General features: G+C 74.4%; 99 protein-coding genes, 3 tRNA genes, 1 pseudogene and 2 CRISPR repeat arrays (2 of these 105 running past the window's edge). Of the genes and pseudogenes, 51 read left to right on the top strand and 52 right to left on the bottom strand.

The features are described 5' to 3' along the window. The 9 genes from cysN to LG943_RS08730 form a co-directional block, all read right to left on the bottom strand. On the bottom strand, nt 1-1,103 hold the 5' portion of the coding sequence (cysN, locus tag LG943_RS08770) for a sulfate adenylyltransferase subunit CysN (RefSeq protein WP_270071706.1). 166 nt of this gene lie to the left of the window's left edge; the window shows 1,103 of its 1,269 coding nt (coding positions 1-1,103); its start codon is at nt 1,101-1,103; the stop codon falls past the left edge of the window. A 38-nt stretch (nt 1,104-1,141) separates the two neighbouring features. Next, nucleotides 1,142-2,074, bottom strand: a complete 933-nt coding sequence (gene cysD, locus LG943_RS08765; RefSeq protein ID WP_270071705.1) for a sulfate adenylyltransferase subunit CysD — start codon at nt 2,072-2,074, stop codon at nt 1,142-1,144. Between the two features lie 59 nt (nt 2,075-2,133). Then, nucleotides 2,134-2,925, bottom strand: coding sequence for a 3'(2'),5'-bisphosphate nucleotidase CysQ (locus LG943_RS08760; RefSeq protein WP_270071704.1), 792 nt, complete (start codon nt 2,923-2,925; stop codon nt 2,134-2,136). Nucleotides 2,926-2,930: 5 nt separating this feature from the next. Further along, nucleotides 2,931-4,406 carry a sugar transferase gene (locus tag LG943_RS08755; protein WP_270071703.1) on the bottom strand — a complete coding sequence of 492 codons (1,476 nt, stop codon included), beginning with the start codon at nt 4,404-4,406 and terminating at the stop codon, nt 2,931-2,933. Nucleotides 4,407-4,713: 307 nt separating this feature from the next. Further along, on the bottom strand, nt 4,714-5,292 hold the full coding sequence (pth, locus tag LG943_RS08750; protein ID WP_270071702.1) for an aminoacyl-tRNA hydrolase: 579 nt from the start codon (nt 5,290-5,292) through the stop codon (nt 4,714-4,716). Between the two features lie 150 nt (nt 5,293-5,442). Then, nucleotides 5,443-6,096 carry a 50S ribosomal protein L25/general stress protein Ctc gene (locus LG943_RS08745; RefSeq protein WP_270071701.1) on the bottom strand — a complete coding sequence of 218 codons (654 nt, stop codon included), beginning with the start codon at nt 6,094-6,096 and terminating at the stop codon, nt 5,443-5,445. Nucleotides 6,097-6,416: 320 nt separating this feature from the next. Then, on the bottom strand, nt 6,417-7,388 hold the full coding sequence (locus tag LG943_RS08740; RefSeq protein ID WP_270071700.1) for a ribose-phosphate diphosphokinase: 972 nt from the start codon (nt 7,386-7,388) through the stop codon (nt 6,417-6,419). A 34-nt stretch (nt 7,389-7,422) separates the two neighbouring features. Further along, entirely contained in the window at nt 7,423-8,886 is a 1,464-nt protein-coding gene (gene glmU, locus LG943_RS08735; RefSeq protein WP_270071699.1) for a bifunctional UDP-N-acetylglucosamine diphosphorylase/glucosamine-1-phosphate N-acetyltransferase GlmU, read from the bottom strand. A gap of 473 nt (nt 8,887-9,359) precedes the next feature. Next, a tRNA-Gln gene (locus LG943_RS08730) sits at nt 9,360-9,431 on the bottom strand. Nucleotides 9,432-9,694: 263 nt separating this feature from the next. Between LG943_RS08730 and LG943_RS08725 the strand changes: the two genes are divergently transcribed. The 4 genes from LG943_RS08725 to LG943_RS08710 all read left to right on the top strand — a co-directional run bounded on the left by LG943_RS08725 (nt 9,695) and on the right by LG943_RS08710 (nt 13,140). Further along, nucleotides 9,695-10,660, top strand: coding sequence for an acyl-CoA desaturase (locus LG943_RS08725; protein WP_270071698.1), 966 nt, complete (start codon nt 9,695-9,697; stop codon nt 10,658-10,660). 27 nt (nt 10,661-10,687) lie between these two features. Then, a complete protein-coding gene (locus LG943_RS08720) occupies nt 10,688-11,347 on the top strand; it encodes a TetR/AcrR family transcriptional regulator (protein ID WP_270071697.1) in 660 nt (219 codons plus the stop codon). A 162-nt stretch (nt 11,348-11,509) separates the two neighbouring features. Beyond that, a complete protein-coding gene (locus LG943_RS08715) occupies nt 11,510-11,998 on the top strand; it encodes a MarR family winged helix-turn-helix transcriptional regulator (RefSeq protein ID WP_270071696.1) in 489 nt (162 codons plus the stop codon). Nucleotides 11,999-12,129: 131 nt separating this feature from the next. Beyond that, complete coding sequence (locus tag LG943_RS08710) at nt 12,130-13,140, top strand: GDSL-type esterase/lipase family protein (protein ID WP_270071695.1); 1,011 nt, start codon at nt 12,130-12,132, stop codon at nt 13,138-13,140. 124 nt (nt 13,141-13,264) lie between these two features. On the opposite strand, the gene LG943_RS08705 is transcribed toward LG943_RS08710, so the two are convergent. From LG943_RS08705 to LG943_RS08695, 3 genes are all read right to left on the bottom strand, one after another. Continuing rightward, the gene (locus LG943_RS08705; RefSeq protein WP_270071694.1) at nt 13,265-15,055 is read right to left on the bottom strand and encodes an ABC-F family ATP-binding cassette domain-containing protein; all 1,791 of its coding nucleotides are present in this window, start codon (nt 15,053-15,055) and stop codon (nt 13,265-13,267) included. 132 nt (nt 15,056-15,187) lie between these two features. Beyond that, the gene (locus tag LG943_RS08700) at nt 15,188-16,087 is read right to left on the bottom strand and encodes a transketolase family protein (RefSeq protein WP_270071725.1); all 900 of its coding nucleotides are present in this window, start codon (nt 16,085-16,087) and stop codon (nt 15,188-15,190) included. Between the two features lie 74 nt (nt 16,088-16,161). Continuing rightward, nucleotides 16,162-16,860, bottom strand: a complete 699-nt coding sequence (locus tag LG943_RS08695) for a thiamine pyrophosphate-dependent enzyme (RefSeq protein ID WP_270071693.1) — start codon at nt 16,858-16,860, stop codon at nt 16,162-16,164. A 69-nt stretch (nt 16,861-16,929) separates the two neighbouring features. Here LG943_RS08695 and soxR point away from each other — a divergent pair, with 69 nt between their 5' ends. Beyond that, nucleotides 16,930-17,391 carry a redox-sensitive transcriptional activator SoxR gene (soxR, locus tag LG943_RS08690; RefSeq protein WP_270071692.1) on the top strand — a complete coding sequence of 154 codons (462 nt, stop codon included), beginning with the start codon at nt 16,930-16,932 and terminating at the stop codon, nt 17,389-17,391. Between the two features lie 131 nt (nt 17,392-17,522). On the opposite strand, the gene LG943_RS08685 is transcribed toward soxR, so the two are convergent. Beyond that, entirely contained in the window at nt 17,523-18,446 is a 924-nt protein-coding gene (locus tag LG943_RS08685; protein ID WP_408648568.1) for a 4-(cytidine 5'-diphospho)-2-C-methyl-D-erythritol kinase, read from the bottom strand. Between the two features lie 262 nt (nt 18,447-18,708). On the opposite strand from LG943_RS08685, the gene LG943_RS08680 reads away from it, so the two are divergent. Further along, nucleotides 18,709-20,619 (top strand): serine/threonine-protein kinase, encoded by a 1,911-nt coding sequence (locus LG943_RS08680; RefSeq protein ID WP_270071690.1) that lies wholly within the window; start codon nt 18,709-18,711, stop codon nt 20,617-20,619. A 141-nt stretch (nt 20,620-20,760) separates the two neighbouring features. On the opposite strand, the gene rsmA is transcribed toward LG943_RS08680, so the two are convergent. Then, complete coding sequence (gene rsmA, locus LG943_RS08675; RefSeq protein ID WP_270071689.1) at nt 20,761-21,717, bottom strand: 16S rRNA (adenine(1518)-N(6)/adenine(1519)-N(6))-dimethyltransferase RsmA; 957 nt, start codon at nt 21,715-21,717, stop codon at nt 20,761-20,763. A gap of 268 nt (nt 21,718-21,985) precedes the next feature. Then, nucleotides 21,986-23,383, bottom strand: coding sequence for a ubiquitin-like domain-containing protein (locus LG943_RS08670; protein ID WP_333486341.1), 1,398 nt, complete (start codon nt 23,381-23,383; stop codon nt 21,986-21,988). Between the two features lie 446 nt (nt 23,384-23,829). Between LG943_RS08670 and LG943_RS08665 the strand changes: the two genes are divergently transcribed. Then, on the top strand, nt 23,830-24,942 hold the full coding sequence (locus LG943_RS08665) for a CaiB/BaiF CoA transferase family protein (RefSeq protein WP_270071688.1): 1,113 nt from the start codon (nt 23,830-23,832) through the stop codon (nt 24,940-24,942). 42 nt (nt 24,943-24,984) lie between these two features. Here LG943_RS08665 and LG943_RS08660 read toward each other — a convergent pair whose 3' ends face one another. Then, on the bottom strand, nt 24,985-25,935 hold the full coding sequence (locus tag LG943_RS08660; protein WP_270071687.1) for a TatD family hydrolase: 951 nt from the start codon (nt 25,933-25,935) through the stop codon (nt 24,985-24,987). A gap of 378 nt (nt 25,936-26,313) precedes the next feature. Next, nucleotides 26,314-28,131 (bottom strand): methionine--tRNA ligase, encoded by a 1,818-nt coding sequence (gene metG / locus LG943_RS08655; protein ID WP_270071686.1) that lies wholly within the window; start codon nt 28,129-28,131, stop codon nt 26,314-26,316. 310 nt (nt 28,132-28,441) lie between these two features. On the opposite strand from metG, the gene LG943_RS08650 reads away from it, so the two are divergent. Continuing rightward, the gene (locus LG943_RS08650; RefSeq protein WP_270071685.1) at nt 28,442-28,834 is read left to right on the top strand and encodes a hypothetical protein; all 393 of its coding nucleotides are present in this window, start codon (nt 28,442-28,444) and stop codon (nt 28,832-28,834) included. An 87-nt stretch (nt 28,835-28,921) separates the two neighbouring features. After that, nucleotides 28,922-31,594: a protein translocase subunit SecD gene (secD, locus tag LG943_RS08645; protein WP_270071684.1), complete on the top strand. Its 2,673-nt coding sequence runs from the start codon at nt 28,922-28,924 to the stop codon at nt 31,592-31,594. Nucleotides 31,595-31,767: 173 nt separating this feature from the next. Here secD and rsmI read toward each other — a convergent pair whose 3' ends face one another. After that, a complete protein-coding gene (gene rsmI / locus LG943_RS08640; protein WP_270071683.1) occupies nt 31,768-32,637 on the bottom strand; it encodes a 16S rRNA (cytidine(1402)-2'-O)-methyltransferase in 870 nt (289 codons plus the stop codon). Between the two features lie 156 nt (nt 32,638-32,793). Here rsmI and LG943_RS08635 point away from each other — a divergent pair, with 156 nt between their 5' ends. Then, nucleotides 32,794-34,425, top strand: a complete 1,632-nt coding sequence (locus LG943_RS08635; protein ID WP_270071682.1) for a dolichyl-phosphate-mannose--protein mannosyltransferase — start codon at nt 32,794-32,796, stop codon at nt 34,423-34,425. 295 nt (nt 34,426-34,720) lie between these two features. Next, the gene (locus LG943_RS08630; RefSeq protein WP_067975405.1) at nt 34,721-34,924 is read left to right on the top strand and encodes a cold-shock protein; all 204 of its coding nucleotides are present in this window, start codon (nt 34,721-34,723) and stop codon (nt 34,922-34,924) included. Between the two features lie 55 nt (nt 34,925-34,979). Here the strand turns inward: LG943_RS08630 and LG943_RS08625 are convergent, their stop codons facing one another. After that, nucleotides 34,980-35,918 carry an ion transporter gene (locus tag LG943_RS08625; protein ID WP_270071681.1) on the bottom strand — a complete coding sequence of 313 codons (939 nt, stop codon included), beginning with the start codon at nt 35,916-35,918 and terminating at the stop codon, nt 34,980-34,982. A gap of 254 nt (nt 35,919-36,172) precedes the next feature. On the opposite strand from LG943_RS08625, the gene LG943_RS08620 reads away from it, so the two are divergent. Beyond that, complete coding sequence (locus LG943_RS08620) at nt 36,173-36,493, top strand: sec-independent translocase (protein ID WP_270071680.1); 321 nt, start codon at nt 36,173-36,175, stop codon at nt 36,491-36,493. A 45-nt stretch (nt 36,494-36,538) separates the two neighbouring features. Here LG943_RS08620 and LG943_RS08615 read toward each other — a convergent pair whose 3' ends face one another. From LG943_RS08615 to galU, 8 genes are all read right to left on the bottom strand, one after another. Then, nucleotides 36,539-37,126: a hypothetical protein gene (locus tag LG943_RS08615; RefSeq protein WP_270071679.1), complete on the bottom strand. Its 588-nt coding sequence runs from the start codon at nt 37,124-37,126 to the stop codon at nt 36,539-36,541. 1,270 nt (nt 37,127-38,396) lie between these two features. After that, a tRNA-Ala gene (locus LG943_RS08610) sits at nt 38,397-38,470 on the bottom strand. Between the two features lie 118 nt (nt 38,471-38,588). Further along, complete coding sequence (gene sepX, locus LG943_RS08605; protein ID WP_270071678.1) at nt 38,589-39,275, bottom strand: divisome protein SepX/GlpR; 687 nt, start codon at nt 39,273-39,275, stop codon at nt 38,589-38,591. A 484-nt stretch (nt 39,276-39,759) separates the two neighbouring features. After that, the gene (locus LG943_RS08600; protein ID WP_270071677.1) at nt 39,760-40,461 is read right to left on the bottom strand and encodes a GNAT family N-acetyltransferase; all 702 of its coding nucleotides are present in this window, start codon (nt 40,459-40,461) and stop codon (nt 39,760-39,762) included. A 144-nt stretch (nt 40,462-40,605) separates the two neighbouring features. Next, nucleotides 40,606-41,166 (bottom strand): MogA/MoaB family molybdenum cofactor biosynthesis protein, encoded by a 561-nt coding sequence (locus tag LG943_RS08595; RefSeq protein WP_408648566.1) that lies wholly within the window; start codon nt 41,164-41,166, stop codon nt 40,606-40,608. After that, nucleotides 41,163-41,651 carry a cyclic pyranopterin monophosphate synthase MoaC gene (gene moaC / locus LG943_RS08590; protein ID WP_270071676.1) on the bottom strand — a complete coding sequence of 163 codons (489 nt, stop codon included), beginning with the start codon at nt 41,649-41,651 and terminating at the stop codon, nt 41,163-41,165. Before moaC ends, LG943_RS08595 begins: the two co-directional genes overlap by 4 nt. A 60-nt stretch (nt 41,652-41,711) precedes the next feature. Next, a complete protein-coding gene (glp, locus tag LG943_RS08585) occupies nt 41,712-42,944 on the bottom strand; it encodes a molybdotransferase-like divisome protein Glp (protein WP_270071675.1) in 1,233 nt (410 codons plus the stop codon). Nucleotides 42,945-43,019: 75 nt separating this feature from the next. Next, a complete protein-coding gene (gene galU, locus LG943_RS08580) occupies nt 43,020-43,952 on the bottom strand; it encodes a UTP--glucose-1-phosphate uridylyltransferase GalU (RefSeq protein WP_270071674.1) in 933 nt (310 codons plus the stop codon). A 188-nt stretch (nt 43,953-44,140) separates the two neighbouring features. On the opposite strand from galU, the gene LG943_RS08575 reads away from it, so the two are divergent. From LG943_RS08575 to LG943_RS08560, 4 genes are all read left to right on the top strand, one after another. Next, nucleotides 44,141-44,692 (top strand): 5-formyltetrahydrofolate cyclo-ligase, encoded by a 552-nt coding sequence (locus LG943_RS08575; RefSeq protein WP_270071722.1) that lies wholly within the window; start codon nt 44,141-44,143, stop codon nt 44,690-44,692. A gap of 317 nt (nt 44,693-45,009) precedes the next feature. Beyond that, nucleotides 45,010-45,363 (top strand): FmdB family zinc ribbon protein, encoded by a 354-nt coding sequence (locus LG943_RS08570; protein ID WP_270071673.1) that lies wholly within the window; start codon nt 45,010-45,012, stop codon nt 45,361-45,363. A gap of 768 nt (nt 45,364-46,131) precedes the next feature. Beyond that, nucleotides 46,132-46,722 (top strand): Flp pilus assembly protein CpaB, encoded by a 591-nt coding sequence (cpaB, locus tag LG943_RS08565; RefSeq protein ID WP_333486340.1) that lies wholly within the window; start codon nt 46,132-46,134, stop codon nt 46,720-46,722. 101 nt (nt 46,723-46,823) lie between these two features. After that, nucleotides 46,824-47,282, top strand: coding sequence for an MscL family protein (locus LG943_RS08560; protein WP_270071671.1), 459 nt, complete (start codon nt 46,824-46,826; stop codon nt 47,280-47,282). A 113-nt stretch (nt 47,283-47,395) separates the two neighbouring features. On the opposite strand, the gene LG943_RS08555 is transcribed toward LG943_RS08560, so the two are convergent. Then, a complete protein-coding gene (locus LG943_RS08555) occupies nt 47,396-48,406 on the bottom strand; it encodes a D-alanyl-D-alanine carboxypeptidase family protein (RefSeq protein WP_270071670.1) in 1,011 nt (336 codons plus the stop codon). A 446-nt stretch (nt 48,407-48,852) separates the two neighbouring features. Between LG943_RS08555 and LG943_RS08550 the strand changes: the two genes are divergently transcribed. Beyond that, nucleotides 48,853-48,925: transfer RNA gene (locus LG943_RS08550), tRNA-Arg, on the top strand. Nucleotides 48,926-49,225: 300 nt separating this feature from the next. Here the strand turns inward: LG943_RS08550 and LG943_RS08545 are convergent. From LG943_RS08545 to LG943_RS08530, 4 genes are all read right to left on the bottom strand, one after another. Next, nucleotides 49,226-51,931: a pectate lyase family protein gene (locus LG943_RS08545; RefSeq protein WP_408648567.1), complete on the bottom strand. Its 2,706-nt coding sequence runs from the start codon at nt 51,929-51,931 to the stop codon at nt 49,226-49,228. A 628-nt stretch (nt 51,932-52,559) separates the two neighbouring features. Then, nucleotides 52,560-52,956: a CRISPR direct-repeat array (repeat unit 29 nt; unit sequence GGGACCATCCCCGCGTGCGCGGGGGGCAC). 86 nt (nt 52,957-53,042) lie between these two features. Then, nucleotides 53,043-53,240 (bottom strand): hypothetical protein, encoded by a 198-nt coding sequence (locus tag LG943_RS08540; protein ID WP_270071668.1) that lies wholly within the window; start codon nt 53,238-53,240, stop codon nt 53,043-53,045. Between the two features lie 158 nt (nt 53,241-53,398). Beyond that, entirely contained in the window at nt 53,399-53,788 is a 390-nt protein-coding gene (locus LG943_RS08535) for a PhlB family protein (RefSeq protein ID WP_270071667.1), read from the bottom strand. Nucleotides 53,789-53,848: 60 nt separating this feature from the next. Then, entirely contained in the window at nt 53,849-54,178 is a 330-nt protein-coding gene (locus LG943_RS08530; RefSeq protein WP_270071666.1) for an ATP-binding protein, read from the bottom strand. 157 nt (nt 54,179-54,335) lie between these two features. On the opposite strand from LG943_RS08530, the gene LG943_RS08525 reads away from it, so the two are divergent. Both LG943_RS08525 and LG943_RS08520 read left to right on the top strand, forming a co-directional pair. Further along, nucleotides 54,336-55,085: a GntR family transcriptional regulator gene (locus tag LG943_RS08525; protein WP_270071665.1), complete on the top strand. Its 750-nt coding sequence runs from the start codon at nt 54,336-54,338 to the stop codon at nt 55,083-55,085. Between the two features lie 20 nt (nt 55,086-55,105). Further along, on the top strand, nt 55,106-55,915 hold the full coding sequence (locus LG943_RS08520; protein WP_270071664.1) for a UTRA domain-containing protein: 810 nt from the start codon (nt 55,106-55,108) through the stop codon (nt 55,913-55,915). Between the two features lie 62 nt (nt 55,916-55,977). Next, nucleotides 55,978-56,433: direct repeats of the CRISPR family, unit length 29 nt; unit sequence GGGACCATCCCCGCGTGCGCGGGGAGCAC. A 142-nt stretch (nt 56,434-56,575) separates the two neighbouring features. Here the strand turns inward: LG943_RS08520 and LG943_RS08515 are convergent. The 3 genes from LG943_RS08515 to LG943_RS08505 are packed head-to-tail and all read right to left on the bottom strand — an operon-like array spanning nt 56,576 to nt 58,272. Continuing rightward, nucleotides 56,576-56,830 carry a hypothetical protein gene (locus LG943_RS08515; RefSeq protein WP_270071663.1) on the bottom strand — a complete coding sequence of 85 codons (255 nt, stop codon included), beginning with the start codon at nt 56,828-56,830 and terminating at the stop codon, nt 56,576-56,578. 27 nt (nt 56,831-56,857) lie between these two features. After that, nucleotides 56,858-57,967 (bottom strand): ACR3 family arsenite efflux transporter, encoded by a 1,110-nt coding sequence (arsB, locus tag LG943_RS08510; protein ID WP_270071662.1) that lies wholly within the window; start codon nt 57,965-57,967, stop codon nt 56,858-56,860. After that, entirely contained in the window at nt 57,967-58,272 is a 306-nt protein-coding gene (locus tag LG943_RS08505) for an ArsR/SmtB family transcription factor (protein WP_270071661.1), read from the bottom strand. Before LG943_RS08505 ends, arsB begins: the two co-directional genes overlap by 1 nt. 75 nt (nt 58,273-58,347) lie before the next feature. Between LG943_RS08505 and LG943_RS08500 the strand changes: the two genes are divergently transcribed. Next, nucleotides 58,348-58,770, top strand: a complete 423-nt coding sequence (locus tag LG943_RS08500; RefSeq protein ID WP_270071660.1) for an arsenate reductase ArsC — start codon at nt 58,348-58,350, stop codon at nt 58,768-58,770. Between the two features lie 57 nt (nt 58,771-58,827). Here the strand turns inward: LG943_RS08500 and LG943_RS08495 are convergent, their stop codons facing one another. From LG943_RS08495 to LG943_RS08485, 3 genes are all read right to left on the bottom strand, one after another. Beyond that, nucleotides 58,828-59,880, bottom strand: a complete 1,053-nt coding sequence (locus LG943_RS08495; RefSeq protein WP_270071659.1) for a flavin-containing monooxygenase — start codon at nt 59,878-59,880, stop codon at nt 58,828-58,830. Nucleotides 59,881-59,957: 77 nt separating this feature from the next. Next, nucleotides 59,958-61,178: an MFS transporter gene (locus LG943_RS08490; RefSeq protein WP_270071658.1), complete on the bottom strand. Its 1,221-nt coding sequence runs from the start codon at nt 61,176-61,178 to the stop codon at nt 59,958-59,960. Beyond that, nucleotides 61,178-62,521: an FAD-dependent oxidoreductase gene (locus tag LG943_RS08485; protein WP_270071657.1), complete on the bottom strand. Its 1,344-nt coding sequence runs from the start codon at nt 62,519-62,521 to the stop codon at nt 61,178-61,180. The genes LG943_RS08490 and LG943_RS08485 overlap by 1 nt, the downstream gene beginning before the upstream one ends. Nucleotides 62,522-62,614: 93 nt before the next feature. Between LG943_RS08485 and LG943_RS08480 the strand changes: the two genes are divergently transcribed. Beyond that, nucleotides 62,615-63,529 carry a helix-turn-helix domain-containing GNAT family N-acetyltransferase gene (locus LG943_RS08480; RefSeq protein WP_270071656.1) on the top strand — a complete coding sequence of 305 codons (915 nt, stop codon included), beginning with the start codon at nt 62,615-62,617 and terminating at the stop codon, nt 63,527-63,529. 29 nt (nt 63,530-63,558) lie between these two features. Here the strand turns inward: LG943_RS08480 and LG943_RS08475 are convergent, their stop codons facing one another. Next, nucleotides 63,559-64,218, bottom strand: a complete 660-nt coding sequence (locus LG943_RS08475) for a hypothetical protein (RefSeq protein WP_270071655.1) — start codon at nt 64,216-64,218, stop codon at nt 63,559-63,561. 96 nt (nt 64,219-64,314) lie between these two features. Between LG943_RS08475 and LG943_RS08470 the strand changes: the two genes are divergently transcribed. Continuing rightward, a complete protein-coding gene (locus tag LG943_RS08470; RefSeq protein WP_270071654.1) occupies nt 64,315-65,286 on the top strand; it encodes a GlxA family transcriptional regulator in 972 nt (323 codons plus the stop codon). Nucleotides 65,287-65,485: 199 nt separating this feature from the next. Next, entirely contained in the window at nt 65,486-65,821 is a 336-nt protein-coding gene (locus LG943_RS08465; protein WP_270071653.1) for a hypothetical protein, read from the top strand. 23 nt (nt 65,822-65,844) lie between these two features. On the opposite strand, the gene LG943_RS08460 is transcribed toward LG943_RS08465, so the two are convergent. Continuing rightward, a complete protein-coding gene (locus LG943_RS08460) occupies nt 65,845-68,025 on the bottom strand; it encodes a heavy metal translocating P-type ATPase (RefSeq protein ID WP_408648565.1) in 2,181 nt (726 codons plus the stop codon). A 207-nt stretch (nt 68,026-68,232) separates the two neighbouring features. On the opposite strand from LG943_RS08460, the gene LG943_RS08455 reads away from it, so the two are divergent. Both LG943_RS08455 and LG943_RS08450 read left to right on the top strand, forming a co-directional pair. Beyond that, a complete protein-coding gene (locus LG943_RS08455) occupies nt 68,233-69,897 on the top strand; it encodes a catalase (RefSeq protein WP_270071652.1) in 1,665 nt (554 codons plus the stop codon). Between the two features lie 128 nt (nt 69,898-70,025). Beyond that, entirely contained in the window at nt 70,026-71,318 is a 1,293-nt protein-coding gene (locus tag LG943_RS08450; protein ID WP_270071651.1) for an alpha-amylase family protein, read from the top strand. Nucleotides 71,319-71,381: 63 nt separating this feature from the next. On the opposite strand, the gene LG943_RS08445 is transcribed toward LG943_RS08450, so the two are convergent. Next, nucleotides 71,382-72,440: a phosphotransferase family protein gene (locus tag LG943_RS08445; RefSeq protein ID WP_270071650.1), complete on the bottom strand. Its 1,059-nt coding sequence runs from the start codon at nt 72,438-72,440 to the stop codon at nt 71,382-71,384. Nucleotides 72,441-72,704: 264 nt separating this feature from the next. Between LG943_RS08445 and LG943_RS08440 the strand changes: the two genes are divergently transcribed. Both LG943_RS08440 and LG943_RS08435 read left to right on the top strand, forming a co-directional pair. Further along, nucleotides 72,705-73,925 (top strand): hypothetical protein, encoded by a 1,221-nt coding sequence (locus tag LG943_RS08440; RefSeq protein WP_270071649.1) that lies wholly within the window; start codon nt 72,705-72,707, stop codon nt 73,923-73,925. Between the two features lie 211 nt (nt 73,926-74,136). After that, nucleotides 74,137-74,733, top strand: a complete 597-nt coding sequence (locus LG943_RS08435) for a DoxX family protein (protein WP_270071648.1) — start codon at nt 74,137-74,139, stop codon at nt 74,731-74,733. Between the two features lie 45 nt (nt 74,734-74,778). Here LG943_RS08435 and LG943_RS08430 read toward each other — a convergent pair whose 3' ends face one another. Then, on the bottom strand, nt 74,779-75,504 hold the full coding sequence (locus tag LG943_RS08430) for a hypothetical protein (RefSeq protein ID WP_270071647.1): 726 nt from the start codon (nt 75,502-75,504) through the stop codon (nt 74,779-74,781). A gap of 193 nt (nt 75,505-75,697) precedes the next feature. After that, on the bottom strand, nt 75,698-76,198 hold the full coding sequence (rnhA, locus tag LG943_RS08425) for a ribonuclease HI (protein WP_408648564.1): 501 nt from the start codon (nt 76,196-76,198) through the stop codon (nt 75,698-75,700). 205 nt (nt 76,199-76,403) lie between these two features. Between rnhA and LG943_RS08420 the strand changes: the two genes are divergently transcribed. Further along, nucleotides 76,404-77,345, top strand: a complete 942-nt coding sequence (locus LG943_RS08420; RefSeq protein ID WP_270071646.1) for a DMT family transporter — start codon at nt 76,404-76,406, stop codon at nt 77,343-77,345. A gap of 71 nt (nt 77,346-77,416) precedes the next feature. Here LG943_RS08420 and LG943_RS08415 read toward each other — a convergent pair whose 3' ends face one another. Both LG943_RS08415 and LG943_RS08410 read right to left on the bottom strand, forming a co-directional pair. Next, on the bottom strand, nt 77,417-78,256 hold the full coding sequence (locus LG943_RS08415) for a DUF817 domain-containing protein (RefSeq protein ID WP_270071645.1): 840 nt from the start codon (nt 78,254-78,256) through the stop codon (nt 77,417-77,419). A 233-nt stretch (nt 78,257-78,489) separates the two neighbouring features. Next, a complete protein-coding gene (locus LG943_RS08410) occupies nt 78,490-79,431 on the bottom strand; it encodes an AraC family transcriptional regulator (protein ID WP_270071644.1) in 942 nt (313 codons plus the stop codon). 260 nt (nt 79,432-79,691) lie between these two features. Here LG943_RS08410 and LG943_RS08405 point away from each other — a divergent pair, with 260 nt between their 5' ends. The 3 genes from LG943_RS08405 (at nt 79,692) to LG943_RS08395 (ending at nt 83,001) form a co-directional block, all read left to right on the top strand. Further along, a complete protein-coding gene (locus LG943_RS08405; RefSeq protein ID WP_270071643.1) occupies nt 79,692-80,540 on the top strand; it encodes an NmrA family NAD(P)-binding protein in 849 nt (282 codons plus the stop codon). A gap of 114 nt (nt 80,541-80,654) precedes the next feature. Beyond that, nucleotides 80,655-81,755: a DNA topoisomerase IB gene (locus LG943_RS08400; protein WP_270071642.1), complete on the top strand. Its 1,101-nt coding sequence runs from the start codon at nt 80,655-80,657 to the stop codon at nt 81,753-81,755. A 124-nt stretch (nt 81,756-81,879) separates the two neighbouring features. Beyond that, complete coding sequence (locus LG943_RS08395; RefSeq protein ID WP_270071641.1) at nt 81,880-83,001, top strand: winged helix DNA-binding domain-containing protein; 1,122 nt, start codon at nt 81,880-81,882, stop codon at nt 82,999-83,001. A gap of 40 nt (nt 83,002-83,041) precedes the next feature. On the opposite strand, the gene LG943_RS08390 is transcribed toward LG943_RS08395, so the two are convergent. After that, nucleotides 83,042-83,815, bottom strand: coding sequence for a GAF and ANTAR domain-containing protein (locus tag LG943_RS08390; RefSeq protein ID WP_270071640.1), 774 nt, complete (start codon nt 83,813-83,815; stop codon nt 83,042-83,044). A gap of 845 nt (nt 83,816-84,660) precedes the next feature. On the opposite strand from LG943_RS08390, the gene LG943_RS08385 reads away from it, so the two are divergent. From LG943_RS08385 to LG943_RS08345, 9 genes are all read left to right on the top strand, one after another. Further along, entirely contained in the window at nt 84,661-85,185 is a 525-nt protein-coding gene (locus tag LG943_RS08385; protein ID WP_270071639.1) for a lytic polysaccharide monooxygenase auxiliary activity family 9 protein, read from the top strand. A gap of 624 nt (nt 85,186-85,809) precedes the next feature. Continuing rightward, a complete protein-coding gene (locus LG943_RS08380) occupies nt 85,810-86,844 on the top strand; it encodes a LacI family DNA-binding transcriptional regulator (protein WP_270071638.1) in 1,035 nt (344 codons plus the stop codon). Then, nucleotides 86,841-87,779 carry a carbohydrate ABC transporter permease gene (locus LG943_RS08375; protein ID WP_270071637.1) on the top strand — a complete coding sequence of 313 codons (939 nt, stop codon included), beginning with the start codon at nt 86,841-86,843 and terminating at the stop codon, nt 87,777-87,779. The genes LG943_RS08380 and LG943_RS08375 overlap by 4 nt, the downstream gene beginning before the upstream one ends. Nucleotides 87,780-87,828: 49 nt before the next feature. Beyond that, nucleotides 87,829-88,683: a carbohydrate ABC transporter permease gene (locus LG943_RS08370; protein WP_270071636.1), complete on the top strand. Its 855-nt coding sequence runs from the start codon at nt 87,829-87,831 to the stop codon at nt 88,681-88,683. After that, entirely contained in the window at nt 88,680-89,990 is a 1,311-nt protein-coding gene (locus tag LG943_RS08365; RefSeq protein ID WP_270071635.1) for an ABC transporter substrate-binding protein, read from the top strand. The genes LG943_RS08370 and LG943_RS08365 overlap by 4 nt, the downstream gene beginning before the upstream one ends. After that, nucleotides 89,980-91,059 carry an ADP-ribosylglycohydrolase family protein gene (locus LG943_RS08360; RefSeq protein ID WP_270071634.1) on the top strand — a complete coding sequence of 360 codons (1,080 nt, stop codon included), beginning with the start codon at nt 89,980-89,982 and terminating at the stop codon, nt 91,057-91,059. The genes LG943_RS08365 and LG943_RS08360 overlap by 11 nt, the downstream gene beginning before the upstream one ends. A 102-nt stretch (nt 91,060-91,161) precedes the next feature. Further along, nucleotides 91,162-92,322, top strand: coding sequence for an ADP-ribosylglycohydrolase family protein (locus LG943_RS08355; RefSeq protein WP_270071633.1), 1,161 nt, complete (start codon nt 91,162-91,164; stop codon nt 92,320-92,322). 11 nt (nt 92,323-92,333) lie between these two features. After that, nucleotides 92,334-93,482, top strand: coding sequence for an ADP-ribosylglycohydrolase family protein (locus tag LG943_RS08350; protein ID WP_270071632.1), 1,149 nt, complete (start codon nt 92,334-92,336; stop codon nt 93,480-93,482). A gap of 430 nt (nt 93,483-93,912) precedes the next feature. Next, nucleotides 93,913-95,283, top strand: coding sequence for an ADP-ribosylglycohydrolase family protein (locus LG943_RS08345; RefSeq protein ID WP_270071631.1), 1,371 nt, complete (start codon nt 93,913-93,915; stop codon nt 95,281-95,283). Between the two features lie 266 nt (nt 95,284-95,549). On the opposite strand, the gene LG943_RS08340 is transcribed toward LG943_RS08345, so the two are convergent. After that, complete coding sequence (locus tag LG943_RS08340; protein WP_270071630.1) at nt 95,550-96,185, bottom strand: DJ-1/PfpI family protein; 636 nt, start codon at nt 96,183-96,185, stop codon at nt 95,550-95,552. Nucleotides 96,186-96,295: 110 nt separating this feature from the next. On the opposite strand from LG943_RS08340, the gene LG943_RS08335 reads away from it, so the two are divergent. The 3 genes from LG943_RS08335 to LG943_RS08325 all read left to right on the top strand — a co-directional run bounded on the left by LG943_RS08335 (nt 96,296) and on the right by LG943_RS08325 (nt 99,054). Continuing rightward, complete coding sequence (locus LG943_RS08335) at nt 96,296-97,222, top strand: GlxA family transcriptional regulator (RefSeq protein WP_270071629.1); 927 nt, start codon at nt 96,296-96,298, stop codon at nt 97,220-97,222. A gap of 83 nt (nt 97,223-97,305) precedes the next feature. After that, on the top strand, nt 97,306-98,526 hold the full coding sequence (locus tag LG943_RS08330; protein WP_270071628.1) for an alpha/beta hydrolase: 1,221 nt from the start codon (nt 97,306-97,308) through the stop codon (nt 98,524-98,526). A 54-nt stretch (nt 98,527-98,580) separates the two neighbouring features. Further along, a complete protein-coding gene (locus LG943_RS08325) occupies nt 98,581-99,054 on the top strand; it encodes a hypothetical protein (protein WP_270071627.1) in 474 nt (157 codons plus the stop codon). Between the two features lie 20 nt (nt 99,055-99,074). On the opposite strand, the gene LG943_RS08320 is transcribed toward LG943_RS08325, so the two are convergent. Continuing rightward, nucleotides 99,075-100,319 carry a sensor histidine kinase gene (locus LG943_RS08320; RefSeq protein ID WP_270071626.1) on the bottom strand — a complete coding sequence of 415 codons (1,245 nt, stop codon included), beginning with the start codon at nt 100,317-100,319 and terminating at the stop codon, nt 99,075-99,077. Between the two features lie 377 nt (nt 100,320-100,696). On the opposite strand from LG943_RS08320, the gene LG943_RS08315 reads away from it, so the two are divergent. After that, a complete protein-coding gene (locus LG943_RS08315; RefSeq protein ID WP_270071625.1) occupies nt 100,697-102,286 on the top strand; it encodes an apolipoprotein N-acyltransferase in 1,590 nt (529 codons plus the stop codon). Between the two features lie 67 nt (nt 102,287-102,353). Here LG943_RS08315 and LG943_RS08310 read toward each other — a convergent pair whose 3' ends face one another. Further along, nucleotides 102,354-103,598 carry a right-handed parallel beta-helix repeat-containing protein gene (locus LG943_RS08310; protein ID WP_333486339.1) on the bottom strand — a complete coding sequence of 415 codons (1,245 nt, stop codon included), beginning with the start codon at nt 103,596-103,598 and terminating at the stop codon, nt 102,354-102,356. A 309-nt stretch (nt 103,599-103,907) separates the two neighbouring features. Between LG943_RS08310 and LG943_RS08305 the strand changes: the two genes are divergently transcribed. Continuing rightward, on the top strand, nt 103,908-104,252 hold the full coding sequence (locus LG943_RS08305; protein ID WP_270071624.1) for a DoxX family protein: 345 nt from the start codon (nt 103,908-103,910) through the stop codon (nt 104,250-104,252). Nucleotides 104,253-104,320: 68 nt separating this feature from the next. Here the strand turns inward: LG943_RS08305 and LG943_RS08300 are convergent, their stop codons facing one another. Further along, complete coding sequence (locus LG943_RS08300; protein WP_270071623.1) at nt 104,321-104,911, bottom strand: L,D-transpeptidase family protein; 591 nt, start codon at nt 104,909-104,911, stop codon at nt 104,321-104,323. Nucleotides 104,912-105,232: 321 nt separating this feature from the next. Next, a pseudogene (locus LG943_RS08295) lies at nt 105,233-106,108 on the bottom strand (NAD(P)-dependent oxidoreductase); the annotation flags it as partial. A 666-nt stretch (nt 106,109-106,774) separates the two neighbouring features. On the opposite strand from LG943_RS08295, the gene LG943_RS08290 reads away from it, so the two are divergent. After that, nucleotides 106,775-107,434: a hypothetical protein gene (locus tag LG943_RS08290; protein ID WP_270071622.1), complete on the top strand. Its 660-nt coding sequence runs from the start codon at nt 106,775-106,777 to the stop codon at nt 107,432-107,434. A gap of 49 nt (nt 107,435-107,483) precedes the next feature. On the opposite strand, the gene LG943_RS08285 is transcribed toward LG943_RS08290, so the two are convergent. Further along, the gene (locus LG943_RS08285; protein ID WP_270071621.1) at nt 107,484-108,260 is read right to left on the bottom strand and encodes a bestrophin-like domain; all 777 of its coding nucleotides are present in this window, start codon (nt 108,258-108,260) and stop codon (nt 107,484-107,486) included. Between the two features lie 531 nt (nt 108,261-108,791). On the opposite strand from LG943_RS08285, the gene LG943_RS08280 reads away from it, so the two are divergent. From LG943_RS08280 to LG943_RS08260, 5 genes are all read left to right on the top strand, one after another. After that, nucleotides 108,792-109,733: a sensor histidine kinase gene (locus tag LG943_RS08280; RefSeq protein ID WP_270071620.1), complete on the top strand. Its 942-nt coding sequence runs from the start codon at nt 108,792-108,794 to the stop codon at nt 109,731-109,733. 182 nt (nt 109,734-109,915) lie between these two features. After that, complete coding sequence (locus LG943_RS08275) at nt 109,916-110,380, top strand: N-acetylmuramoyl-L-alanine amidase (RefSeq protein WP_333486338.1); 465 nt, start codon at nt 109,916-109,918, stop codon at nt 110,378-110,380. Nucleotides 110,381-110,542: 162 nt separating this feature from the next. Beyond that, nucleotides 110,543-111,553 carry a LacI family DNA-binding transcriptional regulator gene (locus LG943_RS08270; protein WP_270071619.1) on the top strand — a complete coding sequence of 337 codons (1,011 nt, stop codon included), beginning with the start codon at nt 110,543-110,545 and terminating at the stop codon, nt 111,551-111,553. A gap of 116 nt (nt 111,554-111,669) precedes the next feature. Then, nucleotides 111,670-112,911, top strand: a complete 1,242-nt coding sequence (locus tag LG943_RS08265; RefSeq protein WP_270071618.1) for an extracellular solute-binding protein — start codon at nt 111,670-111,672, stop codon at nt 112,909-112,911. After that, on the top strand, nt 112,911-113,019 hold the 5' portion of the coding sequence (locus LG943_RS08260; protein ID WP_270071617.1) for a carbohydrate ABC transporter permease. The gene runs 782 nt beyond the window's last position; 109 of the gene's 891 nt are visible here — the first part of the coding sequence; it begins with the start codon at nt 112,911-112,913; its stop codon lies off the right edge, out of view. Before LG943_RS08265 ends, LG943_RS08260 begins: the two co-directional genes overlap by 1 nt.

Genomic DNA, 113,019 nt, shown 5'->3' with positions numbered 1-113,019 from the left:
TCCTCGTCGCGGTGCAGCGTGTTGACGTCGAGCCGGTAGAGCAGATCGCGCACCATCACCTTGGCGGTGCGGGTGGTGTGCTTGATCAGCAGCCGCGAGCGCGGGGTCAGCTTGCGGGACTCCGACATCCAGCACACCATCGCGTCGATGTCCTGGGACACCTCGGGCTGGTTGTTGGGCCGGCACAGCATGTCGCCGCGCGAGATGTCGATCTCGTCCTCAAGCAGCATGGTCACGGACATGGGCGGGAAAGCCTCGTCCAGCTCGCCGTCGGGGGTGAGGATCTTGGCCACCCGGGTGGTCAGCCCCGAGGGCAGGTGCATGATCTCGTCGCCGCGCTTGAACACCCCGCCGGCGACCTGCCCGGCGTAGCCGCGGTAGTCGTGGAGTTCGGGGTCGGCCGCGCGGTGCGGGCGGATCACGTACTGCACCGGGAACCGCGCGTCGATGAGGTTGCGGTCGGAGGCGATGTGCACGTGCTCCAGGTGGTGCAGCAGCGAGGGGCCGTCGTACCAGGGCATGTTGATGGAGCGGTCCACGACGTTGTCGCCGTTGAGCGCCGACATCGGGATGAAGGTGAGGTCGCTGACGTCGAGCTTGGTGGCGAACGCCGAGAACTCCTGCTTGATCTCCTCGAACCGCTCCTGGGAGTAGTCCACGAGGTCCATCTTGTTGACCGCCAGCACCAGGTGCGGCACCTGGAGCAGCGTGGTCAGGAACGCGTGGCGGCGGCTCTGCTCCTGGAGGCCCTTGCGGGCGTCGACCAGGATGATCGCGAGGTCGGAGGTGGAGGCCCCGGTGACCATGTTGCGGGTGTACTGGATGTGGCCGGGGGTGTCGGCGATGATGAAGGTCCGCCGCGGCGTCGCGAAGTAGCGGTAGGCCACGTCGATGGTGATGCCCTGCTCGCGCTCGGCGCGCAGGCCGTCGGTGAGCAGCGCGAGGTTGGTCTGCTCCTCGCCGCGGCCCCGGCTGGTGCGCTCGACCGCGTCGAGCTGGTCCTCGAAGATCGACTTGGAGTCGAAGAGGAGCCGGCCGATCAGGGTGCTCTTGCCGTCGTCGACCGACCCGGCCGTGGCGAACCGCAGGATGTCTGTACTCATGTGCACACGTTCCAAAGGGGTGGGGTCAGGGCCGGGGTCTAGAAGTAGCCCTCGCGCTTGCGGTCTTCCATGGCCGCCTCGCTGGAGCGGTCGTCGGCGCGGGTCTGGCCGCGCTCGGTGATCCGCGTCGCGGCGATCTCGGCCATGATCTCGTCCAGCTCCACCGCGCTGGAGCGCACGGCACCGGTGCAGGTCATGTCGCCGACGGTGCGGTAGCGGACGGTCGCCTCGAACAGCTCCTCGTCCTCGCCCCGGGTGATGAAGGGGTTGTCGGAGAGCAGGATGCCGTCGCGCTCGAAGACCTGGCGCTTGTGGGAGAAGTAGATGGAGGGGAGGTCCAGCTTCTCCCGCGCGATGTAGCCCCACACGTCCAGCTCGGTCCAGTTGGACAGCGGGAACACGCGGATGTGCTCGCCCATGTTGATGCGGGTGTTGTACACGTTCCACAGCTCGGGCCGCTGGGCCTTGGGGTCCCACTGGCCGAACTCGTCGCGGAAGGAGAACACGCGCTCCTTGGCGCGGGCCTTCTCCTCGTCGCGGCGGGCGCCGCCGAACGCGGCGTCGAACCGGTGGGTCTCGATGGCCTCCAGCAGGGCGGCGGTCTGGAGCCGGTTGCGGCTGGCCCAGCGGCCGGTGGGCTCCACGACCTTGCCCGCGTCGATCTGCTCCTGCACCGAGGCCACGATCAGCTCGACGCCGGCCTCGGCCACCCGGCGGTCGCGGAACTCCATGACCTCGGGGAAGTTGTGCCCGGTGTCGACGTGCATGACCGGGAAGGGGATCGCCCCCGGCCAGAACGCCTTCTCGGCGAGCCGCAGCATGACGATGGAGTCCTTGCCGCCGGAGAACAGCAGGACCGGCCGCTCGAACTCGGCGGCCACCTCGCGCATGATGAAGATCGCCTCGGCCTCGAGGAAGTCCAACTGGGAGAGCTGGTATCTGCCGCGCGGCGCCGTATTGGCCTGACTCATGAACCCGCCTAACGCTTTGTTGCCGCACGCGTGGGGCGCGGATGGTGGAGTGGCTGCACTCATCCCGCGGCGTGCGGGTCCGCGCTGTCGCGCTCGGCGACGCCGCGGATACTCGCCAACAACATATTCGACAATTCGGGACGGCAGACAAGGATATCCGGCAGGGAGGGGTTGGTCCGGTTGTAGCGCAGCTCACTGCCGTCGATGCGGGAGGTGTGCAGCCCCGCCGCGCGGGCGACCGCGACCGGTGCCGCGCTGTCCCATTCGTACTGCCCGCCGGCGTGCACGTAGATATCGGCGATGCCCAGCAGCACGGCGCAGATCTTGGCGCCGGCCGATCCCATGGGCACGATCTCGGCGCCCAATTGGGTGGCCAGGCGCTGCACGAACTCCGGCGGCCGGGTGCGGCTGGTGGTGATGCGCAGCCGCTGCTCGGTGGGCCGCTCCGGCGGCAGCCACGGCGGGTCGACGGTGGAGACGGTGCTGCCCTGGGCGGGCAGCGCCACCGCGCCGGCCGCGAGTTCGCCGTTCTCCCACAGGGCCACGTGGACGGCCCAGTCGGTGCGGCCGGACTCGGAGAACTCCCGGGTGCCGTCGAGCGGGTCGATGATCCACACCCGCCGGGCGCTCAGCCGCGCCTTGTCGTCGATGCCCTCCTCGGAGAGGACGGCGTCGCTGGGGCGCAGCCGGCCCAGCGCCGAGAAGAGGAACTCGTGCGACGTGCGGTCGCCGAGGGTGCGCAATACCTCGGGCTCGTCGAACCCCTGCCGGGCTCGGAGCCGCAGCAACTGCTGCCCCGCCTCGGTCGCCAGGTCCCGCGCCACTTCGTGATCGTTTCGGATGCTGCTCACCGGCCTTAGTACGCTCCCGCTCCGCGGACAACTGCCGACCATGTCTTCCACAGGATCTGGACGTCCAGGGTCAACGACCAGTTTTCCACGTATCGCAGGTCCAGACGGACGGATTCCTCCCAGGAGAGGTCCGACCGGCCGCTGACCTGCCACAGCCCTGTCATGCCCGGCTTGACCACCAGGCGCCTGCGCACGTCGCGGCCGTACCGCGCCACCTCGTCGGGCAGCGGGGGCCGCGGGCCCACAAGCGACATGTCGCCCCGCAGCACGTTGATCAACTGCGGAAGCTCGTCCAGAGAGTACCGGCGCAGCCAGCCGCCGAACGAGGTGACCCGTGGGTCGCGACGCATCTTGAACAGTACGCCGTCGTGGTCGTTGGCGAGGACGAGCCCTCCCTTGAGGGCCTCCGCCTCGACCACCATGGTACGGAACTTGTAGAGCGTGAACTCGACGCCGTCCTTGCCCACCCGCGTCTGGCGGAACAGCGCCGGTCCGGGGTCGCTCAGCCGCACGCCCAGCGCCAGCGCGAGGAAGAACGGGCCCAGCAGCACCAGTGCCAGCGCGGCGGCCGCCCGGTCGAACAGCCCTTTGACCACGCGGCGGGCGCCCACCAGCTCGGGGTGCTCCACGTGCAGCAGCGGCAGCCCCGCCACCGCGCGGATGGTGGTGCGCGGGCCGGCGACGTCCATCAGCGCGGGCGCCACGGTGAGGTCGGTGCCGCTCTTCTCCAGCCGCCAGGCCAGGCGGCGCAGCTCCACCCCGTCCATCTCCGGGCAGGACAGCACCGCGACGGTGTCGGCGCCGGCCGCCGCGGCGGCGTCGGCGGCGGTCGAGAAGTCGCCCAGCACGGGGCAGTCGTCGACCTCGCCGGCGGCGGCGTGGACCTGGTGCGGGGGCAGGCACACGCCGGTCACGCGCATGCCGTGGTAGGGCTCGCGGCGGAACTGCCGGATGAGGTCGCGGACCTGTTCGAGGTAGCCCACGGCCACCACCCCGCGCATGCACCGCCCCAGGCGGCGCAGCCGGTGCAGCCGCTTGCGCCAGGCGTAGCGCAGGACCAGGCAGGTCGCCACGACCGTGGGCAGCGCCAGCAGGACGTAGCCGCGCGCGACGTCGACCTTGAGGGCGTAGGCGGTGACCCCCACGGCCGCCGTCAGCACCAGCCCGGCGCGCAGCACGCGGCGGAACTCCTCGGTGCCCTGCCCGACGAACCGGCGCGCGTAGCCCCCCGACACCGCCACGACCAGCACCCACAACGGGGGCAGCGCCAGCGACAGCAGCGCGTACCAGGGGCCGCCGGCGGCCAGCGGGCTGCCGAACCGGGCCTGGAGGGCGAAGGCACCCGCCCCGGCGCCCGCCGCCAGATCGATCCACAGCAGCCCCCGCACGTAGGACCGAATCCACCGGGGCTCGGTGCGCGGGACGGGCGGTCTGGCGACCGGCGGCGGCGCGGCTGTCGTGACACGATCGATGACGACCATGAATCCCCACCCTTGGCACGTTTCCCCTGTGGTCGCGCGGACGGCGGGCCGCCCGCCCCGAGGCGCGGGACGGCGGCGCGGCCGTGCTTCCGCACACGGCGGCACGCGGGCGGGTGCCCGCGCGCGGCGACAAGGGGTACGGAACGCGAACTGACGTGGAAACTCTAGCTAAACGTGGTCACATAGTCGCGTGCCGTGACGGATTGCAGCCGGAAAAAGACCGAAGGCGTTACCGATTGAAAATCTCCGCAATGGGGGCGCCGCGGACAGGGGAAACGCCCCCGCCCCGGGGCCGCGCACGCGCGGCTCAGGCGGAGGCGTGGAAGGTGTTCTGCGCCTTCTCCAGGCCGTCGGTAAGCACGGTCTCCACGGCGTCGGCGGCGCGCTCCAGCACCACGCCCAAATCCTTGCGCTCGGTGGTGGAGAAGTCCTTGAGGACGTAGGCGGCGGCGTCCATGCGGCCGGGCGGGCGACCCACCCCCACGCGCACGCGCAGGTAGTCGGGACCGCCCAGCGAGGAGGTGAGGGAGCGCAGCCCGTTGTGCCCGCCGGCGCCGCCGCCGCGCTTGAGCCGCAGCGCGGCGAAGGGGATGTCCAGTTCGTCGTGGACGACGAGGATCCGCTCCAGCGGGATTCTGTAGAACCGGCTCAGCGCCGACACCGGCCCGCCGGAGAGGTTCATGTAGGAGCGGGGCTTGGCCAGCACCGCCGGCACGCCCGCGATGCGGGTCTCGGCGGTCTCGGCGCGGGACTTGTGCGCCTTGAAGCGGGCGCCGCCGCGCTCGGCGAGGACGTCGGCGACCATGAACCCGACGTTGTGCCGGTTCCCGGCGTAGGTCGGCCCGGGGTTGCCCAGGCCCACGACCAGCCAGCGCTCGGCCTCCACGGCCGCCTCCTCACCGGTTCGCCCACCTGCGGGCGCGGCCTGGACCGCGCCCGCAGACGCCGATGCGCGGCCCGCCCGCGCCCAGCGCAGCAGACCACGCATCGGTTCCGCCTGTTCGTGTCGCGCGGGTGCGCCCCGCGTGGAAGTGCCCTACTCGGCGGACTCCGCCGGGGCGGCCTCGCCGGACTCCGCGGCCTCGGCCGCGGGCTCGCCCTCGGCCTCGGTCTCGGCGGTCTCGCCGGTCTCCTCGGCCAGCTCCTCGTCGGTGCGCTCGGCGGCGACGGTGGCGACGATGGACTCGGGGTCGGTGACCAGCTCGACGCCGGAGGGGAGCTTGAGGTCGCCGGCGGTGATCTGCGCGCCGACCTCCAGGCCCTCGATGTCGTGGTCGACGCCCTCGGGGATGTGGGTGGCCTCGGCCAGGACCTCGACGGTCACCAGCTCCTGAGTCAGGACGCCGCCCGCGGCGATGTCGCCGGTGAGGTTCACCGAGACCTCGACGCTGACCTTCTCGCCCTTCTTGACGACCAGCAGGTCGACGTGCTCAAGGAAGCCCTTGATGGGGTCGCGCTGGACGCTCTTGGGCAGGGCGAGGTTGTCGGCCCCGGGGATGCCGTCCACGCGCAGCAGGACGTTGGGGGTCTTCAGCGCGAGCATGAGGTCATGCCCGGGCAGGGTGATGTGGCGAGGCTCGGTGCCGTGGCCGTAGAGGACGGCCGGCACCTTACCCGCGCGGCGGACGCGCCGTGCGGCGCCCTTGCCGAACTCCGTGCGCGGCTCGGCAGCGATGCGTACCTCGGACACGACAAAACTCCTCGGGATCGTCCCCGTGCGGCACGGGGAACACGACTTCTGCTGAAACGGCTCCCGCGTAAGACGGCCGCGTATCCGGGGCCGTCGTCGGCCGTAGCCTGCGAAGGCGGGCCGGTGGGCGACCGCCCGGGCCGGACACCGTCCGTGCTGGCGCGCGCCGTGCGGCGCCGCCGCGCGGAGCGGTGGGACCACGATCCCCAACGCGTCCCAGCGGGAGCTGGGGACACTCAATCCAGTCTACTGCCTTGCCCGACGACTCCGGACACACCGGGAGGCGGCCCCGAGGGGCCGCGTCCCGGTCGCGCGGGCGGTCAGGTCTCGAACAGGCTGGTGACCGAGCCGTCGCTGAAGACCTCGCTGATGGCGCGCGCGATGAGCGGCGCGATGGAGAGCTGGGTCAGCTTGTCGAACTGGCGGTCCTTGGGCACCGGCAGCGAGTTGGTGATGACCACCTCGGAGATGCGGGAGTTCTGGAGCCGCTCGGCGGCCGGGCCGGAGAGCACGCCGTGGGTGGCGGCCGCGATGACCTCGCGGGCGCCCTGCTCGAACAGGGCGTCGGCGGCCTTCACGATGGTGCCGGCGGTGTCGATCATGTCGTCGACCAGCACGCAGGTGCGCCCGCGCACCTGGCCGACGACCTCGTGCACCTTGACCTCGTTGGCGACGTCGGGGTCGCGCCGCTTGTGGATGATGGCCAGCGGGGTGCCCATGCGGTCGGCCCAGCGGTCGGCGGTGCGGACCCGGCCGCTGTCGGGCGAGACGATGGTGGCCTCGGAGATGTCGACGCGGGACTGGACGTAGTCGGCCAGCAGCGGCAGCGCGAAGAGGTGGTCCACCGGGCCGTCGAAGAAGCCCTGGATCTGGTCGGTGTGCAGGTCGACCGACATCAGCCGGTTGGCGCCCGCGGTGCGGAACAGGTCGGTCATCAGCCGCGCCGAGATCGGCTCGCGGCCGCGGTGCTTCTTGTCCTGGCGGGCGTAGCCCAGGAACGGGGTCACCACGGTGATGCGCTTGGCCGAAGCGCGCTTGAGCGCGTCGACCATGATGAGCTGCTCCATGATCGACTCGTTGATGGGGTCGGAGTGGCACTGGAGCACGAAGGCGTCGCAGCCGCGCACTGACTCCAGGTACCGCACGAAGATCTCGCCGTTGGCGAAGTCCTGGAACCTCGTCGGCGCGACCTCGATGCCGAGCTGGTCGGCCACCTGCTCCGCCAACTCCGGGTGGGTACGCCCGGAGAACAGCATCAACTTCTTCTGACCCGCGGCCTTCATGCCGGTCACTTTACTTTAGCCCCCCACAACACAGACGCGATTGTCATGAATCTTCGCCGCGGCGCTCGGCGGTGTTCTCCGCCCGTTCGGCGGCCTCGGCCGCCGGGGTCCCCGGGCGCTTGCGCCGCACCCAGCCCTCTATGTTGCGCTGGCTCCCGGCCGAGACCGCGAGGGCGCCGGGCGGGACGTCTTCGCGCACCACGGTCCCCGCGCCGGTGTAGGCGCCGTCGCCGATGTTCACGGGCGCGACAAAGGTGTTGTCGCTGCCGGTGCGGGCGTGGTCGCCCACGGTGGTGCGGTGCTTGTCGACGCCGTCGTAGTTGACGAACACCGAGGAGGCGCCGATGTTGGCGCCCACCCCGATGGTGGCGTCGCCGACGTAGGTCAGGTGCGGGACCTTGGAGCCCTCGCCGATCCGGGAGTTCTTGACCTCGACGAAGGTGCCGATCTTGGCGCGGGGGCCGATCGAGGCGCCGGGCCGCAGGTAGGCGTAGGGGCCGACGTTGGCACCGGCGGCGATCTCGGCGTCGTCGGCGACCACGTGGCGCACCGTGGCCTCGGCGCCGACGCGGGTGTCGGTGAGCTGGGTGCAGGGGCCGATCAGGGCGCCCTCGTCGATGGCGGTGCGCCCGCGCAGTTGGGTCTGGGGCTCCACGACGGTGTCGCGGCCGATGCGGACCTCGGCGTCGACCCAGGTGGTGGCGGGGTCCACCACGGTGACGCCGGCGCGCATGTGCTCGGTGAGCAGGCGGTCGTTGAGCATGCGGCGCGCCTCGGCGAGCTGCACGCGGTCGTTGACGCCCTGGATCTCGGTCCACTCGCGCGCCAGGGCGGCGCCGACCCGGTGGCCGTCGCCGCGCAGGATCGCCACGGCGTCGGTGATGTACTCCTCGCCCTTGGCGTTGTCGGTGGACAGCCGCTGGACGACGGAGGTCAGCAGCTCGCCGTCGAAGGCGTACATGCCGGAGTTGATCTCGTCCAGCTCGCGCTGCTCGGGGGTGGCGTCGGCGTGCTCGACGATGGCGGTGAACGCGCCGGAGGGGTCGCGGACCACGCGGCCGTAGCCGGCGGGGTCGGGCACCCGCGCCGAGAGCACGGTGACGGCGTTGCCGGCGGACTCGTGGGCCTCGACCAGGTCGGCCAGGGTGCGCCCGCGCAGCAGCGGGGTGTCGCCGTAGGCCAGCACGACGGTGCCGCTCAGGGCCACGCCCTCGGCGGCCAGGGACTCCACGGCCATGCGCACGGCGTGGCCGGTGCCGTTCTGCTCGTCCTGGACGGCCGTGCCCACGCCCGGGGCGGTGTCCTTGAGGTGCTGGACGACCTGCTCGCGGGCGTGACCCACGACGACCACGGTGCGCTGGGGGTCGAGTTCGCCGGCGGCGGCCAGCACGTGGCCGAGCATGCTGCGGCCGCAGATCTCGTGCAGCACCTTGGGCAGCCGGGACTTCATTCGGGTGCCCTCACCCGCCGCTAGGACGATGACGGCAGCCGGACGGCTCACGCTCACTGGCGGAGACTCCTTGGGTCGCTGGCGGATGCGATGTCAAGATCCCCGCCCGCCGCGCGGGGCGCGGGCCGGGGCGGGACGCGGCGTTCGGCGGGGGTTCCCCGCGGGGTCGACGCGACGTGTCTGCGTGGCTGACGGCGCCTGGCGGGGACACGAACACTGGCCGCCGGTCGCCGACATGGGAAGGATACATGTGCCCTTACCCCGGTTGCGGCTGCGGCCGACCTGGTAGCCCGCCCCGGCCGAAACACCGCCGCAACCTGGGCCGGGGCCGCCGCGGCGCCCTGGCGGGCGGTGGCGCGGGCAGGTGTGGGGCGGTGGCGCGGGCGGGCGCGTTTGGCCGCGCGGCACAGGGGCAGCGGCGGGAAAAAGCGTCGCGGCGGGCGGCGGGTGTGAGATTCCCGATGGCCGTGCCGCGGCGGCGGCCGGATCGGGGTGGGCGGAGCGCCTGAGGCGCGCCCGCAGAGTGAGGGCTCCCGGGGAAGGATTCGAACCCTCACCTCAAGGCACCAAAAGCCTGTGTCCTGCCATTAGACCACCCGGGAAGGCGGTGCGCCCGCCGTGGTGGGGCGGCGCGATCCGACTGCCAACGATAGCGGCTCGCCGGGATATCGGCACCTTCGTTCGGCGCCGTGCGGCCCCGACCGGAACGCGTTGCCCGCCCGCCGCGCGAAGTTCGTCCGCGAACCCCTTACAAACCTACGGCAGCGTAGGTTACGGTTACGTAGGTATAGGTTACGACGACCGCGGGACGCGGGGGCCACATGCCCCGCGGCACACCTGCGGCCGCCACAAGCAAGGTGGACATATGACCGCAGCACCCGAACTGACCGTCGACCAGAGCAGCAAGCGCGCACCCGAACCCGAACTCGACCCCGAAGGCCGCGGCAGGGCCGAGCGCTACACCGTCTTCGCGTTCGTGTTCATCCCGCTGCTGGCCCTGGCCGCGGCCGTGCCGTTCGCCTGGGGCTGGGGCCTCACGGTGACCGACATCGTGATCGGCGCGGTCTTCTACGTCATCAGCGGCCTGGGCATCACCGTCGGCTTCCACCGGCACTTCACCCACGGCTCGTTCAAGGCCAACCGCCCGCTGCGCATCGCGCTGGCCATCGCCGGCAGCCTCGCCATCGAGGGCTCCGTCATCAAGTGGGTGGCCGACCACCGCCGCCACCACAAGTACGCCGACCACGACGGCGACCCCCACTCCCCCTGGCGCTTCGGCGACGACTGGCGCTCGGTGGCCAAGGGCCTCTACTACGCCCACATGGCCTGGCTGTACCTGGACGAGGAGAAGACCTCGCCCAAGCGCTTCGCGCCCGACCTGCTCAAGGACCGCGACGTCCGCATGGTCGACCGGTTCTTCGGCCCGCTCGTGCTCTTCTCGCTGCTGGCCCCGGCCCTCATCGGCGGCCTGGTGACCATGTCCTGGTGGGGCGCCCTGACCGCCTTCTTCTGGGGCAGCCTGGTGCGCGTGGCGCTGCTGCACCACGTCACCTGGTCCATCAACTCCATCTGCCACACCATCGGCGAGGAGAACTTCGAGGTCCGCGACCGCTCGCGCAACGTGTGGTGGCTGGCCATCCCCTCCTTCGGGGAGTCCTGGCACAACCTGCACCACGCCGACCCCACCTGCGCCCGCCACGGCGTGCTCAAGGGGCAGGTCGATATCTCCGCGCGCGTCATCTGGATGTTTGAGAAGCTTGGGTGGGCGACCAAGGTCCGCTGGCCCAACGCCGAGCGCCTTGCTGCCAAGCGCGTCAACGCCGTGCACTGAGAACCGTGATTAAGGGTGGCAGCCATCATGGGAGCCGTGAGCGAGCAGCAGCCCCGGTCGCGCCGCAAGCGCATGACCGGCAAGGAGCGCCGGGAGCAGCTACTCCAGATCGGGCGGGAACTCTTCGCCGAGCGCGGCTTCGATGGCACGTCCGTCGAGGAGATCGCGGCGCGGGCCGGCGTGTCCAAGCCGGTGGTCTATGAGCACTTCGGCGGCAAGGAGGGCGTCTACGCGGTCGTCGTCGACCGCGAGATGCAGACCCTGCTGAACATGGTCGGCGAGTCCCTGACCGCCGACACCCCGCGCGGGCAGATCGAGAACGCCGCCATGGCGCTGCTGCGCTACGTCGAGGAGTGCAGCCAGGGGTTCCGCATCCTGGCCCGCGACTCCCACGCGGCGTCGGGCACCGGCAGCTTCGCCAGCCTGATCAGCGACATCGCCACCCAGGTCGAGCACATCCTGGCCGAGGAGTTCAAGGCCCGGGGGTACGACCCCAAGATGGCGCCGATGTACGCGCAGTCGCTGGTGGGCATGGTCGCGCTGACCGGCCAGTGGTGGCTGGAGGTCCGCCGGCCCAAGCGCGAGGTGGTCGCCGCCCACCTGGTGAACCTGGCCTGGAACGGCCTGTCCAACCTGGAGGCCCGGCCGGTCCTGGAGACCCTGCGCCGGGGCCGCGCGGGCGAGTAGCGCCCGGCCGCTTTCGAGGAGACGCGTTTGGCGGCCCGCCCGCGGGCGGGCCGCCCGAGCGCTCCCCCGCCTGGGGGCCGGATTCCCGCGGGGCGCGGCGCCGCCGGCCCGGTCGCGCGGCCGGGGGCGACTATCTTGATATCAAGAGATAAGCTGTCGGCTATGCGCGATGAGGTCGACGGCCTGGTCGAGGCGTGGCGCGCCGAGCGCCCCGACCTCGACATCGAACCCCTACAGGTGCTCAGCCGGGTGTCCCGGCTGGCCCGGCACCTGGACCGCGCCCGGCGCACCGTCTTCACCGCGCACGACCTGGAGCCCTGGGAGTTCGACGTGCTCGCCGAACTCCGCCGCTCGGGTCCGCCCTACGAGCTGAGTCCGGGCCGCCTGCTGCGCGCCACCCTCGTCACCTCGGGCACCATGACCAACCGCATCGACCGCCTGGCGGCGGCCGGGCTGGTGCGGCGCGGCCCCGACCCCGCCGACCGGCGCGGCGTGCTGGTGCGGCTCACCGACGAGGGCCGCGAACGGGTCGACGCCGCACTGGCCGACCTGCTCAGCTACGAGGAGTCGCTGCTGTCGGGGGTCAGCCGCGCCGACCGCGCCCGCCTGGCCGCGCTGCTGCGCGCGGTGCTCTCGCCACTGGACGAGTGATCGCCGGATCGGCCACCCTGGTCGCCGGGCGGCCCGCGCCGCGCCGGTGCGCTCCCCCGCCCGCCGCCGCGCCGACCGCCCGCCGCCCATCCCTGGGGAGCCGCACCGTGAACCACCGCTGGAGTGCCGCCTTGGCGGCCGTGTCCGCCGCCGCCCTGGCCGGGGGCCTGACCGCCTGCGCCCCGGCTGGAGAGGAGGGCGCGGACGGCTCCGCCAAGCACTACTACGTCTCGCTGGGCGACTCCCTGGCCGTGGGGGTGCAGCCCGCCGCCGAGGGCGGGCTGGAGGAGACGCGGGAGGGCTACACCGACGTCCTGTACCGCAGGCTCTACGACCGCGACTCCACCCTGGAGCACCGCCGGATGGGCTGCGGCGGCGAGGACACCACGACCTTCGTGGACGGCGGCACCGACCTGTGCGGCGAGCGCTACGCCGCGGAGTCCCAACTGGCCGCCGCGGAGCGGTTCCTCGACCGGCACGGCGACCGGGTGGAACTGGTGACGGTGGGGATCGGCGCCAACAACTTCACCGGCTGCGTGCTGGATGCGGTCGAGGGCTCCGGCGCGGGAGCGGGCGCGGAGGGAGCCGACGGCGCGGGCGCCGAGCCTTCGGCGGGGCCGGGAGTGGTGACCGGGCTCGGCGAGATCGACCGGGACTGCGTGGCCGACGGCCTGGAGCGGCTGGAGGCGGAGATGCCGGAGATCGCCCGGCGCCTGCGCGCGGCCGCCGGCCCCGACACCCGCATCGTGGGCATGACCTACTACAACCCGGTCCTGGCCGCCCTGCTGCTGGAGGAGGGGGGCGCGGCCGGCGCCGCCCCGGGCGCAGGCGGCGCGGCGGCGGACGCGGCGCCCGCGAGCGGGGCGGTCGACTACGCCACCGGCGTCTTCGAGGAGATGAACGGCGTCATCGCCGACGCCTACGCCGCCGAGGACATCGCCGTGGCCGACGTCGCCGCCGCCTTCGAGTCCGACGACTTCTCCGTGCCCGAGGGCAGCGAGACCGGCATGCCCGCCAACGTCCAGCACATCTGCGACCACACCTGGATGTGCAACCCGGCGGTGGGCCCCGACATCCACACCAACCCCTCGGGCGCCGCGCTGATCGCCGACGCGTTCGAGGCCGAACTCCACGGCTCCTGAGCCGGGCGGCCGTCCTCAGTCCTGATGGCGGGGGCGGCGCACGGTCAGGTGGCGAGGCGACGGAGGCGGCACCGGGGGCCGGGCGGCGGCGTGCCTGACGTGCGGAGCGCGCCGCCACCCGGTCCTACTCGTTCAGCTTCTCGGCCTCGGTGAGCCAGATCTCCTCAAGCTCGGCCTTCTCGGCCTCCAGCGTCTTCAGTTCGCCGTCGAGTTCGGCCAGGCGGACGTAGTCCTCGGCGGCCCGCGCCATCTGCTCGTGGAGTTCGGCCTCGCGCGCGGCGATGCGGTCCAGGCGCCGCTCGACGCGCTGGACCTCCTTCTGCACCGCGCGGCGCTCGCCGGCCGACAGGGCGGGCGCCGCCGCTGCCGGCGCGGCCGGCCCCGCCTGGGGCTCGTCGGGGCGGCGCGAGGGCACGGCGGCCGTGCCCGCCTCGGCCTCGGCCCGGCGGCTGAGGTACTCGTCCACCCCGCCGGGCAGGAACAGCAGGCGGCCGTCGCCCATCAGCGCCAGCACGCGGTCGGTGATGCGCTCCAGGAAGTACCGGTCGTGGCTCACCAGCACCAGCGACCCCGGCCAGCCGTCGAGCAGGTCCTCCAGCTCGGTCAGCGTCTCGATGTCGAGGTCGTTGGTGGGCTCGTCCAGCAGCAGCACGTTGGGCTCGTTCATCAGCAGCCGCAGCAGTTGGAGCCGCCGCCGCTCGCCGCCCGACAGCTCCCCGATGGGGGTCCACTGGCGCTCGCCGCGGAACCCGAACCGCTCCAGCATCTGGCTGGCGGTGAACTCCCGGTCGCCGATGGTGACGTGCCGGCGGACCTCCTCGACCGCCTGCAACGGGCGGCTGTCGGGCGCCAGCTCGGCCAGGTTCTGCGACAGGTGGGCGAGGTTGACGGTCTTGCCGTGGCGCACCCGCCCGCCGTCGGGCTCGCGCTCGCCCGCCAGCGCGCGCAGCAGGGTGGTCTTGCCCGAGCCGTTCACGCCCACCAGGCCGATGCGGTCGCCGGGGCCCAACTGCCAGGTGAGGCGGTCGATGAGGGTGGTGTCCCCGGCCTCCAGGGTGAGGTCGGTGGTGTCGATGACCGTCTTGCCCAGCCGGGAACTGGCGAAGCGCACCAGTTCCACGGTGTCGCGCACCGGCGGCACGTCGGCGATCAGGCTGTTGGCCGCGTCGATGCGGAACTTGGGCTTGGAGGTGCGGGCGGGCGGGCCGCGCCGCAGCCAGGCCAGCTCCTTGCGCATGAGGTTCTGGCGCCGCTCCTCGGCCGCCGCGGCGAGCCGGGAGCGCTCGGCCTTGGCCAGGACGTAGGCGGCGTAACCGCCCTCGTAGCGCTCGACCCGGCCGTCGACGACCTCCCAGGTGCGGTTGGTGACCGCGTCGAGGAACCACCGGTCGTGGGTGACCACCGCCAGCGCCTCGCGGCGGCGGCGCAGGTGCTCGGCCAGCCAGGCGATGGCCTCGATGTCGAGGTGGTTGGTGGGCTCGTCCAGGACGATGAGGTCGTGGCCGTCGATCAGCAGCCGGGCCAGGGCGGCGCGGCGCCGCTCGCCGCCGGAGAGGGTGGACATCGGGGCGTCGAGGTCCCAGCCGCTGAGCAGGCCGCGCAGCACGTCGCGCACGCGGGCGTCGCCGGCCCACTCGTGCTCGGCGCGCTCGCCCAGCACGAAGGCGGCCACGCTGGAGTCGGGGAAGGCGTCGCGCTGGGCCAGGAACCCGATGCGCAGGCCCCGGTTGTGCACGACCCGGCCGGAGTCGGGCGCGGTGCGCCCGGCCAGCACCGCCATCAGCGTGGACTTGCCGCCGCCGTTGCGCCCGACGACGCCGATCCGGTCGCCCTCATCGATCCCCAGGGACACGGAGTCGAGCAGCACCAGCGGGCCGTAGGCAAGGGACACGTCTTGCAGATTGACGAGGTTCATCGTGTGTCCCATTGTGCTGGCCCACGGGCACCGGGGCGAACCGGACCGGGCGGGTCGGCGGGCCGGGCGGGGCCGGGAAGCCGACCGGCCCGGGCGGATCGGGCGGAGTGGGCGAAGCGGTCGGGCGGGGGGTCAGACCAGGAAGAAGTCGCGCGCGGCCTTGGCGATCCCCTCGGTGTCCAGGCCGTGGGCGCGGTCGTGGTCGGCCGGGGTGCCGTAGCCGCGCACCTCGACGTCGCGCCGCACGCCCAGGGAGCCCTGGCGGTGGCGGCGGTCGCCCAGGGCGGCGGCGACCTCGTGGGCGGAGGTCCCGGCCAGGTAGGGCTCGACCATGAGGACGTCGGCGTGTCCGGCCTGGGCCACCAACTGGTTGAGCCCCTCGCGGTCGAAGGGGCGCACCGTCGCGGTATAGGCCACGGTGACGTCCAGGTCCTCGGTGGCCGCCAGCACCCGGTCCAGCATGGGGCCGACCGCCACCACCACCCCGGCCGAGCGGCGCGAGCCCGCGCGCACGGTGACCAGGCCGGCGCCCACGGGCCGGGCGGCGGCGTTGCCGCGCTCGGTGAGGCGGACGTAGACGTTGCCCTCGCCGGCCAGGGCGTCGCGCAGCAGCCGCTCGACCTCGGCGGCGTGGCCGGGCACGTGCACGGTCCAGTCGGGCAGGGTGTCCAGCAGCGCGACGTCGCCGGGGGCCATGTGGGTGCGCCCGTAGTAGGAGCCGTCGTAGGAGGCGCCGGTGCTGACCAGCACCGCGCTCGCGCCCTGGTGGCCCAGGTCGAGTTTGACCTGCTCGAAGGGGCGCTCCACGAGGAACGGCGCGAAGGTGTGGGCCACCGGGCGCATGCCGGTCAGGGCCAGGCCGCCGGCGGCGCCGATCAGCAGTTGCTCGCGGATGCCCAGGTTGACCACCCGGTCGGGGTGGCGCTGGGCCGCGCGCGCGAAGCGGTCGGCGGAGATGTCGGCGAGCACGACCGCCACCCGGGGGTCGGTGTCCAGCGCGGCGCTGACGGTCTCGGCGAAGACGTCGCGCATGGGCTGGGGGGTGACGTGCTGGTCGGCGTTCTGGGCGGTGTGCTGGGGTGCGGGTGCGGCGATGGTCATGGTCGTCATCCCTTCGGTCGCACGCGGGCGACCACGGCGAGCGGCCGGCGGTTGCCGTGCGGTGCGGTGAGCGCGTCGTAGAGGGCGTCCTGGTCGCGTCCTGACACGGTGCGGGCGGTCCAGCCCTCCCGGGCGAAGCGCTCGCCGATCCCGCCGGGCCAGCCGTGGGTGGCCGAGCCGTTGTCGACCACGACGGCGGTGAGGCGGTCCAGGCCCAGGCGCCCGGCGGCGGCGATGGCCTCGTGGTTGCTGCCCTCGTCCAGTTCGCCGTCGCCCAGGAGCACGACGACGCGCGGGCGGTGGCGGCCCTGGGCGCGCAGGCCCAGCGCGGTGCCCACGCCCAGGCCGAGGCCGTGGCCCAGGGAGCCACTGCTGATCTCGACGCCGGGGACGAGGGTGCGGTCGGGGTGGTGGCCCAGGGGCGAGTCGAAGGCGGCCCAGCGGCGCAGGGTCGCGACGTCGAGGAAGCCCTTGGCGGCGAGGACCGCGTAGTAGGTCATGGGGCCGTGGCCCTTGGAGAGCAGGAAGCGGTCGCGGTCGGGGTCCTCGGCGGTCTCGGGCGAGACGTTGAGGACCCGGTCGTAGAGCACCCACAGGACCTCGCGGGTGGACTCGGCGGCGATCCGGTGCTTCTCGTCGCCGGTCATCAGACCGATGAGGGCCGGCAGGTCGGCGTATCTGGTCAGAGCCGGTGCGGTGGACATGGCGCCAGTCTCAAACCTCGACTTAAATGGAAGTCAAGGCCCGGACCCGTGACCACAACCGGATGTGACATGTCTCACCTGCCCGTACGCCTCACCATCGGACAGCTCGCCGAGCGCAGCGGGGTGCCGCCCACCGCGCTCCGCTTCTACGAGGAGCGCGGCCTGATCACCGCCGAACGCACCCCGGGCAACCAGCGCCGCTACCACCGCAACACGCTGCGCCGCCTGGCCTTCATCTCGGCGGCCCAGCGGGTGGGGCTCACCCTGAACCAGATCCACGAGGCGCTGGCCACCCTGCCCGACAACCGCACCCCCACGGTGGCGGACTGGGCACGGCTCTCCGAGCAGTGGCGGGCCGAACTGGACACCCGCATCGACGCCCTCCAGCGGCTCCGCGACCGCCTGGCCTCGTGCATCGGCTGCGGCTGCCTGTCGCTGAAGTCGTGCAGCCTGCAAAACGCCGACGACGAACTCGCGGCGGCGGGGCCGGGCGCCCCCTTGCTCAAGCCCGCACGCGAGGGCGGCATCTGACCGAGGGCGGACCGCACCGGACCCACGACCAGGGCACACCAGCGTCCTGATCGACCGCGGCGGCGACGGCGCCGTGGTGGCGGCCGGCCTCGGCGCGGTGTTCGCCACATCGGAGCCGGTGCCCGCGCCCCCTACACCGGCGTCGCCCCCGGGACGTCGCCGTAGGCGGTGACCGCGCGTTCACAGCGGCCCGACTCCTCCAGGGCCGCCGCGACGGCCGCCGCGTGGTCGGGCGACTCCGCCAGGAACGCGCACGTGGGGCCCGAGCCCGACACGAACGCGCCCAGCGCTCCGGCCGCCCGGCCGCACTCCAGCACCGCGCCCAGTTCGGGGCGCAGCTCCAGCGCGGCTGGCTCCAGGTCGTTGCTGAGCGCCGCGCCGAGGCGGGCGGCGTCGCCCGCCGCGAGAGCGGCCATCAGATCGGGGTCGCCCTGCGGGACGGGCGCGTCGGGCCGCAGCCGGTCGTAGGCGGCGAACACCTCGGGGGTCGACAGCCCGCCCTCGGCGAGCGCGAACACCCAGTGGTAGCGCCCCGGGCTCTCCACCGGGCTCAGCACCTCGCCGCGCCCGGTGCCCACGGCCGTGCCGCCCAGCAGCGGGAACGCGACGTCGCTGCCCAGTTGCGCGGCCAGCTCCAGCAGGTCTGCGCGGGTGAGCCCGGCGTCCCACCACGTGTTGCACGCCACCAGCGCGGCGGCGGCGTCGGCGCTGCCCCCCGCCATGCCCCCCGCGACCGGGATCGCCTTGCGCAGCAGCAGCCGCACCGGCGGCACCGCGCCCGGTCCGCCGCAGGTCCGCGCCACCAGCTCGGCCGCGCGGGCGGCGAGGTTGGTGCCGTCGACGGGCACCCGGGCCACGTGCGCGGCCAGGCCGCCGCCCGTGGCGTCCTCGACACCCAGCCCGGCGCAGGCGCCTTCTGGGCGCGAGTCGGCCCCGGTAACGGTAACCTCGTCGAACAGCGCTACAGCGTGGAAGACATTGACCAGATCGTGGTATCCATCTTCGCGCGCCGGCCCTACCGCCAACTGAAGGTTCACCTTCGCGGGGACCCGCACGGTCACGGCGGTCTTAGTGGTCACGAGTCCTAGATCGTAAAGGAACCCCCACCCCCGTGAACCCGCATTCCCGACTCGGGACTCTTGTGCGGTCCACGCGTCTTCCCGATGATGGTGGGAGTCACCGGAACGGTCCCATCCGCCCTCGCGCCGTCTCGGCTGTCCGGATCCGGGCGCCGTGGCCTGCACGGGTGGGTATCGGGACACAATCACCGCTACCTTGGGGGCCAGGCGGAGTTAGGACACCGTCGGGGAGGGTCGCTTGCCGTCGGATGGGCTCCCGAAGAACCTGGAACCGTTGGCTGCCGGAGATCCGGCGACCATCGGTCCATATGTGCTGGCCGGACGGCTCGGCAGCGGCGGAATGGGCACGGTGTACCTCGGCCGCACCCCCGAGAAGGGCGCCCAGGTCGCCATCAAGGTGATCCGGCCCGAACTCGCCTTCGACGAGGCCACCCGGGCCCGCTTCCGCGACGAGATGGAGAACGCCCGCAGGGTCGCCTCCTTCTGCACCGCCAAGGTCCTCGACCACGGCACGTTCGAGAACCGCCCCTACATGGTCACCGAGTACATCGCGGGGACCGCCCTGGCCGAGCACATCGCCGAGCACGGCCCGCTGGACTCCAGCACCCTCCACGGCTTCGCGCTGGGGGTCGCCGCCGCGCTGGCGGCCATCCACCGCACCGGCCTGGTGCACCGCGACCTCAAACCCGCTAACGTGCTGCTGTCGCTGTCGGGGCCGCGGGTGATCGACTTCGGCATCGCCCGCGCGATGAACACCGCCACCAACCACACCCAGACCGGGATCGTCATGGGCAGCCCCGGGTGGATGGCGCCCGAGCAGCTCCTTGAGGAGAAGGTCACCACCGCGGCCGACATCTTCGCGTGGGGCTGCCTGGTGGCGTTCGCCGGCAACGGCGTGCACCCCTTCGGCAACGGCGACGCCATGACCCTGGGCAAGCGGGTGCTGTTCGCCGAGCCCTACATCGGCAACCTCGACAGCCCGCTGGACCGCCTGGTCACCCAGGCCCTGGCCAAGGAGCCCGAGCGCCGGCCCAAGGCCCAGGACCTGCTGCTGGAGCTGGCCGGGGGCGACGACTCCGGCGGCGGCGCCGACGCCAACGACATGGTCAGCCACGCGCTGAACGCCTCCTGGCACCCCAACCTGCCGCCGATGGGCGGCCCCATGCCCGGACCGCCGCCCAACCCGCACCAGACCCACGGCGGCATGCGCCGCCCGGGCCCGCCCGGTCCCCCGCCGCACTACGCCGGCCCGCCGCAGCCCGCGCCCATGCGCGCCCAGCCGGCCCACCACAGCCAGCCGATGCAGCGGCCGGCGGGGCCGCCGCACCAGGGCCAGGCCGGTCCGCCGCAGGCTCCCCCGAACGGCCCGGGGCAGCCCCAGGGCCACCAGACCGGCCAGTACGCCACCGTGGCGCCCAACCAGACCGGTCCCATCCCGCGTGTGCCGCCACCGCCGGACCAGACCGGCGGCGCGCCGCGCCCGCACGCCCAGCCCTACGTCCCGCCCGCCTCGCTGCCGCCGCACCGGCCCATGCAGCCGGGCCGCCGCCGGCTGCGCTGGGTGGCCGTCACGGCCGTGGTGGCGGTCATCCTGGCGGTGCTGCTGTTCACCACGCTGACCCTGCTGGGCATGCAGAACCTCATCTGGCCCGGTTCGGGCGACGGCCCCGAGGCCGAGGAGACCGGCGGCCCCGACGGCGGCGGCGAGGACTCCGCCGAGCGCGGCGCGGGCGGCCAGCCCGAGGACGCGGCGGCGCCCAACAGCGCCAGCGACGGCCGCATGGTGTTCAGCGTGCACGAGTACCGGTGCTCGCCGATGGTCGAGGGCCGCGCGCGGGTCAGCCGGGGCACCTACTGCGTGTTCGCCGTGACGGTGCGCAACACCAGCGCCGAGGCGATCACCCTGGAGCACGAGCAGCAGCGGCTGGAGCGCTCCACGCAGAACTTCCAGTCCGCCGAGGAGCCCTCGGTGATGGAGGAGCAGGCGCCGCTGTGGGGCTCCATCGACGCCGGCGAGCAGGCCGAGGGGCAGGTGGTGTTCTTCGTGCTGGAGGAGTCGGTGGTCGAGTCCGCCACCCTGCACCTCAGCAGCGGCGACACCGACGAGGCCGCCACCGTCCCGGTGGCCGAGGTCACCCGGGTGTCCTGACCCCGGGGCGGGGTTCGGGCGGGCGGCAGGCGCCGCCGGAACCCGTGTCAGGGGGGTGCCCGGGGCCGCGCCGAGGCGCGGGCCGCACGGGCGCCCCGCCCGGGGGCCGGTGAGGGCGCCTGCGCCCCTCCTCAGCCCGTCTCAGCCCGCGTCGGGGCGGGGCTCGGCAGGGGCGGACGACCCGGATCCCCCTGCGGCCGCTCCCCCTGTGTCGGCGGTTCCGGCGTCCTCGGCGGCGCGGGCGGCGGCGATGCGGGTGAACGCCTCGATGCCCAGCGCCTCGCCGCGCGCGCCCGGGTCGATCCCGGCGGCGCGCAGCACCCGCTCGGCGGCCGGCGCCGACCCCGCCCAGCCGGCCAGGGCCGCGCGCAGGGTCTTGCGCCGCTGCGCGAACGCCGCGTCGACCACGGCGAACACCGCGCGCCGGTCCACACCGGCCTCGGGCGCGGGGCGGCGGCGCAGCGCCACCAGGCCGGAGTCGACGTTGGGCGCGGGCCAGAACACGCTGCGGCCCACCGCACCGGCCCGGCGCACCTCGGCGTACCAGGCGGCCTTGGCCGAGGGCGCGCCGTAGGTGCGGCTGCCGGGCGGGGCGGCGAGCCGGTCGGCGACCTCGGCCTGCACCATGACCAGGCCGCGCCGCAGCGAGGGCAGCAGTTCCAGCAGGTGCAGCAGGACGGGCACGGCGACGTTGTAGGGCAGGTTGGCGACCAGGGCGGTGGGCGCGGGGCCGGGGAGCTCGGTGACGCGCATGGCGTCGGCGGTGACCACCCGCAGCCGGTCGGCGTGGCCGGGGGCGAACTCGGCGACCGTGGCCGGCAGCGCCTCGGCCAGGCGCGGGTCGATCTCGACGGCGGTGACGGCGCGGGCGTGGGGCAGCAGCGCCAGCGTGAGCGACCCCAGGCCGGGCCCCACCTCCAGCACCACGTCGTCCGCCGCGACCTCGGAGGTGCGCACGATGCGGCGCACGGTGCCGCCGTCGATGACGAAGTTCTGGCCCAGGGTCTTGGTCGGCCGGACGCCGGTGCGCTCGGCCAGCCGCCGGATGTCGGCGGGGGTGAGCAGCCGAGCGTCGCCGGCGGAGTCGGAAGGGGTCACGGGGCCATTCTGCCAGCGCCGAGAGTCAGGACCGCGCCGGCGGCGGGCGGGCCGGGGGCGGGGCCACGGGCGGTGGGCAGCGATGGGGCAATGCCGAGGGCGGGGACTGACACCAGGGCGGCCGCCGGGCCTCGGGCGCGTTCGGGACCGCCCGAAGACGCCTGTGGGCGCCGCCCCGGGAAGGGGACGGCGCCCACAGGTCGCGGGTGCCCGCGCGCGGCGGGTGCGCCGCGGAGCCGGTCGGTCTGTCGGCCGGTCGGAGCGGAGGTCAGTCGAAGAGGTGGACGCCGCACTCCGGCCACTGGCTCTGCCAGTTGCCGCCGACCATGTCGTAGAGCTTCTGCGCGCGCATGGTCTGCTCCTCGGGGCTGGCGTCGGCCGGGGAGCCGCTGCCGCCGGCGGACTGCCAGGTGGCCATCGAGAACTGGTAGAGGCCGTAGTAGCCGCCCGCGGAGTTGACCGCCGTGGGGTCGCCGCCGGACTCGCATTCGGCGAGGGCGGACCAGTTCAGGCTGGCGGCCTCGGCCGAGGAGTCGATCTCGGGCTCCTCCTTGGTGCCGATCTCGGTGATCCCGTTGACCGGCTCCTCGACGACCTCCTCCTTGATGACGTACTCGGTCTCCTCGCCCTCCTGCATGACCATGGCCGTGGTGATCTCGCGCACGCCGTCCTTGGGCTCCTGGACGACGTTCTCCTCGCCGGCGGGGAGGTCGGGGTTCTCCCGCTCCTCCATCTTCGCCTCGATCGGCACCTCTTCGGTCTTGGGCTCGGTGAGCAGCTCCATGACGTCGATGACCATGCCGTCCTTGGGCTTGGTGTCGAGCTTGGGCTTGACGATGTCGTGCTCACCGGGGGTGATGCCGTTGTCCTTGAGGACCTGCTCGACGGTGCCGGCGGTGGTGGCGGTCTCGACGCGGACCCGGTCGCGCAGGATGACCACCTGGAGGGCCTCCTTGGCCTCGACCTCCAGACCGTCCTCGGGGATCTCGGCGCCCCGGTCCACCGACAGCTCCAGCGGCTCGCCGCTCATGCCGAGCTGGTCCATGGCCTCGCCGACCGTCAGCGCGGTCACCCAGTGGGTCTCGGACTTCCCGTCGACGGTGAGGGTGAACTCCCGGCCGGAGCGCACCAGCACGCTGTCGCCCCGGCCCAGTTCGGTGCCGAGGTCGGGCGCCACCGCGTCGTGCTCGCCGAGGGTGACCCCGGCGGAGTCCAGCACGTCCTGCACCGTGGCGCCGTAGGTGTGCACGACGCGCTCGTCGCCGTCGACGTTGAGGGTGATGCGCTGGTCCATGGCGAACGCCGTGCCGCCGCCGATCAGCAGCAGCGCGGCCGCGGCGGCGCCGATCACGGCCGCGCGGGAGCGCAGCACGCCCGGCAGGCCGCCCCGGCCCTGCCGCCGCCCCGAGCGCCCGGAGCGGGGGCCGCCCGGACCGGCGGGCGCGGCGGCGAACTGCGCGGTGGCGGCGGCGCCGTCCGGCCCGGGGTACCCGGCGCCGGGGTGGGGACCGGGGGGCGGGGCGGCCGGGCCGGGGTGTCCCTGCGCGTCCTGCCGCCCGGCCGCTCCGGTGCTGTCGGGGGCGCCGCCTCGGCGGGGCTGGCGGCCGGGCTTGCTCGGTGCCCTGCGGCTGCCGCGGTGGGATCCGCGGTTGGACGAACTACGCACGTTGGTCTCGGCCTTCGCGATCGCTCACGGATGAGGGGGGAACTCGAAAAAGAGGGGGCGAGCCGGCGGAGGGCGCACGGCTCGCGGTGGGTCGGGGGCGAGTGCGCCGCATCCGACCGCTGCTGTGTTCCGGAAGCTATCACACCACCTTGGGCATCGGTTAGGTCTTGTCCGAATCCTCCGGGTGACGACGCCCTTACCGGCCCGCACCAGCCCTCGGGCCGGCGGCCGGATGCTGTGATCCCGGCGGCGGCGGGAAACCCGGCCACCCGGTCGCCGCCGCGCGGCCGGGCACAGGCGTCGGCGCTGGTTGTGGGCGCACCTCGAACACCCCGACAATGAGAGCCGAAAACCGAACCGAACGAGATTCGACGCACCTGCGCGCGCCCGGGTCCCCTCCCGGCTCCGGGCGCCTCCGCCCGCAGGCAGGCACGGAAAGGGCGCTGATGGGGCCTCTGCACGGAATCCGGGTCGTGGAGTTCACCGGGATCGGTCCCGGTCCCATGGCGGCGATGCTGCTCGCCGACCTGGGGGCGAGCGTGGTCCGGCTGGACCGCCCGGCGGCGGCCGAGGCCGCCCGCCAGGGCGCCCGGCCGCACATGACGGCGGGCCGGCCGGTGCTGGGGGTGGACCTGAAGTCGCAGGCCGGCGTGGACACCGCCAAGCGCCTCGTGGGCGCCGCCGACGTGCTGCTGGAGGGGTTCCGGCCGGGGGTGCTGGAGCGGCTGGGCCTGGGGCCCGAGGTGTGCCTGGAACTGAACCCGCGGCTGGTCTACGCGCGCATGACGGGGTGGGGGCAGGACGGCCCGCTGGCGCGCGCCGCCGGGCACGACATGAACTACATCTCGCTCAACGGGGCCCTGCACAGCATCGGCCGCAGCGGCGAGGCGCCCGTGCCGCCGGTCAACCTGCTCGGCGACTTCGGCGGCGGCACCATGTTCGTGGTCACCGGGATCCTCAGCGCGCTGGTGGAGCGGCAGACGTCGGGGCGCGGGCAGGTGGTGGACGCCGCGATGGTCGACGGCAGCGCGCTGCTGATGTCGATGGTCTACGAGGACCGCGCCCGCGGCTCCTGGACCGACGAGCGCGGCACCAACTACCTCGACACCGGGGCGCCCTGGTACGACGTCTACACGTGCGCCGACGGCCGCCACGTGTCGGTGGGCTGCATCGAGCCGCAGTTCTACGCCGCGTTCCTGGCGGGCGTGGGCCTGGCCGACGACCCCGACCTGCCCGGCCAGTGGGACCGCGAGCGCTGGCCAAAGCTGCGGGAGCGGTTCGCCGAGGTCCTGCGCACCCGCACCCGCGACGAGTGGGCGGCGGTCTTCGAGGGCACCGACGCCTGCGTGCAGCCGATCCTGTCCATGCCGGAGGCCGCGGAACACCCGCACGTCCGCGCCCGGGGCTCGGTCGTGGAGAAGGACGGCCACCTCTACCCCGGCCCCGCCCCCCGGTTCGACCGCACCCCGAGCCGCTCCACCCGCGACCCCGAGTTCCCCGAGCCCGACCTGACCGAAACCCTGAAGGCGTGGGGTGTGGAGGAGGTGGAGCCGAGGTAGGGGCGAAAGCCCGGGTGGGTGGTGGAAGGCCGGGGTGGACGGCTACTCGCGCGGGCTTTCCGGTGCGGAGTCCAGGCGGAACGCGCGGCGGCCGTTGGCCGCCACCGTCGCGGCGAGGTCGTCCTCGGCCATGCCCTTGACCTCGGCCAGCGCGCGCAGGGTGTAGGGGATGAGGTAGGGCGCGTTGGGGCGGCCCCGGTAGGGCTTGGGCGTCAGGAACGGGGCGTCGGTCTCGACCAGGACCAGCTCGGGCGGGGCTGCTGCCGCCGCCTCGCGGAGCGGCTCGGCGCTGGCGAAGGTGACGTTCCCGGCGAAGCTCATGTAGTAGCCGTGCTCGGCGCAGACCTTGGCCATGTCGGCGTCGCCGGAGAAGCAGTGGAAAACCACCGTCTCGGGCGCGCCCTCCTCGGCCAGGACGCTCAGGACGTCGTCGTGGGCGTCGCGGTCGTGGATCATCAGCGCGCGGCCGTGCCGCTTGGCGATGTCGATGTGGCGGCGGAACGACTCCTGCTGGGCGCGCACACCCTCCTCGCCGGTGCGGAAGTAGTCCAGGCCGGTCTCGCCGACCGCGCGCACGCGGGGCAGGGCGGCCAGCCGGTCGATCTCGGCCAGGGCCTCCTCCAGCCCGGCCCGGCCACCGGGCGGGCGGACCTTGCCCGCCCAGTCGGTGTCGTCCACCTCGACCCCCGGCGCGCCGTCGCCGTGCACGATCCGGGGGGCCTCGTTGGGGTGCAGCGCCACGGCCGCCCACACCTGCCCGGGGTGGCGGTCGGCGACCTCGGCGGCCCACTGCGACGACGCGACGTCCACGCCCACCTGCATCAGCGGGGTGACCCCCACCGCCTCGGCGGCCGCGATGATCTCCGCCACCTCGGGGGTCTGCATGTCCATGTGGGTGTGGCTGTCGCCCACGGCGACGCGCAGGGGCTCCGGCGGCTCCGGCGGCGTCTGCGCGTTGCGGTTGCGGACGGCCTGGCCGCTTCGCTTGCCCATGGGCGGGTCCCCCTGGTGGTCGAGTCGGTGATGGGATCGGTGGTGGGGTCGGTGGTAGGGCGGGTGCGCGCCCGGCGCACCGGTGCGGACGGGTGCGCGCCGGGTTCACGGGCGCGCCTGATCACGGGTCGGCGCACCGGTGCCCGGCGCGGCCGCTCGCGCTCTCCCGCGCCCTGCCGAGCACGACGGGGCACGGCCGCTCCCGCACTGGCAACCGCCTGGACGCGCCGGGAATTCCGGCTGCCCCGGCCTGCCCGGGACCGCCGTCCCCGGCGGCCCGCTGCCCGGTCCGGGACACCCGGCCGGGCGAACCCGGCCGCCTGCCCGGCCCGGGGGGGGGGGGGGGGGGCGCGGCCGGGCGGGCCCGGGGTGGGGGGGCTACTTCACGGCGTTCTCCAGCCGGGCGACCTCCTCGTCGGCCACGGCGGGGTCGAGCTTGGTGAACAGCGGGGTGGGCGCCGACAGCGGGGTGCCCGGGCGCACCGGCACGGACTCCCAGCGGGCCTGGCTGGCGGCGTAGTCGCCGGTGATCACCTGGTAGGTGGTGGGTTCGCCGTCGCCGCCGATGGTGTCGACGGCGTCCTCGACGTGCGGCATGACCGACCACATCCCGGTGCCGCCCAGCATGGTGTGGACCTTGTTGGAGGACGCCGGCAGGAACGGGGTGAGCAGGGTCTTGGCGTCGTCGACCAGTTGCAGCGCGACGTGCAGGACGGTGCGCATGCGGTCGGGGTCGGTCTTGCGCAGCGCCCAGGGCGCCTGGTCGGAGAGGTACTTGTTGGCCTCGGCGACGGTGCGCATGGCCTCCTGGAGCCCGGCCTTGAACCGCGAGCGGTCCAGGTGCTCGCCCACGGCGGCGAACGCCGCCCGGGAGTGGTCCAGGACCCGGCGGTCGTCGTCGGTGAGGTCGCCGGCCTCGGGGATCTCGCCGATGTACTTGGCGGCCATGGAGATCGTGCGGTTGACGAGGTTGCCCCAGGCGGCCACGAGTTCGTCGTTGTTGCGGCGGACGAACTCGGCCCAGGTGAAGTCGGTGTCCTGGGTCTCGGGGCCGGCCGCGATGATGTAGTAGCGCAGGGCGTCGGCGGAGTAGCGCTCCAGGAAGTCGCGGACGTAGATGGCCACGCGCCGCGACGAGGAGAACTTGCGGCCCTCCATGGTCAGGAACTCGCTGGAGACGACCTCGGTGGGCAGGTTGAGCGCGCCCAGCGAGCCGGCGCCGCCGTCGCGGTCGCCGATGCCGCTGTAGCCCATGAGCATCGCCGGCCAGATCTCGGCGTGGAAGACGATGTTGTCCTTGCCCATGAAGTAGTAGGACTCCGCCTCGGGGTCCTGCCACCAGCGCCGCCAGGCGTCGGGGTCGCCGGTGCGCTTGGCCCACTCCACCGCCGCCGACAGGTAGCCCACGACGGCGTCGAACCAGACGTAGAGCCGCTTGTTGGCGTTGTCGCTCCAGCCCTCCAGCGGGATCGGCACGCCCCAGTTGAGGTCGCGGGTGACCGCGCGCGGCTGGAGGTCGTGCAGCAGGTTCAGCGAGAACTTCAGGACGTTGGGCCGCCACTGGCCGGACTTGGAGGTGAGCCAGGTGCCCAGGACCTCGGCGAACGCCGGCAGGTCGAGCATGAAGTGCTCGGTGTCGACGAACTCGGGGACCTCGCCGTTGACCTTGGAGCGGGGCTCGATGAGGTCGATGGGGTCGAGCTGGTTGCCGCAGTTGTCGCACTGGTCGCCGCGCGCGCTGTCGTAGCCGCAGATGGGGCAGGTGCCCTCGATGTAGCGGTCGGGCAGGGTGCGGCCGGTGGAGGGCGAGATGGCGCCCTTGGTGGTGCGGGTGAAGATGTAGCCGTTGTCGTAGAGCCCGGTGAACAGTTCCTGGGCCACGGCGTAGTGGTTGCCGGTGGTGGTGCGGGTGAACAGGTCGTAGGACAGGCCGAGGGCGACCAGGTCCTCGACGATGACCTGGTTGTAGCGGTCGGCCAGTTGGCGCGGGGTGACACCCTCCTGGTCGGCGAGGACCTGCACGGGGGTGCCGTGCTCGTCGGTGCCGCTGACCATCAGGACGTCGTGCCCGGACATTCGCTGGAAGCGCGCGAAGACGTCGGAGGGGACTCCGAACCCGGAGACGTGTCCGATGTGGCGGGGGCCGTTGGCGTAAGGCCAGGCCACCGCGGTCAGGATGTGGCGTTTCGACGACATGCCACAAGCCTAAAGCCGCCGCGCCGCCGGTTCAGCCGAGTTTCGCGGCCTGTGGACAACGCGATCTCACCTCCCGCGGACGGCACCCCGCCCGTCCCCCTGCGGCCCCGCCGCCCCCGGTGGCCCGCCCCCACCCGGCCCCTCCCCATCGACCCCTCCTCCCCCACCGGCCGCCCCGCGCCGGGCGACCGGCGGGGTGGCGAGTCGGTAAGGTGTCTCCTTAAGCTCGTCTGCCGAGACAGGCGTCCGCGCCAACGCGCCCCTCCAGCCCAGCGGACACGGCCGGCACGGCCCAGGATCGACGAAGGCGGTGGTCACCATGGTCACCCGCGCCTTCGCCGTGCTCGTCGCACTGGCCCTGCTGGTGCTCGGCGCGCCCGTCGCGCCCACCGCCGCCGCTGTGCCGCCGCCCGCCGCGCGGGCCGACGGCGCCCGCCCGGCCGTCCCGGCCGACCTCCCCGCCGCCCTGTGGGACGAACGCGACTCCGGCGCGGTGGCCCTGGCCTTCCCCGGCTGGAGCGGCGACCACCGCCCGCAGGTGCGCGACCTGCCCGACGCCTACAGCCCCGAACTCCCGTGGTCGCCGCCGCCGGGCGGCCCGTGGGGGCGGGTGCCCCCGCCGGTGTCGGCCCCGGTGCCCGACACCGCCGTCGCGTTCGCGCTGCCGCCGGGCCGCGCGCCGCCTCTCACCGCGCGTGTGTGAACCATCCCCCGCCGCGTCCAGCGGCACCCGCGGCCCCGTACGCCGGCGCCGCCACGGTCGCATGAACTGTTCGTGAGAGGTAGTCCATTGTCCACACAATCGGGAGCCGGAACGCGCTGGCTGCGCGGCCTCGTCTCCCTCGCCATCGTGATCGGCGCGTTCGGCGCCGCCTGGTTCATCCCGCCGCAACTGGGTCTCGACCTCAGCGGCGGCACCCAGATCGTCCTGGAGACCCAGGACGCCCCCAACGGCACCGAGGCCAACGCCGAGAACACCGACCAGGTGATCGAGGTGCTGCGCGAGCGCATCGACAGCCTCGGCGTCAGCGAGGCGACGATGTCGCGCTCAGGCGAGAACCGCATCATCGTCGAGCTGCCCGGTGTGCAGGACCCCACCGAGGCGGCCGAGATCCTGGGCCAGACCGCCCAGCTCACCTTCCACCCCGTGCTTGGGGTGGCGCCCGCGCAGGGCAGCGGCGTGCAGGCGCCCACCGGCGACTTCGCCAACGCCCCCGCCGAGGCCGGTGCCACAGCCGACGAGTCCAACGCTCCCGCCGACGAGGCCAACGCCCCGGCCGACGGCCAGGACACCGGCGGCGACGGCGGTGGTGAAGGCGGCGGCGAGGGCGGCGGCTCCGAGATGAGCCAGGAGCAGCTCGAACAGCTCCTCCAGGGCCAGGGCGGCGCGGGCGCCGGCGGCGGGCAGCCCGCCGAGAACCCCGACGACGTCGCCCGCACCCTGCCCGACGAGCAGGGCAACCAGCTCCAGCTCGGCGAGTCCCAGATCCAGGGCGCCCAAGTCGCCAACGCCGAGGCCGTCCTCGACCCCACCACCAACACCCAGTGGCAGGTCAACGTCGAGTTCCGCGGCGAGGGCCAGGACGCCTGGGCCGACCTGACCGGCCAGGCCGCCTGCGCCCCCCAGGGCGACGCCACGCGCCGCATCGCCATCGTGCTGGACGACCAGGTGATCTCCTCGCCCGAGGTCAACGCCGACACCGCCTGCGACGTCGGCCAGACCGGCGGCAGCACCACCATCACCAGCTCCACCTTCACCCAGGAGAGCGCCCAGGACCTGGCCGTGCTGATCGAGGGCGGCTCGCTGCCGCTGCCGGTCACCGAGGTCCAGCGCCAGACCGTGGGCCCGACCCTGGGCGCCGACGCCATCCAGGCCAGCTTCATCGCCGGCGCGGTCGGCATCCTGCTCACCGCCGTCTACATCTGCGTGGCCTACCGCCTGGTCGGCCTCATGGCGGCGGTCGCCCTGGCCTGCTACACGCTGATCTCCTACGCCGCGCTGGTGGTGCTCAGCGCGACCCTCACCCTGCCCGGCCTGGCCGGGTTCGTGCTGGCGATCGGCATGGCGATCGACGCCAACGTGCTGATCTTCGAACGGGCGCGTGAGGAGTACCAGCAGCAGGAGAAGGTCTACAAGGCCAACAAGTCGGCCGGCATGGCCGACGCCACCGAGGCCGAGTCCAAGCAGGCCGAGTCCGGCGTGCTGTCGCGGCGCCGCCGCCGCGCGATCCCGCCCAACCTGCAAAAGGCGTTCGTCGCCGGCACGCAGAAGGCGTGGAGCGCGGTCATCGACACCAACATCACCACGCTCATCGCCGCCGCCCTGCTGTTCTTCTTCGCCTCGGGCACCGTGCGCGGCTTCGGCGTCACCCTGGGCCTGGGCACCGTGGCGTCGATGGTCTCGGCGCTGGTCATCGCCCGGGTGCTGGTGGAGTGGACCGTGCGGCGCAAGATCGTGCGCAAGCACCCCGCCCTCAGCGGCATCTCCAAGATCAGCCGGGTGCGCGAGTGGCTCACCACCCGCAACCCCGACCTGATGTCGCGCGGCAGGCTGTGGCTGGGCATCGCCGGGCTGGTCACCGTGGTGGCCATCGTCGGCATCGTCGTGCGCCCGCCCAACTTCGGCGTGGAGTTCACCGGCGGCCGCGTCATGGACTTCACCACCCAGGAGAGCATCAGCGTCGCCGACGCCCGCCAGGCGGTCGCCGAGGCCGGGTTCCCCACCGCCGTGGTGCAGGAGTCCGGCGACGGCGACGTCTCCGTGCGCACCGGCCCCATCAGCGACGACGAGGCCGCCGACGTCCAGGAGGCGCTGGAGGCCGAGGCCGGGGGCGCCGAGCGGATCTCCGACGAGCGGATCGGCCCGAGCATGGGCGACGAGCTGCGCAACCGCGCGCTCATCGCGCTGGTCGCGGCGCTGGCCCTCCAGATGGTCTACCTGGGCTGGCGGTTCCGCTGGTCGTTCGGCCTGTCCACGATGCTGGCGCTGGCGTTCGACATCGTGCTGGTGATCGGCCTGTTCTGCTGGCTGGGCCGGCCCATCGACGGCGTGTTCCTGGCGGCCATCCTGAGCGTCATCGGCTTCTCGGTGAACGACTCGGTGGTGGTGTTCGACCGGGTGCGCGACGAGTGGGCGCAGGACAGCAAGTCCACGTTCGCCAGGATCACCAACACGGCGATCCTGCACACGCTGCCGCGAACGGTGAACACCACCATCGGCGGCGTGTTCATCCTGGCCACGCTGGCGGTCTTCGGCGGGTCGTCGCTGCGCGACTTCTCGGTGGCGATGCTGGTCGGCCTGATATCGGGCGTGTTCTCCACGATGCTGGTGGCCGCGCCGCTGGCCTCCTGGTTGCAGCGGTGGGACAAGACCCCGCCGCCGCACGTCATCCGCGAGAAGCGCACCAAGCAGCGCCGCGAGCTGCGCGCCGCCCGCGAGCAGAGCGACGGCGCGGTGGTCTAGCGGCCACGCCCGCCGCGCGGACGCGCGGGAGGTGACGAGGGGGTCGGGCCCAGCGCCCGGCCCCCTTCGCCGTTCCCGGACCTCAGCGCCGCCGCCCAACCGGGGCGGCCCGCGCCGCCGGGATCAGGGCCGGCCGGCCCACCCGGCCCGCCGCCCGGCCCCGGCCCGCCCGCTCAGCGGTGCACGGCGTCGTAGACCTCGCGCTTGGGCACGCCCAGCTCGCGGGCGACGTCGCGGATGGCGTCCTTGCGGGTGGCGCCCTCGGCCTCGCGCGCCGCCACGGCCGCCACCAGGTCCTCGGGTTCGCGCGGCGCGTCGGCGGGCGCGGCGCCGGCCACCACCAGGGTGATCTCGCCGCGCACCTCGCCGCGCGCCCAGTCGGCCAGCTCGCCCAGCGGCGCCCGGCGGACCTCCTCGTAGGTCTTGGTCAGCTCGCGGCACACCGCCGCGCGGCGGTCGGCGCCGAAGGCCGCCTCCATCGCCGCCAGGGTGGCCGCGAGCCGGTGGGGGCTCTCGAAGAACACCATGGTGCGGCGCTCCGCGGCCAGCGCCGCGAAGTAGGCGGCCTGGCCCTTGCGGGGGGCGAACCCCTCGAAGCAGAAGCGGTCGGTGGGCAGCCCGGAGAGCACCAGGGCCGTGGTGACGGCCGTGGGGCCGGGCACCGAGGTGACGGCCACCCCCGCCGCCGCGCAGGCCGCCACGAGGCGGTAGCCGGGGTCGGAGACGCCCGGCATGCCGGCGTCGGTGACCACCAGGACGTCGCGCCCGGCGCGCAGCTCGGCCAGCAGCTCCTCGGCGCGGCGGGCCTCGTTGGCGTCGTAGTAGGACACCACGCGCGCGCCGGACTCCCCGCCCAGCCGCAGCCCGGCGCGGGAGGCGAACTGGCGCAGCCGCCGGGTGTCCTCGGCGGCGATGATGTCGGCCGCCTCCAGCGCGCGCAGCAGGCGCGGCGGGGCGTCGTCGAGGTTGCCGATCGGGAGTCCGGCCAGCGTGAGCGTGCCCGCGCCCGCCGGGGCGCCCGGGCCGCCGCCGGCCGCTCGCACGCTGCCCGCGGATTCGTCGCCGTGCCCCGGCTTTCGCGCCCCTGCGGTCACGTTCTCCCCGTTCTCCAGACGCTACGGTTAGCTCATAATCCCCGCCGAGTGGCAGCCGAAGCCGGCCGCTGACCGTCCACCCGTGCCCCAACCTTAAGAGCCGATATGACCAGCACCGCACCCCACGCCACCACCGAGCCGGATCCCACCTGGCGCGCCACGGTCCGCGCGCGCCTGGTCCCGCCCTCCCCCTTCCCGGCGTGGGTGGGCTGGGCCAGCGCGCTGGCGGTGGCCCTGTTCGCCGGCGTGCTGCGGTTCGTGGGCCTGGGGCGGCCGGGCGAGATCTACTTCGACGAGACCTACTACGCCAAGAACGCGCTGGCGCTGTGGGTGTTCGGCTACGAGCACGAGACCGTCGAGGACGCCGACGCCCAACTGGCCACCGGCAACGGCGACATCTGGTCGGGCGGCGCCGACTTCGTGGTGCACCCGCCGTTGGCCAAGTGGATGATCGCGGCGGGCGACTGGCTGTGGGGCCTGCTGCCGATGACCGAGCCGGTGGAGCCGGCCGGCTGGCGCATGGCGGCGGCGGTGTTCGGCACGCTGTCGGTGCTGCTGCTGGTGCGCGTGGCCCAGCGGATGACCCGGTCGTGGCTGCTGGGCAGCGCCGCCGGGCTGATCATGGCGCTGGACGGCCTGCACTTCACGCTGAGCCGCATCGCCATGGTCGACGTGTTCCTGACGTTCTGGATCCTGGCCGGGTTCACCTGCCTGGTGATCGACCGCGACCGCACCCGGGCCCGGCTGGCGCGGCTGGCCGAGCAGGGCTCCACCGGCGCCAACTGGCTGGGCGTGCGCTGGTGGCGGATCGCGGCGGGGGTGTGCCTGGGCGCGGCGATCGGCTGCAAGTGGTCGGCGCTGTTCTACCTGGCCGCGTTCGGGCTGCTGACCGTGGCCTGGGACTACGGCGCGCGGCGCAGCGCCGGGCACCACCGCACCGCGCTGCGGTGGTTCGGCTTCGACGCGGTGCCGGCGTTCTTCCAGACCGTGGGCGTGGCGGCGGTGACCTACCTGGCCACCTGGAGCGGGTGGCTGGCGACCTCGGGCGGCTACGGCCGCACCTGGGGCGAGCAGCACATGGCGGGCTGGCTGGCCGACCTGCCCGGGTGGGTGCAGGGGCCGGTCAACGGGCTGCGCAGCCTGGCCTACTACCACCAGCAGATGTACACGTTCCACAGCGGGCTGTCCAAGCCGCACGACTACGCGTCGCAGCCGTGGGAGTGGATCATCATGCGCACCCCGGTGGCGTTCTACTACAACGACCAGCCCTCCACCTGCGGCCAGCCCGACTGCTCCACCACCATCCTCAGCGTGGGCACGCCGGCGGTGTGGTGGCTGGGCATCGTCGCGCTGCTGGTGATGCTGGGGTGGTGGCTGACCTACCGCGACTGGCGGGCGGGCGCGGTGCTGCTGGGGGTGGCGGCCGGGTGGCTGCCGTGGTTCGCCTACCCCGACCGCACCATGTTCGTGTTCTACGCGCTGCCGATGCTGCCGTTCCTGGTGCTGGCCATCACCATGGCGATCGGCCTGGCCATGGGGGCCGCCGACAGCCGTCCGGAGTTCGCGCCGTGGAGCCGGGTGGCCGGGGGCGTGGTGTTCGGGGTGGTGCTGCTGCTGGTGATCGCCAACTTCGCCTACCTGTACCCGGTGCTCAGCGCCGAGACCATCACCTACGAGGCGTGGGCCGACCGCATGTGGTTCCAGACCTGGATCTACGGCAACGGCGGCGAGGGCTAGCCCGCCCGGGATTGCGCGGACGCATGCCCGACCGGCCCGGAGAAATCAACAGGAACCGCACCGTCGAATGACCGGTTTTTGAACACTGATTTTCGTCCGGATAAGTCTCGGCAACTCCCGTATACGGCTGGTAGTCTCATGGATCGGTTGCGGTTGTAGTTTCCATGGATGGCCCAGGCGCCTCACGGAACTTCACGTGGGCGCTTGTCATTTGGGCGGGAACTCCCGGGGACGGGCGCTCGGCAACCCGGGGCCAGCAGGGTGCGGCCCCGATGTAGTCCCCAAGGGAGAGCAGATGGCTCAGGGCACCGTGAAGTGGTTCAACTCTGAGAAGGGTTTCGGTTTCATCGCCGTTGAGGGCGGTGGACCGGACGTGTTCGTTCACTACTCGGCGATCGCGGGTACCGGCTTCCGGAACCTGGAAGAGGACCAGTCGGTCGAGTTCGAGATCACCCAGGGCCCCAAGGGCCCGCAGGCGTCCAACGTGCGCGCGCTCTGACGTCGCCTGAATTCGTTACTCGGCCCTTCGCTCGGTCTCCGGGCGAAGGGCTGTTTCATTCCCCGCGCCGGGGCTCGCCGGCGGCGCCCGGGCCGACGTCCTGAGCGGCCACCGCCTCAGCGTCCGGCCGCACAACCTCCGCCGCCCCGGCCGGCCCCTCGGCCGCCGCCGCTCCGGGGGCGCCCAGCTCCCGCACCTGCTCGGTCAGCACCGCCACCTGGGCGGTGAGCGCCCGCAACTGCGTCATGACCGCGTCGTGCTGGGCCAGCTCCAACTCCTGGTCCTCCTGCCAGCGGTGCGCGTTGACCTCCTGCTCCAGCGCGGTGACGATCACGCCGATGACCAGGTTGAGCAGGATGAACGCGGTCACCACGATGTAGCCGACGAAGAACACCCACGCCAGCGGCTGGCGGTCCATGGCGGTCTGCGCCACGTCGGGCCAGTCCTCCATGGTGAGCAGCATGAACATGCTGTAGAGGGTGGCGCCGAGGTCGCCGAAGTGCTCGGGGTCGATGTCGTGGAACAGCCGCTCGCCCAGCACGGCGGCGGTGTAGACGACGATCAGCAGCAGCCCGATCACGGTGCCCATGCCGGGAACGGCGTGGAACAGCGCCGAGACGATGGTGCGCATCTGCGGCAGCACGCTGACCAGCCGCAGGATCCGCAGGATGCGCAGCATCCGCAGCACCCCGAACCCGGTCGAGGCGGGGACCACGGCCACGCCCACGACCACCACGTCGAACCAGTTCCAGGGGTCGCGGAAGAACGCGCGGCCCTGGGCGACGCCCTTGATCAAGAGTTCGACGGTGAACACCGCGATGAAGACGACCTCGGCGGCGTCCAGGAGCGGCCCGGCGTGGGCCAGCGGCCCGTCCTCGTAGGTCTCCAGGCCCAGGGTGACGGAGTTGAGCAGGATGGCGCCGACGATCGCGGCCTGGAACCAGCCGCTCGCGACGATCGCCCGCGCTCGGCTGCGCAGCCCTGACACGGCCACCGATCCACTCCCCCGCCCCGCGGCACTGACATCACCGGCAAACGGGACCAACCCTAGCGTTTGGCGTGTACCGGCTCTGCGGGCCGGTCGGGGGCCGGGCGCGCACGCAAACCCGGGCGGGGTCGGCGGCGCGGGCCGCCGGGGAGCATGATGGACACGCGCCGGTCACCCCGGCGGTGTCTCCGCCAGGAACAACACCGGCTAATCTGCTAGAAGGCCGGAGCAATCACCACGGTCAATCGGAGGAACCCGGCATGTTCAACATCGGGGGCGGCGAGTTCGTCCTCCTGGGCCTGCTCGCGCTGCTGATCTTCGGCCCCGACCAGTTGCCGAAGGCCGCGGCGCAGGTCGGCCGGGTGCTGCGCCAGCTTCGCACCATGGCCGACAGCGCGCGCTCCGACATCCAGAAGGGCCTGGGCCCCGAGTTCAAGGACTTCGACGTCGAGGATCTCAACCCGCGCCGGTTCGTGCAGAAGCACTTCTGGGAGGCCGGCGACGACGGCGCCGCGCGGCGGCGCCGCCCGGCCTCGCAGCTCAACGGCAAGCGCCCGCCCTTCGACAGCGAGGCCACCTGACGGGTGATCCCGGCGGCGCACCGCCCTCCCGGATCCGGCGCCCCCTCAGCCGAACAGCATGACCAGCAGCAGGCCGATCCCCATCACCACGGCCGACCCCGCGATCACCGCCGGGGAGTCCAGCAGCGCCACCAGCACCTCGGCGCCGATCGTGCCGATCACCGCCGCCGCCGGCCAGGGCCAGCGCGCGGCCGCCTCCCAGCCGTTGCGGCGCTCCCGGTAGACCTCGGTGAGCGCGGCCCCCGCCAGCAGCGCCCAGAACAGCACGTGCCACACCGCGCGGGTGCCCACCGCGATGTAGTCGGCCGCGCCCGCCGCCGCCATCACGAACAGCGCGGTGCTGATGCCCAGCCGCCAGTGGCCCCGGCCGCGCATGGGCGGGATGGCCTTGCGGCGGGCGGGGGTGTCGCGGCGGAACCGCTCGGCGGCCACGGGAGGGGGTTCGGGGTCCTCGACCGGGGCGGGTTCGGGCTCCGGCAGGGGCGGCGGCGGAGGCGGGGGTTCGGCGTAGTGGTAGCCGCCGGGGGCGAGGTCGCCGATCGGGTACTCGGTGCCGCCGGGGAACTCAGCGCCGCCGGTGCCCGGGGACTCGGGCGCGGGCTCCGGTCGGGGGTGCTCCGGGGAGTCGGGCACGGGGTCTCGCCGCCCTTCTGCGTCCGACGGGCTTCCACGCTCCGTAGTTACCCGCTCGGCCGCGCGTCGGAACGCGCCGGGCCGACCGGGTCGGCGGCCGCGCGGGCGCGGCGCCGCCGGCGTGTGGACGGCGAGAGGGCGGAGCCGACCGGACAGGTGGGACAAGGGGGCGAAGGGTGCGCGGCGCTGCGATGGCCGGCACGGGGGGCGGTGCGGGGAAGGCGGTCAGCCGGTGCGGCCGAGGGGGGACGGTGCGGAAAGGCGCGCCGCGCGGGCGGGGGCGGATACACACCGGTCTCCGGCCCGGGGGCACGGGCCGGAGACCGGTTCGTTCCGAACGGATGCCGGAAGAGGGATGTCGGCCTAGTACCAACCCCAGTTGGCCTCGGCCGCCACGGCCTGGTCGGCGGTGGCCGCCGGAACCGAAGGCGCCAGAATCGCGGTGACCGCGAGGGCCACAACAGCGCACAGCTTCTTTAACACAGCACACCTTCCCATTGCATCGTCATCCATCCCCACATACAAGATGGCCTAACGGACACACTTACGCAAGACCCCAAGTTGTAATATTAACGCACTTCTACCGAAAACTGATGCTTATCGTGCAGAAACCCGCATAAATAATGATGCATCGTGCGGTGCGCACTCCACACCGACGTGATTCACTCCCGCCGCGCGTTCGCGCGGGGGCCGGACCGCCGCACGGCCGGTGGGGCGCGCGGGCGCGGCGCGCGCACCCGTCGCGGCGCACGCGGCCGGGCTGGATCGCCGTCTCACCGGGCCACCTGCCGAAACGACCGGGCGCGACCACGCTGCCCGGGGTTCCCGTGGCACAGCGTGATCATGAGTGGCGGGTCGCGATGGCGACAATCCCCGGGCGGCAGGAGCGGTCATTACGCACCGCGAGCAGGCCGCATTGGCGGACACCGCGATTTTAACGCGTTATGAGAGGCGCAATGCGCACCCCCGCCACTCCCGCCTTTGCGGCGGTTGCGGAGGACGCCCGCGCGCGGCCCGCGACACGGCGATACCGCTCCGCATAACACCGCCCGGCCGACGGATTCGCGCGCCTTCACGCACCGTGGCCGAGAAAGGCGGCGGAGGCCGCACGGCCCGGTGGAAAAGGAAAAGGAGGCCGCTTAGCGGCCTCCGTGGAACTCACAGCCGGTGATTGCCCGCCGCGGGCGCCACCGGTGCGGACACCGCCGGTTCCCGCGCAATCACCGACCGCGCACAGGACAATCCCGAATTCGGGAAGGCCCTGGGTAAGTGGAGCTGAGGGGATTTGAACCCCTGACCCCCTCGATGCGAACGAGGTGCGCTACCGGACTGCGCTACAGCCCCAAGGACGTCTCAAATGCTAGCAGCTTCCGCCCGGTGCTCCGAACCGGTATCCGGCCCCCGCGCCGCCGTGTCCGGATGAGCGCGCGGGGCGGGACCGGCCGGTCCCGCCCCGCCTCGCCTAGTCGCCGGCTGCGCGCAACTGGGCGTCGGTGTACTGGTCGTACACCTGGTTGCGGCGCTCCATCAGCTCGATCACCTCGGCCTCGCGCGCGGCGGCGGCCTCGGCGCGGGCGCGGCGGATCCGCTCCAGGCGCCGGCGGCGGCGCTCCTCGGCCGCGCGGCGCTCCGCGTCGGCCTTGGCCGCCTCGCGCAGCAGCGCCAGGTGGCCCAGCAGCAGCACGGCCGGCGGCGCCAGGACCCACCACGGCCCCAGCCCGGCGGCCACCCCGGCGCCGCTCAGCGCCAGCAGCGCCACCAGCACGGTGGTGCGGCGGCGCCGGCGGGCGATGACCCGGGCGCGGCGCACGCGCGGGCGCGGCAGCGGTTCGCGGCCCACGGCCGCCTCGGGCAGCGCTCCGGAGGCGTGGCGGGCCTCGACGTCGGTGTCGGCGGGGGCGTCGGTGTCGGTGCCGGCGTCCTCGGCGGCGCGGCCGTCGCCGGGGTCCTCGCCCGGCCGGTCGCCGCCGGCGTCGCCGTCCTCGGCGGCGGCCTGGGCACCGTCGTCGGCGCCGTCCTCACCGCCGACCGGCTCGTCGTACTCGACCTGGTCGTCGTGGTCGGGGGCGGGGTCGCGGCGCAGCAGCATCGGGACCAGGACGATGAGCCAGACGACCACGATGGCGAGATACAGAGGAGAGCTGCTCATGACTCCTCCTCGCACCGCCGGTCACCGGACACTCTCAGACGCTCCGGCGACGAGGCTGGTTCATGGCCCATGGCGACCCGCGGCCCGGCGGGCCGCTCCGAGGTCACGATGCGGCGCTGGAGCCCTCCATCGCGCCACTCGTCATTCGCCGTCTCCCATGCGCCATATGCACGTGTTGCCTGCATCGTTGGTACGTCTACGTTCCGCACCGTACGACCAGGTGTCCATAAATGCGCAGTATTCGGCCCGGAGTGTCGTGAGATTACAGTCTTTCCTCTTTCCCCGCCGCCCCATATTGCCGCAGGACACCCAGGTCACGGCGCGGCGGCCCGGGGGGATAGGCGTGATTGCGCGACGCGACCCAGTCCGGTGCCGACAGGTCCCGGCCGGGTATCGGCGATTATCCCGCGAACGGGCGGGTGCTGACACCGGTTTAGGGGCGAAGTCCTTACTCTGGGCGATCACCCGAGGCCGCGGGCGCCGCTCAGGGCCGCCCCGGGCGCGGAGCGGCGCCGGGAGACCCTCCCCCGCCCGGGGTGTCGGGGGCGCCCGCGCCGCCGCCGGGTGCGCCGCTGGTGCCGCTGCCGCGCCGCCGCCAGCGGGCCAGCAGGCCGCCGGGGACGTCCTCGGTGGTCAGCGCGTAGGCGAGGTGGTCGCGCCAGGCGCCGTCGATGTGCAACTGGCGCCGGCGCAGGCCCTCCTCGCGGAAGCCCAGCTTCTCGACCACCCGCCGGCTGGCGCGGTTCTCCGGGCGGATGCTGGCCTCGACGCGGTGCAGGCCCACTGTGAAGAACGCGTGGTCCACGGCCAGCGCCACCGCCGTGGGCGTGGCGCCCCGGCCGGCGTAGGCGCTGTCGATCCAGTAGCCGATCTGGGCCGAGCGCGCCGACCCCCACACGATCGCGCTGATGGTGAGCTGGCCGGCGAACACGCCGTCGTAGGTGATGGCCCAGGGCATCGAGATGCCCTGGCGTGCCTCGCGGCGGATCGCCTGGAGCATGGCCACATACGGCGAGAGCCCGGTGGTCTGGAGCGGCATCTCGGGGTGCGTGGGCTCCCAGGGCCGCAGCCAGTCGGCGTTGCGGACGCGGGTCTCGCGCAGCGCGCCGGCGTCGCGCAGGCGCAGCGGGCGCAGGCCGACCGGACCCTCCGCAAGGGTGATCGGCCAGCCGCGAATCCGGTTCACGTCGCGTCCTTCCGCCGCCTCCGGCCCCACGGGCGGACGGCGGCCCGAGTGCGGGTGTGTGGCGCGTGGTCGCGCGGTAACCGACGAGGAACACCTGGTGCCCCGGTCGCCGATGTCCAGTATCCCACCATTGCGGGTGGCCCGTCAGGCGCCGGGGCGGGGGTGGTCGCCCCCGCGCACCTGGTCGAGGGCGTGGGCCAGGATCGGGCCGAGGACCGCCATGCCGTCGCGGACGCCGCCGCGGGAGCCGGGCAGGTTCACCACGAGCATCCGGTGCCCGCCGCGCTCGGCGACCCCGGCGATCCCGCGCGAGAGCACGGCCGAGGCCACGCCCTTGTCGCGCCCGGCGGCGCGCAGCGCCTCGGCGATGCCGGGGATCTCGTAGGCCAGCAGCGGGCGGGTGGCCTCGGGGGTGGCGTCGGTGGGGCTCAGGCCGGTGCCGCCGGTGGTCACCGCGGCGTCGCAGCCCGCCTCCAGGGCGCGCACCAGGGCCTCGGCCACGGGCGGGCCGTCGGGCACCACCCAGGGGCCCTCCACGGCCACCCCGGGCAGCGCCGCCAGTTCGGCGCGCAGGGCCTCGCCGGAGGCGTCGGCGTAGACCCCGGCGGCGGCGCGGTTGGAGGCGGTGATGGCGGCGACGCGGTAGCGGGCGGCGCCCTCGGCGGGCGCGGGCTCAGCGGGTCCGGCGGGTCCGGGGGCGCTCACCGCGACCGCCGCCAGTGCCCGGTCTTGCCGCCGGTCTTCTCCTCGACCCGGACGTCGGTGGCGACCGCCTCGGGGTCGATGGCCTTGACCATGTCGATGAGCGCCAGCGCGGCGGTCATCACGCAGGTCAGCGCCTCCATCTCGACCCCGGTGCGGTCGGCGGTGCGCACGGTGGCGGTGATGCCCACGCCGGCGTCGTCCACGGCCAGGTCGACGTCGACCCCGTGCACGGCGATGGGGTGGCACAGCGGCACGAGGTCGGGGGTGCGCTTGGCGCCCTGGATGCCCGCGATGCGGGCCACGGCCAGGGCGTCGCCCTTGGGGACCTCGCCGCCGCGCAGCGCGGCGACGGTGGCGGGGCTCAGCAGCACCCGGCCGGTGGCGGTGGCCGTGCGCGCGGTGACGTCCTTGGCCGAGACGTCGACCATGCGGGCCGCGCCCGAGGAGTCGAGGTGGCTCATCCCGGATGGATGGGCGTCGGGCATGGTGGGCTTCCTTCTGGAGTGTGGGTCGGTGGCGCCCGCCCCGGAGGGGGCCGTGTCCGCTCAGGCGCCGGCGGGGAGCTGGAGGACCTCCACCACGCTGCCCTCGGGCAGCTCGGTGGTGTGCTCGGGCACCACCACCAGGGCGTTGACCTCGGCGAGCGCGGAGAGCTGGTGGGAGCCCTGCCGCGACACCGGGGCGGCGGTGTAGCCGCTGCCGCCGGCGCGGTCGTGGTCGAGCACGGCGCGCAGGTAGGAGCGGCGGCCCGGCGGCGAGTGCCGCACGGGAGCGGTCAGGCGGGCGTGCACCGAGGGCAGCGGGTCGGGGGGCAGGCCGCGCAGCCGGCGCAGGGCGGGCAGCACGAACAGGTAGAAGGACACGAACGAGCTGACCGGGTTGCCGGGCAGGGTGAGGATGGGGGTGGCCGGGTCGCCCACCGTGCCCAGGCCCTGGGGCTTGCCGGGCTGCACGGCCACCTGCTCGAACCGCACGGTGCCCAGGCCCGACAGCACCTCCTTGACCACGTCGTAGGCGCCCATGCTGACGCCGCCGGTGGTCAGCACGATGTCGGCCTGCACCAGGACGTCCTCGATGGTGCGCAGCACGGTGGCGGGGTCGTCGCCGACGAACCCGTGCCGGTAGGCGGCGCAGCCGGCGTCCAGGGCGGCGGCGGTCAGCATGTAGCTGTTGGACTCCCAGATCTGGCCGGGGCCGATCGGCTCGCCGGGCTCCACCAGTTCGGCGCCGGTGGAGAGCACGACCACGCGCGGCCGGGGGTGCACGCGGACCGCGCGGCGGCCCACGGCGGCCAGCACCGCGAGTTCGGCGCCACCCACCCGCGCGCCCCGGTGCAGGACCGTGGTGCCCTTCTCGACGTCCTCGCCGACGCGTCGCACGGCGTTGCCGGGGCGCACCGGCCGGGTGATGGCGACCTCGGCCTGGCCGCCGTCGGTCCACTCCACCGGCACGACCGCGTCGGCGCCCCGCGGCAGGGGCGCGCCGGTCATGATGCGGGCGCAGTGGCCGCGGCGCACCGCCGTGGCCGAGGGGTCGCCGGCGGGGATGTCGGCCACGACGGGCAGCCGCACGGGCGCCTGGGCGGTGGCCTGGGCGACGTCGGCGGCCGCGACGGCGTAGCCGTCCATCGAGGAGTTGTCGAAGGCGGGGAGGGAGACGGGCGAGGCGACCGGCTCGGCGAGCACCCCGCCGTGGGCGCGGAGCAGGTCCAGCTCGATGGGGTCGAGCGGGCGGACCAGGTCCAGGACGTCGGAGATGTGCTGCTCGACGGTCTTCATCGCAGGCTCCCTCAGCCATACCCGGGTGTCGGCGCGGCGGTGCCGCGGCGGTGCGGCGCGTGTGGACCCGGCGGGTCAGTCGTCGGCGCGCGCGGTGTCGTGGGCGGCGACGAACTCCCGCAGCCAGGGCAGGAAGTCGGCGGCGAGGTCGGGGCGCTCACACGCGAATTCCACCACAGTGCGGAGGTAGTCGGCCTTGTTGCCGGTGTCGTAGCGCTGGCCGCGGAACAGGACGCCGTGCACGGGGCCGCCGTCCTCGGGCTTGCGGCGGGCGAGTTCGCGCAGCGCGTCGGTGAGCTGGATCTCGCCGCCGCGGCCGGGGCCGGTCTCACGCAGCACGTCGAAGACGGCGGGGTCGCAGATGTAGCGGCCGATGATGGCCCAGCGGCTGGGGGCCTGGTCGGCCGGGGGCTTCTCGACGAGGTCGGTCACCACGACGACGTCGTCCTCGTCGGTGGCCTCGATCGCGGCGCAACCGTAGAGGGAGACCTGCTCGGGCTCGACCTCCATCAGCGCGACGACGCTGCCGCCGTAGGTGTCGCGGACCTCGATCATGCGCCGCAGCAGGGCTTCGCGCTGGCCGATGAGGTCGTCGCCGAGGAGGACGGCGAACGGCTCGTCGCCGACGTGGGAGGCGGCGCACAGCACCGCGTGGCCCAGCCCGCGGGGCTCGCCCTGGCGGACGTAGTGGACCTGCGCCAGCTCGCTGGACTCGCGCACGGAGTGCAGGCGCTGGGTGTCGTTCTTGGCCCGCAGCGCCTCCTCAAGCTCGTAGGCGCGGTCGAAGTGGTCCTCGATGGAGCGCTTGCTGCGGCCGGTGATCATCAGGACGTCCTGGAGGCCGGCGGCGACCGCCTCCTCGACCACGTACTGGATGGCCGGCTTGTCGACGATCGGCAGCATCTCCTTGGGGGTGGCCTTGGTCGCGGGCAGGAACCGGGTGCCCAGTCCGGCCGCGGGTACGACGGCCTTGGCCACTCCGGCCGGGCGGCGGTGCGTATCTGTCATGTCGGCACTTTAGGCCAGTCGCGCCGCCCGTGCCGCCCAGCCCCGCCGCCGCGCGCGCCGCCCGGGCCGGTGCGGGCGGGGCCGGGGCGGTGCGGGCGGGAGAAGGCGGGGGGCGGCGCGGGGCTGCCGGGGCGCGGGGGAAGCTGCCAGACTGCTGTGCCGTGAGCACGGTGGAGAGCAAGCGGGAGATGCGGCGCCGGATCCTCGCGGCGCGGCGGGCCATGCCCGAGGCGGAGCGGGCGGCGGCGGGGCCGGCGCTGCGCGAGGCGCTGGCGGAGGTCCCGCTGCTGACGACGGGCGGCACGGTGGCGCTGTACTACTCGGTCGGCACCGAGCCCGACACCCGCAAGCTGCTCGCGGCCCTGTGGAAGCACGGGACCTACGTGCTGCTGCCGGTGTGGGTGGCCGGGGGCGAGCTGGACTGGGCGGCCTACGACGGGCCGGACACGCTGGCGCCGGCCGGGCGGGGCCTGGTGGAGCCTATAGGCCCCCGCTACGGCCCGGACGCGCTGCGGCGGGCGGCGGCGGTGCTGTGCCCGGCGCTGGCCGTGGACCGGTCGGGTCGGCGGCTGGGGCGGGGCGCGGGGTGCTACGACCGGGCACTGGCGCACGCGGGGCCGCACACGCTGAAGCTGGCGGTGACATACGACACAGAACTGGTGGAGGAGGTCCCCGCCGAACCGCACGACCGCGCGGTGGACGGCGTGGTGACACCGGGGCGGGGCCTGGTCCGGTTCTAGGCAATTGCGGGGGCGCGGCCGCGCAGGGGTGCGGCCGGCGCGGCAACCGGGATCCAGAAGTAGGGGTCGGCCGGCGGGGGCGGTGAGGTCGGCGGCGGAGCGAGTGCACGGCCCGCGCGGGCGGGGGTCAGCGCGGTGACGGCGGCGGGCCGGACTCCGGAGCCGATCAGCGGGTGGAACACCGGGGCGGCGGGCGGCGTTGCACGGTATCGGCAGCGCCACCGTGAAGGCGCTCCGCCCCCGATGTCGCGGCTGTGCTGCCCGACCGCGTAATATTTGGCAGTCGACGGGTGAGAGTGCCAGCAAGGAGGACCCCAGTGCCGACGTACCAGTACGCATGCACCGAGTGCGGCTCCCAGTTGGAGGCCGTGCAGAGCTTCAGCGACGACGCGCTGACCGTCTGCCCCGAGTGCCAGGGGCGGCTGCGCAAGGTGTACTCCGCCGTGGGCATCGTCTTCAAGGGCTCCGGCTTCTACCGCACCGACAGCAACTCCTCGTCCAACCGCTCGGTGATGGCGGGGGCGAGCAAGAACGGTGGCAAGGACGACTCCTCGGGCGGCGCCAAGAGCGAGTCCACGGGTTCGGACTCCGGCTCGGCGTCCTCGGGCTCCGACTCCTCCTCGACCGCCAAGGCCGACTCCTCCAGCGCCGCCGCGACCGCCGCCAAGTAGCCGCCGCCAGTCCGCGCCCTGAGGGGCCACCGGACTCCGGGCCACCGGGCACGGCGCCGCGCGGCGCACCGTACTCTCGCACCCGGGCGGGCCCCGGCCCGCCCGCCGCCGCGCCGCCCTAGAGCGACCCCGAAGCCGCCCCGATGCGGCCCGCCGCACGCTGGGGGTCCAGGCCCCTCCTGGGAGCAAGCCGCCCTCGGGGCCGGGCGGTGAACCGCCGACACCACGCACCCGGCGCGCCGCGCGCCCCGCCAAGCGTGGGTCCTGTCGACTCCACCGGCCGTTCCCGGCCCGGCCGACCGGCCACCGCCGGTCCCCCGCCCGATCTCCGCAGGGCACCGCCCGCCCTTTCCGCCCCGCGTCCGAGCGCGCGATGAGGCGCGCTTCCGTTTCCGTGTGCCGGGAGCCACGCCTATCTCGCGGTGGCCGTTCCTTCGATTGGTGGGACCTTCCACCGCCGTCCTGTCGGCCCTGTGGACAACGGCGACACGCCACCCCGGTCCCGGCCTACCGTGCTGCCATGGACACCACGCACCCGCCCGGCCGCCGCCTCCCCGACCTCCACCGCCCGCGCCCCCACCTCGCCCGCCTCGTCTGCCTCCGCGCCATTCACCGCTCACGCGCGCCCGCCGACGATCCGCCAGGAGCGGGCACCCCCGTTCGCCCGGGAACGGCGCCGTGAGCGCCCTGTGGCGGGCCCTCCGCCTCCTCGCGCGGTGGCGCCGACCGCTCGGCACCGCCTGCGCGGCGCTGGCCCTCACAGGGGCCGTGCTGCTGCTACGCCCGCCTCCCGCGCCCACCGCCGAGGTCTGGGTGGCGGCACGGCCGCTCACCGCCCTGGAGCCCATCTCAGCGGGCGATCTGGCCGTGCGCACGCTGCCCGTCCACGCCGTTCCCGAGGGCGCCCTGAGTCCCGCCCGCAGCGCCGTGGGGCGGTCGCTCTCCGGTCCCGTCGGCCGCGGCGAGGTCATCACCCGGGCGCGGCTGGCCGATCCCCCGGCGCGGGGGCACGGCCCCGGCATGGTGGCGGCGCCGCTGCGCGTACCCGACCCCGGTGTAGTGGACCTCCTGCGCCCCGGCAGCCGGGTCGACGTCCTCGCGGCCGCGCCCGATCCCGCCGCCGCCGGGTTCGACGGCGCGCGGTTCGGCGGCCCGGCCGCGGCCCCCGCCGTGACCGTCGTCGAGGACCGCCCCGTCATCGCCGTGCCCGGCCCAAGGCCAGACTCCGGGGCGGGCTCGGGTGGCGGAGCGGGCGGACCCCCGGGCGCGCTGGTCCTGCTGGCCGTCCCGCCCCACGAGGCCCGCGCGCTGGCCGGGCACGCCGCCGGCGACCTCCTGTCCATCACCATCCGCGGTTGACCTCTCACCCGGGGTGGTGAATGCTGTCCGGCGTTCCACGGCGCCGCGTTCGGGCACGTGGACACCTGCGAAAACCGACCCACTGCGTTCTATGAGGAGAGATGAACGGTTTCCGGCAGTTCCTGATGCAGGGCAACCTCGTGCAACTCGCGGTGGCGGTGGTGATCGGCGCGGTGTTCGCCGATCTGGTCACCGCCTTCACCGAGGGCTTCATCACGCCCCTGATCGGCGTCTTCGGCGGGGTTCCGACCTTCGGCGAGCTGTACTTCGAGGTCAACGGCAGCCGGTTCCTGTACGGCCAGTTCATCGACGCCGCGGTCAGCTTCCTGCTCACCGCGGCCATCGTGTACTTCTTCGTCGTCCTGCCCATGACCAAGGTCCTGGAGCGCTTCGCCGCGAAGGAGGAGGCCGTCAACCGCGAGTGCCCGCACTGCCGCAGCGAGATCAGCAAGGCGGCGTCGCGCTGCGCCTACTGCACCTCCGAGGTCACCCCCGAGACCGTGCCGGCGACCGCGTCGGAGTCCGCGCCGTCTGCGCCGTCCGCATCGTCCGCGTCCTGATCCCTCCGGCGCCCGCGTCGGAGTCCGCGTCCGCCCGCGTCCGGCCGGGTCCCTCGAGGCCGGGCGCGAGGCGGCGCGCGGTGCGAGCGGATCGACCTCACGGCGACCGGGAGCTACCCGTGGGGCGCGTCGTACTCCCAGTGCCAGGGCTCATAGGGGCTGGAATAGGCCCACTGCGGGTGGAACCAGCCCCACTGGGTGGAGTTCGCCTCCAGCCACGCGAACTGCGGGGTGCCCTCCGTCTGCACGCCGCCGCACATGTCCACCGCCAGGCCCCAGCCGTGGTTGCTGGTGCCGGGCACGGCGGCGTTGCCGGGCGGCTGCTCCTGGTAGACGCGGTGCTGGTTGGGCAGGTCGCGGTAGGAGCTGGTGAGGCAGATGGGGGTGCCGAACTCGGCGGTGTAGGCCTGGTTCATCTCCAGGAAGTCCACGGCGGCGTCGGCGCGCAGGAAGTGGCCGCCCTCGTGCAGCTCGCACAGCGCGCCCTGGGGCAGCAGGCCGTTGGGGTAGCCCGACGCGTCCTGGCCGGCGGTGGGGTCGCACTCGACCCCGGCCATGTAGGCGTCGGGGTCCAGGCCGCGGTCCTCCAGCTCCTCCGTCAGCTCCCGGGTGCTCTCCTCGGACTGCTCGCGCAGCGCGGCCAGGTCGTCCTCCAGCTCCACGCGCTCCAACTGCGTCTCGGCCTGGAGGTCCTGCGCCTTGCTCGCGAGGTCGGCCTGGCGGTCGCGGAGCGAGTTGGCCTCCTCCAGCAGCGCCTCCTTGTCGTCGGCGAGCTTGAGGACGTGCGACTCCACCTGGAGGTCCTGGTCGAGGTTGCCCGAGGTCATCACCCCGAGGATCCCGCCGTCGGGCTGCTGGTAGAGCGTGCTGCCGAGCTGGGCCAGCGGCACCCGCATGTCCGACAGCCGCAGCTCGGTCTGCTGGAGGTCGTGCAGCGTGGAGATCAGCTCGTCCTGGGCGTCCTCCAGGTCGTCCTGGCGCTTGGTGTACTCCTCGGTGGCGTCCTCCAACTCCTCCTTGGCGTCGTCGGCCTGCTGCTTGAGCTGGTCGAGGTCGGAGTCGGCGGAGGCGGAACCGCTGGGGACCAGGAGGAGCGCGACAAGGAGGACCAGGAGCGCGGACATGCCGCCGTGCCGCTGAGCACGCGGGGATAGCATCAGCGGTGAGAAGGACCCGATTCGCGGCACGCGGCGCACGGACCGCGTGGAATCGAGGGTGAACGGCACGAGGGTCCTCCGCTGAGTGTCCGGTGGTTCACGTGGCCGAACCGCAAGTTACTACATGTCCACTATGGGACGGTCCCGATCGGCCAGGGGGTACGCCGCCCGCTCCGCACCCACCGGCACCGCCTCGAAACAGCCGGTCACCAGCGGTACGCTCGCCCAAAATGAGCCAAAACACCCTCCGCGCCAGGCCCGTAGCCGCAACCGCGGCACCCATCGGTGAGCAAGATCACCGGGCAGCGGTGGCAACCATACCGGCAGCAGAGTACTCAACCGACGCCCTCGCCCGCCGCAACCCGCCGACACCACGGCCCCCGCGGTTCTCCGCTACCCTTGATGACTGTTCCGGCCTCATAGCTCAGGGGACAGAGCACCACTCTCCTAAAGTGGGTGTCGCAGGTTCGAATCCTGCTGGGGCCACCCTGCCTGACCTGCGGCGACGCCCGTCTAGGTGTCGCCCGGCCCCGTTTCCGACAGTCAATCCGACCGTCATCGCCTGGTGCGGCACGTCTCGCCATGCCGCGCCACGTCCTGCGCGCACCTCGGATTCCTTCCCGAACACGACAGCGGCCCCGGCCGGACGTGCCTGCGTCCGTCCGGGGCCTTCGTGCCCGGCACTCACCTGGAACGGCCGGCCCGACCGGTTCGTTCGGCCGGGCCGACCGTCATCCAGCCGGCCGCGTCAGCGCCCGCGGATCGGTTGATCGGTTACCAGTAGCCCTAGTTGCCGCCGAAGGTCACGACGAGGCGGCCGTCCGCGTCGAAGGACCAGTCCAGGGCACCGGTGTAGGAAGAGCATCGGGAGCCGTTGGAGCCGGACCAGAACTGGTTCGAGCTGTCAGCGTCGCCGATGATCCTGTCGTTCGATCCGCTGTCGCACGAGGTGTTGTCCCGGAACACCGAGGAGCCGCCGTCGAAGTTGAAGTTGCGCTCCTCATTGTCGATGCTGACGTTGGCCGAAATCGTCATCGAGCCGGTGTTCCTGTTGTAGGTGAACCCGTGCTTGCCGTTGTCGTAGGCGATGTTGCCCCGGATGACGTGGTCGACCCCGATGTCCTCGCCGCCGAGCTTGTAGCCGTTGCGGTCGCCGCTTCCGGCCTGGGAGCCGTCGCTGAGGGTCCCGTTCTCGAAGGCGAGGGAGTCCTCGATGGTCACCGCACCGATGGCGCCCGTGTCGTCCTTGGTGAAGAGGTCGTAGCCGTCGTCGATGTTGTTGTGGGCCACGGTGTAGCGGAAGACGTTGCCCTCCCCGACGGTGAGCTTCGGGGCGAAGCCGTCGGCGTCCTCACCGTCGGAGTCGACGTTGTCATGCGACACCGAGCTGACGATCAGGTTGTTCGAGGGCCACTCCGCCCTGGGAGCACCGGCGGTGTACCGCGACAGTTGCAGCCCGGTGTCGCGGTTGTGCCGGGTGGTGACCCGCTCGATGATGTTGTCGCTCCCGCCCAGCAGGATCCCGTTGTCCCCGGCCCGCTCGACGATGATGCCGTTGATGTGCCACCAGTCGCCGCCGATGGCGATTCCCCGGTTGGAGGAGTCTTCGCTCTGGGCCGAGAAGTTCAGCACGGGAGTCTCACCGGGGTAGGCGAACAGCTCGTTGCGGTCGCCCGACAGGCCGTCGTTCCCCGGCTCGATGTGAACCGTCTCGGAGAAGTCGTAGCTACCGCCGCGCATGTAGATCGATCCGCCGGGCTCGATCCGGTCGATCGCCGAGGTGAGCGTCGTCGGATCGGACTCGGTGCCGGATGCGCCGTCGCTACCGCCCGGAGCGACGAAGAGCTCGTCGCCGGAAGGAGGTGGGGTGTCGCCTCCGTTGTCCGGTGGCGTGTCGCCTCCGTTGTCCGGTGGCGTGTCGCCTCCGCCGTCCGGAGGCGAGTCGGCGTAGGTCTCGAACTCGGCGACGCGCGGTGTGCCGCTCGAACTGGTGATCTCGAAATTGATCTTCCGCAGGGACGTCGCGTCGAAGGTGATGACACCCGCGCCGCTGCCGGTGGCCAGGACAGCGCCCGTGGCGTGGTCGACGACCCGCCAAGAGCCGATGTTGCCTTCAGATCCGCTTGCCTCGCGGATGTTGATCGTGGACACGGTTGCGTCGGAGCCCCACTTGACCGAAATGCGACCGGTCGAGCCGCTCGGTGACCAGTAGGTGCTCATGTCGCCGTCGATGACGTTTCCGTAGCTGGTCCCGCTGGCCTTGCTGGAGCCGTCGGCGCCGGCCCCGAGGCTGAGGTTGGTCCCGTCGGGAGGATCGGTCGGGTCAGGGTCATTCGGATCCGGCTCATTCGGATCGGGGTCGTTCGGATCCGGCTCATTCGGATCCGGGTCGCTCGGGTCCTCCGCTTCGCAGTTGCCGTCCGAGACCCGGTTGCCCTGCCCCGCGCCCGCGGTCTGGGCCACCACCTCCGGCACGCAGCCGGCGTCGTCGAGCTCGTAGGAGTACGGAATGTTCACCGTGGTGTTGGACTGCGGGTCAGGTCCGGCGGGATAGTTCTCGTCGCCCTCGCTCGACCACGTCACGTTGTCGAAGATGTTGCCGCTTACCTCCCAGGAGCCCCTCTCATCGGTGTAGAAGGTGCCCAGGACGTCCTTGGAGTCTTTGAAGTAGTTGTTCTCCACCTTCGCGCTCGCCCCGGCCCGCGAGTTGATGCCGGACGTCTGAATGCCCACGTAGTGGTTGTTGTACATGTGCCCGATACCCCCACGCAGCAGGGGGGTGCGGGAGTCGATGTTCTCGTACAGGTTGTGGTGGAAGGTGACGAAGCCGTTGGAACGGTCGCTCTCGCTGGACCCGACCAGGCCACCGCGACCGGAGTTGCGAAGAATGCTGTAGGAGAGGGTGACGTACTGGGTGTTGTTCTTCATGTCGAAGAGGCCGTCGTAGCCCTCCGACTCCCCGCCGGCCGCCTCCAAGGTGACGTGGTCGACCCAGACGTTGCGGACGCCGCTCTCCATCCCGATGGCGTCGCCGCCGTTGGAGGTGGGCGAGCCGGACTTCTTGACGTTCCGGACGGTGACGTTCTGGATGATGATGTTGCTGGACTCCCGGATGTGGATGCCCAACTGGTCGAACACGGCTCCACCGCCGACGCCGACGATCGTGACGTTGCTGATCTTCTTGAGCTCGATCACGTCGTCGGCCGTTTCGCAACCATCGCCCGACACCTTGGAGGTGTTGCCGTGGTTGATGGTCCCTTCCACCTCGATGATGACCGGAGTACTGGTGCTGGGCCGCTCGCACAGGGCCTCGTGGATCTGGGTTCCGGTCGTGGCCCGGACCGTCTGCCCGCCCGCGCCGCCGGTGGTCCCGCCGTTCTGGGCCGCGTAACCCGTGGCCTCACCGGTCTGCGCCGATGCCGGAGATATCGGCAGGGCCAGACCCGCCGCCACCACGGCCACCGTGACCAGCGCCGACGCGAGTCGACTCATCATTGATCGTTTCACTTTCCGCCCTTCGTAGTAGGCCGAAGCCTTGGGAAGCGCTTTCCCTGAGGATAAAGAAAGCGCTTTCCAAGTCAATAGCGAACGAAGGCACATTCTGTGTTCACGTCGCCGTGGCGTGCCGCCTTCGCACCTGAACTCCAGGTCACCCCCCTGCGCGGCTCGTGTAGGCGTGCCAATCGCCCGTGCCAAACGTACGCCTGCGGCGCCACCGGATGCGGGCACCTGCCCGGTTGATCGACCGCGACCGGTAATTGATTACCGGCGTTTATCAATGGGTGAAAATCGTTGTGGAGAGAAGTGAAGCCGAGCAGTCCACCGACAGGTTCAAGGCGCCGACCGACACTGGCCCCGCTACCGGGCTCAGCCGCAAGGCCGGGAGCCCCGCATGCGCGGGGAGCACATCGCGATCATGGAGGGGGGTGGTATGGGGGTGGGACCATCCCCGCGTGCGCGGGGAGCACCCCTCGAAAATCGATCCGACGATCCCGCCGACGGGACCATCCCCGCGTGCGCGGGGAGCACCGGCGGATCGACGCGGGCGCGGAGCTGGCTCTGGGACCATCCCCGCGTACGCGGGAGCACTTCCACTTGGTCTCCCAGACCGTGCCGAGGTAGGAACCATCCCCGCGTGCGCGGGGAGCACGCCAGCGCGTCGGCGCCCATGCGGGCCACGTTGGGACCATCCCCGCGTGCGCGGGGAGCACCAACCTCAACGTCCACAACGGGGAGAGGTTGGGGGGACCATCCCCGCGTGCGCGGGGGGCACGAGTTGGTGTGGTCGGGGCTGGTGGAGGGGGCGGGACCATCCCCGCGTCCGCGGGGGGCACAAAGCGACAACCGGGGGCGGGTGCTCGCGGCGGGGACCATCCCCGCGTGCGCGGGGGGCACACCGGCGGCACGGTGGACTTCTTCGGCGCGGAGGGACCATCCCCGCGTGCGCGGGGGGCACGACACGGTGCGCTCCTGGCGCGATGCCGACGTGGGACCATCCCCGCGTGCGCGGGGGGCACACTTATTGAACAGGGCGTTTATGGGCTGGCGCTAGCCTTTTTGGCCACTTCTTCGAAAATGGACAAATTGGACAAGGTGGCGGCGTTCATTCGTCTCGCCCCCGTTCCTCGCTGGTGCCCGCGATGCCCTCGGCGGCGGCGTCATCGGCCGTCGCGATCAGGCGGCCGAGGAGGCTCACGCTGGGTACGGCCAGGATGATCGAGCGGGCGAGGTGGGCGGCCTGGTAGCGGACACGGCCGGAGTTGTCGCCGTCGTAGCTGATCAGCCAGTCTGTGTGCTGCATGGTCAACTCCGTGAATGCCGCGTAGGCGGCGGGACCGAGAAGTCGCGGAGTGTAGGAACGGCGAAGCGCTTCGGCGGCGAGGTGCCGGCCGTGGCCTGGGTCGAAGCTGGATGCGGGATGGCCGCCCCCGGCGGCGTCTGGGCGGCGGTCATCGGCCATCACCGTGCCACCCCCGCCCCGGCCGTTTCGCGCGCGGGCGCGGAGTGGGCAAGGTCCGGTCCCAGCGCCAGGAGGAGGCGCACCGCCTCGGCGAGGTCTGTCATGTCAGCCCGCCCGCACCCGACCATTGCGGCAGGCTCGGTTTGGGCGATCGGCTCAGTGTCGGGCGGACCGCAGTTCGGGCAGCCGATGCGGGTCGGCGGGACGGGAGCGCCGCAGGCAGGACACGGGAAGCACCATTCGATCGGCGCGGTCGCCACGGCGGCGGGAGCGGTCGGTTCGGCGGCCCGCGCGGCGGAATCGGGCAGGTAGGGCCGGACCCGGGCCGCGCGGCGCAGGCGGCGCCACACGGCGGGGGCGGCGTGCTTGCCACGGGACAGCAGATGCATATGGTCCCCCTGAGGGGTCGGGCCGGGGTCGAAGGCACCGGCGGTGGGAGGGCGGAAACGTCAGGGCCGCAGTTCGGCCCACGTCGTGCAGTCGCCTGAGCGGCGGCGGACGGACCCCATGGACGCCGCGATCGCGGACACCAGGCCGAGGCCGTCCGGGGCCTCGCGGCTTGCCTCCGTCACGGCGTCGACCAAGCGCGGATGGCTTCCACGCTGGTCGGTCACCTCGATCCGGGTCATGTCCTCGGTGCCGATCACGTGGACGGTGATGTCACCCGCGCTCGCGCGCACGGCCGAGGCCACGAGTTCCGTGGTGATCAGTTCGGCGTCGTCGGAGTGGTCGAATCCGGCCAGCAGCGCGGCAACGCCGTGGCGCGCCACTGTCACCATCGCCGGGGTTGCGGGGAGAGTTAGGGATTCGTCCATAGCCCGCCTTACGACAGGATTAGCACGTACAGACTCTTAACCTGTACGTGCAGCTTGATTCGGCACGTGCCGGTTGTCAAGCTGTTCGTGCGAATCGCATCGTGAGAATGGGAGTGCGCCCGTGGCCCGCCCGACCTATCAGCGCATCGCCGACGAGCTGCGACGGCGCATCGTCTCGGGCGAGTACGAACCGGGTGACCGGTTGCCGTCGCGGCAGGCACTCGCCACCGAGTTCGATGTGGGGCTCCGGGTGGCGGCCGACGCGGTGGCCGCCCTGGTCGCCGAGGGCTACGTCGTCGCCCGCGCGGGATCGGGCAGCTACGTCCGGCCGCGTCCGCCGCTGCGGCGGCTGACGCGGAACTGGTACCGGGAGAGCCGCGGCGGCTCGCCCTTCCGGGCGGACATGCACGCCCAGGCGGTGCGCGGCGGGTGGGAGTCGGCATCGGAGACCATCGCCGCTCCCGAGGGGATCGCCGAGCGCCTGGCGGTCGCCCCCGGCGCCGAGGTGATGCGGACCCGCTACGTGTTCACCGGCGACGAGGAGCCCGTCATGCTCAGCACCTCCTACGAGCCACTGGAGATCACGCGCGGCACCGCCGTGGTGCTGCCCGAGGACGGCCCGCACGCAGGCCGGGGCGTGGTCGAGCGGATGCGGGAGATCGGTCAGCACATCGCCCACGCCACCGAGATCGTGACCGCGCGCCCCTCCACCGCCGAGGAGTCCGACCGGCTCGGCCTCGGTCGCGGCACCGTGGTGATGGTGATCCAGCGGACCTACTTCACCGAGGAGCGGCCGGTGGAGACGGCCGACATCGTCGTGCCGACGGACCGGTACGAACTGGCGTACACGATCCCGGTCGAGCAGGGTTAGTACGGACGGGCGGGGAGGCAATGGACGCACGGACACTGCATGGCATCGCCGCGATACCGGATCCGGTGGAGCGGGCGCGGGCTGCTTCGGCGGCCATGGGGAGTCTGCAAGGGCAGAGTGTGGAGCTGTCCCGGATCCGGCGCGGGGCCATCGTTGAGGCGCAGGACTCCGGCATGCGGCAGGACGAGATCGCCCGTCGGCTGGGGGTGACGCCGGGGCGGGTCTCGCAGATGAAGAAGGCCGGGGCGGGCGAGCACCGTGCCCCGGCGGGGCCGGTGGGGCCGCGTCCTCGGGTGCTCGTGGAACGCGCGCTGCCCACCCCTCCGGCGGTGCGCGGGTCGAAGTCGCTCTACCTCACCGAGGCGGACCGGCAGGGCCTCACGCCCCGGCGGGAGATGCTGTTCGTCGGGCGCGAACCCGCGAGCGAACACGTCGCCGCCGCGCTGCGCGTGGAACCGGGTGAGGCCGTCGTGGCCCGGCGGAAGATGTTCTGGGCCGACGACGTACCGGTGCGGATCGCGACGAGCTTTTTCCGTGTGGACGTGGCCGAGGGCACGCGCCTCGCCGGGGAGGGGTTCGTGCTGCCTACCCTCCAGGCCGCGATCGAGGAGTTGGGCCACGCTTTCGCCCATGCCACGGAGACGCTGACCGCCCGGCCGCCGACCCCCTACGAGGCCGACCTGCTCGACGTCGCAGGTGAGTGGGTCGTGCAGATCCTGCGCGTCAGTGTGAGCACCGAGAACGTGCCGGTGCACGCGCTGGAGACCGTCTGCGCGGCCTCGCGCCACACCTTCCCCATCGGGCAGGTGGCGGGGGCGGACCAGTTCTGATTCCCGGGCGGCGCCTCCCGGGCGGATGGCTGGTGCGCGGGGGCCGCGAACCGGGTGCTCGGGGGACCATCCCCGCGTGCGCGGGGAGCACAGAGACCCCCATTCCGTTCTCGAAAGACCCCCAGGACCATCCCCGCGTGCGCGAGGAGCACGGGCGGCCGGCGGCGATGGCTCGCGCGGTGTCGGGACCATCCCCGCGTGCGCGGGGAGCACGCCCACCAGAAGCGATCCGGCAGGGGCGGTTCGGGACCATCCCCGCGTGCGCGGGGAGCACCCCGACGACACGGCCGCGTACCGGGTGTTCCAGGGACCATCCCCGCGTGCGCGGGGAGCACTTGGTGTCCTCGCCCCGCCGCACGCTGTCGCGGGGACCATCCCCGCGTGCGCGGGGAGCACGAACTCCCGCCGGGAGCACCCGTGCCCACCGAGGGACCATCCCCGCGTGCGCGGGGAGCACGAGGATCACGACCTCGGAGCCGCCGTCCGCCAGGGACCATCCCCGCGTGCGCGGGGAGCACGCTTATTGAACTGGGCGTTTATGGGCTGGCGCCAGCCTTTTTGGCCACTTCTTCAGAGACGGACATAACGGACAGGAGTGGCGGCGTTCGCTGGTCTCGCCCTCGTGGGCGGTCTCGTGTTACGCGTTTTCCTGGTCTCCGCCTAGGGGCGGCGGAAGACGGGGTAGGCGAAGGTTTCGGTTCCGGCGGAGACTGTCCAGTGTTCCAGGCGCCAGCCTCGGGACTCGATGTCGGCTATCACCTGGCCCCACAGGTGGCGGAAGGACTCGTGCAGGGCCGCTACGTGGACTGGCAGGCCCTGGTCGAGGGCGTCCTGGGCCGCGAGCACCGGGTACTCAGGCGAGTAGTTGGCCACGTTCTCCTCCTGATGGTCGGAAGTCTCCCGCTGTGCCCTCATGCTGCCAGCCCCGGCGCACGCGCGCTCCTAGGGGCCCGTCGGGGCCGGCTCCGGCGGGAAGAAGCGGCGGGTCCACAGCGAGACGTAGACCAGGCCGATCAGGACCGGGACCTCGATGAGGGGACCGACCACGCCCGCCAGGGCCTGGCCCGACGCCGCGCCGAACACGCCGATCGCCACCGCGATGGCCAGCTCGAAGTTGTTGCCGGCCGCCGTGAACGCCAGCGTGGCCGAGCGCTGGTAGCCCAGCCCGATCCCGCGCCCCAGCAGCACCGACACCCCCCACATCAGCACGAAGTAGGCCAGCAGCGGCAGCGCGATGCGCGCGACGTCCAGGGGCTGGGAGGTGATGGCCTCGCCCTGGAGGGCGAACAGCAGCACGATGGTGAACAGCAGCCCGTACAGCGCCAGCGGTCCCACGCGCGGCAGGAACCGCTGCTCGTACCAGGCGCGGCCGCGCGTGCGCTCGCCCAGGGCGCGGGTGAGGTACCCGGCGGCCAGCGGAACGCCGAGGAACACCGCCACCATGGCCGCGATCTCCCACGGCGAGACGTCGATGCCGCTGGTGTCCAGCCCCAGCCACCCCGGCAGCAGGTCGAGGTAGAACCAGCCCAGCGCGCCGAAGGCCACTACCTGGAACAGGGAGTTGAGGGCCACCAGCACGGCGGCGGCCTCGCGGTCGCCGCAGGCGAGGTCGTTCCAGATGACCACCATCGCGATGCAGCGGGCCAGCCCGACGATGATCAGCCCGGTGCGGAACTCCGGCAGGTCGGGCAGGAAGACCCAGGCCAGCGCGAACATCAGCGCCGGCCCCACCACCCAGTTGAGCACCAGGGAGGCGGCCAGCAGGCGGGTGTCGCGGGTGACGGCGCCCAGGCGGTCGTAGCGGACCTTGGCCAGCACCGGGTACATCATCAGCAGCAGCCCCAGCGCGATAGGCACGGAGATCCCGCCGACCTCCACCGCCTCCAGCGCCGCCGACAGCCCCGGCACCCACCGGCCCAGCAGCAGGCCCGCCGCCATGGCCAGGCCGATCCACACCGGCAGGTAGCGGTCCAGCCGCGAGAGCCGCGCCGCGACGGCGCCCTCGGCTCCCTCGGCGCCCCCCGTGGTCGCGGCCTCCTGCGCGCGGGCCATCAGCAGGCCCGCCGCGGCCGGTCGCCGGCGCGCGCGGCGGCGGCGAGGTCGGCGAAGCCGCCGGCGAGCGCCTCCAGCGCCTCGGGCCGCAGCCGGTAGTAGGTGAACCGGCCGCACGGCTCGGTCTCGACCAGGCCGGCCTCGCGCAGCACGCGCAGGTGGTTGGACAGGTTGGTCTGGCGCGCCCCGGTCTCGGCCATGAGGTGGGTGGTGCACAGGGTCTCGCGCGCCAGCAGGGAGACGATCCGCAGCCGCAGGGGGTCGCCCAGCGCGCGGATCACATCAGTGTCGACTGACATCAGCATGGACTGATACTGTCACATCAGCGGGAACTGATGCCGATCGGCCCGCCGTCCGGAAGCGTCCGAAAGGCACCGCCCATGACCGCCGCACCGCCCGTCCCCTCCGTCCTGTTCGTGTGCGTCCACAACGCCGGCCGCTCCCAGATGGCCGCCGCCTGGCTGGCGCACCTGGCCGGGGACCGCGTCGAGGTGCGCTCGGCCGGGTCGGCGCCCGCCGACGAGGTCAACCCCGCCGTGGTCGAGGCCATGGCCGAGGTCGGCATCGACATCTCCGCCCAGACACCCAAGCGGCTGACCCCCGAGGCCGTGGAGTCCTCCGACGTCTGCGTGACCATGGGCTGCGGCGACGCCTGCCCGGTCTTCCCCGGCAAGCGCTACCTCGACTGGGAGCTGCCCGACCCCGCCGGCCGGGGCGTGGCCGCCGTGCGCCCCATCCGCGACGAGATCCGCGCGCGCGTCGAGGGCCTCATCGCCGAACTCACGGCCGGCGCCGGCCGGTAGTCCAGGGAGGGAGGGCGCCGGGGCCGGCCCCGCACCCCGGGTGTCCGGCCCCGGCATTCACCTCCGCCCCGCGCCCACGCGCAGCCGACGCAGCACGTGGCGGGCGTCGCGGCCCACCCCGCGCAGCGTGGCCGACCCGAACCCGCGCTGGAACTCCAGCCCCACATACCCCAGGCCGGGCACGGTGGCCGACACCCCGCCCCGGTGCAGCGGGCGCCCCTGGGCGTCGAGCGCGCCGGTGCCCGCCAGGTAGTCCAGGGCGGGCCGGTAGCCGGTGGCCAGCAGGAGGGTGTCGATCTCCTCCACGGCGCCGTCGGCCCACTCCACCTTGCCGCCGGCCAGCCGCGCGAACATCTCCCGCCGGTCGGGGTTGCCCGTGGCGAACGCGGCCCGGTAGCGGCCGTCGTCGTTGACCAGGGTCGGCCCGCGCTCCCACACGCGGCGCAGCGGCACGGCGTCCAGGCCGCTGCGCACGAACCACCAGTGCAGGTCGCGCCCCAGCAGGTACCGGCCGGCCCACGCCACCGGCGCGCGGGTGGCCAGGCTGACCCGGGCCACGGCCGCGAGTTCGGCGGCGATCTGCACGCCGGAGTTGCCGCCGCCGACCACCACCACCCGCTGCCCGGCGAAGGGCGCGGGCCGCCGGTAGTCGGCGGCGTGCAGCACGGTGCCGGTGAAGCCGTCCAGACCGGGCAGGGCGGGCCGGTGGGGCCGGGAGAACCCGCCGGTGGCGGCCACGACGGCGGCGGCGGTGCGCACCCTGCCGTCGGCCGTGGTGACCGCGAGCCCGTCCGGACCGGCCGCCACGCGCTCCACCCGGCTGCCGCGGCGGATGTCGGCGGCCAGGTCGGCGGCGTAGCCGCGCAGGTAGGCCGTGATCTCGTCGCGCAGCGGGTAGCGGTCGCCGTCGCCCGGCAGCGGCCGGCCGGGCAGCGCGGAGAACCGCGCCGGTGAGAACAGCTCCAGGCTGTCGTAGTAGTGCGGCCAGGAGCCGCCGACCTCGGCGGCGGCCTCCAGCACCAGGGCGCGCACGCCTAGCCGCGCGGCGGCGTGGGCGGTGGCGAGCCCGGACTGGCCGGCGCCGATGACGATCAGGGGGTGGTCGGGCATGGCGACTCCTTGTGAGGGTGAGTGGTGGGGTTTGCGGCGCGGCAAGCGCGCCCGGGTGCAGCCGGCGCCGCGCCGGCTCAGGCCGGACGCTCCGGGTCGGCCGGGCGGGTCAGCGGGGCGAGCAGCGCCCCGGCCGCGCCGATCGCGGCCAGCACCGCGAACATCGCGGGGTAGCCGCCCAGCGCCCCGGCCAGGGCGGCGCCCGCCCAGGGGGCCAGGGCGATGGCCAGCATCAGCGGGCTGTGCAGGATCCCGTTGAGCGCGGCGTAGCGGGCGGTGCCCCACCGGTCGGCCACGGCCGTGGCCTGGAGCAGGGTGAAGATGCCGCGCGCCACCCCCGCCAGCAGCGACACCGCCAGCACGAGCGCGAGCGGCCCCGGCACCGCCGCCAGCAGCGCGGTCGTCGCGGCGCACGCCGCCAGCACCGCGACCGCCCGCCCGACGACCCCGGCGCGCCGCTCCAGCGGCGCGTAGGCCAGGCGGCCCAGCACCTGGCCGATGCCGCCGATCCCCAGTGCCCACGCCGCCACGGTGGTGCCGAACCCGCGCTCCTGGAGCAGCGGCACGATGTTGACCACCACCGCGTAGACCCCGAACGCGCCCAGGGTCAGCGCGGCGGTCAGCGCCAGGAACGCCCGGTCGGCCACGACCCTGCGCAGCGCGACCGCGCGCCCGGCCCCCGCCGCTCCGCCGGCCCCGCCCCGCCAGGGCGGGGTGAGCGCCAGCGCGTGCAGCGGCAGCACCACGCACAGCAGCACCAAAGCCAGCACCCCGTAGGCGCCGCGCCAGCCCAGCGCTGCCTCCAGGGCGGCGGTGAGCGGGGCGAACACCGTGCTGGAGAGCCCGGCGGCCAGGGTCAGCGCCGTCAGCGCCCGCACCCGCCCCGAGCCGAACCAGGCGGTCAGCGCGGCGAACGCCGGCGGGTAGAACAGGCCCGAGGTGGCCGCGCCCGCCGCCAGCCACGCCAGGAAGAACGCGGGCAGGCCGGGCGCCAGGGCGATCCCCGCGACCGCCGGCACGGCCAGCGCGGCGGCGGCGGTCATGACCGCGCGCGGCCCCGCCCGCTCCAGCCACCGCCCGACCCCGGCCTGCGCCAGCGCCGAGACGACCTGGGCGGCGGAGTAGGCGGCGGTGACCGTGGCCGGCGACCAGCCGGTGTCGGCGCTGATGGCGGGGGCCAGCACCGGGAAGGCGTACAGGAGCACGCCGTAGCTGGTGGTCACCGTGACGCACAGCGCCACCAGCGCGCGGCGCGACCCCGGAGCGGGACCGGCCTGGGGGTCGGTGCCGCCCGCCACTACCGCAGGACGGGCAGGACCGCGCGGACCGGCGCCACCGCGACCGGTTCGGGCGCACCGCAGCAGCCGCCGTCGTCTCCGGCTTGGGCGTCGGCGTCGTCGAGCCCCGGCCCCTTGCACACGCCGGTCTCGGGCAGGACCAGCTCCACCCGCGCGGCCGCCTCGTGGTCGCCCGCGAGCGCGGCGGCGATGCTGCGCACCTGCTCGAACCCGGTCAGGGCGAGGAACGTGGGGGCGCGGCCGTAGGACTTCATGCCGGCCAGGTAGAACCCGGGCTCGGGGTGGGCCAGTTCGGCGGCGCCGTGGGGGTAGACGGTGCCGCAGGAGTGCGTGTTGGGGTCGATCAGCGGCGCCAGGGCCGCCGGCGCCTCAAGGGCGGGGTCCAGGCCGAGCCGGATCTCCGCCAGCGGCGCCAGGTCGGGCCGGAACCCGGTCAGGGCGACGACCCGGTCGACGGGCGCCAGGGCGCGGCCGTCCTCGTCGGTGAGCACCACGCCGCCGCCCTCGCGGCGGACCCCGGCGGTGCGGAACCCGGTGACCACCTCGACGTGCCCGGCGTCCACCGCCTCCTGGGCGCGCCGCCCCAGGGCGCCGCGCGCGGCGAGTTGGTCGGCGGCTCCGCCGCCGAAGGCGTCGCCGACCGCGCCCCGGCGCAGCACCCACACCACGCGGGTGCCGGGCGCCTCGGCGGCGAGTCCGGCCAGCGCGACCAGGGCGGTCAGCGCGGAGTGCCCGCTGCCGACCACGGCGGTGCGCCGCCCGGCGTGGCGTTGGCGCACCTGCTCCTCGGCCAGGTCGGGGACGCGGTAGGTGAGGCGGTCGGCGGCCTCGGCCTCGCCGAGGGCGGGCAGGCCGTCGGCGCCCAGCGGGTTGGGTGAGCCCCACGTGCCCGAGGCGTCGACCACGGCGCGCGCGGCCAGCCGCTCCTCGCCGCCGGCGGTGCGCACCCGCACCGTGAAGGGTGCGTCGGCGCGCCCGGCGTCCACGACCCGGTCGCGGCCGCGCCGGCTGACGCCGGCCACCTCGGCGCCGAAGCGCACCCGCTCGCCCAGCGCGGCGGCCAGCGGCTCCAGGTAGGCCGCGGCCCACTCCGCGCCGGTGGGGTAGGCGCCGGCGTCGGGCCGGGTCCATCCGGTCGGGGCGAGCAGCCGCTCGGCCGCCGGGGCGACCAGGTCGCGCCAGGAGGAGAACAGCCGCACGTGGCCCCACTCCCGCACGGCCGCCCCCGCCGCGGCGCCCTTCTCCAGCACGAGCGCGGGCAGGCCGCGCTCCGCCAGTTCCGCCGCCGCGGCCAGCCCCACCGGGCCCGCGCCGATCACCACGACCGGGTGTTCCTCGACCATGACGCACCCTTTCATCGATGTCCGTCGATTGACTGGCACTCTATCGACCGGAATCAATGGACGCAACCATAGATTGTGATCGATAATGGGGTCATGAGCGCACCGACCCGCACCGACCCGCTGCCGACCCTGCCCGCCGCCGACGCCGAGACCTACGCCGCCTGGTTCGCCTGCCTGGCCGAACCCGCCCGCGTGCGGCTGCTGCACACCATCGCCGCCGCCCCCGGCGCGGTCACGGTGGGCGAACTCGCCGACGCCCTCGGACTGCGCCAGCCCACGGTCTCCCACCACCTGCGCCGGCTCGCCGACGCCGGGTTCGTCACCCTGACCAAGCAGGGCACCTCCACCCGCGTCATGATCAACCCCGCCTGCTGCACCGGCCTGCCGCACGCCGCCGACGCCGTGATGGGCCTGCTCGCCGCCCGGCCGTGCTGCCCGACCGACCTGCCCGCCGACGTCGCGGTGCGGGCCATGGCGGCCGCCGACTTCCCCGCCGTGCTGGCGATCTACGCCGAGGGCATCGCCACCGGCAACGCCACCTTCGAGACCGAGACCCCCTCGGCCGACGCCCTCGACGCCAAGTGGCTGCCCGGCCACCGCTGGGTCGCCGAGGTCGACGGCGAGATCGCGGGCTGGGCCGCCGCCACCCCGGTCTCCACCCGCGCCGTCTACGCGGGCGTGGCCGAGACCTCCGTCTACGTCGCGGCCGCCGCGCGCGGCCGGGGCGTGGGCAAGGTCCTGCTGCACCGCCAGGTCACCGCCGCCGACGCCGGCGGCCTGTGGACCCTCCAGACCGCGATCTTCCCGGAGAACAAGGCCAGCCTCGCCCTGCACCACAGCGCCGGGTTCCGCACCCTGGGCGTGCGCGAGCGCATCGGGCGCCACCACGGCGTCTGGCGCGACACCGTGATGCTGGAGCGCCGCCGCGACGACGCCCGCGCCGACGGGGAGCCCTCCGACTGCGCGGTGCCCGCGCCCGCGCGGGTCCCGGCCGCCGAGGGGCGCTGACCCCCGCGCCCACCGGGCGTCCGCGCGCCTCACACCGCCAGCAGCACGACCAGCCCCACGGCCAGCAGGAAGTCCAGCACGGCGCAGAACTCCGCCAGCGGGCGGTGGACCACCCGGTCGGCGCGCCAGTGCACCACGTCCCAGGCCGCGTGGCCCAGCAGCACCGCCGCCACCAGGTAGCCGGCGAAGGACAGGCCGGCGTACTCGGCGGCCAGCACCACCGCCGCCACGGCCGCCATCTGCGGCAACTGCCACCGGTACAGGCCGGGCTCCAGCAGCCGGCCGTTGATCAGGCCCGCGACCGCCACGGCCACGGCCAGCGGGCCGGTGACCCACAGGTGGTCCACCCCAAGGAACTCGGCGCCGCGCGCCAGGAGCAGCAGCGCCACCAGGATCGGCCAGACGGCGAGGGGCCGGCCGGCCACGGCGGTGGCCAGGTAGGTCAGCGCGGCCAGGAAGGCGATCATGGCCGCGTTGGAGGGATCCTCCTCGGTGGAGACGACCGCGATCGCCACGCCCAGGTAGGTGGGCCAGCGGCCGCCGACCGCCGCCGCCAGGCGGCGCGCCCGGCCGCGCGGGGCGGGCGCGGAGGGCACGGCGGGCCGACCGGACGGGGAGGGGGCCGGTCCGGCGGCGGGCGGCTGCCCGCCGCCGTCGGGTGCGGGATACGGGGGGTGGGTATCGTTCATGCCTCGACTATGGCGGCCGCACCCGGCCGGCACGAGCGCCCGGCGAACCCTGTCCGAAAACGTGGCAAACCGGTCCGCTCCGCCTATGCTCGGGACATGAGAGCGCGCCCCGTCGTGGTGGTCGGCTACGACGACGCCGAACTCCTGGACATCGCGTGCATCACCACCAGCCTGGAGACGGCCAACCGCATCAGCCGCACCGCCACGCCCTACCGGATCTCCCTCGCCAGCCCCGGCGGCCGGCCCGTCGTGTGCCCGCCGGGCCTGGTCCTGAACGCGCACCTGCCGCTGGGGTCGGTCGTCGGCCCGCTGGACACCCTGATCGTCTCCGGCGGCTGGGGGCACCGCCGCGCCGCCGCCGACCCCGTGCTGACCGGCCACGTCCGCCGCCTGGCGCGCGAGAGCCGCCGGGTGGCCTCGGTCTGCACCGGCGCCAGCGTCCTGGCCGCGGCCGGCCTGCTCGACGGCCGCCGCGCCACCACCCACTGGCGCTTCGCCCCCGAACTGGCCGCCGACCACCCCGGCGTCGCCGTCGACGCCGACCCCATCTACATCCGCGACGGCAACGTGGCCACCTCCGCCGGGGTCACCAGCGCCCTGGACCTGATGATCGCCTTCATCGAGGAGGACCACGGCCCCCAGCTCGGGCGGCAGGTGGCCCGCGCGCTGGTGACCTACCTCCAGCGGCCGGGCAACCAGGCGCAGATCAGCATGTTCACCGCGCCCGCCCCCGCCGGCCCCGACGTGGTGCGCCGCGTCACCGAGCACGTCGCCGCCGACATCGCCGGCGACCTCGGCACGGAGGCGCTGGCCGCCGTGGCGGGCGTGAGCGCGCGCCACCTCACCCGGCTGTTCCTCAGCCACCTCGGGCAGCCGCCCGGCCGCTACGTGCGCCGGGCCCGCGCCGAGGCCGCCGCGCACCTGCTGGCCACCACCGCGCTGCCGATCGGGCGGGTGGCGGCCCGCTGCGGGTTCGGCTCGGCCGAGGCGCTGCGCCACGCGTTCGTGGAGCGGTACGGGACCACGCCCTCGCGCCACCGCGCGACCGGCAGCCGCGCGGCGTCCTGACGCGGCCCGCGCGCGGCGCGCCCGGACGGTGCGCGCCGGACCTGGCCCCGGCGCGGGCGTCCCGCCCCGACCGCCCCAGCCGCCCCGCCCGCGCGCGCGGCGGCCGACACCGGCCCTGGTGGGCGCGGTCCCGGTTCCGGCGGGGCGGCGCCGGGTAGACTCCCCGCGCCCCCAGTTCCCCGGACATCGGGAGACCGCGTTGACCAGCCCGCCCCCCGCCCACCCCTCCCCCGCTCCCGCGCGCGGCGGCCCCGACGCGTTCGTCGTCGTCGCGGTCCTGGGCGTGGTGGGGCTCGTCGCCGGACTCGGCCTGGGCCTGCTGCCCGTGTCGGTCGCCGACACCTCCTGCGGTTCGGTGTTCAGCCCCGCCTACGACGCCGAGCCCTCGGTCGGCGACTGGCTGTTCGGCAACCCGGTGCGCGACGCCTGCATCGAGATGCACAACAGCATGCGCACCCCCATGTTCGTGCTGCTCATCCTGGGCGCGGCGGCCACCGTCATCCCGCTCGTCATCCGCTGGACCATGCGTCGCTGACCGCGCCGCCGGCGCCCCGCCCCTCAGGCCGGCGGCGCGAGGTCGACCCGGCGCAGCAGTTGGGCGTTGAGCGCCACCACGATCGTGGACAGGCTCATCACGACCGCGCCCACCGCCGGCGGCAGGACGAACCCCACCGGCGCCAGCACGCCCGCGGCCAGGGGCACCGAGGCGACGTTGTACCCGGCGGCCCACACCAGGTTCTGCCACATCTTGCGGTAGCCCGCCGCCGACAGGGTGCGCACCGCGACCACCGCGCGCGGGTCGTCGGAGGCCAGCACCACCCCGGCCGACTCCACGGCGACGTCGGTGCCGGCGCCGATGGCCACACCCACGTCGGCGCGCGCCAGCGCGGGCGCGTCGTTGACGCCGTCGCCCACCATGGCCACCCGCCGGCCCCGCTCCTGGAGGCCGCGCACCACCCGGTCCTTCTGGTCGGGCAGCACCTCGGCAAACACCTCGTCGATGCCCAGGCGCGCGGCGACCGCGTCGGCCACGCTGCGGGCGTCGCCGGTGACCATGGCCACGCGCACGCCCCGGTCGTGCAGCGCCCGCACCGCGCCGGCGGACTCGGGGCGGACCTCGTCGGCCATGCCCAGGGCGCCCACCACCGCGCCGTCGGCCACCGCGTAGAGCACCGTGGCGCCCTCGGCGCGCCACGCGGCGGTGCGCCCGGCCAGGGACTCGGGCTCGGCGGCCCCCAGCTCGGCCAGCAGGCCCGGCCCGCCCACGTGCACCACCGATCCGGCGACCTCGGCGCGCACGCCGCGCCCGGTGAGCGAGCCGAACGCCGAGGCGGCGGGCACCGGGCCGCGCTCGCGCGCCGCCCGCACCACCGCGCGGGCCAGCGGGTGCTCGGAGTCGGCCTCCGCCGCGCCGGCCAGCGCCAGCACGCGGTCGGAGTCGTGCCCCTCGGCCGCCGCGACGCCGGTCAAGGCCGGGGCGCCCTTGGTCAGCGTGCCGGTCTTGTCGAACAGGACGGTGTCCACCACCCGCATGCGCTCCAGGGCCAGCCGGTCCTTGACCAGGATCCCCGACCGGGCGGCCTTGCCCGTGGAGATCGCGATGACCAGCGGGATGGCCAGGCCCAGGGCGTGGGGGCAGGCGATCACCAGGACGGTGACGGTGCGCTCCACGGCGACCGTGAGGTCGCCGCTCAGCGCCCACACGGCGAAGGTCACCGCCGCCGCGGCCAGGGCGAACCAGAACAGCAGGGCCGCCGCGCGGTCGGCCAGCGCCTGGGCGCGCGACCGCGACGCCTGCGCCTCGCCCACCAGCCGCCGGATGCCGGCCAGCGTGGTGTCCTCGCCCACGGCCTCCACCCGCACCCGGATCGCGGAGTCGGTGGCCACCGTCCCGGCGGTCACCCGGTCGCCCTCGGCGCGGGCCACCGGGCGCGACTCCCCGGTGATCATGGACTCGTCCATGGCGGCGCGCCCGGCCACCACCGAGGCGTCGGCGGGCACCCGGCCGCCCGAGCGCACCAGCACGGTGTCGCCCACGCGCAGCTCGGCGGCGGGCACCTGCTCGACCGCGCCGTCGGCGCCGACGCGCTCTGCGGTGTCGGGCAGCAGGTCGGCCAGCGCCTCCAGCGCGCCCGACGCCTGGCCCAGTGCGCGCATCTCCAGCCAGTGGCCCAGCAGCATGATCGCCACCAGCAGCACCAGCTCCCACCAGAAGTCCAGCGCCATGGACGCCAGGCCCAGCGTGCTCATCAGGCTGGCGGCGAAGGCGACGGTGATGGCCAGCGCGACCAGGGTCATCATGCCCGGGCGGCGCTCGCGCAGCTCGCCCACGGCGCCGCTGAGGAAGGGCCAGCCGCCGTAGCCGAACACGACCGCGCCCAGCACCGGCGGCACCCACGTCAGCGCGGCGGGCACGGTGTAGCCGAACCAGTCCGCGATCATGTGGCTGGTCAGGACCACCGGCACGGCCAGGGCGAGGTTCCACCAGAAGCGGGAGCGGAACTGCGCGGCGTGGTCGCCGTGGCCGGCGTGGCCGCCGTGGTGTCCGTGGTGCCCGTGGTCGGCCTGGCCCGGGTGCCCGGCGTGCTCGCCGTGGCCGGGCCGTCCGGTGCCGGGCGTGGCGGCGGGGTCGGCGGTGTGGTCGGCGGGGCCGGTGCCGCCGTGGTCGCGGCCGTGCCGCGCGTGCGGTCCGGCGGCGCCCGGCGGACGGTGCCCCGAATGGTCGGCGTGGGGGTTCACGGCGTCCTCCTCTGCGGTTCGTCTGCCCGTATATATACCCCCAGGGGGTATATCGCTGTCAAATCTACCCGCCGCGTCAACCGGGCGTCCGCCGCCGCGCCGGAGCGCGCGGCCACCGGAAACGCGCACGTGGTTACGGGCGTGATCACGGGTTAGCGGCCCAGAGAACCCGAAGAACGCACACGACCGACCGAGGGATCTCGCGCCATGACCGACGTAGCCAGCCAGGGCTCCAGCGACAGCGGTGACGACCGGCGGTACCTGACCGACCGCCAGGGCCACCCGATCTACGACAACCAGAACCAGCGCACCGTGGGCGCCCGGGGCCCGGCGACCCTGGAGAACTACCACTTCCTGGAGAAGATCAGCCACTTCGACCGGGAGCGCATCCCCGAGCGGGTGGTGCACGCGCGCGGCGCGACCGCGTTCGGCTTCTTCGAGTCCTACGGCAAGTGGGGCGACGAGCCGATCTCCCGCTACACCCGCGCCAAGCTGTTCCAGGAGGAGGGCCGGCGCACCGACGTCGCCCTGCGGTTCTCCACGGTGATCGGCGGCCGCGACTCCTCCGAGTGCGCCCGCGACCCTCGGGGCTTCGCGGTGAAGTTCTACACCGACGAGGGGAACTGGGACCTCGTCGGCAACAATCTCGCGGTGTTCTTCATCCGCGACGCCGTGAAGTTCCCCGACGTCATCCACGCGCTCAAGCCCGACCCGGTGACCTTCCGCCAGGAGCCCAACCGGATCTTCGACTTCATGTCGCAGACGCCTGAGTGCATGCACATGCTCGTCAACCTGTTCAGCCCGCGCGGCATCCCCTCGGACTACCGGCACATGCAGGGGTTCGGCGTGAACACCTACAAGTGGGTGAACGCCGAGGGCGAGACCGTGCTGGTCAAGTACACCTGGATGCCCCGCCAGGGCGTGCGCAGCATGACCGAGGAGGACGCCGCCGCCGTGCAGGCCCACGAACTGGGCCACGCCACCAAGGACCTGCACGAGGCCATCGACCGGGGCGACTACCCCGAGTGGGAGCTACTGGTCCAGATGATGAGCGACGGGGACCACCCCGAGCTGGACTTCGACCCGCTGGACGACACCAAGACCTGGCCGGAGCAGGACTTCCCGCCCAAGCCGGTCGGCCGCATGGTGCTCAACCGCAACGTCTCCGACAACTTCACCGAGAACGAGCAGATCGCGTTCGGCACCGGTGTGCTGGTCGACGGCCTGGACTTCTCCGACGACAAGATGCTCGTCGGGCGGACGTTCTCCTACAGCGACACCCAGCGCTACCGGGTGGGGCCCAACTACCTGCAACTGCCGGTGAACAACGCCCGCAACGCCCGGGTGCACACCAACCAGCGCGACGGCTACATGGCCCACCGCCAGGACTCCGGCGGGGAGAACCCGCACGTCAACTACGAGCCGTCCATCACCGGCGGGCTGCGCGAGGCGCAGTACCCCACGCACGACGAGCAGGGGCCGGTCATCCACGGCCGGCTGACCCGCAAGCGCATCCCGCTCACCGCCGACTACAAGCAGGCGGGCCAGCGCTACTGCCTCATGGAGCAGTGGGAGCGCGACGACCTGGTGAAGAACCTCGTCAACCAGCTCGCGCAGTGCGACCGGCCCATCCAGGAGCGGATGGTGTGGCACTTCCTGCTGGTCGAGGACGACCTGGGGCTGCGCGTCGGGGAGGGCCTGGGCATCTCGCCGCAGGACGTGGCCCACCTGGAGCCGCTCCAGAGCCAGACCTTGACCGACGAGGACCGCGAGCGCCTGGCCAACCTCGGCAAGAACGGCGCCCGCGACGTCAGCGGCATCCAGATGACCCACTGCGTGCCCAACGAGCGCTTCGAGGCCGCCCGCCACTAGCGGGGGCGGCCGGGGCCGGCGCCCGCCGGCGGCCGGAGCGAGGGGCGGCCCGCCGCGTGCCCGGGGCTCCGGTGTTCGGGCGCCCCGGCGCCCGGAGACGGGTCGCGGGCGGTCACTACCCTGGCCCCATGGACGCCCACCGCTCCCCCGACGCCCCGGACACCTCCTGGGTCCACCACGCCATCTGGTGGCACGTCTACCCGCTGGGGTTCGCCGGCGCCCCGATCCGCACCGCCGACCCGGCGCCCGCGCCCCGGCTGCGCGCCCTGCTGGACTGGCTGGACTACGCCGTGGAACTCGGCGCCTCCGGGCTCCTGCTCGGCCCGGTCTTCCACTCCGCCACCCACGGCTACGACACCCTGGACCACTACCGGATCGACCCCCGCCTGGGCACGCTCGCCGACTTCGACGCCCTCGTGGCGGCCTGCCGCGCCCGGGGCCTGCGCGTCGTCCTCGACGGGGTCTTCAGCCACGTCGGCGCCGGCCACCCCGCGCTGGCGCGCGCCCTGGCCGCCGGGCCGGACTCCCCCGAGGCCGAGCTGTTCGACCTCGACTGGGACGCCCCCGGTGGGCCGCGCCCGCGCGTGTTCGAGGGGCACGGCGAACTGGTCCGCCTGGACCACTCCCGGCCGCGCACCGCCGACTTCGCCGCCGACGTGCTGGGGTACTGGCTGGCGCGCGGCGCCGACGGCTGGCGGCTGGACGCCGCCTACTCCGTCGAGCCCGGGTTCTGGGCAAAGGTGTGCGACCGGGTGCGCCGCGACCACCCCCGCGCGTGGTTCCTCGGCGAGGTCATCCACGGCGACTACGCCGCGTTCGTCGCCGAGTCGCACCTGGACTCGGTCACCCAGTACGAACTGTGGAAGGCGCTGTGGTCCAGCCTGCGGGAGCGCAACCTCTTCGAGCTGGACTGGGCGCTCAAGCGCCACAACGGGTTCCTGGAGTCCTTCACGCCGACCACCTTCGTGGGCAACCACGACGTCACCCGCGTCGCCGACACGCTGGGGGCCGACGGCGCGGTGGCGGCGCTGGCCCTGCTGATGTGCGTCGGCGGGGTGCCCTGCGTGTACTACGGCGACGAGCAGGGGTTCACCGGGGTCAAGGAGGAGCGCGTGGGCGGCGACGACGCCGTGCGGCCCGCGTTCCCCGACTCCCCCGGCGAACTGGCGCCGTGGGGGCGCGGGGTGTACCGCGCCCACCAGGAGCTGATCGGCCTGCGCCGCAGGCACCCCTGGCTGACCACCGCCGCCACCGAGACCGTCGCCCTGGACAACACCCGCTACGTGTTCCGCGCCCACGCCCGCCAAGGCGGCGACCACCTGGAGGTCGAGGCCGACATCACCGACGGGTGGAACGTGGAGATCCGCGACCCCGCCGGCCACACGCTGTGGCGGCTGGACGCCGAGCCCGGCCGGCCGTGACCTGGGCGCCGGCCCGCCACGGGCCGCCGGCCGCGCGGACGGGTCGGGAAGCGGAGGCGGGGGTCAGCGCAGGCGGGCGTCCAAGGCGGCGGTGATCTCGTGCGCGGCGCGGGTGCGGCGGCCGTCGGCGTCGGCGGGGGTGCCTCGCAGGCTGCGGTGGTACAGCGACGTGGTGAACCGCTCGAACACCTCCCAGGCGTCGCGGCGGACGCGCAGGTCGGGCAGGTCGAGCGGACGGCCGGCGGCTTCGGCGGCCTCGGCGTAGGCGCGCAGCAGCGCCTCCACCCGGTCCTGGCCCAGCGGGACGTACCACGGCGGTGCGGCCACGGGTCCGCCCAGGTAGGCGAGGTCCTGGGCGGGGTCGCCGAACTCGGCCCACTCCCAGTCGACGTACCGGGGGGTGCCGCCCTCGACCAGGATGTTGCCCGGCACCAGGTCGCCGTGGACGAGCGCGAAGCGGCGCAGCCGGTCGAACGCGGGCGCGGCCCGCTCGACGTGGGCGACCACGCGCGGCAGCAGGCGGGCGACGTCGGGGTCGGCGAACACCTCGGGGCAGGTGCCGCGCCACCACCGCAGGCTGCCCTGGAGGCGGTCGGTGAGCCGCAGGCGGTCGGAGCGGTCCCCCTCGGCCGCCACGATCCCGCCGCAGGCGTCGTAGGAGCGGGCGTGCAGGGCGGCCAGCCGGCGGGCGTGCGCGGTGAGCAGGGCGGTGTCCCACTCGCGGTGGTCGAGCACCCGGCCCGGCACCAGGGTGGTCACCATGTAGGGCGCGCCGAGCACGTCGGCGTCCAGTTGGAGGCGCAGGGGGCGGGGGCCGAGCCCCGGCGGCGCCGCCTTGAGCGCGGCGAACTCCTCGCCCATGGCGCGCGGCAGCTCGGTGAGGGGGCGGCGCAGGATGCGCACCACGACGGGCTCGGGCGCGGCCGCCGCGCCGCCGCCGCCGTCGCCGTCGCCGAGCGGAGGCACCGCCACCCGCCAGGCCGTGTAGCTCTCGCCGGAGCCCAGCGGTGCGACCTCGACGCGCGCCGAGGCGGGCGGGGCGGCGGGCAGGCCGACGAGGGTGGGGGCGGTTCGGGCCAGGTAGGCGATGCGTCGGCCCTGGCGGGCAAGGGCGGAGTCCACGCGGTCGGTCCCTCCCCGGGTGCGCGGCGCCCGGACCGGTTTCCGGGTGCGCCGTCGAAGACCCGGTTCCCGCGCGGGAGGTGCGCCAACCCCCGGCGGCCGAGGCGGTCCGGGGGCGGGGACGGCGGGCCGAAGGTGCGGGCCCGACGGGGGCGGGTCGGTGGTTCGGGGCCGCGGGTGCGGCCGAGGCGATCCCTCCGGCGGGGGCGGGTCCCTCCGGGGTCTGGGACCCTTGATGGGCACGGAAAGCGCGAAGGAGGACGGATGGACCGCATTGCGCGGGCGGGCGATCTCAAGGTGCGGCTGCTGGAGTTCGGGCTGGAGCCGCGGTTCGCCGCCGAACGGGAGGCGGCGCTCGCCGAGGCGTCGGACGAGACCGCCGAGGACGGCGTGGTGGCCTCCCAACTGATCGACTCCTTCCTGCTGGAGCACGAGCTGGCGGGCGGCGGGACCGTGCTCGACCGGTTCGTCGCGGCGCGCACCGACCTCAGCGACGAGGACCGGGAGATGCTGCTGGCCTGGCGCGACCCCGTGGAGGGCGTCTTCCGGGTCGACGCGCGCGAGGACGGCGCGCTGGTGACGTTCAACCTGGTCGACGAACAGGTCTACCGCATGCACTCCAACCTCGGCGCGGAGGGCACGGCGCCCGTCGGGGTGGGCGAGTTCCTGATGACGCGGCTGGTGCCCGTGGGCGAGGACTGGATGATCAGCGGCGAGCCGGTCGCCTTCGCCGCCGAGGACGCCGCCGACGTCTACGTCATCGCCGAGGAACTCGCCTGGGAGCATCCCGAGCAGGTGTTCCGCAACCCGGAGAAGCTGGCCGAGGGGTGGCGGCTCCAGGCCGAGCACCGGGACTCGTTCATCGAGCTGTTCGGGTCCGACGAGATCGTGGTCCCGGCCGAGGAGCTGGCCGAGCGGATGGAGGAGCTGGACCGGCACCACTACGAGCGCACCCGCGAGCCCGGCTCCCCGGAGTGGGACGACTTCGTGGGCGAGGCCGGCAGCCGGGCCGACCTGCACGTGGAGGAGTGGGCGGAGGCCGAGACCACCGGGCTGATCTACGACCCGGAGGAGGGGCTGGGCGTCTACGCCGACTTCGGGCTGGCCGAGGAGGCGTTCGCCGACCCCGACCTGGTGGTGAAGCGCCGGTACCGCGACGTCATCAGCATGTACGTGCGCGACGAGACCGTCCCGCCGGTACCGATCCGGCGCCTGGCGGCGCGCGACACCGCGAAGGCCGACCGGGTGTTCCGCACCCTGCTGAACAAGCCGAACTTCAGTTGGGAGCGCGACGGCGAGGACCTGCTGCGCCGCTACAAGCCCGAGCACTACGAGAACCCGCCGCTGCCGCTGATGCTGCCCCAGCCCGGCTACGCACCGCCCCAGGACGGCGCCGAGGGCCAGGAGGGTGCGGGCCGGGGCGAGGGCGGACACGAGGACGGGAGCGCGGGCGGAACCGCCGAGGACGTGGGCGCCCGGGGGTAGCGGGCGCGTCGTCCTCCCTCCCGCCGCGCCGGTGATCACCGTGGTCGGCGGCCTTTCAACGGCCGCCCCCGGGGTAGGGGCGTCCGGCAGCACACCGCCGCACCGGAGCCGAGCGAGGCCGGAGCCGGGCCGGGACCGGGGCTGGGCCGGGGTCGCCGTGCAGGCGCGCGCGGTGTGCCGCCAGGGCCGGATCAACTCCAGGGGGACACAGATGGGACGCGTCACGATCGGCGATGCGGCGGCACTGGCGGTGCGCGCCGGTATCGGGGCGACGGTCTTCGCCCACGGCACGCAGAAGCTCTTCGGCTGGTTCAACGGCGGCGGCCCCGAGGGCACCGCGCAGGCGTTCCACGGCATGGGGTACCGGCCGGGCCGCCCGATGGCGCTCACCGCGGGGGCGAGCGAGGCGGCGGGCGGCGCCGCGCTGGTCCTGGGCCTGGGCACGCCCGCAGCGGGCGCGGCGGTGGCGGGGACCATGGCGGTCGCGGCCGAACTGCACGCGCCCAACGGGTTCTTCAACACCGAGGGCGGGCTGGAGTACCCGGCGCTGATCGCGCTGACCGCGCTGTCGATCGCGGCGTCAGGGGCGGGACGGCTCTCGCTGGACCACCTCACCGGCCACGTCCTCGACCAGCCGTGGATGCGCGCGGTCGCCTGCGCCGCCGTGGTCCCGGCGGTGGCCCTCGTCGTGGCACGCAAGCGCCGCCTCCTCGCCCGAGAGGCGAAGGCCGAGGCGGTGGTCGAGGCGGAGGCGCACAAGGACGGCAACGGGACGGACGGCTTGCCGGACGTCGAGGGCACGGCTTAGCCCACGCCCCTGGCAGGCCGGGCGGTCACCGGTTCGCGGGGCGGTCTACGAGTGGCCGGGGACCGAATCTGTCCCGCCCGCCGCCTGCGGGCGGGTGCGGTGGTAGGCCACGGTTCCGGCCAGGGCGGGGATCCAACCCAGCATGAGCGTGATGGCGGCGGTTCCGTAGGGCAGCACGGATCCGCCGGGTTGCGGGGCGGGGACGAACGCCATCCCGACCTCGATGCCGGCTGTCGCGGTGTCGGCCGGGGCGCCCGAGGGCGGCGGGAAGGGGGCTTCGCCCGGGGAGGAGGTCGGCTCGGCGTAGCCCGAGGGCGGCGGGGTGGTGTCGGCGCCTTCGTTCAACCCTCCGCCCGACTCTCCGGCCGGAGCGCCCGCCGCCCCATCAGCCGGGTCCAGGCCGTCCGCACCGCCCGTGCCGCCCGCGCCGTAAGCCGCGTCGGCGGAACCCTCGGCGTCCTCCCAGGGCTGCACGGTCTCGGCGCGCGCCGCCAGTTCGTTCGCGGTGAGTGCGACCGCCGTCTCGCCGAGGGCCGAGGCCAGGACGACCGCGCCCCACGCGAGCACGAAGACCGCGACCGCGCCCGCGCGGCGGTCGACCCCGCGCAGCGCGGCCAGGACCAGGCCCACCGTGGCCGCCATCGCCACCAGCCCGCCGACACCGCCCGCCGTCAGGCCGACGTCTCCCCATTCGGCGACGTTGAGGAGCACCAGCAGCCCCGCCGGGATCAGCACGGCGGCGGCGATGACGCGGCGTCGTCGGGAACCCATGACGGAGCACCCTAGCGGAGGCCGGCGCGCGTCGGCACCGGCGTCAGCACGGCGCAGCGCCCGCAGCGTCCCGCGAGATCTCCCGGCATCCCCGGCATCCCGCGAGAACCCCCGGCATCCCCGACGCCCCGACCTCTCCCGGCACGGCCGCCCGGCCGGGCGGCGTCGGCTCGGGCCGTCCGGTCCCCGCCCCTCAGCCCCGGCGGGCCTCGTCGCGGCCCCGGCAGGCCAGGGCGTCGGCGCGCTCGTTGCCCGCGTCGCCGTTGTGGCCGCGCACCCAGCGCCACTCGATGTCGTGGCGGGCCGCGATCGCGTCGAGGCGCTGCCACAGGTCGGCGTTCTTCACCGGCTTCTTGTCGCGGGTGAGCCAGCCCGAGCGCTTCCAGCCGTGGATCCACGACGTGATGCCGTTGCGCACATAGGTGCTGTCGGTGTGCAGGCACACCGGCAGCGGGCGCTTGAGCGCCTCCAGGGCCATGATGGCGGCCATCAACTCCATGCGGTTGTTGGTGGTCTTCGCCTCACCGCCGTACATCTCCTTGTCGTGCCCGCCGTAGCGCAGCACCGCTCCCCACCCGCCGGGCCCGGGGTTGCCCGAGCACGCGCCGTCGGTGTAGATGACCACCGCGCTCGTCGGCGCGTCCGGGTCCGCGTCCGCCGCGCCGACCGCGCCCTGCTCCTCGCTTGTTCGCACGCCCGGAAATCTATCGCCTGACCGGGGCTTCCGTGCCCGCCGGAGCCGGCCGCGCCCGGGCGGCGCCCCGGGGCCGCGCCGCCGGCGCGGATGGCCCGGCCCGTGCTGGGCAGGGGAACCGCATGCGTGTTCCGCCCTTTCCTCCTCCCCCGCCAGAGACCGTCCCGACAGCGCCCCTCTCCCGCATCCGCCGCCGGAGGCCGCGATGACCGGCGTGTGGATCGCCGCCGCCGTGGCCCTGGCCTCGGCCGTCTGCTACGGCACGGGCGCCGCCACCCAGCGTCGCCTGGCCGCGCGGCTGGGCGGACCCATGGACCGGCGGATGATCGGCGTCCTCATGCGGCAGCGGCTGTGGTGGTTCGCGGTCGCGCTGAACGGCGCGGGCGCCGCGCTGCACGTCGTCGCGCTGGCCTACGGCACCCTGATCGTGGTGCAGCCCCTGGGCACCCTGGCCCTGGTGTTCGCGCTGCCCTGGGCCGCCCGCTGGGCCGCGCGCCGGGTGTCGCGGCGCGAGTGGTGGGGCGCCCTGCTGACCATCGCGGGGCTGAGCGTGCTGCTGGTGGCGGCGGCGTCCTCGGGCGAAGGTCGGCCGCTGGACGCGGTCGGCGCGCTGGTCACGCTGGGCGCGGTGCTGGCGGCCGTGGCCGCCCTCGCCACGGCGGGGCGGTTCGTCCGGTGGCCGATGGCGCGCAGCGGGCTGTACGCGGCGGCGGCCGGGGTGGCGTTCGCCGGTGGCTCGGCGATGACCAAGGCCCTCACCGACACCGCCGCCGCCCAGGGGCTGCTCGCGGCGGTGGCGCACCCGGCGCCGGTCGGCATCGCGGCGCTGGCGGCGGCGGGGGCTCTGCTGTCGCAGGCCGCCTACCGGGGCAGCGCGGTGGGGGCGCCGCTGGCGGTGATCAACCTGGCCAACCCGCTGTCGTCGGTGGTCATCGGGCTGACGTTCCTCGGCGAGACCTACCAGGGCGGCGTGTGGGGTGTGGCGGTCGCCGCCGCGGCGGGGCTGGTGGCGATGCGCGGCGTGTTCCTGCTCGCCACCGTCGACCCCGACACCGGCGAGCCCGCCGGACGGGCCGGGCGCGGGGAGCGGGGCGGGTCGGCCGACCGGGAGACTCCGGCGGCCGGGCGCGCCACCGGGGACGGCTGAGGCGCCGCGCCCGCCGCGCGGCTCGCCCCTTCGGTGTCCGCCCCCGGCGCCTGCTCACCCCTCCGCGCGGCTCACACCTGCGGCGTCTCGCGTCGGCCGTTGCGCCACGACGCCACCAGCACGCAGGCCACCGTCACCAGCAGCGCCCACGCGCCGAACTTGGCGGGGTGCACCAGGTGCCACACGTCGGCCTGGTGGGGGTACTGCCAGGCGCCCAGCAGGGTCGCGATGTTCTCGGCCACCCACAGGAAGAACCCGATGAGCACGAACGACAGCGCGAGCGGCATCCGGTAGCGCACCGCGCCGACCGTGAACCCCACCATCACGCCCCACGTGGCGGCGACCATCGCCAGGGCCAGCAGCACCCGGAAGTCCGGCAGGAAGTGGTGGGTGAGGAAGTTGGCGTAGATCGCGGCGGCCACGACGGCGGTGGCGATCCGGCGGTAGCCCACGAACTCCAGGTCCAGGCGCCGCCACGCGTGGCAGACGTAGCTGCCGACCGCCGCGTAGAGGAACCCGCTGTAGAGGGGCACCCCGGCGATCTTGGTGAGGGCGTCCTCGGGGTAGCTCCACGACCCCATGTGCACCTTGACCAGCTCGAACACCAGACCCACGACGTGGAACCCGGCGATGGCCAGCGCCTCGGTGCCGGTCTCCAGGCGCACCGCCCAGAAGACGAACGTCAGCACGATCCCGTAGATCAGCAGCGCGTCGTAGCGGGCGATGGGCAGCGGCACCACCGACGACAGCGCCAGCCCCGCGAACAGGCACACCGCGAAGAGGCAGGACAGCCCCTCCAGCCAGGCGAACCGCAGCAGTTGGGGCAGCGAGAACCAGTCGGCCGCGCGCGCCGCGCGCACGGCGGGACCGGCGGGCTCGGCGGGACCGGTCGGAAGCGCCTCCGCGACCATTCGTGCAACCTCCGTGGTGCCTGGCCCTGCGCCGGAGGATTCCCCGGCGCCGGAGCGGCAGCGTACACCACCCGGGGGTGACCGTCGGGGCCGCCCGGTCGGCCTTGGGCGCGGGAACGCGCAGGTGGCGGGCCTGGTGAGGGGATCGGTGGGGGCAGCGGCCCAACCCGGCCGCCGGGAGGAACCCGGCCGCTCCCCCGCCCCGCACCGGGCGGCCCGCGCGCCCCCGAGGCTCAGCCCACGGGCGTCTCGCGGCGTTCGTCGGCGGCTCCGGCCAGGGCGGCTCGGTAGGCGCTGGGCGACACCCCGCGCACCCGCTTGAACGCCGCGCTGAACCCGAACGGGTCGGCGTAGCCCACGCGCCGGGCCACCGCCGCGACCGTCACGCCGGGCTCGGCCAGCAGTCCGGCCGCCAGGTCCATGCGCCACTCGGTGAGGTAGCCCGCCGGGGGCTCGCCCATCAGCTCGCGGAACCGCTTGGCGAAGGTGGTGCGGGAGACCCCGGCCTCGGCGGCGAGGTCGGCCGTCGTCCAGGTGCGCGCGGGGGCGGCGTGCATCGCGCGCAGCGCCGGGCCGACCGCGTCGTCGGTCAGCGCGCGGTACCAGGCCGGGGGCCGCGCCTCGGGCAGGTCGAACCAGTCGCGCAGCGTGCAGACGAGCAGCCAGTCCAGCAGCCGGTCCAGCACGATCTGCCGCCCGGGGCGGGGCGCACCGATCTGCGCCTCCAGGTAGGGGGCCAGGGCGGAGCAGTCGTGCTCGTCGGGCACGACGAGGGCCGGGGGCAGCGCGCGCACCAGGCGGCGGCGCACCGGCTCGGGGACCCGGTAGGAGGCCACGAGCAGCACGGTGGAGCCGGACAGCTCGGCGGGCGCGGCCGGCGGCGCGTCCCCGCCGCCGACCGGAGCGGCCTCGCGGACGGGTGTCCCGGCGCGGTCGGGGTCGTCGGTGAAGACGAACGGGTCGGGACCGCGCACGATCGCGGTCTCGCCCAGGCGCACCCGGCGCGCCCGCGCGCCGCCGCCTGGGACGATCCACCCCTCGCCGCGCAGGGGCGCGCACAGGGTGAGGTCGGCGCCGTCGGCGAACCGCAGCGCCCACGGGGGCCACAGCACCGACCGCCCGAACACCGCCCCTTGCCCGCGCACGCCGTGCAGCAGGTCGTCGAACACGTCCATGGCCCACACCCTAGAGCGGGGAGGGGACGTCGAGGCGCTGAGGTGGGGCGGAGCGGTACGGCGTCCAGGCGCGAGGCCGCACCCGCCGCCGTCGCCGCTCCGTCGCGCCCCGCAACCGCCGGTGCGCCAACCGATGACCGCCCGTCCCCGCCACCCGCCGTCCCGCCACCCCCGCGAATCACTCGCTGGCGGACGATCTCCTATGTGCCGCGCACGCGCGGCCATGGCCGCGCCGTGCTCCCGGCGGTTGACTCTTCAGCATGAGCACCGACACCACCACCCACCCCCACCCCTCCTTCCTGGTCCTGGGCGGTACCGGCAAGACCGGCCGCCGCGTCGCCGCGCGGCTGCGCGCCCAGGGCGCCCGCGTGCGCGCCGCGTCCCGTTCCGGCGAGGTGAAGTTCGACTGGGCCGCCCCCGCCACCTGGGGTCCCGCCCTCGACGGCGCCTCCGCCGTCTACCTCGTCGCGCCCGAGGACCCCGCGCCCGTCGCGCCGTTCGTCGCGCAGGCGACCGACGCCGGGGTGCGCCGCTTCGTGGTCCTCTCCGGGCGGGGCATGGACCTCGTGGGCAAGGCGTTCGGCGCCGGTATGGCCGCCGCCGAGGCCGCCGTCGCCGCCTCCGGCGCCGAGTGGACCATCCTGGCGGCCAACAACTTCGCGCAGAACTTCACCGAGGACCTGTGGCACGCCCCGGTGCTGGCCGGGCGGCTGGCGCTGCCCGTCGGCGACGTCCCCGAGCCCTTCGTGGACGTCGAGGACGTGGCGGAGGCGGCCGTGGCCGTCCTCACCGGCGAGGGCCACGCCGGGCGGCGCTACGAGCTGTCGGGACCCCGGGGCCTCACCTTCGCCGAAGCCGTGCGGACCGTGGCCCGGGCCTCCGGCCGCGGCGTCGACTACGTCGAACTCACCCCCGAGGCATACCGCGCCGAACTCGCGGCCGAGGGCATGCCGCCTGAGGGGGTGGCGGCGTTCGACGCGCTCTACGCCCTGCTCCGCACGGGTCGCCTGGCCGAACCCGCCGACGGCGTGCGCCGGTTGCTGGGACGCGAGGCGACCGACTTCACCGCGTGGGCCACCCGGGTGGCCGCCGAAGGCGCCTGGGCGTAGCACCCCGTCCCCGCCCCTGGTCCGCGCGTCCGCGCCGCCGCCTCCGGTCCCCCGGTGCGGCGGCGCGGTTTCGGGCGGCGTGATTTGCGGGCGCGGCCGGGTAGTGAGGCCGGAATGCGCTACGCGGAGGACGACATCGGCGAGGCCGCCCGGCGCTGCGGGCTGCGGCGCGGCGACCCGGCCGCCCCCGGCATCACCCGGGTGCGCCGGGGACGCGGGTACAGCTTCCACGACCCCCGGGGCCGCACCCTCACCGACCCCGACGAGATCCGGCGCTGCAAGGAGCTGGCCATCCCCCCGGCCTGGCGCGACGTGTGGATCTGCCCGTCCGCCGACGGCCATCTCCAGGCCGTGGGCACCGACGAGGCCGGGCGCCGCCAGTACATCTACCACCGGGAGTGGCAGCGCATCCGCGAGGAGACCAAGTACGACCGGATGCTGGACTTCGCCGAGCGGCTGCCCGACATCCGAGGCGCCGTCGCCGCCCACCTCCAGCGCGGCGGCCTGGCCCGCGAGCGGGTGCTGGCGGCGGCGGTGCGGCTGGTCGACCTGGGCCTGTTCCGCGCCGGAAACCGCGCCTACGCCGAGGAGCACGACACCTACGGGGTGGCCAGCCTGCTGCGCGAGCACGTGCGCCGCCGCCGGGGGCTGCTGGTGTTCTCCTACCCCGCCAAGGGCGGCAAGCACCGGACGGTGGAGCTGGCCGAGCCCGACGTCGAGCGGCTCATCGCCGTGCTCCAGCGGCGGCGGCGCCCGGGCGAGACGCTGCTGGCCTACCGGGACGGCGGCGACTGGCGCGAGATCCGCAGCGAGGACGTCAACGACTACCTGCGCGAGATCAGCGGCGAGGACTTCACCGTCAAGGACTTCCGCACCTGGCACGCCTCCGTCCTGGCGGCCGTGGGCCTGGCCGTGGCCACCCAGCCCGCCACCCCGACCGCGCGCCGCCGCCTGGCCGCCCACGTCACCGGCGAGGTCGCCGCCTACCTGGGCAACACCACCGCCGTCGCGCGCGCCTCCTACATCGACCCCCGCGTGTTCCGGCTGTTCGACCAGGGCGTTACCGTCGCCTCCGCGCTGCCCGGCCTGGGCCGCGACACCGACTTCGGCGAACTCGCCACGCAGGGCGCCGTCGAGAAAGCCGTGCTGAAGATGCTGCGCACCCACCCCGAGCACTGCGACCCGGCCGAGGCCGCGGACGGCGGGCCCGGCTGACCGGCCCCGACCGGGGCGGGCCGCCCCCGCCCGCACCGCGGCGCGGTGCCAGGATGGTGCCCTACGCCAGCCGCGGCGCGACGGCCCTGCCCCGTCCGGGCGCCGTCCCACCCGTGGAGACCGCATGACCGTGCTCACCCTGCGGCAGCTCAACCGCGCCACCCTCGACCGCCAGCACCTGCTGCGCCGCGCCGACCGCACCGTGTCCGACCTGCTGGAGCACCTGGTCGGCCTCCAGGCGCAGACCCCGCACACCTGGTACGTGGGGCTGTGGTCGCGGCTGGCCGGGTTCTCCCCCGAGGAGGCGTCCCGCCTGCTGGGCGAGGGGGACATCGTGCGGCTGGCGCTGATGCGCTCCACCATCCACCTGGTCACCGCCGAGGACGCGCAGTGGCTGCGGCCGGCGGTGCAGCCGATGCAGGACCGCGGCTTCCGGTCCGCCTACGGCCGCCAGGTCGAGGGCCTGGACCCCGCCGAGGTCGAGCGGGCCGGCCGCGCCGCGCTGGCCGAGCGACCGCTGACCTTCAGCGCCCTGGGCCGGGCGCTGGCCGAGCACGGGCGGCGATCCGGCTGGGGCGAGCGCGAGCCCCAGGCGCTGGCCAACCTGGTCCGCACCCGGGTGGCGCTGGTGCAGGTGCCCCCGCGCGGGCAGTGGGGCCGCAGCGGCGCCGCCGCGCACACCCCCATCGAGACGTGGCCGGGCCGCGCCCTGGCACCCGAGCCCTCGGTCGCGCGGCTGGTGCTGCGCTACCTCGCCGCCTTCGGCCCGGCGTCGGTGCGCGACGTGCAGCACTGGTCGGGGCTGACCCGGCTGGCCGAGGAGGTGGACGGGCTGCGCGGCGGGTTGCGGGTCTACATCGGTCCCGACGGGCGGGAGCTGTTCGACCTGCCCGACGTCCCGCTCCCCGATCCCGACACCCCGGCGCCGGTGCGGTTCTGCTACGAGTACGACAACGTGCTGCGCTCCCACGCCGACACCTCGCGGCTGGTGGCGGTGCGGCTGCGCGACCACGGGTTCAACGCCAAGAACGGCGTGGACCCCGGCACGGTCCTGGTCGACGGCATGGTGGCGGCGGGCTGGCGGATCGCGCTCGAACGGGGAGCCGCGACCCTGGCGGTCACGCCCGTGCGGGCGCTCACCGCCGCCGAGGAGGAGGCGGTCTGCGCCGAGGGGGCGGCCCTGCTGGAGTTCTGGGCGCCCAAGGCGGCCGAGCGCCGCGTCGAGGTCGCCGCGCCCACCGGGTAGGGCGCGCGGGGCGGCCCTGCGCCGCCCCGCGCGCCCCGCCTCAGCGGAGTTCGCGGGGCTCGGGGAAGCTGCCCGTCTGCACGAGTTCCTCGGCCAGCGCGCTGAGCTTGACGTTGAGGTTCTGCGACGCCTTGGCCAGCAGCGCGAACGCCTGGCGGTCGGTCAGCTTGTAGCGCTCCACCAGGATCCCGGTGGCCTCGCCGATGCGCTGGCGGGTGCGGATGGCGCGGGAGAGGTGGTGCTGGGCGCGGGCGTTGGCCAGGGCCACGGCGGCGTGCGCGGCCAGGATCTCGCCGACCTCCTGGGCGGTGACGTCGAAGGCGTTGGGCGTGGCGGAGTAGACGTTGAGCCCGCCGAGCACGTCGCTGTGCGTGAAGAGTTGGAAGGAGATGACGCTCTTGATGCCCATGCCGCCGACCTCGGCGACGAACTCCGGCCAGCGGGTCTCCTCCTCGACGGAGTCGAGGCAGAACACCTCGCGCACCCAGATGGCGTCGAGGCAGGGGCCCTGCCCGGTGCGGTACTGGATGCGGTCCACGCGTTCGACCAGGGGGTCGGTGGGGGCGTGCGTGGAGAGTTCGCGGCTGCGGCGGTCGTAGAGGGTGACCCCGGCGTAGTCGGCGCCGTCGATCTCGGCCACCGCCAGGGCGGTGATCTCCTCCAGCGTGGCCGGGACGGAGTCCTTCTCCAGCACGTCGCGGGCGAAGTCGGCGAACGCGCGGGCGACGGCGAGGTCCTCGCCGCCGTCGGCCGGGAGCACGGCCTCGGGGCGGGGGTCGCCGACGTCGCCCTGCTCGACCATGGTTCCGCTCACGTCATTCCTTTCTGGGGGCGCCCTCTTCGGCCCCACTGCCGGACCGGAGGCGTGCCGAACGCCCACGCCGGCCGCGGCGGCGCACGCGCGCCAGGCCCGCGCGCCACCTCGGTGTGGGGCAGGGGCGGCGGGCGGAACGGTGCGGTGCGGTGCGGTGGTGGGCGCGGAGACCGGGACGCGCGGGCGCGGTCGGCGGCTCGGCGGGACGGGCGGGTATCCGCCCGCCCGGCCGCGGTGCCGCCGACAGCAATCGTGTCCTTATTGTGTACCCGCTGGACCAGCCTGAGGAAAGTGTTACTCGGAAGACATAACTCCCTTACTTCTCGTATCCGCACCCCGACGCTGCGGAGTGGGCACCGGTGAGAGAGTCCGGTCTAGACCGGTGCGGGGACCAACGCGGTGACGGCGCAGGTTGAACGCGCGGGGGGAAACGACGCGGAATAAGACCGGCCGTCTTTCAGTGCCGGAAAATACATCGCCGACCGCGTGGCCTGGGGATTCACCGGGGAGAGCGAAGCGCGCCGCCCGCCTTGACGCCCTGTGGGGGGTTGTTTACCGTCGAAATCGCTCCGCGGTCGAGAATACCGTTCGCCCGGGTCGGCGGGCGGCGGAATTCCCGGCCGGGCGGCGCGGCCGCCCCCGGCCTTCGCCGCCATCGAGGGGAATTCGCAAAGGCGCGCGGTTTCCCTCCGGCGCTTTTCGCTTCCGCGGGGCCGCGCCCCTGCCGGGCCGGCCTCCGCACCCGCACCCGCACGACCCATCCCCGCTACCGCGACGCCCGCGACCCCGACACCGGGCCGCCCGCACCGGCCCCCGCGGCGCGCCGCGAGAAACGAAGGTCTTCCATGAACCTGAAGAAGGCGTCCCTCTCCACCGCGGCGGTGGTGCTGGCCACCCCGCTGCTGTTCGCGCTGATGCCCGCCGGCACCGCCAACGCCCACGGCTACGTCTCCTCGCCGCCCAGCCGCCAGGCGCAGTGCGCGGCCGGCGTGGTGGAGTGCGGCCAGATCCAGTGGGAGCCGCACAGCGTCGAAGGCCCCAAGGGCCTGACCAACTGCCACGGCGGCAACACCCGGTTCGCCGAACTCAACGACGACAGCAAGGGCTGGCAGGTCACCCCGGTCGGCCGGACCGTGGACTTCACCTGGACCCTGACCGCCCAGCACGCCACCTCCACCTGGGAGTACTTCATCGGCGGCACCCGGATCGCCTCGTTCGACGACGGCGGCGCCCGGCCGCCGGCCACGGTCACCCACCGCGTGGACCTGGGCGGATACAGCGGCCAGCAGAAGATCCTGGCGGTGTGGAACGTCGCCGACACCGCGAACGCGTTCTACGCCTGCATCGACGTCAACGTCGGCGCCGCCTGACCCGCACCGACCCCCCTCGGGTACCGGCCCCGACCGGCCGGTACCCGGGCGGCCCGTGAACCCGGACGCGTGCCCGCACCCGGCGGCCAAGCGCTCCGGAGGGCGGGCCGGCGCGCGGCCGCGTGAACGCGCGCGGGGAATCCCGCACCGTTTTCCCGGATACCTGGCCATGTTTTTCCAGCGCCGTTTCCCCCCGCTCCGAAACGGCGCCTCGGTGCCGTTTTCCACGGTCGGGGAAGTGGTTCCCCGCCGATTTCCGGAGCGGTTCTCCGTCGTGCTTTCACCGCTTTCCCGCCGCCGTCTGCGAACCGGCTCCGGAACCGTTTTTGCGCGGTGTCCGCCGACCCCGCCGGCCCGCCCGCCCGTGCCGCCCCCGGCATCCCGCGCGCCCGCGCCCGCACCCCCGTCCGCACCCCGGCCCGCGCCCGCCGCCCCGCCCTCCCCTCCCGCCGGTCGCGACGGAGGGCCGCCGCGCGAGCGCGCTCGGTACCGAACGGCCCCCACTTGACGGCCCGCCGAGCCGTGGTGTTGGATGCCTCACATCCACCAGGACTTCACACGGATTCACACCACCCCCCACTGTAAACGTTTACAGTTCTCATCAGCGCAGCTCAGGGAGGGCGCATGGCAAAGCCCGTCCCGACGATCACCACGATCGCCGAGGCCGCCGGTGTCTCCATCGCCTCGGTGTCGCGGGTCTTCAACGGCCAGCCGGTGCGCGACTCCACCCGCCGCCGGGTGCTGGCCGAGGCCGAGCGCCTGGGCTACGTCCCCAACGCGGTCGCGCGCTCGCTGAAGTCCAACCGCACCGACCAGGTGGCGTTCGCCGTGGAGGACATCGGCAACCCCGTCTACCTGGCCATGCTGCGCGAGATCCAGCCGGTCCTGCGCGCCGACGGCTTCCGCCTGGTCGTGCACTCCACCGGCGGCGACCCCGGCGAGGAGATCGAGGTGCTGCGCGGGCTGGGCCGCCGGCACGCCGACGGGCTGGTCATCAGCCCCATCCGGGTCACTCCCGACCTGCTCGGCGCCCTCGCCCAGGCCGCCGCCCCCGTGGTCGTCATCGGCTCCGTGCCGCCCGGCACCCCCGTGGACAACGTGCGCGCCGACTCCCGCACCGGCGTCCGCCTGGCCCTGCGCCACCTGCTCGACATCGGGCGCCGCCGCATCGGGTTCGTCAACGGCCCGCTGGACACGGTGCCCGGCGAACGCCGCGACGCCGCCTTCCGCGACGGCATGGCCGAGGCCGGCCGCCCCGTGGACGAGGGCCTGGTGCACGTGGGCGGGTTCCGCCGCGAGACCGGCGCCGAGGGCGCCCGCCGCCTGCTCGCCCACCCCCACGGCCCGCCCGACGCGCTGCTGTGCGCCAACGACCTGATCGCCCTGGGCGCGCTGGACACCCTGCGCGCCGCCGGGCTGCGCGTGCCCGACGACGTCGCCGTGGTCGGCATGGACGACACCGAACTGGCGGCGGTGTCGTGGCCCACCCTGACCAGCGTCTGCCTGGGCTCGGCCGAACGCGGCCGGCGCGCCGCCGGACTGCTGCTCGACCGCCTGCGCGGCGCTCCCCCCGCGGCCCCGGCCGCGGGCTCCGCGCGGACCGTCACCGTGGCGCCGCGCCTGGTCGTGCGCGCCTCGACCACAGGAGGCGACCAATGACGCTCACCTCGGCGTCCCCACCCCCCACCGAAGCGGCGCCGCCCCGGCCCCGTCCGCGCGCCCGGCGGCCCGACCGGTCGGCCTACGCGCTGCTGCTGCCGGCCCTGATGCCGGTGGTGCTGTTCAGCATCGCGCCGCTGGTCTACGGGATGTTCCTGGCGTTCACCGACGCCCGCGCCGGCCGCGACGTCGACACATCGTTGGTGTTCCTGGAGAACTTCGGGCACCTGCTCGACGACGTGCAGTTCTGGTCGTCGTTCCGGATCGGCCTGGTGTGGGCGGTCACGGTGACGCTGCTCCAGTACGCGGCGGGCATGGGCCTGGCGCTGCTGCTCAACCAGAACCTGCGGCTGCGCTGGCTGGCCCGCACGCTGGCGCTGTTCCCGTGGGCGATGCCGCCGGTGATCATCGGGCTGATGTGGCGGCTGGTGTACCACCCCGACGCCGGGGTGCTCAACGCCGCGCTCACCGACCTCGGCCTGATCTCGCAGAACATCGACTGGCTGAACGACTTCGGCTGGGCGCTGCCCGCCGTGGTGGTCGTGGGCGTGTGGACGGGGATGCCGCAGACCACCATCGTGCTGCTGGCCGGGTTGCAGAACGTGTCCCGCGACCTCGGCGAGGCCGCGCGGGTCGACGGCGCCGGGCCCTGGCGCCGCTTCACCGGCGTCACCCTGCCGCAACTGCGCTCCGTGACCGTGGCGATCATGTCGCTGAACTTCGTGTGGAACATGAACGAGTTCGCGCTGGTGTACGTGCTGACGCAGGGCGGGCCGGGCGGCATGACGCGGCTGCCCATGCTCTACGCCTACGAGGAGGCGTTCCGCTACGGGTTCTTCGGCTACGCCTCGGCGATGGGCGTGGCGATCGTGATCGTGGTCCTCGCGGTGCTCGGGTTCTACCTGCGCCGCCAGTTGAAGGAGGCCGAGGCATGAGGCGACCCCGCGCGTGCGCCGCGCTGCGGCGAGGGACGGGAGGCCGGCGATGGCTGCGGTGAGCGCGGCCCGGGCGCGCCGGGCGGCGGCCCGCACCGGCCAGTACGCGGCGCTGGTGTGCTACCTGGTCTTCCTGGCGTTCCCGCTGGTGTGGCTGGCGTCCACGGCGCTGAAGACGCCGCAGGAGATGGCGCTGCTGGACCCCACGTGGATCCCGCTGGAGCCCACCCTGGCCAACTTCGCCGCCGCGTTCGGCGAGCAGGACCTGGTGGGCGCGGCGCGGCGCAGCCTGGGCGTGGCGCTGTGCTCGGCGGTGCTGACGGTGCTGCTGGCGCTGCCGGCCGCCTACGTGCTGGCGCGCTACAAGTCGGCGGTCAACCGGGTGGTGATGGGTTGGGTGCTGGTCAGCCAGGTGTTCCCGTTCATCCTGGTGATCATCGCGCTGTTCATGATCCTGCGGCGGTTCGGGCTGGTGGACTCCCTGGCGGGGCTGGTGCTGGTGCACGCCACCTGGTGCCTGCCGTTCGTGCTGTGGATGCTGCGGGGCTACCTGCGCGGCATCCCCCGGGTGCTGGAGGAGGCCGCGGCGGTCGACGGCGCGGGCCGCTGGCGCACGCTGGTGTCGGTGGTGGCGCCGCTGGCGGCGCCGGGCGTGGCCGCCGCGCTGATGTTCGGGTTCGTCTCCTCCTGGAACGAGTTCCTGTTCGCGCTGATCCTGCTGAAGGACCCCGGGGTGCAGACGCTGCCGCTGGTGCTGGTGGCGTTCACCGGGCCCGAGGGCGTGGCGCGGCTGGGGCCGCTGGCTGCGGCGTCGCTGATGGCGGCGGTGCCCAGCCTGGTGTTCTTCGCGTTCATCCAGCGCCGCTTCCGCGGCGGGCTGGTCGACGGGGCGGTGAAGGGATGACCGTGGGCAGGGGCGGGCGAGGCCGGCGGCGGGGCACGGCCCTGGCGGCGGCGGGACTGGCCGCGGCGGTGCTGGTCACCGGCTGCGCCCAGGGCGACCCGGGCGAGGAGCCGATGCGCTACCTCAGCCTGGCCTGGCAGACGCAGTCGATCGAGGCCAACCGGCGGCTGGTCCAGGAGTGGAACCGGGAGCACCCCGACGCGCCGGTGGAGTACGTGCAGGGGAGCTGGGACAACGTCAACGACCAACTGGTCACGGCGTTCGAGGGCGGCGACCCGCCCGACATCATCCACAACGAGTCGCCCACGCTGACCAGCTTCGAGTACCGCAACTACCTGGCCGACCTGGGCGACGACCTGCCCGCGGACGTGCGCGCCGACATCGGCGACGCCGCGTGGGACACCGTCACCATCGACGGCCGCGTGGTGGGCGTGCCGCTGCTCCAGGAGCCGCAGGTGCTGATCGCCAACGCCGACATCCTGCGGGAGTCGGGGGTGCGGATCCCCACGGTCGAGGAGCCCTGGACCTGGGACGAGTTCGAGGCGGCCGCCCGCGAGCTGACCGTGCCCGGCGAGCGGCACGCGGTGGCCTGGCCGCTGAGCAGCCCGACCAACCGGGTGCTCAACCTGGCGCTGAACTTCGGCGGGGAGTTCTTCCGCGTCGCCGAGGACGGGACGGTCACCGTGGAGGTCGGGCCGCGCGAGCGCGAGGTGCTGGAGCGCATCCACCGCCAGCTCTACACCGACCGCACGGCCGACCCGCAGGCGGTGGGCATGAGCGGCTCCGACCCGCTGCCCGCGTTCTTCGCCGGGCAGTACGCCATGGTCCAGGGCGGGGTCTACACCCGCCAGCAGGTCGTGGAGCAGGCGCCCGACGGGTTCGACTGGGTGATGCTGCCGCCGCTGGTGGGCGACGTCCCCGACCAGGGCGCCACCTCCCAGACGCTGTCGGTGGCCGCCGGGAGCCCGCACGAGGCGGACGCGGCCGCGTTCGTCGCGTTCATGGCCGAGCCCGACAACCAGGTGGACCTCGCGCTGGGCGACTGGCTGACCCCCACCAGCCAGGAGGCGCTGGCCTCGCCGGAGCTGACGACCAACGAGAACGAGTGGGACGTCGCCGTGCACGCGGCGGGCAACCTCCGCTCGGCGCCCTACCTCCAGGTCCCCGGGTTCGACGAGTTCAAGAACCGGGTTTCGGAGCCGCTGTTGCAGGAGTACTTCGGCGACCGGATCAGCCTGGACGAGCTGGCGCGGCGCATGGAGGAGGAGGGCGACGCGGTGATGGCGAGGTACGCCGATGAGGGGTGAGGACACGGGCCGCGCCCCGGGCGCGGCGCCGGAGGCCTGGCGGGACCGGGCGCGCGGCGCGCTGCTGGGCCTGGCCTGCGGCGACGCGCTGGGCCGCCCGGCGGAGAACATGACGCCCGCGGCCATCGCGGAGCGCTGGGGGCGGCTGACCGAGTTGGCCGTGGACGAGCGCGGCACGGCGGCGGGCACCGACGACACCGAGTACTCGGTGTTCATCGGGCTGCTGCTGGCCGAGCACGGGCGCGGGCTGCGGCCCGAGCACGTGGTGGCGGCCTACGAGCGCGACGTGCTGACCATCGAGGGGCCCATGCGCGGCGCGGGGTTCTCCGAACTGGGCACCGTCCAGGCGCTGCGCCGGGGGCTGGCGCCGCCCGACACCGGGCGGCGGCACCTGCACGGCTGGTCCGACGGGCTGGCGATGCGCGCGGCGCCCTACGGGGTGTTCGCGGCGGGCGACCCGGCCGAGGCCGCGCGGCTGATCGAGCTGGAGGGCCAGGTCAGCCACGCGGGCGAGGGGCTGCTGGGCGGCCGCGCGGTGGCGGCGGGCGTGGCGGCGGCGATGGCCGGCGCGGCACCGCGCGAGGTCGCCGCGGCGGCCCGGGAGCAGGTGCCGGCCGACTCCTGGACCGGGCGCGCCCTGGCCCACGCGGTGCGCGCCGCCGACGAGGCGCCCGACACCGCCGCGCTGGGCGCGGCCCTGCACGCGGCCGTGGTGCCCGCCCACTACCCGTGGACCGACCTGGCGCCGGAGGCGGTCGCGCTGGCGTTCGGCGCCTACCTCGCCGCTGGCGGCGAGGTGGAGGAGGCGGTGGTGACGGCGGCCAACATGGGTCGCGACGCCGACACCACGGCGGCGATCGCCGGCGCCCTGGCGGGGGCGGGGCGCGGCGCTTCGGGGATCCCGCGCCGGTGGGCGGCGGCGATCGGTCCGGTGACGGGCAGTTGCCTGCCGTCGGTCGCGGGCCGCCACGTCACCGAGGTCGCCGACCTCCTGGTGGCGGCCGGGGCGGCCGACCGCGCGGCCGAGGCAGAGCGAAGCGGCGCCGGGCGGCGGACGCCCGGCGGATAGCGCTGGTGCGGCCGCCCGAGGGGCCGGCCGTACCAGCGGGAACAGCGGAGGCGACCGGGCACCGCCGATCGGCGGCCCACCCGACGCGGGGAGGAATCGGCAGTGACAACGGGGGACAACCCGGCACACGGCGGCGGAACACAACCGAAGGCCGCCACCGGGACCGGCGGACCCGGCGCGGACGCACCCGGCTCGGTCGCCGACCGGGTGCGCGGGGCGTTCGCCGGACTGGCGATCGGCGACGCCGTGGGCTGGCCGGCCGGGCGGCACCGGTCCGCCCTGCTGGCGCCCTGGACCCGGCGCCTGGGCCGGGAACTCGACCTGTTCGCCGAGGAGCACCGCGTCACGACGCTGCCGGTGCCCTTCGCGCTGAACCAGCCGGTGGCGCCGCTGGCCATGGGTCCCTCCGACGACGCCGAGTGGCTGGCGTGGACGGCGCTGGGCATCGGCACCGACCGCGCCGAGGCGTTCGCCGCCCTCGCCGGCCGCGCCGACGTGCGCGCGCGGATCTCGGTGCGCACGGCGCTGGACAACCTCGCGCGGGGCGCCCGCCCGCCGCACACCGGGCACGACAACCCGCACTTCTTCGACGACGCGGCGGCGGTGCGCGCGGTCGCGTTCGGCGCGGCCCGCCCCGGCGACCCCGAGGGCGCCGCCGACGACGCCCAGGCCGACGCCGAGGTCACCAACTCCGGCGACGGCGTCAGCGCCGCCCGCGCGATGGCCGCCGCCGTCGCGGCGGCCGTGGGCGGGGCGGGGCCGGCCGAGGCGCTGGCGGCCGGAACGGCGCACCTTCCGGCGGGCAGCGCGATCAACGCGGTCGTCGGTGAGGCGCTGGCCGAAGTGGAGCGTGCCGCGCCCGCCCAGCCCTTCGACCTCGTTCCGGCCCTCGAAGCGGTCTGCTGCGACCACGTCTACTCCTACGGCACGGCGGCGCAGGCCACGCTGGGCGCAGCCTTCGCACTGACCGGCGCCGCCGGGGGCGCGCTCGGTCCGGCGGTGAGCGCGGCGGCGTGCCTGGCACCGCTGGCCGACTCCGCGCCCGCGCTCACCGGCGCGCTCGCCGGGGCGCTGGGCGGCCACCTGGCCATCGCGCCCGCGTGGCGGGCGCGCGCGGCGCCGCTGGCCGGGTGCTGCCTGCCGGAACTGGCCGGGACCGACCTCGTCGGCGTGGCCGACGCGCTCGCCGCCTCCTCCCGAAGCGACCGGGGCGACCGGAGCGACAACGACGACCGTGGCGCGGGAGCGCGCCGCAACCCGTGAAGGAGCCATCCATGCTGACCCGCCTCCAGGACAAGGCCGTCGGCGCGATTGCCGGGGCCGCCGTGGGTGACGCGCTCGGCGGCGCGACCGAGGGCTGGACCGTCGAGCAGATCCAGCAGCGCTACGGCGGCTACGTGGAGGGAGTCGTCGGCCCCTTCAACACCGACTGGCGCAACGCGCGGCCCATCGCCCCCTACCACAAGGGCGACGGCCACATCACCGACGACACCTTGATGACCCAGGCGCTGATCCGGGTCTACACCAAGGCCGAACGGCACCTCGACGCCTACGCCGCCGCCGACCTGCTGGTGCCGGAGATGATGGGTGAGCGGCGGTGGGTGCCCGAACTGGAGGAGGAGGCGCTGCTGCTGCAACGGGTCTTCCTCGCCGAGAAGTGGCTGGTGGCGCGGCTGCACTACGGCCACGTGGACCCGCGCGAGGCCGGCACCGGCAACATCGTCAACTGCGGCGCGGCGATGTACATGGCGCCGGTGGGCGTGGTCAACGCCGGCGACCCGGAGGGCGCCTACACCGAGGCGATCGACCTGGCCGGGGCGCACCAGTCCAGCTACGGCCGGGAGGCCGCCGGGGTGTTCGCGGCGGCGGTGGCGGCGGCCATGGGGCCGGGTGCCGACGCCGAGGCGGTGGTCGCGGCGGCGCTGGGGCTGGCCAAGGACGGCACGCGCGCGGCGATCGAGGCGGTGTGCGAGCGGGCGCGCGGCATCAGCGGGTGGCGGGGGTCGGCGGCGGCGCTGCGGGAGGCCGTGGCGCCGTTCGACACGGTCGCCGACACCTACCGCGACCAGGGGCTGGGCGCTCGTCGGCCCAGCCGGGTGCACTCCATCGAGGAGTTGCCGCTGGCGCTGGCGTTCCTGCTGATCGCGGGGGGCGACTACCGCGACACCGTGCTGGGCGGGGTGAACTACGGGCGCGACGCCGACTCCATCGCCAGCATGGGCGGCGCCCTCGCCGGAGCACTCGGCGGCCGCGACGCGGTCCCCCGGGAGTGGCGCATCCAGGTGGCCGAAGCCAGCCGCACCGACATCGAAACCCCCGGCCTGGACCTGGCGGAGGTCGCCCTCCGCATCCGAACCGCCGACCGCCGCCGCCGAGAGGCCGCCGACGCCGCCCTGGCAAAGCTGGAACAGCCGGCCGCCTGAGGGGGACGCGGATGCCGGTGCGGAGAGCGGGCCGAGGCGCGCGCACGAGGCCGGGCGCGGTGAACGCCGGTGGGCGGCCGGTGCGGGCGCACCGGCCGGACGCCGACTCGGCCGGGCGGCGGGCGCGGAGCAGCCCGGGGACCATCGCACGACCGCCCGCGCACCGACAGGCCGCCCGTCGCGCCGGCCGCGTCCGCCACGGGCATCGGCTCGCGGTGGAACCCGGCGCGGCGGCGATTGGGACGGTGCGAACCCCCGTCCTCGGTCGCGGGGAAACCCCGCGCCGGGCACGCGCGGGGACGCGCCGCGCGTTGGCCGGGCAGCGGCCGTCGGCGCGCGGCCTCTCGGCGGGCCGACCGGCGACGGACCGCCGGGGCCGCGCCATTGGAGCGGTTGGGACGACACGACGACCACTGGAGGAACCCGCCACATGCGCGTGACCTGGATCCATCCCGAAGACCTCGTCGGGCACGAACTGCGCCAGGCCGACCAGGACGGCCGCGACCCCGACGCCGTCGCCCGGGTGCGGAAGCGCTGGTACGCCGCCGGCGGGCACGACGCGCCGCCCCTGGCGGGCGCCTCGCCCGAACCGGCCGCGCCCGAGGTGCGCGCGCTGGCCGAGGATCTGCTGGACGAGCTTTCGGCCCTGCCCTCCCCCCTGGCCGGGGACGAGCCCACCGACCTCCCCGACATCATCGCGGCCTGCCCGGAGTGGCCGGTGGGTCCGGTGGCCGCGCCGGGCGCCGACCTCGCCGACCGGGTGCTGGGCGCCTGGACGGGCCGGGCCGCCGGGTGCGTGCTCGGCAAGCCGGTGGAGAAGATCCCGCGCGCGGGCATCCGCGAGATCGCCGAGACGACCGGCAACTGGCCGGTGCGGGGCTGGTTCACGGCCAAGGGCCTGCCCGACGACGTCGCGGCGCGCTGGCCGTGGAACCGCCGCAGCGCCCCGACGAGCCTGGCCGAAACCCTCGACGGCACCCCCGAGGACGACGACCTCAACTTCCCGATGCTGGGGCTGGCCCTGCTTGAGCGCTTCGGCCCCCGGTTCACCAGCGAGGACGTCGCCCAGATGTGGCTGGACGAACTCCCGCCCGGCCGGATCTTCACCGCCGAGCGGGTGGCCGTGCGCAACCTGCTCACGGGGGTGGTGCCGCCGCGGACGGCGCGGGTGCGCAACCCCTTCCGGGAGTGGATCGGCGCACTGATCCGCGCCGACGTGTTCGGGTGGACCAACCCGGGCGATCCGGGCACCGCCGCGATGATGGCGCACCGCGACGCCGTGGTCAGCCACACCGCCAACGGGGTCTACGGCGCGATGTTCGCCGCCGCGCTCGCCGCGACGGCCCCGGTGGCGGACTCCCCCGCCGCCGCGCTGGAGACGGCGCTGCGCGTGGTGCCGCCGAGGTCGCGGCTGGCCGAGGCCGTCCGCGACGCGATGGTGCTCGCGGCGGGCGCCGACGACTTCGAGGAGGTCGTGGACGGGCTGTACGCGGCGCACGGCCACCTGCACTGGGTGCACGCGGTCAACAACGCCGCCGTGGTCGCCGCCGCGCTCGTGCACGGGGGAGGCGACTTCGCCGACTCCATCACCAAGGCCGTGTCGGCCGGTTGGGACACCGATTCGGTGGGTGCCACGGTCGGATCTGCCGCCGGGGCGCTGAGGGGTGCCTCGGCCCTGCCGGAGTACTGGACCACCCCGCTGCGCGGCCGGATCGCCAGCAGCCTCACCGGCTTCGACGGCATCACCTTCGCCGAACTCGCCGCGCGCACCCTGGCCCTGCGCACCGCCCCCGCCGCGTGACACCGCTGTCGTCTCACGGGCCGCCGCCGTGCCGAGCCGGTACCGCCCGCCCGAGGCCCCGCCGCCCGTCGCCGCCCGTCGCCGCCTCGACCACCCGGGCGGCCTGCGGACCGGTGACCGCCCGCCCCAGGCCACCCTCCGCCGCCCCCGGCGCGCGCACCAGCCCCGCCCGGCGTCCCGATGACCGCGCACCCGCGCCACCCGGGGGCCGGCGCCGTCCGTCGTGACCTCACCGACCCGCTGTGGTGACCGGCGCTCAGGCGGGCTCAGGTGAGAGCCGCCGCCCCCTTCCCGGTCCCGGCGGCACCGGCCGCCCCGCTGCGCCACACGGTGCCCCGGCGCTCGTGTTCGAGGACCTGTTCGGCCAGGAGAGCCGCCTGGGGGCCGTACCGGCGCTCCACCAGCCACAGGCCGAGGTCGATCCCCGAGGTCACGCCGCCGCAGGTGACCAGGTCGCCGTCGTCCACGACGCGGCCGGGGACCACCTCGGCGCCCTCGGCGCGCAACGCCTCCGTGGCGGCGTGGTGGGTGGTGCACGGGCGTCCGGCCGTGATGCCCGCCGCCGACAGCAGCAGGGTGCCGGTGCACACCCCCGCCATCACCAGGCCGGGGCGCGCCGCCGCCGCCAGGGCCGCTGGGAGCGCTCCGGCGCGGATCTGGCGGTCCACGGCCGAGCCCTCGCCGACTCCGCCTCCGGGGACCACCAGGACGTCGGCCCGCGCCGCATCCAGCGCGGCCCGAACCCGGACCTCCAGGCCGAAGGACGTGGTCACGGTGGCGGGCGCGTCGAGGGCGACGAACGTGGTCTGGACGTCCTCCATGACCTCCAGCGCCCCGAGCGGGCCGAGGAGGTCCTGGTCCTCCACCCCGTCGTAGAGCACGGCCTGCACGTGAAGGGTCATCGCGGCCTCCTGAAGACAGCACGATCGGGTGCTTGCGGACACGCCGAGTATCGCGACGCCGGATCCGGGGGGACAGCGGCCTGATGGACCGCCATGCGTAGGATTCGGCCATGCACGTGGTCGCCGTACTCGCCTTCGACGGGATCGTGGGCTTCGACCTGACCATTCCGTGCCAGGTGTTCTCGTTCGCCCCGGGCTATGAGGTGCGGGTCTGCGCCGACTCCGACATCGCCGCCACCGCCGCCGGACGCGAGACGTTCCGGCTCTCCGCGCCCTACGGCCTGGACGACGCGCACCGCGCCGACACCGTGGTCGTGCCGGGGGGCGACCCCGCGAGCCCTCCGCCGCGCGCGGTGCTGGAGCTGCTGCGCGAGGCGGTGGAGCGCGGGGCGCGGGTGGCCTCGATCTGCACCGGGGCGTTCGTGCTGGCGGCGGCGGGCCTGCTCGACGGCCGTCCGGCCGCCACCCACTGGCTGCTGGCCGGCGACCTGGCCCGGGCCTACCCCGAGGTGGAGGTCGACCCCTCGGTGCTGTTCGTGGACGACGGCCAGGTGCTGACCTCGGCGGGGGTGGCCTCGGGCCTGGACCTGTGCCTGCACATCGTGCGCCGCGACCGGGGCGCGGCCGCCGCCGCCGAGACCGGGCGGCTGATCGTGATGCCCCCGCAGCGCCCCGGCGGCCAGGCGCAGTTCATCGAGCACCGCGACCCGGTCGACGACACCGCCGACCTGGGCGCCACGCTGCGCTGGATGCAGGACCACCTGGCCGAGCCGCTGACCGTGGCCGAGATCGCCGCCCACGCCGCCCTGAGCCCCCGCCACCTGTCGCGGCGGTTCCGGGCGCAGACGGGCACGACGCCGCTGCGCTGGCTGCTGGACCGCCGGGTGCAGCGCGCTCGGGAGCTGCTGGAGACCACCGGCCTGCCGGTGGAGCGGATCGCGCGCACCACGGGGTTCGGCACCGTGGAGACGCTGCGCTACCACTTCGGCCGCCAGGTGGGCACCACGCCCACCGCCTACCGGGCCGCGTTCCGGTGACAGGCGGGGGTGGTAACGTCGCCGCAGCCCCGCGCGGCCCCTGTCCCCGGCGCACCCGCTTCCCGCAAGGAGGACCACGAGCCATGGTTGACCCCGGCGGAGAACCGCGCCCCGCAGGCGTCCTCAAACGGCTGCTGGGGCGGACGCGGACCGCGCCCACACCTGCGGCCGTGGCGCGCCGCAGCGACCTGGTCCCCCAACTGCCCTCCCCCGCGCACTACGCGGCGTGGTGGCGAGGGCTGTCCGACGCCGAACGCGAACACCTGGTGCGCGAGGACCCCGCCGCGCTGGGCGCGCTCGACGGCCTGCCCGCCGAGGTGCGCGACGCCGCCAACCGCACGGCGCTGCGGGAGTACCTGGAGCGGCACACCGACAAGGACGTGGCGACCCTGAGCGCTGCCCTGGCCGACTACGACCAGGACCCCATGGCGCGGATGTTCCTGATGCGGTTCACGCCGCCGAGCCGGCCCGGCGCGGGCGACGGCCTCACCGCGATATCGCGGAACAACCCCGACACCGCCACCAGGAAGCTGGTGGTGGTCCCCGGCGCCGGCACCGGCCTGCACAACATCGGGCGCAACCTGCGGCGCATCACCCGGCTGCACATGGAGGCCGACGCCAAGGCGGGCACCCTGGGAGCGCCCGACCACGCGGTCATGGTGTGGCAGGGCGCCCGCGCCCCCAGGTTCGGTCCCGAGGCGGCGCGGCTGGACCTGGCCCACGCCGCCCGCGCGCCGCTGCACAGCTTCCTGGCCGGCCTCAAGGCGGCCCACCAGGAATCCGAGAGCACCGTGGTGCTGTACGGGTTGAGCTACGGTTCGGTGGTGGCGGCGCAGACCGTCGCGCGCTACGCCGACGTGGCGGCCGACACGCTGATCGTGGGGGCCGGCCCCGGGCTGGGCAAGGGGATCGCGGGGGTGGCGGACCTGCACGTGGCCGACGCGTACTGCCTGGCCTCCGACGCCGACTCGATCACCTACCTGTCGCCCGCGCTGCACGGGGTCAACCCCGCGAGCGCGGAGGCGGGGCTGAAGCGGCTGGCCACCGACCCGCACGGGCACCACGACTACCTGGAGCCCGGGGTGGGCCTGGACAACGCCGTGGCGGTGTTCATCGGCGCCACCGACGACCTGGTGGCCGCCGAGCCGCGCCCGGCCGGCGGCGACCCGTGGCGGGTGCTGCGGCACGTGGACGGTCTGGTGCGCCGCCAGGAGCACGCGGCCCACCGGCGGCCCGGTGCCGGCGACCGCCCCCGGCCGCCGCGGCGGCCGCACGCCCGGCGCGGCGGGCGGAAAGGGCTGTGAACGGCGGCCGGCGGCACCGGCGGCACCGGCGGGCGGAGTAGAACGGGAGCGGTCATGGCACTGGAAGCGGTTCGCGAACCCGACGCCGCGCGGCGCGCGATGGCGCGCGGCGAGGCGCTGGCCGGCGTGGTGGGGGCGCCGCTGGAGTTCGCCGGCGCCCGCCCCGACGCACCCGGGCCGGTCGACGCCGACGCGGACGAGGGCCGCCCCGACGTGTTCGTGGCGGTGGCGCTGTGGACGGCGGCCACCGGCGCCGAGCACATGCCGGCGGCCCTGGAGCGGCTGCACGAGCACTGGCGGGCGCACGGCGCGGACGCGGTGCTGCGCCCCCTCGGCCGGGGCGGCGCCAGGGTGTCGGCACGCGACGCCGACGGGTTCGCCTACACGGCGGAGTCGCGGCAGGACCGCGCCGGGATCGTGCTGCGGGTGGTGACCCCCCGCTACACCAACCCCGAACCCGGCCGCCCGTTCGTGGGGATCTTCGCCCAGGGCGAGGTGCCGCCGCCGGAGGCCGGCGCCGGCGGCTGAGGCGGGGACCGGCGGACGCATCACGGGCTCCCCTCGGCCGCACCCGCACCCGCCCCCGCCGCCACCGCGACCGGCACCCCCGCCGGCGGGCGGGGCGGCACGGCGGGCGGGTCGGCGGGCAGCCGCGCGGTGAGCACGGTGGGGCCGCCCGGCGGGCTGTCGACGCGCAGGGTGCCGTCGACGGCCGCCACCCGCCGGGCCAGGCCGGACAGGCCGGTGCCCCGGGGGTCGGCGCCGCCGCGGCCGTTGTCGGTGACCCGCACGGTGAGCACGCCGTGCTCCTCGCCGACCTCGACGCGCACGGAGTCGGCCCCGGCGTGCTTGGCGGCGTTGGTGACCGCCTCGCGGACCGCGAAGTAGACGGCCGTGGCCACACTGCGCGCGGGCTGCCGGGCGAGCGTGTAGTCGACGTGCAGGGGCAGGCTGGAGCGGTCGGCCAGGGAGGCCAGCGCGGTCTCCAGACCGAACTCGTCCAGCACGATGGGGTAGACCCGGAACGCGACCTCGCGGAGTTCGTCCAGCGCCTGGCGCGCCTCCTGGTGGGCGTCGCGGACCAGGGCGGCGGCGCGGTCGGGGTCGCGCCCGCGCTGGGCGCGGCCCAGCAGCATGGCCAGCGACACCAGCCGCTGCTGCACGCCGTCGTGCAGGTCGCGCTCGATGCGGCGGCGCTCCTCGTCGACGGCCTCGACCACGCCGGCGCGGCTGGCGGTGAGTTCGGCGACGCGCTCCTCAAGCAGGTCCTGGCGGGTGGGGCCGAGGACCGTGCGGGCCAGCCAGCGCTCCATGCCGATCAGCCCGACCGTGCCCTGCACGCTGAGGTACATGAACATCAGCCCGAACACCACGATGGCCGGGCTGTTGCCGTCGAGGGCGCCCAGCGGTGACACCACCAGGTAGGCGCCGGCGGGGAACACCCCCAGCACCAGCGCGCCGAGCATGCCCAGCGGCCAGCGCGCCGCGAGGTAGCCCAGGGACCGGGGCAGGGTGTGGGGGCCGGGGATCTCGATGTCGTAGCAGCGGGCCAGCCGGTACAGCTCCAGCCGGGTGAGCGCGCGGACCACGGGGCCCAGCGCGGCGGGCAGGGCGGGGCGCGCGGGCGGCCACAGCAGCAGCGGGGCCAGCGGCAGCGCCGCCGCGCACAGCAGCGCCAGCCAGAGTTCGGCGACGGCCGTGGCCACGCCCAGCAGGGCACCGGCGGCGGCCAGCGCGCTGGAGCGCGCGAGTTGGCGCGCCGCGCCGCGGCGCACGCGGGGTTCGGGGGTCATGGCCGCCTCCGAAGCGGGAGTCCGAGCAGGTCAGGACTGAGGCTAGTCCGGCGCCCGGCGCCGCCGCACTGCGGATTTCCGCACCTGTGGATTACGGATCGCCCCGCGCGGCCGGGTGGCCGCCCCCATGGGAGGGGCGGCCCCGCCGCTCCTAGCGTTGGCCACCGTGCCGACCGGCGCCGACTGATGCCGGCCGGCCCGCCGGCGCCGTCGGCCCGGACCGGCCGGAACCCTCGGGCCGCCCGGGACCCCGGACCGCCCGGACCGCCCGGACCGCCGGCGGCACCCGCTTCGCCGGCCCGGCCCCGGCACCGCGCGTCCGCGCCGCCCGGCCCGGCTCCCCCGCCGACCCCCCGTCACCCGTGAAGGGATCCACCATGCCCACGCCGCCATCCGACACCCTCGGCCGACCCGCCGGCACCGCCGGCACCGGCGCCGCCGCCCCGCCCCCGCCCGAGCGGCCCTCCCGGACGCGCCGCCACCTGTGGCTGGCGGCCGGCACCGCCCTCTCCCTGTTCGCCGTCCACGCCAACTGGGACATCCCGCTCGCCGCCTGGCTTTACGCGATCCCGCTGCTGCGCTTCACCCGCACCGGCGGCCCGGTGGCGGGCGCGGCCTGGATGCTCGGCGTCGCCGCACTCGGCCTGGCGTTCTGGTTCTGGCAGGCCGACGTGTTCTCGCCGCCGATGCTGCTGCTGGCCGCCGCCCTCGCCCTCATCGAGGCCGCGCCCTTCGTGCTGGACCGGCTCGCCGCGCCCCGCCTGGCCCGCCGCGGCGCCCTGGCCGCCACCCTGGTGTTCCCGGCGGCGACGGTCGCCGCGGAGTTCCTCACCGCCACGCTGAGCCCCCTGGGCACCATCTACGGCGTGCTCGGCGGCACCCAGCACGGCAGCCTCCCGCTCATCCAGATCGCGTCGGTGACCGGGGTGTACGGGGTCAGCTTCCTCGTCGCCTGGTTCGCCGCCGTGGCCGCGCACGTCTGGGAGACCGGTTTCGGCGCCCCGCGCACCCGCCGCCTGGTCGTCGCCTACACCGCCGTCCTCGCCCTCGTCCTCACCTTCGGCGGCGCGCGGCTGGCGTTCGCCCCGCCGTCGTCGCCGACCGTGCGCATCGCCGCGGTCACCCTGGCCCAGGAGTCGTGGGACACCAAGGTCGGCGCCGCCTTCACCGAGTTCGACTCCCTGGAGGCCATCGTCGGCGCCGACCGCGCCCGGGTGCGCGAGGTGTTCGCGCCCATCCACTCCGAGCTGCTGCGCGCCACCGAGCGCGAGGCGCGGGCCGGTGCCCGGCTCGTGGTGTGGTCGGAGTCGGCCGCCCACACCCGCGAGGAGGACAAGGGCGCGCTGCTGGAGCAGGTCGCCGCCGTCGCCCGCGAACACGGGGTCTACGTGCAGATCGGGGTGTCGGTGTACATCCAGGAGGAGCCCCACATGCGCAACGAGACGGTCCTGGTGACACCGGAGGGCGAGACCGCCTGGACCTACGAGAAGGCCCACCCCATCCCGGTCCTGGAGCCCTACGACGCCGGACCGGGCGACACACCGGTGGCCGACACCCCGTTCGGCCGGCTGGCCACCGCCATCTGCTACGACGTCGACTTCCCGCAGACGCTGCGGCAGGCGGGCGCCCAGGGCGCGGGCATCGTGCTGCTGCCCTCCAACGAGTGGGAGGGGCTGCGCGAGCTGCACGCGGAGCGGGCCGTGTTCCGCTCCGTGGAGGGCGGCTACTCCCTGGTGCGCGCGGTCAACCGGGGGCAGTCCACCACCGTCGACCACCAGGGCCGCGTCATCGCCGCGACCGACTACTTCGACACCGCCGAGCAGGTGATGGTGGCGGAGGTCCCGACCGGGCACGTGCCCACGGTCTACAGCCGCGTCGGCGACCTGTTCTCGTGGCTGTGCCTGGCCGGGCTGCTGGGGCTGCTGGTGATGGCCGCGCGCGCCCGGGCGCCGCGCCACGGCGGCTGACCCGGCGGGGTGCCCGGCGGGCGGGAGGGCCGGCGCGCGGACCCTCCCGCCCGGGTCGGGGCGGGGCTCAGCACAGGCTCTGCGAGCTGTTCACCAGGGTGTTGTTCCGGACGGTGATGTTGTTGCCGCAGGGCCGCTCGGTGATGGCGGAGTCCACGACCGTGAGGTTCTGCACGGTGATGTCGGAGGACACCGGGAACTCCGCGCGCGAGGCGATCCGGATGTCGCCCGGCCCCTCCACGCGCCCGCTCTGGGCGGCGATGGTGACGTTGTGGCAGTTCTCCACCAGGATCGCGTTGCCGCCGGTGTCGGCGATGTCCACGCGGTCGATCACGGCGCCGCCGCTCTCCGACACGCAGAACACGCCGCGCCCGCCACCGCGCGCCACGACCTCGCCGACGCGGATGTTGGTGGGGTAGGAGTCGCCGACGCGGCCGTTGCGGTTGGCCATGCGGAAGGCCGCGTAGCCGGTGCCGGTCCCGGTGCCCTGGCCGTCGACCCGCCCGACCTCGGCGTTGACGGTCTGGTTGAGCAGCAGGCCGGAGTAGGCGGTGTTGCGGGCCGTCACGGTGCCGATGTCCAGGCCGTCGACCCCGTAGGTCTCCACGCCGTGGTTGCCGGTGCCCGACACGTAGACGTTGTCGATGGTGACGTCGCGCGTGGGCCGGCTGCGGTCGGCGTGGTTGTCGATGCGGATGCCCAGGCCGCCGGAGAGGCGCAGGTCGATCTGGCCGAGGTGGATGTCCTCGCCGTTGCGCACGAAGATCCCGAAGTAGGGCGCCCCGGTGACGTTGAGGTAGGGCACCGAGACGTGCCGGACGTCGCGGGCGCGCACCACCGCGTGGTCGCCGCCGGGGGTGCCCACGACGTTGACGGTGCCGCAGACCTCCAGGGAGGTGTAGCTGGGCAGGTCGAGCGACTGCCCGGCGCTCACCTCGCCCGAGCCGCGCACCACCACGCGCTCCACGGAGGTGCGCCCGGGGGTGAGGCTGCGCACGGCCGAGCGCATGGCCTCCAGCAGGTTGGTACCGCTGTAAACCGTTTCAGCGCCGTCGTAGGCGGTCCAGGTGCCGCCGCTGCGCACCACTGACGCGTGGAAGGAGCCGTCGCCGCAGGCGGCCGCCGTGGCGGCGGAGTCGGCGGACCGGGCGGCGGACTCCTGCGACATCGCGGCGGGCGCGCCGGCGGCGGCGAGGAGGAGGGCGGAGGCGGCGGCCAGTCCGGCGGAAAGCGATCCCGGCCGCCGGCGCCGCCGTGGGGAGGCGGGTGCGGCGGGTGTGGTGGGTGGGGCGGGCGCGCTGTGCGGTCCCATCGGTGTCTCCTGTGGGTGGGGGATGGTGGAGGTGTGCCACGCGGAGAGGAAAGGTAAGCGCTTACCGATGCTCGGGAGTATGGCAACGGACACGCACCGTGGCAACCCGCCTTCACACCGCTGCTTCCGGCCCACCCCGCCCATCAGGCGAAAGGCCGGGAAAAACGATTCACCGACCGGCGGGCCCCGAGAGTGTCCCACGCCACATCGATCCCGATGTCACGTTCGCGTGCCGCGCCGGGTCGAGGTGGTGTGCGGCCCGAACCGGCCGCGCGCACCACCCCGCAGCACCCCAGTGAGGAGACCCCCGTGTCCGTCGCCTACATCGCCGTCACCCTTGCCGCCGCCGCCTTCGTGGCGTTCTCGGCCGTGTCCGTGTTCATCCGCGCGCCGTGGGTGGTGGGCCCCATCGCCGAGTACGGGGTCCCCCTCACGTGGCTCCCCTGGCTGGGCGCCGCCAAGGCGGCGGGCGCGGTCGGCCTGGTGGTGGGCTTGGCCGTCCCGGTCGTCGGCCTGCTGGCCGGAGTCGGCCTGGTGCTGTACTTCACCGGCGCCGTGATCACGGTGCTGCGCGCCCGGTCCTACTCCCACGTGCCGTTCCCGCTGGTCTACGCGGCCCCCGTGGTGGCGTCGCTGGCCCTGGCGGCCGCCTGAGCCCGCCGCCCCGCCGCCGCGCGGGACGCGGCGGCGGTCCGGGCCTTCCGGAGGAGAGGGAGGACGGGCTACCGCACCACCACGGTGGCGCCGTTCTCCACGCGGCCGTTGGCCCACAGCCAGTCCATGGCGGGCAGGCTGACCCGGGCGCAGCCGTGGGAGGCGGGGTAGGCCGGGACCGAGGAGTAGCCGTGGATGGCGATTCCCCCGTTGAAGTAGGCGGGGCGGTAGAGGGCCCCAAGAGGGCCGTCGTCCCAGCCGTCGACGCGGCGGAAGACGCTGTACTCGCCCTCGGGGGTGACGGCCACGTTGGTCTGGCCCCGGGAGAAGTAGGTCTCGCCGGATCCGGTGGAGGTGTTGAAGATCTTGCGCACCTCGCCGTCGCGCACGATCAGCAGCACCTGGCGGGCCAGGTCGATCTCGATCACCACGCCCGCGGACGTGGACGGCTGGGGCCGCGGCCCCTCCTCCAGGGCGGCCCGGGTGTCGGGGCCGACCACGCTGTCGCGGTCGATGCCGGCGACCTTCTGGAGCGCCATCACCGCCTGGGCGGTGCGGACGTCGTACTCGCCGTCGACCGGCCCGAGCCAGTAGCCCAGCTCCTTCAGGCGCTGCTCGACCTCGCGCACGGCGGGGCCGGAGTCGCCCATGCTGAGCATCGGTTCATCCCGGGAGGCGGCGGCGGGCAGGGCGCCGCCCGGCGCCGGCGTGGGCCGCGGGTCCCCACCCCGTCACGGCGACCGCCGCCAGCGCGAGTACGGCCGCGGTTCTCGTGCACTGCTTCCGGAAGTCCGGTCGTAGAGAGGCCATGGGCGGATCTTTACCCGGCGGTGACTTCCCCATGACGCTCGGCGCACCCCGGGCACCCCCACGCGCGCGCCCGCGCGGGGAGGGTGGGGCGGTCCGGGGGCGTGTGCGCACGTGGCGCCGCCCGCACCCGGTTCAAACCCGCTGCACGTGGCCGGATGCGGCCATCCCGGTCAGTCCGCCGCGGAGTCCTCGGGCGCGATGAAGCTGGCGTGGTAGCCGGCGGCCATGTCGGCGTCGCCGTGCCCGGCCGCGGCCGCGCGCGCGAACCGGCGCGCCGAGGCGGCGGCCAGGTCCAGGTGCACGCCGGCCGCCGCGGCGGCGTCCAGCACCAGGTTGGCGTCCTTGGCGGCGTTGGCCACGGAGAAGCTGGTGGTGTAGTCGCCGCTGAGGATGGCCCCGGCCTTGGCGTGCAGGTAGCCGCTGTCCAGCGGGCCGCCCGAGACCACGTCGAGGAAGTCGCGGGCGTCCACCCCCAGGCCCTCGGCCAGCGACAGCGCCTCGGCGGTGGCCGAGGTGAGGGCCAGGACCCAACTGTTGGCGACCAGCTTGAGCCGGCTGGCCGCGCCCACCTGGTCGAAGGCGACGGTGCGGGCGCCGATGGCGGAGAAGACGGGTTCGGCGCGCCGGCGGGCGCGTTCGGGGCCGGCCGCCAGGACGGTCAGCGCGCCCTGCTCGGCCGGGGCGCGCGTGCCCAGCACGGGGGCGTCGAGGTAGTCCGGGCGGCCAGCCGGTTGGTGGCGGCCAGGCCGACCGTGGTGGTCTGCGCCCACACCGCGCCCGGGGCCGGGGGCACGATGGCCGACATCACCTCCTCGACCGTGTCGCCGTCGTAGAGCATGGTCACCACGATGTCGGCGTCGGCGACCGCCTCGTCCAGGGTGCCGGCGACCTCCACGCCGGCGCCGGCCAGCGGCTCGGCCTTGGCGCGGGTGCGGTTCCAGACGCGGACGGGCATGCCGGCCGCCGCGATGTTGCGCGCCATGGGCGCGCCCATGGTGCCGGTGCCCAGGACCGCGACCCGGGGGGTCGCGGTGGGCGGGGTCGATGGTGTCGATGGCTGCATGGCTCCCTTCCTACCCCCGCGCCGGTGCGCCGACCGTGCCGGGGTGGCGGCCCGGCCGCGGCGGGCGCGCGGGCCCGGCGGGGCGCGGCCTGGGCGGGACGGGCCGGGAGAGGCGCGCGGGGGCGCGGAAAAGGTGCGGGCGGGGGCGCGGGCGGGATTCGGCCGGGGGAATCCGCCGCGTTCTCCGGGCCACGACTGACCGGTTTTCCCTTCTTAGGGCATTGGTCGGAATAACGGTTTTTTCTGGTTTGCTCCTGAAACGTACGCCCGGTGGTTGGGATTACGGTCCTACCATTGCGCGAACCTGGCCGCCCGGTTGCGCGGCGGGCGCCAATCGGAAACACCGCTCCTCCGGTGGCGAAACGGACGGCACCGCGCCGCTCATGGCCGATCCGGCGGCGCCGTGACCGGCGGTTATCCCAGGCCGCGCATTTCGGCACCACACCAATATCCGGCGCACCAGCGCGAAAACCGGTCACCGGCGGACCGCCTTTCGCGCCCGTTTCCCCATCGGCCCGGTGGCCGGGGCCTGCGCCGTGCTAGAAGAGGTGGACATGCGTTTTCCGGCCCGGACAACCGGATAAGGAGTGCGACACCCATGAACCCCCGTCGCAACACAGGCCGGTACCGAGCCCGTACCGGTGCCTGCGTGTTGGCCGTGCTCACCGCCGAACTCGCCCTGTCGGGCGGCGCCGCCCACGCCGCGACCCTGGCGGGCGCCGGCGAGGCGGTGGCCGTTCCCGAGGCGTCGGCGGCCCGTCTGACCGAGGTCCCCGGCGGGCCGGTCACCTCCGACCCCCCGGACTGGTTGCAGCCGCCCGGCGCGCCGGTCCTGCCGGTGGCCCCGGCGCTGCCCGACCACCCGCCGCACCCGCCCGGACCCCCCGGCCACGACTGCCCGAAGCCCCCCGAGGAGCCGCCTCCGCCGCCGCCCGAGGAGCCCCCGCCTCCTCCGCCGGAGGAGCCCGAACCCCCGCGCCCGGAGCCACCCGACCCCGCACCCCCGGCCCAACCGGCCCCGCCGGCCGAACCCGACACCCCCGCACCCCCCGTGCAGGAGGCGGCCGCGCCGGACCCCGCCGAGCCCCCGCCCGCCGTGCCGGAGCCGGCCGCGCCGCAGGAGCCCGCCGCCGAGGCGCCGCCCGAGCCCGCCGCACCGCCCGAGGAGGAGCCGCAGTTGATCGGCGCGCCCCGGTTCGGCACCGACGAGCGCCAAGGCCCGGACGGGTTCGAGCCCATGCACATCATGGTGTTCGTGGTGCTGGTCGCCGTGGCCGCCGCCGTGGGTGCCTCGGGCGTCCGCCGCTGATGCCGGCCGGCCCGCCGCCCAAGGGGCGGCGGGCCGGCGCGCGGGCGGCTCAGGGGGTGGTCAGCGCGGCGTCGATCCGGTCGAACCCGGCCAGCGCGTCCTCGAAGGAGCCGGAGTCGGTGGCCAGGAGACCGCTGTAGGGGTTGTCGAGGGCGAGCAGGATGACCAGGCTCGACGCGATGAACACCAGGTTGACCACCGACCAGAAGATCCGCGTGCGCGCCTGGCCCACCCGCATGGCGAACGGCAGCACCACCACCGCCAGCCCGCTGATCGCCGTGGCCAGCAGGATGACCCCGGGGATGGTGGCCTGGGCGGAGTCGGACCGCTCCACCCGGCTCTGCACGAGGTCGGTGACGTTGTGCCGGACCTCCATGCGCTCCAGTGCGGCGGCGGGGTCGTCGGCGGGGAGGTCGTTGACGCTGACGCGCAGGCGGTCCAGGGCGGCCGAGCCGGAGGGGTCGAGTTCGCGCTGCTCGCGCATGACCGGCCAGTCCTCCTCGATCACGGTGTCGACGTAGTCGCGCAGGTCCTCGCGCACGGCGTCGCCCTCCTCCTCGGGGAAGGCGGCGGTGCCCCAGTACAGCGCGGTGGCGTGGCCGGCCTCCTCGACGGCGGAGTCGGCGGCGCCCCGGTTGTTCTCCCACCCGATGACCAGGCCCATGGCCAGGGCGATGAGGTAGATCGACAGCACGCACGGCGCGATGAGGCTGCCGACCGGGCCGTCGGAGTCGTCGGGGGAGATGACGAACTTGCGCGCCACCACGATCCCGGCGACCAGCAGTACGCCGAGAATGACGAAAACCACGATGAGACTGGTGGTCATGACTCTCCTGAATAGGTGATTTCCGGGCGAAGTGGGCACCGGCTGAGGGGGCCGCAGCGGCCTTCAGGGAACAAGAGCGGGATTCCGTAGGGTTTCGGAACCGCTCCTGCTTTACCATGTGATCATGCGGAACATCTGCCACTCGCGTCATTTCCCGACACTGGGGAAGTTCCGGAGTTCCGCTAACCGGTGCGGCCCGTCGCCGGTTATCGCGATACCGCACCCCCTTTACCTCGGACGACGCTTCAATCCCGTGGAATTTCGGACCCTGGCGCATGCGTGACACCCCGAATCGGCCCCCTCGGAAACCCGGTGGCGCCGCCCTTTTCCCCTGGCCCCGACCTGGCCACCAGATCACCGCCCCGGCGGCGTTCCGGCGCCCCGGACACCCCGTCCGCGCCGCGCGGAGCAAACCTTTCCCGCCGCCGCCGCGCCGGCGGATTCCGCGCGGCCGCCGCACCCTTTTCCGCCCTGTTTGGGATCGCATTGGATATTCGCCGGAAATCGGCGTGCGGCCGGAAAGGTCGGCCTGTGGGTGATCCGCACCTGACCCACCAGGCGTGCCTCTTCGGCTCCGACGAGGAGTTCCTGGCGATGGCGCTGCCGTTCGTCGGCCACGGCGTCGACTCCGGCGACCCCGTGCTGGCCGCCCTCACCCCCGCCACCGCCGCGCTGCTGCGCCAGGCCCTGGGCGCGCGCAGCCGCGGCGTCGACTACCGCGACCCCGCCGCGTTCGGCCACCGGCCGCCCGACCGCCTCGCCGCCATCGACGGCTACTGGCGCGAGCACGCCGCCCGGGGGCGCGCCGAGCGGGTGCGGATCCTGGCCGAACCCGTGTGGGCGGGCCGCTCGGCGCGCGAGGTCGCGGCGTGGACCTACCTGGAGTCAGCCCTGACCCCGCTGTTCGGTGCCACCAACCTCTGGCTGGTCTGCCCCTACGACACCCGCCGCGTGCCCGCCCACGTCGCCGAGGCCGCGTGCCTGACCCACCCCGAACTCGTCCAGGGCGGCCGCACCCGGGCCAGCGACGCGTTCGTGCCACCCGCCGCCTTCGCCGCCGGCGGCGCGGTCGCGGAGCCGACGTCGCTGCCGGGCGACCTCATGGGCGGCCCGTTCACGCCCGCCGACCTGCCGCGGCTGCGCCGCGACGCCCTGGCCTACGCCGGGCGGCTGGGGGTGCCCCGGCCCCGCGCACTGGACCTCGCCTTCGCCGTCAACGAGGTGGCCTCCAACGTCATCCTGCACGGCGGGGGCACCGGCAGCGTGTGGTTCTGGACCGAGGACGACGAGGTGGTCTGCGAGGTCGCCCAGGACACCGCCTACCTGGCGGTGCCGCCGTTCGCGGGCTCGCCGCCGGCCCTGGACGAACTCTGCGGCGGCCTGTGGATCGTGCGCCAGCTCTGCGACCGCGTGCACCTGGGCTCGATGGGCGGGCGCAGCGTGGTGCGGCTGCACCTGCTCCGCGGCGGCTGAGGGCCGGCCCTCCGGCGCACCGCCCGCACCCCGACCAGCGAACATTACAAAGAGTTTCAAAAGAATCACTAAGGGTATTCTTTACCCAGGGCCGCCACGGCCCCGCCGGTGCCGTCCGGCACCCGCGCAGCCGCCTCCACATCCGCGCACACCGCGCACACCGCACCGAAAGGACACCCGGCATGGTCGACATCGTTGACCGCTCCGAATGGGGCGCCCGCGCCCCCACCTCCACCACCGAGACCGACTGGTCCGCCCGCACCGAGTTCGTCGTCCACTACTCCGCGGGGCCGCCCGACCAGTCCCCCAAGGACATCCAGCGCCACCACATGGACTCCAACGGCTGGTCCGACATCGGCTACAACTTCCTGGTCGACACCGAGGGCACCGCCTATGAGGGGCGCGGCTGGCTGGTCGTCGGCGCGCACGCCACCGGCCACAACACCTCGGGGATCGGCGTGTGCTTCATCGGCGGCGACTCCGACACCACATCCGCCGCCAAGAACACCATCCGCGCCCTCTACCACGAGGCCAACCGCAAGGCCGGCCGCACGCTCACGGCCAGAGGCCACCGCGACGTCGGATCCACCTCCTGCCCCGGCGACTCCCTGCACCAGTGGGTCGCCGACGGCCTGCCCGAGCAGTAGCCCGCCCGGACCGACACCACCCCGGCCCCGTCAGGGCGCCGCCCCCGCGGCCGCCCGCCGCGGCGACCGCCTCGCCCGCACCCATTGCGCTTTTGAATGTGATCGTCGTAACATCCCAGGCAGTCGAAGCGGTTCGATTCCCGCTGCCCTTGGGAGGCGCGCGTGCGGATCTCCGATGTCGCCCGGCACGCCGGGGTGTCCCCCAGCACGGTCTCCTACGTCCTCAGCGGCAAGCGCACCATCTCGGCCGCCACCCGCGCCCGCGTGCTCAAGAGCATCGAGGTGCTGGGCTACCAGCCGCACGCCGGCGCCCGCGCCCTGGCCAGCAACCGCGCCAACGTCATCGCGCTGGTGCTGCCGCTGCGGCCGGGCATCCACGTGCCGGTGGCCATGCAGTTCGCGGTGTCGGTCGTCACCAGCGCCCGCGACCGCGAACACGACGTCCTGCTGCTCACCCAGGCCGAGGGCGAGGGCGGGCTGCGCCGGGTGGCCGGCACCTCGATGGTCGACGGCATCATCGTCATGGACGTCGAACTCAACGACGCCCGCGTGCCCACCCTGCGCACCCTGGGCCACCCCTCGGTTCTGATCGGGGTGCCCGCCGACAGCCACGGCCTCACCTGCGTCGACCTCGACTTCGACGCCGCCGGCCGGATCTGCGTGGCTCACCTCGCCCACCTCGGCCACCGCGAGGTCGCCCTGATCGGCCAGCCGCCCTCGGTCTACCGGCGCCGCACCGGCTTCGCCGAGCGCACCATCGCCGGCTTCGAGGACGAGGCCCGCGAACGCGGGGTGCGCCCGCTCGTGGTGCCCTGTGAGGCCGCCCCCGCCCAGGTCGCCGCCGCCGTCGGCGCCCTGCTGCGCGACCACCCCGGTGTGTCCGGGATCGTCGTGCACAACGAGCCCGCGGTGGCGCCGCTGCTCGACGCCCTGCGCGCCGCCGGCCGCGACGTCCCCGGCGACGTCTCGGTGGTGGCCATCGGCCCCGACGAACTCGCCACCGAGTCCGTGCCCCCGCTGACCTCGGTCACCCTGCCCACCGAGGAGATGGGCGGGCGCGCCGTCGCCCTGCTCATGGACAAACTCGCCGACGCCGACACCCCTGAGATCACGCTGATCCAGCCGCGCCTCGTGCCGCGGGCGAGCACCGCCGCCCGACCCGCCCTTCCGTGACCTGACCCCCTCGACGCCACCCTCGTCCACCCCTCCCGCCACCCCCTTCCCATCCCCATCCCCATCCCGCACGTCGACGCGATCGAAGCGCTTCGACGAACGTGAAGGAGCGCCCCATGACACGCGTTTCCGGCAACCCCGCACACCGCCTCCGCGCCCCCTCGGCCCTGGTCGCCGCCGGCCTGCTCGGCCTCACCACCGCCTGCGGCGGGGGCGGCGGCGAGGGCGGCGAGGTCACCTCGATCACCGCGCTGGACTACAACCTCGCCGAGCCGCAGAACGGCGCCACCGAGAGCATGCTCCAGGAGTGCGGCGAGCAGGCCGGGGTCCAGGTCGAGCGCGAGGCCCTGCCCCGCGAGCAGCTCATGCCGCGCCTGCTCCAGGGCGCCTCCCAGCAGGAGCTGCCCGACCTCATGCTGATCGACAACCCCGACCTCCCCCAGGTCGCGGCCACCGGCGCGCTGCTGCCGCTGGAGGAGGCCGGATTCGACACCGCCGGCTACTACGACAGCGTGCTGGCGGTCGGCACCCACGAGGACACCCTCTACGGCATCGCCTCGGGCGTGAACGGCCTGGCGCTGTTCACCAACACCGCCCTGCTGGAGGACGCCGGGGTCGAGCCGCCCGCCACCTGGGCGGAGCTGCGCACCGCCGCCGAGGAGCTGACTCAGGGCGACACCAAGGGGTTCGCGTTCTCCGCCATCGGCCACGAGGAGGGCACCTGGACCTTCGAGCCCTTCATGTGGAGCAACGGCGCCAGCCTCACCGACCTGGACTCCCCCGAGGCGGTCGAGGCGCTGGAGCTGTGGGCCGGCATGGTCGAGGAGGGCTCGGTCTCGCAGTCGGTCGTCAACTGGTCCCAGGCCGACGTCAACGACCAGTTCCTCGGCGAGCGCGCCGCCATGATGATCAACGGCTCCTGGCAGATCCCGGTGCTGGCCGAGGAGGACGTCGACTACGAGGTCGTGCCGCTGCCGGTGCCCGAGGCCGGCGGCGAACCCGCCACCCCCATGGGCGGCGAGGTGTGGGCCATCGGCCGCAACGGCGCCGAGCGCGAGGAGAAGGCCGCCGAGGTGCTGCGCTGCCTGCTGAGCGACGCCAACATGAGCGAGTGGGCCGAGCTGAACGCCTACGTCCCCGCCAAGGAGGAGCTGGCCCAGCGGCTCGCCGAGGAGAACGAGCAGATGGCCCCGTTCGTGGAGTCGGTGCCCACCGCCCAGGCCCGCACCGCCGAGCTGGGCGTGGACTACCCCGACGTCTCGGCGGCGATCGCCGACGCCGTCCAGCAGGCGCTGGCCGGGTCGGGCTCCGCCGAGGACGCCCTGGCCCAGGCCCAGCAGTCGGTGCCGGAGTCCTGATGCTCCTCCGGGTCGGCTTCCTGGCACCCCTGGTCATCTACCTGGCCGTGTTCTTCGGCTACCCGCTCCTGGCCAACCTGTCGATGGCGCTGCGGGAGTACACCGCCG

It is taken from the genome of Streptomonospora mangrovi, from assembly GCF_027604915.1.
In the GTDB taxonomy this organism is placed as follows: domain Bacteria; phylum Actinomycetota; class Actinomycetes; order Streptosporangiales; family Streptosporangiaceae; genus Streptomonospora; species Streptomonospora mangrovi.
Note: the sequence above shows the minus strand (reverse complement) of the source record. Positions and strands in the feature narration are given on the sequence as shown.

Bases quoted from the DNA above. Each gene is read 5' to 3' on its own strand.
- LG943_RS08325 (WP_270071627.1), top strand. From the start codon at position 98,581: ATGGCACTGGAAGCGGTTCGCGAACCCGACGCCGCGCGGCGCGCGATG.
- LG943_RS08495 (WP_270071659.1), bottom strand. From the start codon at position 59,880: ATGCCCGACCACCCCCTGATCGTCATCGGCGCCGGCCAGTCCGGGCTC.
- LG943_RS08315 (WP_270071625.1), top strand. From the start codon at position 100,697: ATGCCCACGCCGCCATCCGACACCCTCGGCCGACCCGCCGGCACCGCC.
- LG943_RS08470 (WP_270071654.1), top strand. From the start codon at position 64,315: ATGAGAGCGCGCCCCGTCGTGGTGGTCGGCTACGACGACGCCGAACTC.
- LG943_RS08700 (WP_270071725.1), bottom strand. From the start codon at position 16,087: ATGCGCGACGTCTTCGCCGAGACCGTCAGCGCCGCGCTGGACACCGAC.
- LG943_RS08440 (WP_270071649.1), top strand. From the start codon at position 72,705: ATGGACCGCATTGCGCGGGCGGGCGATCTCAAGGTGCGGCTGCTGGAG.
- LG943_RS08405 (WP_270071643.1), top strand. From the start codon at position 79,692: ATGAGCACCGACACCACCACCCACCCCCACCCCTCCTTCCTGGTCCTG.
- LG943_RS08380 (WP_270071638.1), top strand. From the start codon at position 85,810: ATGGCAAAGCCCGTCCCGACGATCACCACGATCGCCGAGGCCGCCGGT.
- sepX (WP_270071678.1), bottom strand. From the start codon at position 39,275: ATGAGCAGCTCTCCTCTGTATCTCGCCATCGTGGTCGTCTGGCTCATC.
- LG943_RS08575 (WP_270071722.1), top strand. From the start codon at position 44,141: ATGCGGCGCCGGATCCTCGCGGCGCGGCGGGCCATGCCCGAGGCGGAG.
- LG943_RS08725 (WP_270071698.1), top strand. From the start codon at position 9,695: ATGACCGCAGCACCCGAACTGACCGTCGACCAGAGCAGCAAGCGCGCA.
- LG943_RS08275 (WP_333486338.1), top strand. From the start codon at position 109,916: ATGGTCGACATCGTTGACCGCTCCGAATGGGGCGCCCGCGCCCCCACC.
- LG943_RS08410 (WP_270071644.1), bottom strand. From the start codon at position 79,431: ATGGACGTGTTCGACGACCTGCTGCACGGCGTGCGCGGGCAAGGGGCG.
- moaC (WP_270071676.1), bottom strand. From the start codon at position 41,651: ATGCCCGACGCCCATCCATCCGGGATGAGCCACCTCGACTCCTCGGGC.
- LG943_RS08265 (WP_270071618.1), top strand. From the start codon at position 111,670: ATGACACGCGTTTCCGGCAACCCCGCACACCGCCTCCGCGCCCCCTCG.
- LG943_RS08540 (WP_270071668.1), bottom strand. From the start codon at position 53,240: ATGCAGCACACAGACTGGCTGATCAGCTACGACGGCGACAACTCCGGC.
- LG943_RS08300 (WP_270071623.1), bottom strand. From the start codon at position 104,911: ATGCTCAGCATGGGCGACTCCGGCCCCGCCGTGCGCGAGGTCGAGCAG.
- glp (WP_270071675.1), bottom strand. From the start codon at position 42,944: ATGAAGACCGTCGAGCAGCACATCTCCGACGTCCTGGACCTGGTCCGC.
- soxR (WP_270071692.1), top strand. From the start codon at position 16,930: ATGTCTCACCTGCCCGTACGCCTCACCATCGGACAGCTCGCCGAGCGC.
- LG943_RS08560 (WP_270071671.1), top strand. From the start codon at position 46,824: ATGAACGGTTTCCGGCAGTTCCTGATGCAGGGCAACCTCGTGCAACTC.
- LG943_RS08375 (WP_270071637.1), top strand. From the start codon at position 86,841: ATGACGCTCACCTCGGCGTCCCCACCCCCCACCGAAGCGGCGCCGCCC.
- LG943_RS08630 (WP_067975405.1), top strand. From the start codon at position 34,721: ATGGCTCAGGGCACCGTGAAGTGGTTCAACTCTGAGAAGGGTTTCGGT.
- LG943_RS08340 (WP_270071630.1), bottom strand. From the start codon at position 96,185: ATGACCCTTCACGTGCAGGCCGTGCTCTACGACGGGGTGGAGGACCAG.
- cysD (WP_270071705.1), bottom strand. From the start codon at position 2,074: ATGAGTCAGGCCAATACGGCGCCGCGCGGCAGATACCAGCTCTCCCAG.
- LG943_RS08720 (WP_270071697.1), top strand. From the start codon at position 10,688: ATGGGAGCCGTGAGCGAGCAGCAGCCCCGGTCGCGCCGCAAGCGCATG.
- LG943_RS08475 (WP_270071655.1), bottom strand. From the start codon at position 64,218: ATGAACGATACCCACCCCCCGTATCCCGCACCCGACGGCGGCGGGCAG.
- LG943_RS08450 (WP_270071651.1), top strand. From the start codon at position 70,026: ATGGACGCCCACCGCTCCCCCGACGCCCCGGACACCTCCTGGGTCCAC.
- LG943_RS08385 (WP_270071639.1), top strand. From the start codon at position 84,661: ATGAACCTGAAGAAGGCGTCCCTCTCCACCGCGGCGGTGGTGCTGGCC.
- LG943_RS08515 (WP_270071663.1), bottom strand. From the start codon at position 56,830: ATGAGGGCACAGCGGGAGACTTCCGACCATCAGGAGGAGAACGTGGCC.
- LG943_RS08520 (WP_270071664.1), top strand. From the start codon at position 55,106: ATGGACGCACGGACACTGCATGGCATCGCCGCGATACCGGATCCGGTG.
- LG943_RS08505 (WP_270071661.1), bottom strand. From the start codon at position 58,272: ATGCTGATGTCAGTCGACACTGATGTGATCCGCGCGCTGGGCGACCCC.
- LG943_RS08345 (WP_270071631.1), top strand. From the start codon at position 93,913: ATGCGCGTGACCTGGATCCATCCCGAAGACCTCGTCGGGCACGAACTG.
- LG943_RS08620 (WP_270071680.1), top strand. From the start codon at position 36,173: ATGTTCAACATCGGGGGCGGCGAGTTCGTCCTCCTGGGCCTGCTCGCG.
- LG943_RS08335 (WP_270071629.1), top strand. From the start codon at position 96,296: ATGCACGTGGTCGCCGTACTCGCCTTCGACGGGATCGTGGGCTTCGAC.
- LG943_RS08435 (WP_270071648.1), top strand. From the start codon at position 74,137: ATGGGACGCGTCACGATCGGCGATGCGGCGGCACTGGCGGTGCGCGCC.
- LG943_RS08415 (WP_270071645.1), bottom strand. From the start codon at position 78,256: ATGGTCGCGGAGGCGCTTCCGACCGGTCCCGCCGAGCCCGCCGGTCCC.
- arsB (WP_270071662.1), bottom strand. From the start codon at position 57,967: ATGGCCCGCGCGCAGGAGGCCGCGACCACGGGGGGCGCCGAGGGAGCC.
- LG943_RS08480 (WP_270071656.1), top strand. From the start codon at position 62,615: ATGAGCGCACCGACCCGCACCGACCCGCTGCCGACCCTGCCCGCCGCC.
- LG943_RS08395 (WP_270071641.1), top strand. From the start codon at position 81,880: ATGACCGTGCTCACCCTGCGGCAGCTCAACCGCGCCACCCTCGACCGC.
- LG943_RS08545 (WP_408648567.1), bottom strand. From the start codon at position 51,931: ATGAGTCGACTCGCGTCGGCGCTGGTCACGGTGGCCGTGGTGGCGGCG.
- LG943_RS08695 (WP_270071693.1), bottom strand. From the start codon at position 16,860: ATGTCCACCGCACCGGCTCTGACCAGATACGCCGACCTGCCGGCCCTC.
- LG943_RS08320 (WP_270071626.1), bottom strand. From the start codon at position 100,319: ATGACCCCCGAACCCCGCGTGCGCCGCGGCGCGGCGCGCCAACTCGCG.
- LG943_RS08755 (WP_270071703.1), bottom strand. From the start codon at position 4,406: ATGGTCGTCATCGATCGTGTCACGACAGCCGCGCCGCCGCCGGTCGCC.
- metG (WP_270071686.1), bottom strand. From the start codon at position 28,131: ATGTCGTCGAAACGCCACATCCTGACCGCGGTGGCCTGGCCTTACGCC.
- LG943_RS08400 (WP_270071642.1), top strand. From the start codon at position 80,655: ATGCGCTACGCGGAGGACGACATCGGCGAGGCCGCCCGGCGCTGCGGG.
- LG943_RS08330 (WP_270071628.1), top strand. From the start codon at position 97,306: ATGGTTGACCCCGGCGGAGAACCGCGCCCCGCAGGCGTCCTCAAACGG.
- LG943_RS08485 (WP_270071657.1), bottom strand. From the start codon at position 62,521: ATGGTCGAGGAACACCCGGTCGTGGTGATCGGCGCGGGCCCGGTGGGG.
- LG943_RS08310 (WP_333486339.1), bottom strand. From the start codon at position 103,598: ATGGGACCGCACAGCGCGCCCGCCCCACCCACCACACCCGCCGCACCC.
- LG943_RS08705 (WP_270071694.1), bottom strand. From the start codon at position 15,055: ATGAACCTCGTCAATCTGCAAGACGTGTCCCTTGCCTACGGCCCGCTG.
- LG943_RS08555 (WP_270071670.1), bottom strand. From the start codon at position 48,406: ATGTCCGCGCTCCTGGTCCTCCTTGTCGCGCTCCTCCTGGTCCCCAGC.
- LG943_RS08420 (WP_270071646.1), top strand. From the start codon at position 76,404: ATGACCGGCGTGTGGATCGCCGCCGCCGTGGCCCTGGCCTCGGCCGTC.
- LG943_RS08285 (WP_270071621.1), bottom strand. From the start codon at position 108,260: ATGACCACCAGTCTCATCGTGGTTTTCGTCATTCTCGGCGTACTGCTG.
- LG943_RS08365 (WP_270071635.1), top strand. From the start codon at position 88,680: ATGACCGTGGGCAGGGGCGGGCGAGGCCGGCGGCGGGGCACGGCCCTG.
- LG943_RS08535 (WP_270071667.1), bottom strand. From the start codon at position 53,788: ATGCATCTGCTGTCCCGTGGCAAGCACGCCGCCCCCGCCGTGTGGCGC.
- LG943_RS08660 (WP_270071687.1), bottom strand. From the start codon at position 25,935: ATGGGCAAGCGAAGCGGCCAGGCCGTCCGCAACCGCAACGCGCAGACG.
- LG943_RS08430 (WP_270071647.1), bottom strand. From the start codon at position 75,504: ATGGGTTCCCGACGACGCCGCGTCATCGCCGCCGCCGTGCTGATCCCG.
- galU (WP_270071674.1), bottom strand. From the start codon at position 43,952: ATGACAGATACGCACCGCCGCCCGGCCGGAGTGGCCAAGGCCGTCGTA.
- LG943_RS08500 (WP_270071660.1), top strand. From the start codon at position 58,348: ATGACCGCCGCACCGCCCGTCCCCTCCGTCCTGTTCGTGTGCGTCCAC.
- LG943_RS08455 (WP_270071652.1), top strand. From the start codon at position 68,233: ATGACCGACGTAGCCAGCCAGGGCTCCAGCGACAGCGGTGACGACCGG.
- LG943_RS08370 (WP_270071636.1), top strand. From the start codon at position 87,829: ATGGCTGCGGTGAGCGCGGCCCGGGCGCGCCGGGCGGCGGCCCGCACC.
- LG943_RS08715 (WP_270071696.1), top strand. From the start codon at position 11,510: ATGCGCGATGAGGTCGACGGCCTGGTCGAGGCGTGGCGCGCCGAGCGC.
- LG943_RS08360 (WP_270071634.1), top strand. From the start codon at position 89,980: ATGAGGGGTGAGGACACGGGCCGCGCCCCGGGCGCGGCGCCGGAGGCC.
- LG943_RS08635 (WP_270071682.1), top strand. From the start codon at position 32,794: ATGACCAGCACCGCACCCCACGCCACCACCGAGCCGGATCCCACCTGG.
- LG943_RS08665 (WP_270071688.1), top strand. From the start codon at position 23,830: ATGGGGCCTCTGCACGGAATCCGGGTCGTGGAGTTCACCGGGATCGGT.
- LG943_RS08350 (WP_270071632.1), top strand. From the start codon at position 92,334: ATGCTGACCCGCCTCCAGGACAAGGCCGTCGGCGCGATTGCCGGGGCC.
- LG943_RS08530 (WP_270071666.1), bottom strand. From the start codon at position 54,178: ATGGTGACAGTGGCGCGCCACGGCGTTGCCGCGCTGCTGGCCGGATTC.